General features: G+C 40.7%; 99 protein-coding genes (1 of these 99 running past the window's edge). 46 read left to right on the top strand and 53 right to left on the bottom strand.

Annotation, left to right across the window (positions count from 1 at the left end):
• The 6 genes in view from ACFG4S_RS12100 to ACFG4S_RS12125 are tightly spaced (at most 59 nt apart) and all read left to right on the top strand, a layout consistent with a single transcriptional unit that may run on beyond the window.
• Nucleotides 1-33 carry the final stretch of a hypothetical protein gene (locus ACFG4S_RS12100; protein ID WP_392535028.1) on the top strand. 678 nt of this gene lie to the left of the window's left edge, so only the last 33 of its 711 coding nucleotides appear in the window; its start codon lies beyond the left edge, outside the window; it ends in the stop codon at nucleotides 31-33.
• 3 nt (nucleotides 34-36) lie between these two features.
• Entirely contained in the window at nucleotides 37-669 is a 633-nt protein-coding gene (locus tag ACFG4S_RS12105; RefSeq protein WP_221706291.1) for a hypothetical protein, read from the top strand.
• Nucleotides 666-893: an ABC-three component system middle component 6 gene (locus tag ACFG4S_RS12110; RefSeq protein ID WP_392535029.1), complete on the top strand. Its 228-nt coding sequence runs from the start codon at nucleotides 666-668 to the stop codon at nucleotides 891-893. The genes ACFG4S_RS12105 and ACFG4S_RS12110 overlap by 4 nt, the downstream gene beginning before the upstream one ends.
• Nucleotides 890-2,641, top strand: a complete 1,752-nt coding sequence (locus ACFG4S_RS12115; protein WP_392535030.1) for an ABC-three component system protein — start codon at nucleotides 890-892, stop codon at nucleotides 2,639-2,641. The genes ACFG4S_RS12110 and ACFG4S_RS12115 overlap by 4 nt, the downstream gene beginning before the upstream one ends.
• 59 nt (nucleotides 2,642-2,700) lie before the next feature.
• Entirely contained in the window at nucleotides 2,701-3,060 is a 360-nt protein-coding gene (locus ACFG4S_RS12120; RefSeq protein WP_392535031.1) for a ribbon-helix-helix protein, CopG family, read from the top strand.
• Nucleotides 3,057-3,458 (top strand): type II toxin-antitoxin system VapC family toxin, encoded by a 402-nt coding sequence (locus tag ACFG4S_RS12125; protein ID WP_392535032.1) that lies wholly within the window; start codon nucleotides 3,057-3,059, stop codon nucleotides 3,456-3,458. The genes ACFG4S_RS12120 and ACFG4S_RS12125 overlap by 4 nt, the downstream gene beginning before the upstream one ends.
• 620 nt (nucleotides 3,459-4,078) lie before the next feature.
• Here the strand turns inward: ACFG4S_RS12125 and ACFG4S_RS12130 are convergent.
• On the bottom strand, nucleotides 4,079-4,840 hold the full coding sequence (locus ACFG4S_RS12130) for a DUF6748 domain-containing protein (RefSeq protein ID WP_392535033.1): 762 nt from the start codon (nucleotides 4,838-4,840) through the stop codon (nucleotides 4,079-4,081).
• Between the two features lie 111 nt (nucleotides 4,841-4,951).
• Here ACFG4S_RS12130 and ACFG4S_RS12135 point away from each other — a divergent pair, with 111 nt between their 5' ends.
• Together ACFG4S_RS12135 and ACFG4S_RS12140 are read left to right on the top strand one after the other, a co-directional pair.
• Nucleotides 4,952-5,104: a hypothetical protein gene (locus ACFG4S_RS12135; protein ID WP_392535034.1), complete on the top strand. Its 153-nt coding sequence runs from the start codon at nucleotides 4,952-4,954 to the stop codon at nucleotides 5,102-5,104.
• 774 nt (nucleotides 5,105-5,878) lie between these two features.
• Nucleotides 5,879-6,634 carry a TIGR04283 family arsenosugar biosynthesis glycosyltransferase gene (locus tag ACFG4S_RS12140; RefSeq protein ID WP_392535035.1) on the top strand — a complete coding sequence of 252 codons (756 nt, stop codon included), beginning with the start codon at nucleotides 5,879-5,881 and terminating at the stop codon, nucleotides 6,632-6,634.
• Here the strand turns inward: ACFG4S_RS12140 and ACFG4S_RS12145 are convergent.
• The 8 genes from ACFG4S_RS12145 to ACFG4S_RS12180 all read right to left on the bottom strand — a co-directional run bounded on the left by ACFG4S_RS12145 (nucleotide 6,619) and on the right by ACFG4S_RS12180 (nucleotide 14,829).
• Nucleotides 6,619-7,320, bottom strand: coding sequence for a DUF547 domain-containing protein (locus ACFG4S_RS12145; RefSeq protein ID WP_392535036.1), 702 nt, complete (start codon nucleotides 7,318-7,320; stop codon nucleotides 6,619-6,621). The genes ACFG4S_RS12140 and ACFG4S_RS12145 overlap by 16 nt on opposite strands.
• A 354-nt stretch (nucleotides 7,321-7,674) precedes the next feature.
• Complete coding sequence (locus ACFG4S_RS12150) at nucleotides 7,675-8,151, bottom strand: hypothetical protein (RefSeq protein WP_392535037.1); 477 nt, start codon at nucleotides 8,149-8,151, stop codon at nucleotides 7,675-7,677.
• A gap of 266 nt (nucleotides 8,152-8,417) precedes the next feature.
• Complete coding sequence (locus tag ACFG4S_RS12155) at nucleotides 8,418-8,627, bottom strand: hypothetical protein (RefSeq protein ID WP_392535038.1); 210 nt, start codon at nucleotides 8,625-8,627, stop codon at nucleotides 8,418-8,420.
• Nucleotides 8,624-9,817: a family 10 glycosylhydrolase gene (locus tag ACFG4S_RS12160; RefSeq protein WP_392535039.1), complete on the bottom strand. Its 1,194-nt coding sequence runs from the start codon at nucleotides 9,815-9,817 to the stop codon at nucleotides 8,624-8,626. Before ACFG4S_RS12160 ends, ACFG4S_RS12155 begins: the two co-directional genes overlap by 4 nt.
• A gap of 335 nt (nucleotides 9,818-10,152) precedes the next feature.
• On the bottom strand, nucleotides 10,153-11,088 hold the full coding sequence (locus ACFG4S_RS12165; protein WP_392535040.1) for a hypothetical protein: 936 nt from the start codon (nucleotides 11,086-11,088) through the stop codon (nucleotides 10,153-10,155).
• Between the two features lie 395 nt (nucleotides 11,089-11,483).
• Nucleotides 11,484-12,794: a type III glutamate--ammonia ligase gene (glnT, locus tag ACFG4S_RS12170; protein ID WP_392535041.1), complete on the bottom strand. Its 1,311-nt coding sequence runs from the start codon at nucleotides 12,792-12,794 to the stop codon at nucleotides 11,484-11,486.
• A gap of 56 nt (nucleotides 12,795-12,850) precedes the next feature.
• The gene (locus ACFG4S_RS12175) at nucleotides 12,851-13,867 is read right to left on the bottom strand and encodes an alpha/beta fold hydrolase (RefSeq protein WP_392535042.1); all 1,017 of its coding nucleotides are present in this window, start codon (nucleotides 13,865-13,867) and stop codon (nucleotides 12,851-12,853) included.
• Complete coding sequence (locus tag ACFG4S_RS12180; protein ID WP_392535043.1) at nucleotides 13,864-14,829, bottom strand: fatty acid desaturase; 966 nt, start codon at nucleotides 14,827-14,829, stop codon at nucleotides 13,864-13,866. Before ACFG4S_RS12180 ends, ACFG4S_RS12175 begins: the two co-directional genes overlap by 4 nt.
• 1,088 nt (nucleotides 14,830-15,917) lie before the next feature.
• Between ACFG4S_RS12180 and ACFG4S_RS12185 the strand changes: the two genes are divergently transcribed.
• The 8 genes from ACFG4S_RS12185 (at nucleotide 15,918) to ACFG4S_RS12220 (ending at nucleotide 24,921) form a co-directional block, all read left to right on the top strand.
• A complete protein-coding gene (locus tag ACFG4S_RS12185) occupies nucleotides 15,918-17,561 on the top strand; it encodes a lipoxygenase family protein (RefSeq protein WP_392535044.1) in 1,644 nt (547 codons plus the stop codon).
• Between the two features lie 515 nt (nucleotides 17,562-18,076).
• Nucleotides 18,077-18,331: a helix-turn-helix domain-containing protein gene (locus tag ACFG4S_RS12190; protein WP_392535045.1), complete on the top strand. Its 255-nt coding sequence runs from the start codon at nucleotides 18,077-18,079 to the stop codon at nucleotides 18,329-18,331.
• Nucleotides 18,321-20,330, top strand: a complete 2,010-nt coding sequence (locus ACFG4S_RS12195) for an ATP-binding protein (RefSeq protein ID WP_392535046.1) — start codon at nucleotides 18,321-18,323, stop codon at nucleotides 20,328-20,330. The genes ACFG4S_RS12190 and ACFG4S_RS12195 overlap by 11 nt, the downstream gene beginning before the upstream one ends.
• Nucleotides 20,327-20,803, top strand: coding sequence for a response regulator (locus ACFG4S_RS12200; RefSeq protein ID WP_392535047.1), 477 nt, complete (start codon nucleotides 20,327-20,329; stop codon nucleotides 20,801-20,803). Before ACFG4S_RS12195 ends, ACFG4S_RS12200 begins: the two co-directional genes overlap by 4 nt.
• A complete protein-coding gene (locus ACFG4S_RS12205; protein ID WP_392535048.1) occupies nucleotides 20,803-22,770 on the top strand; it encodes a response regulator in 1,968 nt (655 codons plus the stop codon). Before ACFG4S_RS12200 ends, ACFG4S_RS12205 begins: the two co-directional genes overlap by 1 nt.
• Before the next feature lie 10 nt (nucleotides 22,771-22,780).
• Complete coding sequence (locus tag ACFG4S_RS12210) at nucleotides 22,781-23,218, top strand: DoxX family protein (RefSeq protein WP_392535049.1); 438 nt, start codon at nucleotides 22,781-22,783, stop codon at nucleotides 23,216-23,218.
• Nucleotides 23,219-23,445: 227 nt separating this feature from the next.
• Entirely contained in the window at nucleotides 23,446-24,003 is a 558-nt protein-coding gene (locus tag ACFG4S_RS12215; RefSeq protein ID WP_392535050.1) for a DUF2808 domain-containing protein, read from the top strand.
• A 54-nt stretch (nucleotides 24,004-24,057) separates the two neighbouring features.
• Complete coding sequence (locus ACFG4S_RS12220; RefSeq protein WP_392535051.1) at nucleotides 24,058-24,921, top strand: SDR family oxidoreductase; 864 nt, start codon at nucleotides 24,058-24,060, stop codon at nucleotides 24,919-24,921.
• A gap of 94 nt (nucleotides 24,922-25,015) precedes the next feature.
• On the opposite strand, the gene ACFG4S_RS12225 is transcribed toward ACFG4S_RS12220, so the two are convergent.
• The 4 genes from ACFG4S_RS12225 to gcvT all read right to left on the bottom strand — a co-directional run bounded on the left by ACFG4S_RS12225 (nucleotide 25,016) and on the right by gcvT (nucleotide 31,600).
• The gene (locus ACFG4S_RS12225) at nucleotides 25,016-26,470 is read right to left on the bottom strand and encodes a hypothetical protein (protein ID WP_392535052.1); all 1,455 of its coding nucleotides are present in this window, start codon (nucleotides 26,468-26,470) and stop codon (nucleotides 25,016-25,018) included.
• Between the two features lie 275 nt (nucleotides 26,471-26,745).
• A complete protein-coding gene (gene gcvP, locus ACFG4S_RS12230) occupies nucleotides 26,746-29,673 on the bottom strand; it encodes an aminomethyl-transferring glycine dehydrogenase (protein WP_392535053.1) in 2,928 nt (975 codons plus the stop codon).
• Between the two features lie 278 nt (nucleotides 29,674-29,951).
• Nucleotides 29,952-30,338, bottom strand: a complete 387-nt coding sequence (gcvH, locus tag ACFG4S_RS12235; RefSeq protein WP_392535054.1) for a glycine cleavage system protein GcvH — start codon at nucleotides 30,336-30,338, stop codon at nucleotides 29,952-29,954.
• 125 nt (nucleotides 30,339-30,463) lie between these two features.
• Nucleotides 30,464-31,600: a glycine cleavage system aminomethyltransferase GcvT gene (gcvT, locus tag ACFG4S_RS12240; RefSeq protein ID WP_392535055.1), complete on the bottom strand. Its 1,137-nt coding sequence runs from the start codon at nucleotides 31,598-31,600 to the stop codon at nucleotides 30,464-30,466.
• A 162-nt stretch (nucleotides 31,601-31,762) separates the two neighbouring features.
• On the opposite strand from gcvT, the gene ACFG4S_RS12245 reads away from it, so the two are divergent.
• Nucleotides 31,763-32,257 (top strand): pentapeptide repeat-containing protein, encoded by a 495-nt coding sequence (locus ACFG4S_RS12245; RefSeq protein WP_392535056.1) that lies wholly within the window; start codon nucleotides 31,763-31,765, stop codon nucleotides 32,255-32,257.
• 49 nt (nucleotides 32,258-32,306) lie between these two features.
• On the opposite strand, the gene ACFG4S_RS12250 is transcribed toward ACFG4S_RS12245, so the two are convergent.
• Nucleotides 32,307-32,657 carry a hypothetical protein gene (locus tag ACFG4S_RS12250; protein ID WP_392535057.1) on the bottom strand — a complete coding sequence of 117 codons (351 nt, stop codon included), beginning with the start codon at nucleotides 32,655-32,657 and terminating at the stop codon, nucleotides 32,307-32,309.
• A gap of 532 nt (nucleotides 32,658-33,189) precedes the next feature.
• Here ACFG4S_RS12250 and ACFG4S_RS12255 point away from each other — a divergent pair.
• Nucleotides 33,190-34,284, top strand: a complete 1,095-nt coding sequence (locus ACFG4S_RS12255; RefSeq protein ID WP_392535058.1) for a phosphotransacetylase family protein — start codon at nucleotides 33,190-33,192, stop codon at nucleotides 34,282-34,284.
• A gap of 41 nt (nucleotides 34,285-34,325) precedes the next feature.
• Here the strand turns inward: ACFG4S_RS12255 and ACFG4S_RS12260 are convergent, their stop codons facing one another.
• Nucleotides 34,326-34,457, bottom strand: coding sequence for a hypothetical protein (locus ACFG4S_RS12260; protein ID WP_392535059.1), 132 nt, complete (start codon nucleotides 34,455-34,457; stop codon nucleotides 34,326-34,328).
• Nucleotides 34,458-34,532: 75 nt separating this feature from the next.
• On the opposite strand from ACFG4S_RS12260, the gene ACFG4S_RS12265 reads away from it, so the two are divergent.
• Nucleotides 34,533-35,861 (top strand): IS701 family transposase, encoded by a 1,329-nt coding sequence (locus ACFG4S_RS12265; RefSeq protein WP_392530294.1) that lies wholly within the window; start codon nucleotides 34,533-34,535, stop codon nucleotides 35,859-35,861.
• Nucleotides 35,862-35,874: 13 nt separating this feature from the next.
• Here ACFG4S_RS12265 and ACFG4S_RS12270 read toward each other — a convergent pair whose 3' ends face one another.
• Nucleotides 35,875-36,297, bottom strand: coding sequence for a DUF4188 domain-containing protein (locus ACFG4S_RS12270; protein WP_392535060.1), 423 nt, complete (start codon nucleotides 36,295-36,297; stop codon nucleotides 35,875-35,877).
• Nucleotides 36,298-36,388: 91 nt separating this feature from the next.
• Between ACFG4S_RS12270 and ACFG4S_RS12275 the strand changes: the two genes are divergently transcribed.
• From ACFG4S_RS12275 to ACFG4S_RS12290, 4 genes are all read left to right on the top strand, one after another.
• Complete coding sequence (locus ACFG4S_RS12275) at nucleotides 36,389-36,937, top strand: PadR family transcriptional regulator (RefSeq protein ID WP_392535061.1); 549 nt, start codon at nucleotides 36,389-36,391, stop codon at nucleotides 36,935-36,937.
• 82 nt (nucleotides 36,938-37,019) lie between these two features.
• Nucleotides 37,020-37,523, top strand: a complete 504-nt coding sequence (locus ACFG4S_RS12280) for a DNA recombination-mediator protein A (RefSeq protein WP_392535062.1) — start codon at nucleotides 37,020-37,022, stop codon at nucleotides 37,521-37,523.
• Nucleotides 37,524-37,720: 197 nt separating this feature from the next.
• A complete protein-coding gene (locus ACFG4S_RS12285; RefSeq protein WP_392535063.1) occupies nucleotides 37,721-38,116 on the top strand; it encodes an MAPEG family protein in 396 nt (131 codons plus the stop codon).
• A gap of 127 nt (nucleotides 38,117-38,243) precedes the next feature.
• Nucleotides 38,244-38,735 carry a YajQ family cyclic di-GMP-binding protein gene (locus ACFG4S_RS12290; protein ID WP_392535064.1) on the top strand — a complete coding sequence of 164 codons (492 nt, stop codon included), beginning with the start codon at nucleotides 38,244-38,246 and terminating at the stop codon, nucleotides 38,733-38,735.
• 209 nt (nucleotides 38,736-38,944) lie between these two features.
• Here the strand turns inward: ACFG4S_RS12290 and ACFG4S_RS12295 are convergent, their stop codons facing one another.
• Together ACFG4S_RS12295 and ACFG4S_RS12300 are read right to left on the bottom strand one after the other, a co-directional pair.
• Nucleotides 38,945-39,502 carry a glutathione S-transferase family protein gene (locus ACFG4S_RS12295; RefSeq protein WP_392535065.1) on the bottom strand — a complete coding sequence of 186 codons (558 nt, stop codon included), beginning with the start codon at nucleotides 39,500-39,502 and terminating at the stop codon, nucleotides 38,945-38,947.
• Nucleotides 39,503-39,508: 6 nt separating this feature from the next.
• The gene (locus ACFG4S_RS12300) at nucleotides 39,509-39,961 is read right to left on the bottom strand and encodes a hypothetical protein (protein ID WP_392535066.1); all 453 of its coding nucleotides are present in this window, start codon (nucleotides 39,959-39,961) and stop codon (nucleotides 39,509-39,511) included.
• A 762-nt stretch (nucleotides 39,962-40,723) separates the two neighbouring features.
• On the opposite strand from ACFG4S_RS12300, the gene ACFG4S_RS12305 reads away from it, so the two are divergent.
• Nucleotides 40,724-41,449 (top strand): tetratricopeptide repeat protein, encoded by a 726-nt coding sequence (locus ACFG4S_RS12305; protein ID WP_392535067.1) that lies wholly within the window; start codon nucleotides 40,724-40,726, stop codon nucleotides 41,447-41,449.
• A 227-nt stretch (nucleotides 41,450-41,676) separates the two neighbouring features.
• On the opposite strand, the gene ACFG4S_RS12310 is transcribed toward ACFG4S_RS12305, so the two are convergent.
• Both ACFG4S_RS12310 and psaM read right to left on the bottom strand, forming a co-directional pair.
• Nucleotides 41,677-42,087: a hypothetical protein gene (locus ACFG4S_RS12310; protein ID WP_392535068.1), complete on the bottom strand. Its 411-nt coding sequence runs from the start codon at nucleotides 42,085-42,087 to the stop codon at nucleotides 41,677-41,679.
• A gap of 252 nt (nucleotides 42,088-42,339) precedes the next feature.
• Nucleotides 42,340-42,429: a photosystem I reaction center subunit XII gene (gene psaM, locus ACFG4S_RS12315; protein ID WP_229559674.1), complete on the bottom strand. Its 90-nt coding sequence runs from the start codon at nucleotides 42,427-42,429 to the stop codon at nucleotides 42,340-42,342.
• Nucleotides 42,430-42,629: 200 nt separating this feature from the next.
• Here psaM and ACFG4S_RS12320 point away from each other — a divergent pair, with 200 nt between their 5' ends.
• Entirely contained in the window at nucleotides 42,630-43,880 is a 1,251-nt protein-coding gene (locus ACFG4S_RS12320) for an FGGY-family carbohydrate kinase (protein ID WP_392535069.1), read from the top strand.
• Between the two features lie 615 nt (nucleotides 43,881-44,495).
• On the opposite strand, the gene ACFG4S_RS12325 is transcribed toward ACFG4S_RS12320, so the two are convergent.
• The 10 genes from ACFG4S_RS12325 to ACFG4S_RS12370 form a co-directional block, all read right to left on the bottom strand.
• Nucleotides 44,496-46,268 carry a peptidase gene (locus ACFG4S_RS12325; RefSeq protein ID WP_392535070.1) on the bottom strand — a complete coding sequence of 591 codons (1,773 nt, stop codon included), beginning with the start codon at nucleotides 46,266-46,268 and terminating at the stop codon, nucleotides 44,496-44,498.
• On the bottom strand, nucleotides 46,258-47,322 hold the full coding sequence (locus ACFG4S_RS12330; protein ID WP_392535071.1) for an AAA family ATPase: 1,065 nt from the start codon (nucleotides 47,320-47,322) through the stop codon (nucleotides 46,258-46,260). The genes ACFG4S_RS12325 and ACFG4S_RS12330 overlap by 11 nt, the downstream gene beginning before the upstream one ends.
• A gap of 379 nt (nucleotides 47,323-47,701) precedes the next feature.
• Nucleotides 47,702-47,986 carry a hypothetical protein gene (locus tag ACFG4S_RS12335; RefSeq protein ID WP_392535072.1) on the bottom strand — a complete coding sequence of 95 codons (285 nt, stop codon included), beginning with the start codon at nucleotides 47,984-47,986 and terminating at the stop codon, nucleotides 47,702-47,704.
• Nucleotides 47,987-48,074: 88 nt separating this feature from the next.
• Entirely contained in the window at nucleotides 48,075-49,730 is a 1,656-nt protein-coding gene (locus tag ACFG4S_RS12340) for an AMP-binding protein (RefSeq protein ID WP_392535073.1), read from the bottom strand.
• Nucleotides 49,727-50,188 carry an acyl-CoA thioesterase gene (locus ACFG4S_RS12345; RefSeq protein WP_392535074.1) on the bottom strand — a complete coding sequence of 154 codons (462 nt, stop codon included), beginning with the start codon at nucleotides 50,186-50,188 and terminating at the stop codon, nucleotides 49,727-49,729. The genes ACFG4S_RS12340 and ACFG4S_RS12345 overlap by 4 nt, the downstream gene beginning before the upstream one ends.
• A 3-nt stretch (nucleotides 50,189-50,191) precedes the next feature.
• Complete coding sequence (locus ACFG4S_RS12350) at nucleotides 50,192-50,557, bottom strand: holo-ACP synthase (RefSeq protein WP_392535075.1); 366 nt, start codon at nucleotides 50,555-50,557, stop codon at nucleotides 50,192-50,194.
• On the bottom strand, nucleotides 50,551-51,447 hold the full coding sequence (locus ACFG4S_RS12355; RefSeq protein WP_392535076.1) for an acyl-ACP desaturase: 897 nt from the start codon (nucleotides 51,445-51,447) through the stop codon (nucleotides 50,551-50,553). Before ACFG4S_RS12355 ends, ACFG4S_RS12350 begins: the two co-directional genes overlap by 7 nt.
• A 209-nt stretch (nucleotides 51,448-51,656) precedes the next feature.
• On the bottom strand, nucleotides 51,657-51,968 hold the full coding sequence (locus ACFG4S_RS12360) for a hypothetical protein (RefSeq protein ID WP_392535077.1): 312 nt from the start codon (nucleotides 51,966-51,968) through the stop codon (nucleotides 51,657-51,659).
• A gap of 732 nt (nucleotides 51,969-52,700) precedes the next feature.
• Nucleotides 52,701-58,385 carry an AAA family ATPase gene (locus ACFG4S_RS12365; protein WP_392535078.1) on the bottom strand — a complete coding sequence of 1,895 codons (5,685 nt, stop codon included), beginning with the start codon at nucleotides 58,383-58,385 and terminating at the stop codon, nucleotides 52,701-52,703.
• 319 nt (nucleotides 58,386-58,704) lie between these two features.
• Nucleotides 58,705-59,226: a GNAT family N-acetyltransferase gene (locus ACFG4S_RS12370; protein ID WP_392535079.1), complete on the bottom strand. Its 522-nt coding sequence runs from the start codon at nucleotides 59,224-59,226 to the stop codon at nucleotides 58,705-58,707.
• Nucleotides 59,227-59,529: 303 nt separating this feature from the next.
• Between ACFG4S_RS12370 and ACFG4S_RS12375 the strand changes: the two genes are divergently transcribed.
• Together ACFG4S_RS12375 and hisC are read left to right on the top strand one after the other, a co-directional pair.
• Complete coding sequence (locus ACFG4S_RS12375; protein ID WP_392535080.1) at nucleotides 59,530-60,009, top strand: beta-lactamase hydrolase domain-containing protein; 480 nt, start codon at nucleotides 59,530-59,532, stop codon at nucleotides 60,007-60,009.
• Nucleotides 60,010-60,084: 75 nt separating this feature from the next.
• On the top strand, nucleotides 60,085-61,140 hold the full coding sequence (gene hisC / locus ACFG4S_RS12380) for a histidinol-phosphate transaminase (RefSeq protein WP_392535081.1): 1,056 nt from the start codon (nucleotides 60,085-60,087) through the stop codon (nucleotides 61,138-61,140).
• A 22-nt stretch (nucleotides 61,141-61,162) separates the two neighbouring features.
• Here the strand turns inward: hisC and ACFG4S_RS12385 are convergent, their stop codons facing one another.
• A complete protein-coding gene (locus tag ACFG4S_RS12385) occupies nucleotides 61,163-61,660 on the bottom strand; it encodes a GNAT family N-acetyltransferase (protein ID WP_392535082.1) in 498 nt (165 codons plus the stop codon).
• A 425-nt stretch (nucleotides 61,661-62,085) separates the two neighbouring features.
• On the opposite strand from ACFG4S_RS12385, the gene ACFG4S_RS12390 reads away from it, so the two are divergent.
• Complete coding sequence (locus ACFG4S_RS12390; protein WP_392535083.1) at nucleotides 62,086-63,459, top strand: hypothetical protein; 1,374 nt, start codon at nucleotides 62,086-62,088, stop codon at nucleotides 63,457-63,459.
• 86 nt (nucleotides 63,460-63,545) lie between these two features.
• Here ACFG4S_RS12390 and ACFG4S_RS12395 read toward each other — a convergent pair whose 3' ends face one another.
• From ACFG4S_RS12395 to ACFG4S_RS12465, 15 genes are all read right to left on the bottom strand, one after another.
• A complete protein-coding gene (locus ACFG4S_RS12395) occupies nucleotides 63,546-64,124 on the bottom strand; it encodes an O-methyltransferase (protein ID WP_392535084.1) in 579 nt (192 codons plus the stop codon).
• 31 nt (nucleotides 64,125-64,155) lie between these two features.
• Nucleotides 64,156-64,542: an oxalurate catabolism protein HpxZ gene (gene hpxZ, locus ACFG4S_RS12400; RefSeq protein ID WP_392535085.1), complete on the bottom strand. Its 387-nt coding sequence runs from the start codon at nucleotides 64,540-64,542 to the stop codon at nucleotides 64,156-64,158.
• A gap of 5 nt (nucleotides 64,543-64,547) precedes the next feature.
• A complete protein-coding gene (locus ACFG4S_RS12405; protein WP_392535086.1) occupies nucleotides 64,548-65,201 on the bottom strand; it encodes an HAD family hydrolase in 654 nt (217 codons plus the stop codon).
• A gap of 233 nt (nucleotides 65,202-65,434) precedes the next feature.
• Complete coding sequence (locus ACFG4S_RS12410; RefSeq protein WP_392535087.1) at nucleotides 65,435-66,325, bottom strand: DMT family transporter; 891 nt, start codon at nucleotides 66,323-66,325, stop codon at nucleotides 65,435-65,437.
• A gap of 525 nt (nucleotides 66,326-66,850) precedes the next feature.
• Nucleotides 66,851-67,765 carry a TauD/TfdA dioxygenase family protein gene (locus tag ACFG4S_RS12415; RefSeq protein WP_392535088.1) on the bottom strand — a complete coding sequence of 305 codons (915 nt, stop codon included), beginning with the start codon at nucleotides 67,763-67,765 and terminating at the stop codon, nucleotides 66,851-66,853.
• A 79-nt stretch (nucleotides 67,766-67,844) separates the two neighbouring features.
• Entirely contained in the window at nucleotides 67,845-68,645 is an 801-nt protein-coding gene (locus tag ACFG4S_RS12420) for an SDR family oxidoreductase (RefSeq protein WP_392535089.1), read from the bottom strand.
• Nucleotides 68,646-68,699: 54 nt separating this feature from the next.
• Nucleotides 68,700-69,065 (bottom strand): Inorganic pyrophosphatase, encoded by a 366-nt coding sequence (locus ACFG4S_RS12425; RefSeq protein WP_392535090.1) that lies wholly within the window; start codon nucleotides 69,063-69,065, stop codon nucleotides 68,700-68,702.
• Between the two features lie 104 nt (nucleotides 69,066-69,169).
• Complete coding sequence (locus tag ACFG4S_RS12430; RefSeq protein WP_392535091.1) at nucleotides 69,170-70,117, bottom strand: zinc-binding dehydrogenase; 948 nt, start codon at nucleotides 70,115-70,117, stop codon at nucleotides 69,170-69,172.
• Nucleotides 70,118-70,584: 467 nt separating this feature from the next.
• Nucleotides 70,585-71,679 (bottom strand): aliphatic sulfonate ABC transporter substrate-binding protein, encoded by a 1,095-nt coding sequence (locus ACFG4S_RS12435; RefSeq protein ID WP_392535092.1) that lies wholly within the window; start codon nucleotides 71,677-71,679, stop codon nucleotides 70,585-70,587.
• Between the two features lie 239 nt (nucleotides 71,680-71,918).
• Complete coding sequence (locus ACFG4S_RS12440) at nucleotides 71,919-72,740, bottom strand: class I SAM-dependent methyltransferase (RefSeq protein ID WP_392535093.1); 822 nt, start codon at nucleotides 72,738-72,740, stop codon at nucleotides 71,919-71,921.
• An 88-nt stretch (nucleotides 72,741-72,828) separates the two neighbouring features.
• A complete protein-coding gene (locus ACFG4S_RS12445) occupies nucleotides 72,829-74,010 on the bottom strand; it encodes an acyl-CoA dehydrogenase family protein (RefSeq protein WP_392535094.1) in 1,182 nt (393 codons plus the stop codon).
• A gap of 277 nt (nucleotides 74,011-74,287) precedes the next feature.
• A complete protein-coding gene (locus ACFG4S_RS12450; RefSeq protein WP_392535095.1) occupies nucleotides 74,288-75,364 on the bottom strand; it encodes an ABC transporter substrate-binding protein in 1,077 nt (358 codons plus the stop codon).
• A 357-nt stretch (nucleotides 75,365-75,721) separates the two neighbouring features.
• Entirely contained in the window at nucleotides 75,722-76,051 is a 330-nt protein-coding gene (locus tag ACFG4S_RS12455; RefSeq protein WP_392535096.1) for a 4Fe-4S binding protein, read from the bottom strand.
• Nucleotides 76,048-77,691: an FAD-dependent oxidoreductase gene (locus ACFG4S_RS12460; protein WP_392535097.1), complete on the bottom strand. Its 1,644-nt coding sequence runs from the start codon at nucleotides 77,689-77,691 to the stop codon at nucleotides 76,048-76,050. The genes ACFG4S_RS12455 and ACFG4S_RS12460 overlap by 4 nt, the downstream gene beginning before the upstream one ends.
• Before the next feature lie 487 nt (nucleotides 77,692-78,178).
• Nucleotides 78,179-79,981, bottom strand: coding sequence for an iron uptake porin (locus tag ACFG4S_RS12465; RefSeq protein ID WP_392535098.1), 1,803 nt, complete (start codon nucleotides 79,979-79,981; stop codon nucleotides 78,179-78,181).
• Between the two features lie 1,061 nt (nucleotides 79,982-81,042).
• On the opposite strand from ACFG4S_RS12465, the gene ssuD reads away from it, so the two are divergent.
• The 8 genes from ssuD to ACFG4S_RS12505 all read left to right on the top strand — a co-directional run bounded on the left by ssuD (nucleotide 81,043) and on the right by ACFG4S_RS12505 (nucleotide 91,553).
• Nucleotides 81,043-82,191 carry an FMNH2-dependent alkanesulfonate monooxygenase gene (ssuD, locus tag ACFG4S_RS12470; protein ID WP_392535099.1) on the top strand — a complete coding sequence of 383 codons (1,149 nt, stop codon included), beginning with the start codon at nucleotides 81,043-81,045 and terminating at the stop codon, nucleotides 82,189-82,191.
• Between the two features lie 128 nt (nucleotides 82,192-82,319).
• Nucleotides 82,320-83,141 carry an aliphatic sulfonate ABC transporter permease SsuC gene (gene ssuC, locus ACFG4S_RS12475; RefSeq protein ID WP_392535100.1) on the top strand — a complete coding sequence of 274 codons (822 nt, stop codon included), beginning with the start codon at nucleotides 82,320-82,322 and terminating at the stop codon, nucleotides 83,139-83,141.
• 109 nt (nucleotides 83,142-83,250) lie between these two features.
• Nucleotides 83,251-84,021 (top strand): ATP-binding cassette domain-containing protein, encoded by a 771-nt coding sequence (locus tag ACFG4S_RS12480; protein WP_392535101.1) that lies wholly within the window; start codon nucleotides 83,251-83,253, stop codon nucleotides 84,019-84,021.
• Nucleotides 84,022-84,256: 235 nt separating this feature from the next.
• On the top strand, nucleotides 84,257-84,760 hold the full coding sequence (locus ACFG4S_RS12485; protein ID WP_392535102.1) for a GNAT family N-acetyltransferase: 504 nt from the start codon (nucleotides 84,257-84,259) through the stop codon (nucleotides 84,758-84,760).
• 245 nt (nucleotides 84,761-85,005) lie between these two features.
• The gene (locus ACFG4S_RS12490) at nucleotides 85,006-85,953 is read left to right on the top strand and encodes a D-2-hydroxyacid dehydrogenase (protein WP_392535103.1); all 948 of its coding nucleotides are present in this window, start codon (nucleotides 85,006-85,008) and stop codon (nucleotides 85,951-85,953) included.
• Between the two features lie 82 nt (nucleotides 85,954-86,035).
• Nucleotides 86,036-86,986 (top strand): D-2-hydroxyacid dehydrogenase, encoded by a 951-nt coding sequence (locus ACFG4S_RS12495; protein ID WP_392535104.1) that lies wholly within the window; start codon nucleotides 86,036-86,038, stop codon nucleotides 86,984-86,986.
• A gap of 1,351 nt (nucleotides 86,987-88,337) precedes the next feature.
• Nucleotides 88,338-89,564, top strand: a complete 1,227-nt coding sequence (locus tag ACFG4S_RS12500) for a hypothetical protein (RefSeq protein ID WP_392535105.1) — start codon at nucleotides 88,338-88,340, stop codon at nucleotides 89,562-89,564.
• A gap of 3 nt (nucleotides 89,565-89,567) precedes the next feature.
• Nucleotides 89,568-91,553: a tetratricopeptide repeat protein gene (locus ACFG4S_RS12505; RefSeq protein WP_392535106.1), complete on the top strand. Its 1,986-nt coding sequence runs from the start codon at nucleotides 89,568-89,570 to the stop codon at nucleotides 91,551-91,553.
• A gap of 92 nt (nucleotides 91,554-91,645) precedes the next feature.
• On the opposite strand, the gene ACFG4S_RS12510 is transcribed toward ACFG4S_RS12505, so the two are convergent.
• The 3 genes from ACFG4S_RS12510 to ACFG4S_RS12520 form a co-directional block, all read right to left on the bottom strand.
• Nucleotides 91,646-92,383: a class I SAM-dependent methyltransferase gene (locus ACFG4S_RS12510; RefSeq protein ID WP_392535107.1), complete on the bottom strand. Its 738-nt coding sequence runs from the start codon at nucleotides 92,381-92,383 to the stop codon at nucleotides 91,646-91,648.
• Between the two features lie 57 nt (nucleotides 92,384-92,440).
• Nucleotides 92,441-92,812, bottom strand: coding sequence for a response regulator (locus ACFG4S_RS12515; RefSeq protein WP_392535108.1), 372 nt, complete (start codon nucleotides 92,810-92,812; stop codon nucleotides 92,441-92,443).
• Nucleotides 92,813-92,951: 139 nt separating this feature from the next.
• Nucleotides 92,952-94,508: an ATP-binding protein gene (locus tag ACFG4S_RS12520; protein ID WP_392535109.1), complete on the bottom strand. Its 1,557-nt coding sequence runs from the start codon at nucleotides 94,506-94,508 to the stop codon at nucleotides 92,952-92,954.
• Between the two features lie 203 nt (nucleotides 94,509-94,711).
• Here ACFG4S_RS12520 and ACFG4S_RS12525 point away from each other — a divergent pair, with 203 nt between their 5' ends.
• From ACFG4S_RS12525 to ACFG4S_RS12550, 6 genes are all read left to right on the top strand, one after another.
• Entirely contained in the window at nucleotides 94,712-95,164 is a 453-nt protein-coding gene (locus tag ACFG4S_RS12525) for a cupin domain-containing protein (RefSeq protein WP_392535110.1), read from the top strand.
• 46 nt (nucleotides 95,165-95,210) lie between these two features.
• Complete coding sequence (locus tag ACFG4S_RS12530; RefSeq protein ID WP_392535111.1) at nucleotides 95,211-95,771, top strand: hypothetical protein; 561 nt, start codon at nucleotides 95,211-95,213, stop codon at nucleotides 95,769-95,771.
• A 172-nt stretch (nucleotides 95,772-95,943) separates the two neighbouring features.
• Nucleotides 95,944-96,426: a hypothetical protein gene (locus ACFG4S_RS12535; RefSeq protein ID WP_392535112.1), complete on the top strand. Its 483-nt coding sequence runs from the start codon at nucleotides 95,944-95,946 to the stop codon at nucleotides 96,424-96,426.
• A gap of 334 nt (nucleotides 96,427-96,760) precedes the next feature.
• Nucleotides 96,761-98,776: a bluetail domain-containing putative surface protein gene (locus ACFG4S_RS12540; protein ID WP_392535113.1), complete on the top strand. Its 2,016-nt coding sequence runs from the start codon at nucleotides 96,761-96,763 to the stop codon at nucleotides 98,774-98,776.
• Between the two features lie 377 nt (nucleotides 98,777-99,153).
• A complete protein-coding gene (locus ACFG4S_RS12545; RefSeq protein ID WP_392535114.1) occupies nucleotides 99,154-100,302 on the top strand; it encodes a hypothetical protein in 1,149 nt (382 codons plus the stop codon).
• Between the two features lie 128 nt (nucleotides 100,303-100,430).
• Nucleotides 100,431-100,634, top strand: a complete 204-nt coding sequence (locus ACFG4S_RS12550; protein ID WP_392535115.1) for a hypothetical protein — start codon at nucleotides 100,431-100,433, stop codon at nucleotides 100,632-100,634.
• 52 nt (nucleotides 100,635-100,686) lie between these two features.
• Here the strand turns inward: ACFG4S_RS12550 and ACFG4S_RS12555 are convergent, their stop codons facing one another.
• Both ACFG4S_RS12555 and ACFG4S_RS12560 read right to left on the bottom strand, forming a co-directional pair.
• Nucleotides 100,687-102,678: an ATP-binding protein gene (locus ACFG4S_RS12555; RefSeq protein WP_392535116.1), complete on the bottom strand. Its 1,992-nt coding sequence runs from the start codon at nucleotides 102,676-102,678 to the stop codon at nucleotides 100,687-100,689.
• Nucleotides 102,675-103,955: a DUF4255 domain-containing protein gene (locus ACFG4S_RS12560; protein WP_392535117.1), complete on the bottom strand. Its 1,281-nt coding sequence runs from the start codon at nucleotides 103,953-103,955 to the stop codon at nucleotides 102,675-102,677. The genes ACFG4S_RS12555 and ACFG4S_RS12560 overlap by 4 nt, the downstream gene beginning before the upstream one ends.
• Before the next feature lie 267 nt (nucleotides 103,956-104,222).
• Between ACFG4S_RS12560 and ACFG4S_RS12565 the strand changes: the two genes are divergently transcribed.
• The gene (locus ACFG4S_RS12565) at nucleotides 104,223-104,378 is read left to right on the top strand and encodes a hypothetical protein (RefSeq protein ID WP_392535118.1); all 156 of its coding nucleotides are present in this window, start codon (nucleotides 104,223-104,225) and stop codon (nucleotides 104,376-104,378) included.
• A gap of 378 nt (nucleotides 104,379-104,756) precedes the next feature.
• Nucleotides 104,757-106,685 (top strand): protein kinase, encoded by a 1,929-nt coding sequence (locus ACFG4S_RS12570; protein ID WP_392535119.1) that lies wholly within the window; start codon nucleotides 104,757-104,759, stop codon nucleotides 106,683-106,685.
• A gap of 107 nt (nucleotides 106,686-106,792) precedes the next feature.
• Here ACFG4S_RS12570 and ACFG4S_RS12575 read toward each other — a convergent pair whose 3' ends face one another.
• Nucleotides 106,793-108,706 (bottom strand): transketolase C-terminal domain-containing protein, encoded by a 1,914-nt coding sequence (locus ACFG4S_RS12575; protein ID WP_392535120.1) that lies wholly within the window; start codon nucleotides 108,704-108,706, stop codon nucleotides 106,793-106,795.
• Between the two features lie 401 nt (nucleotides 108,707-109,107).
• On the opposite strand from ACFG4S_RS12575, the gene ACFG4S_RS12580 reads away from it, so the two are divergent.
• On the top strand, nucleotides 109,108-109,881 hold the full coding sequence (locus ACFG4S_RS12580) for a DeoR/GlpR family DNA-binding transcription regulator (RefSeq protein ID WP_392535121.1): 774 nt from the start codon (nucleotides 109,108-109,110) through the stop codon (nucleotides 109,879-109,881).
• A gap of 193 nt (nucleotides 109,882-110,074) precedes the next feature.
• On the opposite strand, the gene ACFG4S_RS12585 is transcribed toward ACFG4S_RS12580, so the two are convergent.
• Nucleotides 110,075-113,188: an MFS transporter gene (locus tag ACFG4S_RS12585; RefSeq protein ID WP_392535122.1), complete on the bottom strand. Its 3,114-nt coding sequence runs from the start codon at nucleotides 113,186-113,188 to the stop codon at nucleotides 110,075-110,077.
• Between the two features lie 513 nt (nucleotides 113,189-113,701).
• Between ACFG4S_RS12585 and ACFG4S_RS12590 the strand changes: the two genes are divergently transcribed.
• On the top strand, nucleotides 113,702-115,300 hold the full coding sequence (locus ACFG4S_RS12590; RefSeq protein WP_392535123.1) for a histidine kinase: 1,599 nt from the start codon (nucleotides 113,702-113,704) through the stop codon (nucleotides 115,298-115,300).
• Nucleotides 115,301-115,343 lie beyond the last annotated feature (43 nt).

A 115,343-nucleotide genomic window follows, 5' to 3' on the forward strand; every position in this document is an offset into this window, starting at 1 on the left:
CAAGCGTTGATGATGCGATTTAAAGGAAACTAAATAGTGGATTTACATCAGCAACGAAAACAAGATTTAAAAGAACATATAGATAAAGACTATATACTACAAAAGGAACTAGAAGATGAATTGCGCCTTACTCAAGAAGTACAACCCAAAGCAAAATTAAAAAAGCAAATTAGTGAAGTAAAATGTAGAATTAAGGAATATCAAACTGAATTTAATTATTTATCAAATTCTCAACAAGAGCAGGATTTACTTGTTAATGCAATGGCAAATATTACATTCAGAGAGTTGGATATGGTTACTGACGGAATCCTTAGTATGCCCGTAGAATTTGATGAAAGCTATACTGTTGTTCCAGTAGTTAGAAAAATGTCTCAAAATGAACTGACTGGATCTGCTCAATCAAGACTAACGAGCGGTGTGATCCAAGCAAGAATGGTTGGCAAATTTGTTGAGAATATGGTTAATGTAATTCCTGATTTTCCTGAAAAGCTAAAGGCAGGATTCGCTAGGGAGTACCACAATCTTCGAGCAGCAGGATTGACGGGAAATGCTCTATTGGATGCTTTGCATGAGTTTTCTTGCAATCGTAGTCTAGATTATGACCTACGAGCAGCTGGTTTAGCAGTGCTGTACTATCTATTTGAGAAGTGCGAGGTGTTTGAGCGATGATTCTTCCTACAAAACATATCTCTACCAGTCACTCTCTATTAGGAGTAGGTGCTACAATACTAGAACAATTGTACCAGCCAAGAACAGTTTCATCACTTTGGAGTGCTGTTGGTACCATGCCAGAAGTTGCAACATTTGAACGTTTTGTTTTAACTCTTGATCTTCTATACGCTATGGGAGCAATTGAGATGAATACAGGATTACTTCGTAGGTGTCAACGATGATTCATGCTGTTCGTTGTAATCATGCATCATTCAAAACGGTAAAGTTTAGACCTGGCTTTAACGTAGTTTTAGCAGATCGCACAGAAGACTCTGGCAGAAGAGATTCCCGTAATGGATTAGGTAAATCTACTCTCATTGAAATTATTCATTTTTGTCTTGGAGGTACAATTACAACAGCCAAAGGACTTGGTTCTAGAAATATTCGTGGTTGGGCTTTTAGTTTAGAGCTTACACTTGCAAATCAAATTATCACTGTTACAAGAAATACTGATGATCGGTCTCAGGTAGTAATTGATGGAGATACTGCTAACTGGCCTATTCAGCCAAAAGAACAAGAAGGTAAAAAAGTTCTAAGTTTGGAAGACTGGAAGGCTGTTTTGGGAAATCTAACATTTGGATTAACCATTGATAATGAAGCTAAGAAATATAAGCCTACTTTTAGAGGACTGATTTCTTACTTTATCCGTCGAAGAAGAGACGCATTTTCTACACCATTTGAGCATCACTCAAAGCAACCTGGATGGGATAAGCAAGTTAATAATGCTTTTTTACTAGGTCTTGCTTGGGAAGAGGTAAGAGATTTACAACTTTTAAAGGATAAACAAAAATTAATAGCAGAGATTAAAAAACTTAAAAAAGATACAGAACCTGGAGTTGTAATTGGCATTTTTGGTTCTCTCGGTGAACTTGAAGCTTTAAAAGTTCAGGTAGAAGCACAATTACGTGAAAGAAAAGAAACTCTTAACAATTTTAGGGTAGCGTCCCAATACCATGAATTAGAGGCAACTGTTAACCGTTTAACCTCACAAATTCACGAAGCAACAAATAAAAAGATTATTGAAAATAAATTACTGGAGTTTTATCAATCTAGTCTTGATTCAGAGGATGAACCAAGACCAGAACAGGTTGTTCGTATATATGAGAATGCAGGTGTTGAGTTACCAGGTTTAGTAATTAGAAGACTAGAAGAAGTAGAAATATTTCATCGCAGACTAATAGAGAATCGTCGGGAGTTTTTAGGAAGTGAAATTCAACGGATTAGAAGGGAAATATCGTCTAGAGAAAGTTTTATTAGAGAGAAAACTAATGAGCGTGCCGAACTTTTAGAAGTGCTAAAGACGCATGGAGCTTTAGAAGAATACACAATGCTACAAGAAATTTATCTTGATGATGTAGCTAATCTCAATGAAATTAATAAGCGCATCGAAGAATTAAAACAATTTGAGGAGCAAAACAGTACCTTAAAAATTGAAAAAGAACAGTTACTACAACGCGCACGTCGTGACTATGGAGAACGGAATGAGCAAGCAGAACGTGCTATTAATTTATTCAGCATTAACTCTCGATTTCTTTACGACGTTCCAGGAACACTTGTTATTGATGTAGGAAGCAATGGGTTTAGTTTTCGAGTAGAAATTAGACGTGATGGTAGTGAAGGGATCGATAAGATGAAGATATTCTGTTATGACTTAATGTTGGCGCAACTTTGGTCAGAGCGTGACCCTTCACCGCGCATATTAATTCATGACAGCACAATTTTTGATGGTGTAGATGAGAGACAGGTATCCCTTGCTCTACAATTAGCTGATAGAGAGTCAAGAAGGCTTGGCTTTCAGTATATCTGTACATTGAATTCAGATATGGTTCCACGTTCAGAGTTCCCACTTGATTTTAATTTTGATTCTTTTGTGAGACTAAGACTTACAGATGAGAATGAGGAGGGAGGACTACTAGGCATTAGTTTTTAGGTAACAATGTAGATTTAAATATTAAGAATGTACTTAAGATTTTACACAAGGATGGAACCATGACTAATACTCAAAAGATGGTTCGCTTAAACTTAGATTTGTCACCTGAACTAAATCAGATATTAGACGAACTAGCAAATAAAATAGGCACGAGTAAAAGTGATGTTCTGCGTCAGGCTATAACCTTGATGCAAATCATGGTTATAGCTAAAGAGGAAACCAAAAAATTAGGAGTTCTAGAAGCAAATCAATTGATAGTGAATGAAATCATTCTCTCATCTGAGCAGCAGCCAAAAGCGCATCCACTAGACACTTTTATGGAAAGGCTGGGCCCTTGGGAAGATGAACGTACTGCTGAGGAAATAGTCAAAGATATTTATGATAGCCGTACTATTTCTAACAATGACATTAGTCTATGACTTATTTACTTGATACCGATACTTGCATTTATTGGATTAAAGATATTAATTCAGTCAGAACTAAAGTTAGAGAAATAGGATGGGAGCAAATTTGTATTTGCAGTATCACGGTTGCTGAGTTATATTTTGGTGCTTATAATTCTCAACGAGTAGTGGAAAATTTAGCTCGTGCAGAAGACTTTATTCAAAACTTACCTGTTCTACCTTTAACTGATCCTGCTCTCAGAAAGTATGGTGAATTCAAGGCAGAACTCCGTAAAATAGGACAAACAATTGCTGAATTTGATTTACTAATTGCTAGTGTTGCACTTGCAGAAAATTACACTTTAGTAACAAACAATACTCGTCATTACGAACGCATCAACGGACTAAAACTGGAAAATTGGACTCTGCCTTAGAAACTCAACATTAGTTAGTCCGGTAGGCTGTATATGCTGTTCCTAACCCAGCATCCTCAGTAGTTCAATCAGAAATAAAATTTCCTGCACGATGGCATAAAATGGCAAAAACTGCCATATTATAGCCAGCGCTGGCGAGTTGATGGCGTTTAATGGATTGACTGCTGAAGCTTTGACGAAAAGAGCGATCGGGTTAGTGCATTAAGGCTGGATTTTGTAAGTAGAAAAGTATGAATTTTAGCCGAATATATACGCGGATAGATGCCGATAGATTGGCATTTTGAAGCGTATATTTACGGTTATTTTTATAGTTTTAATGTATTAGCATATAAATAAAAAATTAATAACACAAATTCTATGCTATCGGGATTTATCACTTGTGAGAAATCCGGGAGAAATGACATACCAATGCCTGTAATTTTACCACCGTTGTACAACATCGCGTGTTTTGGTTCAATCTTCTTACCAGTGGTATATTCATAAACATCAGTAGACTTCTTGCAAAAGTCGGGAACTCTTAACAGGGAACTGTTAACATGGAACAATCCCAAGTTTTTACTGTTGCCTGTTGCCTATTAAGAGTTACCTACCATAAAATCATCGTCAGAGCGGAAATTCTTTTAGTTCGGTTCCACTCTCAGATAAAATTGTGTAGCGACAAACTTAGTATCTCTCTTGATCGGATCTACATTTTCTACTACCTCAGTTTGACCTACAGCAATCAAACCTTGACCGAAAATTTCGCTTGTTGCTGCGTCAATTTGTTTTTGTGTTGCGCCCGTTTGACTCAAATCGATTGACGAAACTTGAGAAATCTTCGGCTTATTTAGAAGCAGCTGAACTGTGGAGAAGCAAGGAGTTGTGATGCAACGAATGCCATTGTCTTTTAGTCCCACAAAAGTACCTTTCGCTGGGGCATCTGTAGCGGCATAGAAGGCTTCTTTTACTCTCAAATCACCAAACTCACCGAAGCCAGGAAATGTTACTGGAACGATGTTACCTCTGAGAATCACACGGCTACCATCATCATTTTGAATTTTTACCAGTTGGTAAGGTGAGACTTTCAAGGAACTCCAATCAATTGCAGTAACATAACATTCCTCACGAAAAACACCATCAGCGCAAGGAGTAGCTTTTAAGTTGACTTGCTTGATGAAATATCCCCCACATATAGGAGAAACACATTTGCGGAAATCTCTTCGCACCGTGTAATATCCCCACTGTGGAAAGTCTTGATTTTTGACAGTGACTGCAACAGAATCAGTAGTGTCTGGAGCAGAAATATTTTGCGCCGATACTTTGGAGGAAAATCCGTTGCTAACTATTATTGCGCCTAATAGAGGAATAATCGAGTATTTGTAGTTAAATGAGTGTTTGTTCATGGGAGGTTTAGATTTTATTTGAGGGTTAAATACCTTTGTTAAAAGCAAAGTTAACAAGGGAGTTGGAATACGAGAATTTTTATACTACTGACAATAGGTTAAAAAAACCTTGTGGGAAACCTTAAAGGAATTTTAAGAACTCATTGTTTTAGCCAAACTTTGTCCCAGAATCACCTGATTTTACGCCCAATCTCTGCATTTAGCCAAAACTGTTCTTGTGCGATCGCACAAGAACAGCAAAAGCTGACTCAAGCAGATCGTTGAGTTTGTAGACTCCGATTTTGAGTGTAACCTGACTTTTGAATTAATCTCGCATCGGTTCACACCTGGGTCAAAAGAAGTTTTACGATAATCCTAGCGCTTACCTATATTTAGGTAGACGCTAGTATTATTTACAGCAACGTTTACAATTTGCCTTAAGAGCGATCGCCATTCAGAGTGGGGCTTGCGTTCGTCTACTCACTCCATTTGATTAAACAGGGCGGATTCTACCAAAGAAGCACTAACGAGTAACAACCGCTACGAACATCCTTTGGTACTGACAACACAGCTACATTATGGAGAGAGGTAAATCCCTCTTTGAAATCAATGCAACTTTTTACAATTATCTATGAATCTGTAATAGCTGTGGGTAACTGTTTGTCAAATCTATATTTAAATTTATTTTCGATAACTAATAGCTCATAGAGCCTGAAAAGTCTTTTAAATCATACTCATGATCCAATCAAACTTAAAACTATCTATAAAAACGAAAGCGTATTTTTATAAGTGCAATCATTTATCGTTTTAGACGACTATTGATACCCTTCATATTTGGCATGCTGGTGTTAGTTCATCCTCAAGTTTATTACAAACTTCTTACTGTTCACACAGATATCGGTTCTTATTTTTAATTATTAGTACAGCAACCATTTTAGTGAAAAATGCTTTGTATGAAATGTTTATAAAACGTCTCAACATTGTCCGATTTATCTTTGGGCTGAAGCCGAACGATATCAACAAGTAAAATAAAGATAACAATAAAACTACTAAATCGGTATGTCTCAAGTTTCTATTATCATTCCTACTTTAAATGAAGCAACTAACTTAGGGCAGACATTGCGCCAACTGACTTTACTTAACCCTCCTCCTGACGAAGTGATAGTGGTAGATGGTGGCAGCCAAGATCAGACGGTGACAGTTGCAAAGCGAATTTTTGAGTCATTTAATCAAACTTTGAATGTACAATTTCTTTTATCTCAAAAACCAGGGCGTTCTCTTCAGATGAACTATGGAGCATCAGCAGTAACTGGAGATATTATTTGCTTTCTTCATGCAGATACTTGGGTTCCAGATGATCTAATTACCGTCATCAACAAGACTCTGGCAGAACCTACCGTTGCCTGTGGTGGGTTCATTTCTCTGATGTCAGGATCTCAAACAACTCGTTGGGGTATCTCTCTACATAATTATTTAAAAACCTATTACGCACCACTGTTATTTAAGCCTCACCTATTTTTCCGAGGATTGCATCTGTTGTTTGGGGATCAAGTAATGTTCTGTCGTCGGATTGATTTTTGGGATTGTGGCGGATTTGATGAGGCATTGCCAATTATGGAGGATGGAGATTTATGCCTGAAATTAGTTAAAAAAGGACGTATTTATCTAGTAAATCGGATTGTTCATTCCTCAGATCGTCGCGTAGCCAAATGGGGTAGCCTCAAAGCAACTGCAATTTACCTTTATATTGGCCTTTTGTGGGGGATTGGCGTTAATGCAAATTATCTTAAACAGTTTTATCAAGATATTCGCTGATTTAAGCTCCAGTCATAGTCAAGATAGGATATCCGCGTTGAGGTATTAAGGGGATAGTCTGTTTTTAAGTAGGAGCGAATGTATTCGGGAATCGAGGGTGCAACCTTTAAAAAATCCTGACGATACCACTTCAAGATTTTATTACAGTAAAGTGTTTTGCTCTCGATGTCATAACGGACTTTTTCAGGATTATTTATGAAACGACGTGCATCTTCATCTAATTGCTGATTGACTTGCTCAGAAAAGTAGGCTCCCGAACGTAGTAAAGGACAACCAACCGAAGCACAGACGATCGCAAAATGAATTCGTGGCTCTTGCAATTTTTCCCGTAGAATAGAGTTCTCTATTTTAGCTAAACTATAACTTTCCCCAAACATATAATAAGCGCGACGTTGGAAGAACCACAAAAAAGCTAGCCAATTGGGAATCCCTAAAATTCGCGGACGAATCGATTCTATCGGGTATCTCTCTAAAATTGTTGAAATGGTGAACGCATTGTAAAGGTTGATCCACAATGCCAATTGTTCGAGATTGTTGCTATTAGATTTAAAAGCCAGATTTTTTTGGTAGAGTAACCAATCTGCAATTGCTTGGGGTTGTTCTTTTTTCCAAGCTACATAGTCTACACGACCCTGCTGATTAACATACTGACGCAACAATCTGTCCCAAGGTTCAAAATCAATCATTATCGCTGTGTTGATATGTTAGCCGTTATTTTTACCCATAACAATCCAAATTGAGAAATAAAGCGATTAAACCAATTCGCAATGACGCTCGTTCCTCTCTACGAGACGCGCAAGGAACGCTACTGCAACGCTTACACAATTCGTAATTACATGAAAGTCACTCTTATTTAGATTTAGGGGTTCATTGGCGCTGCCGTCATTAGGCTCTTGACTTAAACCCCCAAAGTTTGTTAATCCGCTTTCATAGACTAAACAGGCTAGCAAAGGCATAGTACAAGAAAGTATGACAATGTAGATTATTGCATACCCGTGTTTTATCTTCACCATTTTACAGTGTCAAGAAAAGTCGTGCTTTTAGTCTACATAATCTGTTATTATTGGCTCTTCAACAGTGTTATCTGAACCTATTGGGCGGCTACCATCTACCTCTAGAGTATCCTGAACTTGGAAATTACTCTTAGCAATCGGACGTTCACCGTCTATGTCAAGGATGTCCTCAACCTCTAAATCACTAGGGTCAATTGGCCGCTTTCCGTCTACATTTAGCATGTCATATTCTGGAAAAGCGCTCTTAGCAATTGGGCGTTGACCATCTATATTAATTGTTTTATCATAATCGGTTTCATTTTTCCCAATTGGACGCTGACCATCTATATTAATTGTTTCTTTTATTTCAAAATTACTTGGATCGACTGGACGTTGACCATCTATATTAATTGTTTTATTTGTCTGTATATGTTCGTTAGATGAGGAATCTATATTAGTTTCATCCCCTATTTGCTGCTGATCTAATTGATTTTTAGCACTATCAACTTCGTTTGTATTATCCATGTTTGCCATCGTGATTCTAAGATTATTTATCTACTACCAACATGACCTTAAGAATTGTATCTTTTTCAGCAAATACACTGACAATTTAGGTAGAAAGCAGAAAAATTATGATTAATCTTGCAATACCTTTATCTAATTTAAATAGAATACTCATGTAGGAGTAAAAAAGCCTCTATCACAGCACATAATGCATCTATGACTTGAGAGGGATTTGTCGTCTCTTAAGAAACATACAGCAGGAGAGAAATGTGGTTTTCTTGCAGACATTAATGCCGGAAACTTATTTTAAAGATGGCGTACATCAGTCTAAAAGAGCTACCAAACCGAATCTTCGCACCAGATTTCCTACCAACACGCCACTCATCACTCCTATAGCCGACATGAGCAGCACTTTCGGCAATCACTCGTGAGAATCGATTGCTCTTAGGGGATGGACTACCCTCCATAAGAGCGATCGCCACTTTCTCCATGTTCAAAGCGAGTTTTTTAAGCTAGAAGCTGTTTTTTCTGGATTTCCTGAAAACGGAAAAACTAAGATGCTTTTGATTTTTGGATTATCAACTAATTCTTTTAAACGACCAAACTGCCGATCTGTAATTGCAATTCCGGCATATTTTTGAGCGTAATTTAATTCTTCAACAAAATTACTATCATTATAAGCTTGAATAAATACGCGATCCACACCCCATTTTTCCCAGTCAGCCGCAAAATATTTTTTAGCCCAATAAGGATTATGATGACAAATATCAAAACTCACTGACCCATTAGCTACTTTCATTGCAGTTGCCATTTGTTGCACAAATTTAGTTAAATTTGCAGTCCGATCAACTTTTCCTGGTAACTCAGCATAATAACCTAGATAATCATCCCATTGAACTGCATCGATATTTGGATATTTCTTGACAAACTCTACTAATATGTTTCTAAAAAGATTAGCAACTTCAGGAATTTCCACATCCAGTACATAATGATCAATTCCAGAGTAGGTTTTATCCACTCCTGGAACAATCCATTTCCGATTAATCGCTAAATCAAAAATCGGGCTATTTTTATCTATTTTAATACCCTTTTCAAAATAAGCATGAACTTGCATTCCTTGTTTATGTGCTTCGTCTATCAACCAATTTAACCATTGCTCTTGAAACTGGTTTGGACAACTTTTATATCCAAAGCTTTGCTGCATAACCTCACTATTATACATCGTACAACCATTCCCCCAAACACCGTGAATAATTGTATTAATTCCTTGAGAGCGATAGTAACGAACTCTTTCACGAATCGTTTGTTCATCAACATTATTGGTAACTTGATAGCGAGTTAAATAAATTCCTCTAATAACTTTCTTTTCCCAAGGTGTTTGAGGCGATTTGATTTTTTCTTTTAGGATTACTTGTGGTAAAGTTTTGTTGTTGTTAGGAGCTAAAGTTGGAGTAATCTTTTTTGCAGAAACTGACGGAACTATAGAAGCAGTTGGAGTAATAGTTGGAGAGCTATTTATAGCAGGATTCAAAATATGTATATTGATCTTCTTGCTATTATCTAAAAGCTTGCTTATTTCTAGATATCCTCTCTGGCTAAACCACCAATAACCACCTCCTAAGATAATTAGGATTATAGAGATCGGAATATTTGAGCATCCACTTGGCTCTTTCTTTTGACTCGGCATATAAAACTCCAATTTAGTTTTTGACAATATACTAAGACTTAATAGCCTGTTTCGTTATACCAATTCTTTATGAAGATGCATAGAATTCGATCCCCCCTAACCCCCCTTTATAAGGGGGATTTAGGGGGATCGAGATATCTGCAACTTCACATTAAATTGGTATTACGTCGTTCTTGTAGTCACTACAGGTAAATTTTCTGCATTTGCTAAGAACAAAAAGCAGGAGTGAAAGTCAAACAACCACAATGATCTGGCATACTTACGTAAGGCTATAGGGAATCAATAGGTGCTGAAAATCACAGCTAACCACTTTTCAAACAACCTCTTACCTCTCTTTAATATTTAGATATTTTTCCCGGCAATATTAAGTCTTTCAAACCTATATAAAACTCTTCTTTTGCATGTGTAACAGCTTGAATACCTGCTTTAATTTCTTCAGCAACATGGTATCCATTTACGATGCCATTATTCGCCTTTGCTTTTTCTACAATAGTAAGAGCAGGTCCAAGAATATCAGCGTAATGCAGTGCATCATGTTTAATATGATCGTCAATGTACTTCCGATTTTTTTTCTTTTTATTAACAACTTCTAGAGAACATTTTTCGGTAATTATAAATACTTCTGGAAATAATTTGTCTCTTCCTAATTGTATCTTTTGAAACTCTTTTACCAGATATATCTCTGTCGCAGCTAACATTCCTGCTAAAAAATAACCATTTTTCTCTATTATTAGTTTTTTCAGCGGTTCGCGGTGGTTTCCAATAGTTGAATCCATCGGCTTCTCAGACTTGAGATCGATACTAATCGCTTGACAATAATCCTGCCGCCATGATTCGTGTGAATTTTCAAATACCTGAACACCATTGGCAATACCCATCTCATCTTCATAGTTATAACGAAATTCATCAGCAAGCTCTTCGTGACCAAGCTTACAAAGAAGAGTTTCACCATGCATTAAAAGTTCTATAAACCAGTCGGCACTAAAGTAGTGCTGAACAACGAAGTTCTTGAACTCTTGGCGATTCACATTTGCTTGGGCAATTGCATTTAAAACTGGGTTATTGGTTACAACTTCTTTGATTTCTTTATAGATAAATCTCGAAAAATCATTTTTGATTTCTGAAGAGATTTTTTTAAATGTGTCTTTGCGCCAACTATTACGAGCAAATGTATAATTATCGGAAACATAATTACTGTCTATATTTTCTTCAAAATCAGCAATTTCTGTGAATATATTTGATGATTCTTCGGTTATCTGAAAACTATGCATACTGGATTCTATTTTTTTATATATGAAATTAAACTAATGACATAATAATAGTTAAAGATTAATAAATTATGATGAATTGTTTAAATCTAAATAACCAAAAATATAAATTAATTTAAAGTTGATCTTTATTGGAATACTTCTGCCACGAAGTCTTGTTTGCAATTGCCAGTCACTTTCTGCGCTGCATCTTTAAGTAGAAGAGTTACATTATAGGTTGGGGTTTTATTTTTTTCTAGAGTGGTAAAACTTGCTAGAGTAAATTTTTAATGATTGAAATAGGCGTAAATAGGTAAACCAAAATTTTCAATAATAACGAATTTACTAGGTTTAAGTTTTTGCTCTAGCTAGCTTTGCCACTCTAGAAGAAAATTATTCATCTGTTGAAATCACTATAGTTAGCAATCTAATGTATTTTCTAGTTCCCAGGGAGTGATGTAGCTACTGTATTCATTCCACTGTTGGTGCTTCAATTTTAAATAAGCTGAGATTAAACGTTCTCCGAGGCTGTGGGTAAGAACTGTGTTTGCTTTTAGGCAGCGTAATGCATCTAATAAGTTTGTTGGTAACTGTTTTACCCGATCTAACGGAAGCGGATCTGTATAACTATTATTGTCATAACGTGGTCCTGGATCGCGTTTTTGGGAAATTCCATCAAGTCCAGCAGCAATAAGTGAAGCAGGTAGTAAGTAGGGGTTAGCTGCACCATCAGCAAGACGAAACTCAAAACGCCCAGCATCAGGAATGCGAATAGCATGAGTGCGGTTATTGCCACTGTAAGTAATAGTGCTAGGAGACCAAGTTGCCCCCGAAGTAGTGACAGGTGCGTTAATTCGTTTATAAGAATTGATTGCCGGATTTGAAAAAGCACACAATGCCTCAGCAGAATGCAACACGCCTGCAATGAACTGGTAAGCTAAAGGTGAGAGTCCCAGTTCTCCCTGTGCGTCGTGGAAGAGATTTACCTTACCTGCGGTATCCCAGATAGACAAATGAGTGTGGCAGCCATTACCGGTCAAATGGGAAAAAGGCTTGGGCATGAAGGTCGCGCGCAACCCGTGCTTTTCGGCAATTGTTTTAACCATATATTTAAAGAAGGCATGACGATCTGCGGTGACAAGGGCATCAGCATACATCCAATTCATCTCAAACTGACCGTTTGCATCTTCATGGTCATTTTGGTAAGCACCCCAACCAAATGTCAACATAGCATCGCAGATTTCATGAATCACTTCATAGCGACGCATCAGAGCTTGCTGGTCGTAGCAAGGTTTGCTTTGACGATCGCGCAAATCAGATATACTGTTATCTTCGCTATTCAGTAGAAAATATTCACACTCTACTCCTGTGCGGACGCTATAGCCTAAATCTTGGGCTTGTTGAAGCACACGTTTAAGCACTAGTCTGGGTGTTTGTTCTATGGGTTGTCCATCCACAGTGTAAAGATCCGCACTCATCCAGGCAACTTCAGGTTTCCAAGGTAATTGAAACAAACTGGCTCTATCGGGGATCGCTAAGATATCTGGATCTGCCGGAGTCATATCCAGCCAAGCCGCAAATCCTGCAAATCCTGCGCCATTAGCTGCCATATTATCAATGCTGGCAGCAGGCACAAGTTTTGCCCGTTGCACTCCAAATAAATCTGTAAATGAAATTAAAAAATAGCGGATACTATTCTCCTGTGCGATTTCCGAAAGTAATTTAGTCAAGTCGCTTTACTCCAATTAAAAATTCAAAATGAAACTTATACCAAAGTTGTATTTCCTTATTCTTTTAGCAATTGCTGTATTGCAACTCGAATGAAATTTTCATCAGTAGAATTTTGGTAAGGATTACCTGCTCTATGACCCCAAACAGAAGGTATTGGCAAATATTTAGCTTCAGGAATCAGCGCCGCTTCCGCAGCACAATCTTCCGGAGTAAAGTATAAATCTGTTGTGGATGGCATTACCAGCGTTTTAGCTTTAATTTCACCCATAGCCCTTTCGTAATTATTTTCGTAGATGGAGTTATTGCTGACATCACAGCGCAACCAGGTATCAATCATTGCCAGTAAATTATGCGGATCGCGCTGTTTGTAGTAAGGTTCCCAGGCGCGCAACAAGTAGTCTTCTAAGGATGTATAGCCCAGCTTGTAGTAAATGCCCTGACGATAAAACGTTTGGGAAGCTGCCCAACTAGCATAAATCCGCGCAAAAGCTTTATATCCCCGCTCTGGAGTCGCTTCAAATCTCTTGCCATTCCAGGTGGGATCGGCTGTTAGTGCTGTTCGCAGGCTTTGTAGAAAAACGATGTTATGGTCGGTAGTGCGAGCCGTACCGCACAAGGCAGCAATTCGAGCAACGCGATCGCTGTACAATACTCCCCAGTGATATGCTTGTTGCGCTCCCATTGACCAGCCATAAATTAGTGCTAGATGTTCAATTTGGAAAACTTCTCGCAACAGTTGCTCTTGAGCGCGAATATTATCTACATGGCTAAACCAAAAGCCTTGTTCGCTTAGACCACAATCTTTGGAGTTGCTAGGTGAACTTGACAGTCCATTACCAAACATATTGGGAATAATAATAAACCAACGGTTGGGGTCAAGAATACCATCGCTACGAATCAACCAATCAATGTCCCAATGTTGCGCTCCGTAAGAAGTTGGGTAGAGAATGGCGTTAGTGCGATCGCTTGCAAGTTCGCCGTAAGTTTGGTACACTATCCTCGCTTCTTTTAGAACTGCACCACACTCAAGCCTAAAGTTTTCTAACGTTAGAAAACTTGGGGATCTTGTCATATAGCTGATTGTCCCGATTTAGTCACAATATCCCAATTGACTTTTACATAGCCTGGTTCAATATGAGCCAAGTGCGAACTTAACAATTGATGAGCATTAGCCAGGAGATGAAAAGGAATTGATGGGTATAAATGATGCTCAGCATGAAATGGCATATTCCACATTAAAAATCGCACAGGCCACAGAGTTAGTGTTGTGCGTGTATTTGTCAGCAGGTTAGCATCAAGAGTACAGCCTGTATGTTCTGCTAACAGAATAAAACGCAGAATTGGTTGACCAACAATCAATGGCAGCAGCCAATAAAGTAGAAACCAAGGCTGGTGTACTGCTATTGATAGACCGAGCATAGCTGCATAAACTGCCAATTGTAGTTGAGTGGAGCGAGTCACTTCAGTACGTGCTGAATCAGGTATAAACGGACAACTATCAAATTTACCCAATGCAATCTGGAAATGTCCTTGAATTTTTCCCAACCACCAGGGTAAACCGCTAATGATTAATAAATATTGTGCAAAGTTGCTAGGTTTGGGATCTGTTAGTTCTGGATCTTTATCAGGAACGCGAGTATAAAGGTGATGCCATTTGTGATAGTAACGAAAGAATGTGCTGTTATAAAATGAAAGCAATCCTGCACCCCAAGCAACGGCATTATTTAAAGGACGAGCCGCGAATGCAGTTGTGTGGACGCATTCATGCATAGGTGCAAACATAGAAGCAATACTAAAACCATAAACCACTAGTGCGGGGATTGCTAATTCCCAATGGCCCAAGTTTGTCCCCCAAAGATAACCGCTACATCCCATAACACTTAGATGCAAAGCCAGTTGCCGCAACCCTTTTGAGTTAGAGCGAGTATTTAATACACTCAGATCGTGTACTGAAAGAATTTGGCGAGGTTTTTGCTGTTGATTAACTTGACTGTTTGATAATTCTAATTGAGTAAGTACGCTATCATTAGACATAATTTTTGCCTGACGGATAATCTATTGTAAAACATTGCAATCCAACATTGACACTCTACAAATAATCCTTAGATGAACTGTATTGTAGTTTATTCTGTTTTATTAACAATCGAGTTATTAGAAAATCTCATAGCAATTTTTTCGGAACTTGTACTGATTCTAAAACTTATTCAGATCGGCGAAGTTTTGAAAAGATGCTGTGTACTGTGGGTTGATTTTTAAATATTTTTAGATAGAAGCGAATCAAAGTATTGGCTGCTGAGAAAGGGTACGACTCGAAACAAAAACGAGTTGACCTACGCAAACGAGGTATTCGTCCTCAAATCCCAATGACCTTGCTACATACAATCCACATCTGGATTAACAAAATATTATTAGTGGGATAGGTTCACGAGGAAGGCAGTCCCGATGAAAAAATTTCACAGCCATACATCAAAATGTCGTAACTTCCAGTCAAGGTTGGCACAAAAGAGGTTGTTCCCTCAATAGAGCATCTAATGCCTGAAAGGCAGTTTCAAGCTAGACGGCAGAGGGCAGAAGGTAGCAATTAGTGTGGGCTTCTCTTTCAGAGACGCTTTGCGAACAGAACCACACCAATTGCAGGCCACCTGTGGCAGAGATTTTGGTGAGGGACTTAAACCCAAGTTCGCTCCGGTCACGGGCACCAGATCTGGAATCAAAATTTCCTTCCGCCAACTGAGCCTCTTGCCCTCTGCCTTTCTTGGTTAAAAAGTGAAGGATTTTTACAAAAATAGACGATCTGCATAAAAAACATAACTAAGCCTGATTGCTAATTACCAGTTCAAAACTATAGACTTTGTAGTTTGCAAACATAGCTTAATAAACACGGTTAATAAAATTACAATAAATCTGAATTATTACAATTTTATTAATTTTCAGTGTTATCTCAAATTTGTATTAGATGATTGACCACACAGTTGTCCTTTAAAAATAATCATGTGAGTAGCTTTTAAGGGCGATATAGCGGCTTTCAATTGCGTAAAGTACAGAGACTTATTAGGGTGTAGAGCGATGTCATCCTAAGATGTACTTGTTATTGTTCTTACTTTAAACAGGAATCAACATTTATGAAATCATACCTTCCTCAAAACGATCCTGACCAGACAAAACGTCAAACATTGCTAGACCACAAACAAGAAGAGTATGAATTCGATCATGACTTTTTACCGCCAATGGCGATGCTTAAAAATGTACCGTCTATCGAAAATTTTTCTACTAAATATATTGCTGAACGTACAATAGATACAGCAGAGCTTCCTATAAATATGTTGGCTGTTAAAGCCCGTGGTTTCTGGGACCCTTTAGATGAATTACAAGACTATGAAGACTATTTTCCAGTCTTGCCTAAACCTCATATTATCAAAACATATCAAACTGATGACTCTTTTTGTGAACAACGACTGTGCGGTGCAAATCCTATGGCTTTACGCCAAATCCAATATATGCCGTTGGGCTTTGAGTTTACCATCGAAGAACTGCAACAAAAGTTTGGTAAATCTATCGATTTAGTGGAGAAACTGGCCAATGGAAATTTATATGTAACTGATTACAGACCACTTTCATTTGTTAAAGGCGGTACTTACGAGAGAGGTAAGAAATATTTACCAAGTCCTCTAGCTTTTTTCTGTTGGCGCAGTTCTGGTTTTAGCGATCGCGGTCAACTAGTACCTATTGCGATCCAACTCAATCCCTCAGCCGGCAAGCAAAGCCCACTAATCACACCTTTTGACGATCCTTCAACTTGGTTTCATGCCAAACTTTGTGTTCAAATCGCTGATGCTAACCATCATGAAATGAGTAGCCATCTTTGTCGAACTCACTTTGCTATGGAACCTTTTGCCATTGTTACAGCCCGTCAATTAGCTGAAAATCATCCCCTAAATTTATTACTAAAACCCCATTTTAGTTTCATGTTGGCTAATAATGACTTGGGGCGTAAACGCTTAGTTAATAGAGGTGGTCCTGTAGACGAATTACTCGCTGGAACTTTGCAAGAGTCATTGCAAATTGTCGTCAATGCCTATAAAGAATGGAGCTTAGATCAGTTTGCTTTACCCACTGAATTAAAAAATAGGGGTGTGGATGATAAGGAAAAATTACCTCACTATCCCTATCGAGATGATGGGCTGCTATTGTGGAATGCCATTAAAAAGTTTGTATCTAATTATTTGGAAATCTACTACAAAACCCCCGAAGATTTGACAGCAGACTTTGAATTGCAAGCTTGGGCACAAGAATTAGTTTCTGAATCAGGCGGACGAGTTAAGGGTGTTCCCGATCGCATTAACCAATTACAACAATTAGTTGATATTGCCACAGCAGTTATTTTTACTTGCGGACCACAACATTCTGCTGTTAACTACCCGCAATATGAATATATGACTTTCATGCCCAATATGCCTCTTGCTGCTTATAAACAAATGACAGCAGAAGGCACTATTGCTGACCACAAAAGCCTATTATCATTTCTGCCACCCTCGAAACAAACTGCTGACCAATTATCGGTTTTATTTATCCTGTCAGCTTACCGTTATGACAGATTAGGATACTATGACGATCAATTGACCGACCCAGAAGCTCAGGATATTTTAGTTAAATTCCAGCAGGATTTGAACGAAGCGGAGCGGAAAATTGAGTTGAATAACAAGAGTCGTTTAATAGATTACAACTATCTCAAACCAAGGCTTGTTACTAATAGCATCAGCGTCTAACTTAGTAGTATTTCACTTAATTAAGTAGGTCGGCATAAAATTTATGCCAAAAAACCTCACCCTTAATACCGATTTGGTTAAGGTTTTTTGATGAAAATTCTAGAGCGCAAAGACGCGATCAATTATTGTAGAGACGGCGATTCCTCGCGTCTCTGGTCTTAACTTCCTCTGCCTCCTCTGCATACACAACGATGGAATATTTTTTTAGTTGGAAATCGCTAAATGCATGATTTATGTGTATGCTGTGAACCTTCTATCCTCAATCTTGACGTTCTGAAGTAATACAGTTGAGTTAAAGACGAAAACATAAGCATTGTGTAAAATAACAATCATTCTTGTGAAGTGGGCAACATCAGCGCCCTTAAAAATCAACAGACGTGAGAGACGTCCAGCCCACAATATTCAATAATTTATTCGTTAGAGGTTCCTTAACTTAGAAAATATTCCCTAAGCAAGAGACAAAAAATAGGACACTTGTCCTATTTTATTGATAACTGTGAGAATAGGAAAAAAAGGTGGCTCTAACAACACGACTGGAAATTTTAGATTTAATTCACGAGCTTCGCCAAGAACTCAACCTCTCTCAGAAACAGTTTGCAGCCAAATTAGGAGTTTCATTCAAAACAGTCAATCGCTGGGAAAATAGGCATACAGTGCCTTCACGGATAGCCCTAAAACTAATCGAAGAAATGTTACGCCAGATGGGGGAACCGGGCAAAAGACTGCTGAGCCAGTATTTTCCAAAAATAAAATCGGGTTATGACTCATAAGGTGAGGGTTCATCAACCCGAAAACATCTTAGTTGCTAAGAGACAAAAAAGCACACTTATTTGGGAGCAGTTCCTACACTATGGAGTTGCTTTGCTATGCGTTGCTTCAGCATTCGGAGCAACTCTGTTGCTCAAACCATATATCACTCCAACCCCTGCGGTGCTGTTTTTCCCGGCGGTAATGGTGAGTGCCTGGTATGGTGGCTTGGCTCCGGGTTTACTCGCAACAGTTTTGTCTACTTTGGCACTCAATTACTTGTTTTTCCAACCGCTGCATACATTAAATATTACCAATCTGAATGCTTTAGTTCCCTTGGTTGTGTTTATATTGGCAGCAGGGTTAATTAGTTATCTCAACGAGTCGCGGCGCACAGCCCAACGCAAAGCTGAGGCTAGCCTGAAATCTCTGCGGGAAAGCGAGGCACGATTCAATCGGTTTGTCGAATCCAATGAACAAGTACTGCGGCAACGAGAAACAGAACTTCGCCTGATTACGGATACACTACCAGTTTTGATTTCCTTTGTCGATTCCGAACAACGCTACCGCTTTAATAACCGAACTTATGAAGAGTGGTTTGGGTATCCAGCAGCACAAGCCTATGGAAAACATCTTTGGGAAGTTTTGGGTGAATCTGCTTATGAAGTAATTCGTCCCTATGTAGAACAAGTACTTTCAGGACACCAGGTTAGTTTTGAAAGTGAAATTTCTTATAAAGATGGTCAAATACGGTATATTAATGCTACTTATGTTCCCCAGTTGGATCGAGAGGGAAACGTTGAAGGGTTTGTGGTGTTGATTAGTGATATTAGCCAACAGCAAGCAGCACTGCGCGATCGCCTTTTAGCAGAAGAAGCCTTGCGCGAGAGCAAGGAACGGCTCATGTTTGCTCTGCAATCGGCAGAATTAGGCGATTGGGATTTGGATTTGAGTACCCAAACTGCCTACCGTTCCCTGCGACACGATCAAATCTTTGGCTACAAGTCTCTTCTACCAGAATGGACTTATGAAATATTTCTAGAACATGTCTTACCAGAGGATCGCCCTTTAGTTAATGCCAAATTTTTAACTGCCTTAACTAATAACGATATCTGGGATTTTGAGTGCCGTATTCACCGCGCCGATGGAGAGTTACGTTGGATTTGGGGGCGGGGTCATGTTTATTATAATAGTCAAGGAGAAGCAACCCGGATGCTGGGACTCATTGGCGACATTAGCGATCGCAAACAAACCGAAACTGAGCTACAACAACTAAACGAAACCCTAGAGCAACGAATTCAAGAGCGCACAGCTCAGTTAGAAGCCGCCAACCAAGAACTAGAATCCTTCTCCTATTCAGTTTCTCACGACTTGCGAGCGCCATTTCGCCACATCGCCGGCTTTGTCGAATTGCTTACAAAACAGCTCAGCTCAACAACCTTAGATGAAACCAGCCAGCGCTACTTAAAGATCGTTGCCCAAACTGCAAAACAGGCGGGAATACTAATTGACGAGTTGCTCAGCTTTTCCCGTATGGGGCGTACCGAGATGCGTTATGTCATCCTCGATATTGAAGAGTTAGTCCAAGAGGTAAAACGGGATATGATTGCAGAAACCCAAGGACGCACAATTCATTGGTACATCGAGTCATTACCAGAAGTGCAAGGCGATCCTTCAATGCTGCGGCTAGTGCTTCGCAACTTGATAGCGAATGCCGTTAAATATACCCAAACTCGCACCATAGCCAAAATCACCATTGGTAGTACTGACAACGACGAAGAAACGATCTTTTTTGTCCAAGATAACGGCGTTGGCTTTAATATGCAATATGTCAACAAGCTATTCGGAGTCTTTCAACGTCTGCATAGCAACCCAGAATTTGAAGGCACAGGTGTTGGATTGGCAAATGTGCAGCGGATTATTCATCGGCATAATGGTCGAGTCTGGGCAGAGAGCGAAATTGATAAGGGAGCCACCTTTTATTTTTCACTGCCAAAGTTGTCGAAGAAGGAGACGGAATGAAGGAATTGAAACGAATTCTGCTGATTGAAGACAGTGCTTATGATGCAGAATTAATCTTGGCTGCTTTATCAGAAAATCATCTTGCAAACGAAGTGGTGGTGGTACGTGATGGAGAAGAAGCGCTAGATTATCTTTATCGCCGGGGACTGTTCCGGTTGCGAATGGAGGGACATCCGGTTGTGATACTGCTCGATTTGAAATTACCGAAAATCGATGGATTAGAAGTGCTGGCACAACTCAAATCTGACCCAACCATGCAAGTGATTCCAGTTGTAGTATTAACTTCTTCCCGCGAGGAGCCAGATTTAGTTCGATGTTATAAGTTAGGCGTTAATGCTTATGTCGTCAAGCCTGTAGATTATCATGAGTTTGCTGATGCCATTAAGGGTGTAGGACTGTTCTGGGCAGTGATTAATCAGCCACCCCTAGGTGCTTTGCCTCCTGTACCTCATTCTCAACAGGAGAGCCACTGATGAGTCTCCTTCGTTTCCTCCTTTTAGAAGATAGTCTGTTGGATACAGAACTTACCCAAGCGATGCTAGAGGAAGGGGGAATTGATTGTGAATTGGTAAGAGTCGAAACCAGTGCTGACTTTTTGGCTGCTCTTTCCACAGAGGTTTTCGATTTAATTCTTGCCGATTATGCCCTGCCATCTTTTGATGGAATTTCTGCCCTGAAAATTGCTCGAAATAGATGTCCAGAAGTTCCATTCATTTTTGTTTCTGCGGCATTGGGTGAAGAATTAGCGATCGAAGCTGTGAAGAATGGTGCAACTGATTATGTAGTGAAGCAAAGACTTAGGCGATTGGTTCCCTCGGTGCAACGAGCATTGCGGGAAGCCAAAGAGCGCCGCGAACGCCAGCAAGCAGAGGAATCTTTACAAAAAAGCGAAGCTAGATATCGGCGAATTGTTGATACCTCTTATGAGGGAATTTGGATGATTGACTCCCAAGCACGTACAGAATTCGTGAATCAGCGGATGTCACAAATGTTAGGCTATGGAGCAGAAGAAATGCTCGGCCGTTTCATCTTTGATTTTATCGATCGCATTGATGGTATTGCCGCCGCAGAACAATTAGAGTGGCTCAAGAAACAAGAGAGCGATTTGAAAGAAAGTCGATGGCGGTGCAAAGATGGTTCATATATTTGGACACTGATTTCTGCTAGAGCTATTTTTAACGAGCAAGGTGAATTCTTAGGTGCGATCGCCATGTTAACTGATATTACCGATCGCAAACGCACCGAATCAGAACGCGATCGCCTTTTGGAACTAGAAAAATTAGCTCGAGCCGAAGCTGAAGCCGCCAACCGCATCAAAGATGAGTTTTTAGCCGTGCTTTCCCATGAATTGCGATCGCCCTTGAATCCGATTATCGGTTGGGCAAAACTCTTGCAAAGCCGGAAATTTAATGAGTCAGCCCTGCAAAAAGCACTCTTAACCATTGAGCGCAACGCCAAATTACAAGCTCAACTTATTGATGACTTACTGGATGTTTCTCGCATCCTCCAAGGTAAACTCAACCTGAATATGGTGCCAGTCAATTTGGCATCTACCATTGAAGCCGCAATGGAAACAGTCCGTTTAGCAGCAGAGGCCAAAACTATTCACATTGAAACAATGCTGGATGCAAGAGTTGGCAAAGTCCTCGGCGATCCAGCTCGGTTACAGCAAGTCGTCTGGAATTTATTATCTAACGCCGTCAAATTCACAGGCACAGGGGGAAGAGTCGATGTGCGATTAGAGTGGATTGATGGTAACGCCCAAATTACCGTCTCCGATACAGGTAAAGGCATTAACCCAGACTTTCTGCCTCATGTGTTTGACTATTTTTGTCAGGGTGACAATTCCACAACTAGAAAATTTGGTGGTTTGGGATTAGGCTTAGCGATCGCTCGTCACTTAGTCGAGATGCACGGTGGAACCATTTGGGTTCAAAGTGCCGGCGAGGAGCAGGGAGCTATTTTTACAGTTAGCCTACCACTAATTAATGACAGTGCATTCATTAAACATCACATCAATACTAATCCTGTAACTAACGTTTCAGCTTTCTCTCCGCTGATGGGGATACAAATCTTGATCGTAGACGACAATACCGACAGCCGCGAATTTTTCAGCTTTGTGCTTGAAGAATTTGGAGCGATGGTGATTGCAGTGGAATCGGCAGATGAAGCATTACAAGTAATAACACAATCAAAACCAGATATCTTGCTTAGCGATATTGGAATGCCAGAAATGAACGGCTATATGCTGATGCAAGAAGTGCGTACTTGGGAAGCACAAGCAGGAGAAAAACAGATTCCCGCGATCGCTCTCACTGCTTATGCAGGAGAAATCAATCAGCAAGAAGCATTCAAAGCCGGTTTTCAACAACACATCGTTAAACCTGTAACACCAGAAGAATTGCTGGTAGCAATTTCTAATTTAATTAAACATAGTTGAAATAAAAACCATGAATAAACATAAGGAACTGTTACGCGTCATCCTTGCTATATCAATTATTGTGGTTGGAGTCACACACTTTCTGATTCCAGAACCATATGTCAAAATTATGCCACCACAACTTTCTTACCCTTTAGAATTAGTTTATCTGAGTGGTTTTTATGAAATTTTGGGTGGTATTGGGTTATTAGTCCCGCCTGTAAGTCAAGCTGCGGCTTGGGGACTCATTGCTCTTTTTATTGCGGTTTTTCCTGCAAATATCAATATGGCCGTTAATCATATTCATCTGGAACATATACCGGACTCACCCTGGGTACATGTAATCAGGCTGCCCTTTCAAGCAGTTTTAATTGCTTGGGCTTGGTGGTACACTAAACCTTCAGATTGGGAAACACAAGCTTCTCTGATTCCCAAATCACTAATTCCCAAAGAACTAGAATTGAAATGAGCGAGTTGCTAGAAGACTGATTCAGTATTTAGGGTTATGACGAAAAATTCGGATTTCTTTTAGGCGCAAGAAGGAAATTGTGCTTGAAATTACCTAAAAAGTTGGTTGTCCAGTCTCGCGTTTTATTACTGAATTGGTGTTCTAGAGTTTCTCTAAGGGGTAACTCAGGGCTATAAGCCGAGGCACTCTTGATACTTTTGTCTATTTTGGTTTACTGATATTCAACTATGCGCGTCGCAACTTTTTTTGGCATAACACTTTCATTAGCAATCGGCATTGCTGAACTGACTTTTCCAGTGGCTCAAGCAGTGCAACTCAGAGATGGTATAGTCTATTTTGTCCAACCTCCAAAACTGGTTGAAGCGACAACTACTTACAAAGAAGTAAATTTTTGGGGTGGAACTTACTATTTCACTATCAACCTGCCGGAAAATGCTGGAGAATCTCTTCAGAAGGTAACCATTGTCCAACGTGAGGGATCGGAAAATATTCAATATCACCTTGATGATACCCGTGCATTTGTGGGAACACGCGATCGCAAAGGAACGCAATTAACATTAGGCGCAGTTACAAGCGATCGTCAAACACGCACAATTACAGTCAACTTTGACCCTCCCGTAACTCCAGGACAAACAGTTACAATTGCCCTCCGTCCCGTGAGTAATCCCAGCTTCTCTGGCGTTTACTTACTAGGTGTCACAGCATTTCCAGTAGGTGAGAAATCCCACGGTCAATTTCTCGGCTTTGGGCGATTTCAGTTTTACAGCAACAGAAGTTGGTGGTAGAGGAGGCAGAAAGTTTAATTATTTAGCTATTCCCCATTCCCCATTCAATAAAACATGAAAAGATTATTAATCACTGGAGCAAGTGGTTTTTTAGGATGGCATCTTTGCCAACTTGCAAGACCAGAATGGGAAATTTATGGTACTTATCTATCACATCCTCTAGATATTCCTGGCATGAAAATGCTAAAAGCAAACTTAACAAATTTCCAGGAATTGAAGCGCATATTTAATGATATCCAACCAGCAGCAGTTATTCATACTGCTGCACATTCGCAACCTAACTTTTGTCAAACCCACCCGGAAGAATCCCACACAATTAACGTTATCGCATCGTGTAATATTGCCGGACTTTGCGCGGATAATTCTATTCCTTGTGCTTTTACCTCAACCGACTTAGTTTTTGATGGCTTAAATGCCCCCTATCAAGAAACAGATGCCGTGTGTCCTATCAATCTTTATGGTGAGCAGAAAGCGATCGCAGAAGCAGGTATGCTAGAGCGATATCCCATAACCGCAGTCTGCCGGATGCCGTTGATGTTTGGTGCGGCAACACCCACAGCTAAAAGCTTTATTCAGCCATTTATTCAAACTTTACAAGCAGAAGAAGAACTAAGTTTATTTATAGATCAATTTCGCACCCCAGTAAGTGGAACAACTGCCGCTAAAGGACTTTTATTAGCATTAGAAAAAGTTAATGGCATTATTCATTTAGGTGGCAAAGAGCGAATTTCTCGCTATGATTTTGGACAGATATTAGTTGAAGTATTTCAACTTCCTAGCACTGGTCTGAAATCCTGCCGACAACAAGATGTGAAAATGGCAGCACCTAGACCAGCAGATGTTTCTTTAGATAGTTCCAAAGCATTTGCATTGGGATATCAGCCATTATCTGTAAGGGAAGAATTGGAAATGCTATAGTTGGTGGCACTTAAACAATGGGATTTAGACAAAAATTCAGCCCATGAGCAAGTAGAACAATTTCTAGACTATTTGGTGGACAATTACTTGGTCTTTATTCTGCAGATTCAATAAGAATCACTTCCTCTCTAGGAATATATCTACCGCTATAAGCAAGACGCACTCTTCCATCTTGGGCAATATCATTGATTTCCTCTCCTTTGGGATTCCACCAATTAGGTGCATCAATCCAGGTGCATCTGTCACCTATTTTAAGTCTTTGCATTCGACTTGCAGTTTCCTGGCTCCAATCTTGTATTGGGTTGAGTATATTGTAAGGAATTATTTCTGTCTTAATTTTCTTTATCCAATGCGTATTACCTTCTTCTTTTTCTAATTCAGTGTTTTTGTATGAGCTTGTTGTAGATATAAAATCTGCTTCTGAGATAAATAAGTTTTGAAAGTCTATCCACTCATAACGTTCTACACTTTGCCATAGTAAGACAACTTTTGCTCTATGGGTATTAATATCAAACTCTATTGCAGCCCCTATATGTCCTTGATGTGTTTGACACAGTAGCTTGAGTTTCTGAAGTAACTCTAAATCTAATTTTGCCAAAGGTGTTTCATATCTCTTTGTATTATCGTCATCACCATCAAATCGTTCTACTGTATCGCTCACATGTGAAATAGAAAGGTTGCCAGCAAAACCCATGTCAAATATTATAGGGTCTTTGAGTAGTTTTTCATGTTCAAGTATTGCTTGATATATAACTTCGGCTGTTGTGTCTGTAGTTACATTAATGATTTCGTTATGTCTGCCTATAAGCTTATGCTGATTAAATTGAATGTCTCCATATATATCTTTTTCCTCTATATAGATGAATCCGGTTCTAGTATCTTCCAAATGTGTAATTTCATGATGAGTTGCAACTTTTTGAATATCCTGAGCCATTCCATAAGCTTCCAGACATGAAGCTAACAGTATTGCCTGAGTTGCACCCAGACCACCAACACCTTTACCCCATTCATCAGTAGATCCTCTTCTGCTGATTTCCCCGATTGCGTAAATTGTTGCTCCTACATGGTTACTTCTATCTTTTTCTACCCTTGTTGTAATAGAACTAAAACTTGTAGGAGAAGTCTGTATTTCGTAATTTAGAAAACCTGCTCCCTTTTTATTAACAAGTGCAATATCAGTTCTTCTGCCTGGGTATTGGTATTCTTGAATTGACTCAAAACTTTCTTGTTTAAAGTAGGTTTGAGTAGTTGCATTAAGTATATTTTCTGCTCGACTTTTGGCATATTTGTGTACTGCACTTTCGCTTCTAGTACTGAAAAATTTATTGCTGATACAATCTATTTCTGTTTCTTGTGCTTCTTCTATATTGACGTTATGAGAAAAATGTCCACAGACCCAGAACGATGTTTCTTTACGTGTTTTATGGTGCGCTTTTTTATAGAAAAGTAAGCGATCGCAGAATATACATGTGAAAATTTCATCCTTATCGTAGAGGCTCAATTGAGCATCAACAAAAATACGGTTCTTATTTAATGCGTATCGAACCATATATACTAAATTCCATAGCTAAGTAAAAAAACATTAATAGCTATAAAATATTATACCAATATTTGGTAAACTTACACTGGATAATTACTTAATTTATCTCTTCCTTTGTAGTTCGTTTAATAAATATTACCTGCATTTTGATGGAAAATTAGTATTAATAAAGCAATCTTTCATCTTGCGTCTTGGGACGAAACAAAATCCATACCATTATTTATTCTGAGACTCCAAATAGTAGCCGCCTTTCTGTAAACAGAAAGGCGGTTAGCGCTGAGGTACTACGAATAAGCATCCATTGGTAGACAAGAACAAACAAAATTCCTGTCGCCAAAAGCTGCATCAATGCGACCAACAGCAGGCCAGAATTTATATTCACGAGTCCAAGGTGCAGGATAAGCAGCTTGTTCGCGGGAATAGGGATGTTGCCATTCTCCAGTAATCAGACTTTCAGCAGTGTGGGGTGCATTCTTCAAAACATTATCTTGAATATCCACCTTGCCTGATTCTATTTCGGCAATTTCTTGGCGAATCGAAATCAACGCATCACAGAAACGATCTAACTCTTGTTTCGATTCGCTTTCTGTTGGTTCCACCATGATTGTACCCGCCACAGGCCAGGAGACAGTCGGTGCATGGAAACCATAATCCATGAGACGCTTTGCGACATCATCGATTTCGATCGCCGCAGATTTTTTGAGCGATCGCAAATCTAAAATACATTCATGGGCAACTAGACCATTTTTCCCTTGATATAAAACCGGATAGTACGATTCCAGTTTCTTGGCGATGTAGTTAGCGTTGAGAATCGCTACCTTGGTTGCTTGGGTTAAACCAGCTGAACCCATCATCCCAATGTACATCCAAGAAATCACCAAGATACTCGCACTACCCCAAGGCGCAGCCGCCACAGCACCAATATGTGAGTGCTGAGTTGAGTCGTTAATAGTGACAACAACATGTCCAGGTAGAAACGGCACAAGATGAGCAGCAACACCAATCGGCCCCATACCCGGACCACCACCACCGTGAGGAATACAGAAAGTTTTGTGCAAATTCAAGTGACAGACATCCGCGCCAATATCTCCAGGACGGCAAATTCCCACTTGGGCGTTCATATTTGCCCCATCCATGTAAACTTGGCCACCGTGACTATGAACAACTGCACAGATTTCCTGAATTCCTTCCTCAAAAACACCGTGAGTTGAGGGATATGTCACCATTAAAGCGGCGAGTTCATTGCTGTATTTTTCTGCCTTGGCCTTCAAGTCATCAACGTCAATATTACCTTGTGAGTCACAGGCAACAGCCACTACCTTCATGCCGCACATCACCGCACTCGCTGGATTTGTCCCGTGTGCTGAGGTGGGAATCAAACAGACTTTGCGGTGTCCTTCTTTCCGATTTTCGTGATATTGGCGAATTACTAAAAGTCCGGCATATTCACCTTGAGAACCGGCATTTGGTTGCAGAGAAATTCCTGCAAAACCAGTAATTTCAGCTAACCATGCCTCAAGTTGCTCAAACAGAATTTTATAACCCTGTGTTTGTGACGCCGGGGCAAATGGGTGAATCTTGCCAAATTCTTCCCAAGTTACCGGAATCATCTCAGCTGTCGCATTCAACTTCATTGTGCAAGATCCCAAAGGAATCATTGATGTTGTTAGCGACAAATCCTTGCTTTCTAACTTGTGCAGATAGCGCAATAATTCTGTTTCTGAGTGATAGCGGTTAAAGACTGGGTGAGTGAGATAGGTGCTTTGACGAGGGAGGGGGAGATGGGGAGATGAGGAGATGAGGAGATGGGGAGAAAACCATTCTTCTAAGTTGAAAGGTAGTTCTTTGTCCCCTGCGAAAATTGCTAAGATGTCAAGCACATCATTTACTGTGGTAGTTTCATTTAGCGAGATACCAACAGCAGTTGTATCAAAAATTCGCAAGTTAATTTGAAGTTTTTCGGAGACTGCCAGAATATCTTCTAAGTTGTGTCTTCCCAGTTCTACTCGTAGCGTATCAAAGAAATGTTCAGAACTGATTTTGTAACCCAAACGCTTGAGTCCTTCTCCCAGCAACACTGTCAATGAATGGATATTCTGGGCAATTTGTTTGAGTCCAGTCGGACCGTGATAGACGGCGTACATACTGGCTATCACCGCCAGTAGCACCTGTGCTGTACAAATATTACTAGTAGCTTTTTCGCGGCGGATATGTTGCTCGCGGGTTTGTAAAGCCAGACGCAATGCAGGTTTACTCTGAGCATCTTTTGATACTCCAACAATTCGCCCTGGAACGAGCCGCTTGTACTCTTCCTTGGTCGCAAAGTATGCCGCATGAGGTCCCCCAAACCCCAAGGGAATACCGAACCGCTGGGTGCTGCCCACGGCAATATCAGCGCCAAATTCCCCAGGAGGGGTGAGCAAAGTTAGACTTAACGGATCTGCTGCTACCGTCACCAATGCACCCTTAGCATGGGCTTTTTCGATAAAAGCGCGGTAATCGTAAATGATGCCATCACTTGCAGGATATTGCAGAACAGCCCCAAAAATTGGTTGCTCGAAATCAAATGTTTGATGATCGCCGACAATAATCTTAATCCCCAATGGCTCAGCGCGAGTTTGCAACACATCAATGGTTTGGGGATGGCAATCACGAGAGACAAAATAGCCATTTGCCTGATTTTTAGAAACACCATAGCTGAGGCTCATGGCTTCTGCGGCGGCTGTGGCTTCATCGAGTAATGAAGCATTGGCAATTTCCAAACCTGTTAAATCGATAATCAGGGTTTGGAAATTTAGCAGCGCTTCTAATCGTCCTTGGGCAATTTCTGGCTGATAAGGAGTGTAGGCAGTATACCAACCGGGATTTTCGAGGATGTTACGCCCAATGACTGGTGGGGTAATACTGTCGTAATATCCCATACCGATATAGGAGCGGAAAACCTGATTTTTGTCAGCAATTTTTTTTAAGGATACCAGTGCTGCGTATTCACTTTCGGCTGCTGGTAACTTTAGCGGTTGGTTGAGCCGGATTGCCTGTGGTACTGTTTGGTCGATGAGGGCATCCAAGCTAGAAAATCCTAAGACTTCAAGCATTTGCTGGATGTCATGGGAGTTAGGGCCAATGTGTCTGGGCGCAAAACTACTTAACTTTTGACTCGTTTCGTCTAGGAGGCGATCGCTAGACTTGAAAATAGGAAGATTCAATACCACAAATTACTCTCCAGATGGTACTATTTCATATTTTGCAATAAATACTGATAACAAGTGAGTGTAATTTATCAATTTATCTAAATTTGATAACTTTTTTTTGGGACTGGGAAGGTGGGGTCCCCTCTGGGGATAAGGGGTAATGGGGACTAGGGACTGGGGACACTTCTCTGGGAGAGGCTGCGCCAACGACAAGCTCAGTGCATCGCTGGGGACTGGGGACTAGGGAAGAAGAGTTTTACCCTCTGCCCCTCTGCCCATCCGCCCCTCTGCCTCTAAAGCTACTCCCCTTCTACCAGGGCGCGATACTGATCCGCAGTCAAATCATCATCAACTTCACCAGGGTCATCGACGCGTACTTTCAAGAACCATCCTTCACCATAGGGGTCATCTGACACTTGTTCGGGATCGTCAATCAAAGTATCATTCCGTTCTATTACTGTGCCAGTCACTGGTGAATTCAGTTCTTCAACGGCTTTCACTGATTCAATTGTGCCAATCTTGTCTCCCTTGATAATAGCGTCGCCAACATCTGGCAGTTCCAAAAACACGATATCGCCCAATTCATTTACAGCAAACTGAGTAATACCTATGGTGGCAATGTCGCCATCTAGTCGCACGTATTCATGAGAATCCAAGTATTTGAAATCTTGAGGATATTCAGACATATCACTTCCTCTCCCTTATCAAAAAAATTATTGCCCCAACAGTCATGCAAGCCATATCCGGTAATGAACCTTAGTGTGGATTGAGTAACTCACAAGACATTATTCCTTAAAAACCTCAGCACTTATCAGTTAGTGACACGATTTTTTGACCGATAAAAGGGACGTTTAACTACAACTGCTGGATAAGCTTTGCCACGAATATCAACTTCTAACTGCTGACTGACCTTTGCTAGCGGGCTGGGAACGTAGGCTAAGGCAATGGGATAACCAAGTGTTAGCGACAGGGTGCCACTAGTTACTTCTCCCACAACTTTACCTGCGGATAAAACTTGGTAGCCATGACGAGCAATGTTACGTCCTTGGGTTTGCAAACCAACTAATCGGCGCTGCACTCCCGTGGCTTTTTGCTGTTCTAAAACCGCCCGACCAATAAAATCTCCTTTGGTATCTAAGTGGACTAACCACCCCAAACCTGCTTCTAAGGGTGTGGTGGTGTCATCGATATCTTGTCCGTAAAGTGCCATTGCTGCTTCTAGCCGCAGGGTATCTCTTGCACCAAGTCCACAAGGGACGACACCAGCATGATGGAGAGTTTGCCACAATTTTACTGCCACATCTAGATCTACCATCACCTCAAAGCCATCTTCTCCGGTGTAACCTGTACGGGCTAAGAAGGCGGGTTTACCTAGTAGCGTTGCTTCTAAATGTCCGAAGGCTTTGATTGGTTGTAAGTCTTCTTGTACTAAGGGTTGGAGATATTTAATCGCTTTTGTCCCTTGCACGGCAATTAAGGCTTTCTCTGGTGAAAGGTCTTGGAATTGCACCTCATTTTGATCGAGGTGTTGCAATAACCATGTTTTGTCTTTACCAGTGGTTGCAGCATTGACTATGATAAATGCCTTTTGTCTGCCAGTAGTATCTTCACCTTGATAATAAACAATGATGTCGTCAATAATTCCGGCTTGGGGATTTAACAAGACGGTGTATTGAGCTTGACCTGCTTGCAAGCGACTTAAGTTTGAAGGTACTAAAGATTGGAGTTGGGTAATGAGATTTTTACCTTGGAGGGTAAATTTGCCCATGTGAGATATATCGAACATACCAGCTGTATTTCTTACAGCTTCGTGTTCGCGGGTAATGCCACTAAATTGTACGGGCATTTCCCAACCACCAAAGCTGGTAAAACGGGCTTTGAGTTCTACACCGAGTTGATATAAAGGAGTTCGGGCCAAGGATTGGGCGTTGTCTTCTTGATTAGCCACAGGTATTTATGCGATCGCACCTCAACATCTATCTATCCTACGAGATGCTTTGGGCTTTTACAGAATAGTTTTCCGTAACAAACAAATGCTTCCATACTCAGCACTCTCCACTAAGGTTTAATAGTTAATGATGGAAGTGTTGAGATTTGTTAATTTAAGATTATGAAGTATCGGCAAATACTAGCTAGCTTTGTCTTAGCTATAGTTCTGTTTGTTTTTCCTCTCTCGGCGCAAGCTGCAAGTTCCTCTAGTATTACCCGTTCTGCTGGAGACGGCCTTAAATCCAAGGATTACTCTGGTCAAAGTTTAGTAGGGACTGAGTTTACCAATGTTGATTTAGAAAATGCTAACTTTGGCAATGCTGACTTACGCGGCGCTGTATTTAACGGTACTGTATTAGAGGGAGTAAATCTGCATGGTGCCGATTTTAGCAATGGCATAGCCTATTTAGCAAGGTTTAATAACGCTGATTTAAGTGATACGGTCTTGACTGAGGCAATGATGCTTCGTTCTACTTTTGATAATGTTGATATTACTGGCGCTGATTTCACGGATGCAGTTTTAGATGGGACGCAAATCAAAAAACTTTGTACTAAAGCAAGTGGTGTTAATTCTAAAACTGGTGTAAATACCCGTGAGTCTTTAGGATGTAAATAAAATCTGATCCTTTCTTGACTGAACTACTACGGTGTACACACAAGTCTCTTCAACTGCGCCTTAGTTGCATCGACCTGCGCCTTAGTTGCATTGACCTGCGTCTTTGTTGCATCGACCTGCGCCTTAGTTGCATCGACCTGTGCCTTAGGTGAATTCTCAGTAATAAATTACCATAGCCGTTGGTTTCGACTTCTCTGCGAGACGCTTTGCGAACGCTCAACCAACTGAGTGGTCGAGAGTTGAGCGAAGCGATGCACTGAGCGTAGTCGAAGTGTCGAAACTCGTCAACATAGGTATTTTTTTCATCAGAAATCACCTTAGTTGTATTGACCTGCACCTGAGAAACTTTCAAGAAATAAATTACCCAATCTTGTGGGGTGGGCGTCTCGCCCGCCCACATACAAGGGCGCTCATGTTGCCCACCCCACAAGAAGTAGTTGAGTATTTTTTTTATTTGTTAGTCCCTTAGATGCATTGACCTGCAAAATTAAGCTACTCTACGTTACGCAGCAACTTTAAAACACTCGTGTGTACACTGTAGTCTTTACTGAAGGGGGATTGGTTAGCTCACCCAGAGACCAAGAGAAAGAGAGAAAAAAAGGCGATCGCTGTTTGATGATTCCAGATAATATTTTTAGTTTCATATTTTTGTTCTAATGTCAAGACTAAATAGCGGCATTTGAGCTTCTGAAGATGAGGAAAAATGAAAATCTCTCTTGCAATCCCCAATACTTCGACTTCCCTCGGCCTCTTCGGCTTGGCGGTAGTTGAGCGTAGTCGAAACTCAGGGCAAGACGCTCAGTACAAATCCACTCGGCACGAGTCGCTGAGTACAAGTCCCCAACTAACAACAAGAGGCTTTTGCCAGAAGGAATTAGAATTAGGAAACACCTAGCTGGGTTCTTCTGACTTTTGAAATTAGGAGTGCATGTGTGCCAAAATCCCCTAAATATTTGCTGATTGGCTCAACTGAGACTTACAGCGGTAAATCTGCAACTGTTCTGGGTTTGTCTCATCAGCTACAGCAAAAAGGACTGGATATAGCCTACGGTAAACCGCTGGGTACATGCTTGAATTCGTCTAGCGGAGCTGTAATCGAGGAAGATGTCCAGTTCATCGCTCTTAGCCTCAATTTGCCGGAAAACCGCATTGCACCTACAATGCTGGCTTTGGATGAACTAAATGTGCAAAAACGCTTGCGTGGGGAAGACACAACCAATTATCAGCAGTCCCTAATACAGCAATATTTACAAATGTCCCAAGGTGATTTGGTTTTACTGGAGGGGCCTGGTGATTTGTCTGAAGGCAATTTATTTGACTTGTCTTTGCTGCAAGTGGCTGAAGTATTAGATGCTAGCGTGGTGTTAGTCGCCCGCTATAAATCGTTACTTTCAGTTGAGGGATTATTGGCTGCGAAAGGGCGTGTAGGCGATCGCTTAATTGGAGTTGTCATCAATGATATCCCAGTGACAGAGCTAAAAGCGGTTGACACTCTGCTACGCCCATTTTTGGAACAGCAGGGTATTCCAGTACTAGCAATGCTGCCAAATAGCGATTTACTCCGCAGTGTCAGCGTTGGCGAACTGGTCAAGCAGTTAAAAGCTGATGTTCTCTGTGGTAACGATCGCCTAGATTTGTTGGTGGAGAGTCTAGCAATTGGAGCGATGAATGTCAACTCCGCTGTAAAATATTTTCGCAAACGCCGAAATATGGCAGTGGTAACAGGGGGCGATCGGGTAGAAATTCAACAAGCTGCTTTGGAAACCTCTACCCAATGTTTAATTCTCACCGGGCAATTACCACCTCCACCGTTCATTCTCAGTCGCGCTGAAGAGCTAGAAATCCCCATCTTATCTGTTGACCTAGATACCCTCACCACTGTAGAAATTGTTGACCGCACTTTTGGGCAAGTTCGTCTTCACGAGCCGATTAAGGTTCAGTGCATTCGCCAGTTGATGTCCGAGCATTTTGACATTGACCGCTTGTTATCTAAATTAGGTTTAACTCCCGCAGCGGCATTGTCTTAGATCGATCAACTCAAATTATTAAGAGCATTAATGCTCACTTATCAGTTAGAAGGCTGTGTTTCTGGGGAAGGCACAGCCGGCTCACTGTCACCTCCCAAACGACGGCGTGCTGTTTCCCTCCGTCCTATAGCTGGGACGTGCTTAGTTGCAGCAGCTAATCCAAAGACAGGCATATCCCTCTTCTGTCACTTTCCGGTTATTCTAAATAAAAGAATAAAAAAAGAAAACCCTGAAAGGTAAGTAGGGCAATGGATGTAGAATTACAAATTTTGAAACATTTGGCAAGAGATGCTCACCCAACAGTTGCGACCATAGATGAATATTGTGCAGAGTATAAAGACCTGTTTAAAGAAGTAAGAAATTATGAATGCTTCAAATATTTACATCTGGGAATAATGTCACAAATTAAAAGAAAATCATTACCAGAGATAGCGAAAGTCGTAAGTATAAACTCCGCACAGTCATTACATCATTTTTTAGCCAATTCAGACTGGTCAGTAGATAAATTAAAACAACTAAGATTAAATAAACTTAAAAAAGCACTAAATGGAAATGCGATTACAGTAGTAATAGATGAAACCGGAGATAGAAAAAAAGGTAAAAAGACTGATTATGTAGCCAGGCAATATCTAGGAAGTGTAGGAAAAGTCGATAATGGAATAGTTTCAGTCAATGCCTATGGAGTTTATTCTAATATAACGTTTCCATTAACTGTAAAAGTATTCAAACCCAAAGGAACGTTAAAAGAGGAGGATAAATATAAAACTAAAATAGAGTTAGCGTCAGACATCATTACAGAATTAATTGAATCAGGTTTTAACATTAAACTGGTACTGGCAGATAGTTTATATGGTGAAAGTAGCCAATTTATTAGAAAAGTAGCTGAATATAAATTAGATTATGTCGTAGCAATAAGAAGTAATCATGGAGTCTGGTTGCCAGCAGGACAAAGCGTTAGGGCTAATAAGTGGTGTAAATTTGAAAGAACATTTAGCAATCAAAAATCAGAAACCCGATACATTAGGGAAATAATTTATGGTAAAAAAAGAGCCATAACTTACTGGGAAATAACTACTGACCCAGAAACCATGCCAGAAAATTCTACAACATTTGTGATGACAAATCTTCAAGGAAAACTCAAAAAAACTTTAGGCGATTTATATGGATTAAGAACCTGGGTAGAATATGGATTTCGACAGTGTAAACAGGAACTCGGCTGGACAGATTATCGGTTCACAAATTTTCAACATATAGAAAGGTGGTGGGAAATTATTTTTTGTGTGTACACAATGATTAGTTTAAATTCTCCAGCCTTCTTAAGCTTAAATAAATCTCGTCAAATTGAAGCTGAGGTTCAAAAAAATAGTGATGTTGATTTTTCTAATCATCAACAATGGAACCATGAATGCGGATGGAAAAATACTCTAAATAATCTGCGTCTCATTGCCCAACCACTCTTACTATTTTGGTTAATTTATCCCTGGATACATATTTTCCCAAATTCTAAATTATTGCTGGGATTCAATCAATTAATTAGTGCAATGAATCAATTTAAAACCTGTTATGCTTCTGGATAATTTCACTTTGTTACTACTTGCTTATCTCGGAGAGTGACAGAAGAGGGATATTGCCGTAAACAGCTTCATACCTTCCCGGTTCGATTAGATAAGTTTCGTGCCAAATACCAACACTGCCATCGACACCAATAGCTCGATTAAACCTTTGCCAAGCTTCTAGATGTGCATCTGCGGGATTTCTGGCAAAACGCTCTAAATCCTCGAACGATCGCCAATACTGAATTAATCCCACTCCTCGCCAGTAAACAAAAGTCTCTCCTCCTAAAAACCCTTTTTCAGGATTATGATTAAGGCTTTTTAGCATAGGGGACATTGCCCTGGCTGTGGGAATCCATTTGGAAAAAGCGAAGAATTTATTAATTCGCATCCCAATCAAAAATACAACAAAGGGTTCATCAATCTCAGCTGTAAATCGTCCCGGTATTACTTGAGGCATCTATGACTCCTGCTTCAGTTAATATGCAACTAATTGCATATAAATATCTTTATGCAATTAGTTGCATATGTCAAGTAATGAATTAAAAAATATGGCATTAGCGCACGCAATATTAGCTGCTCTTGTTGAAGCACCTTGTAGTGGGTATGATTTAGCAAAGCGATTTGATGGCTCAGTAGGCTTTTTCTGGTCAGCAAGTCACCAGCAGATTTATCGGGAGTTGTCGAAGCTAGAAGAGCAAGGATGGATCAGTTGCGAGTCGATTGTCCAAGCAGGACGCCCAGATAAAAAGCTCTACAAAGTTACAGACTTGGGAAAACAGCACCTCAAAGAGTGGATTGCTAAACCGAGTGAACCCACGCCGATTAAAGATGATTTGCTGGTGAAAATTTTTGCTGGTCATGTTGCTGATAACGGGACGATCTTGGCAGACCTAGAGCGTCACCAACAAGCACACGTCAAAAAATTATCTACATACAAGGATTTAGAACAAGAATACTTTCAAAATCCGCAAGATCTCCCAGAATCAGCCAAATTTCAGTATTTGACTCTCCTAAATGGTATTACCTATGAAACGCATTGGTTAGCTTGGTGCGATCGAGTAATGGAGTTACTAAACCCAAAAATTGAAAAATTGTAAGCAATGTCTAACCCAGTTTCCCCTCGCATCTACACGCTGTTTGGTAAAATATCTGGGTCGTTTAATCTGATTATCTTCATCTTTGAGCCAGTCAACAGACCTTATTAACCTCGATACATTAGCGCAAGAACTGGCGACAATCCAGCAAACGGGTTCTAAAAGAATTGCCTTGCTGGGTTCTCGTCACGTGCCGATTACGCATCAGAATCTTATTGAAATGATGACATATGCCCTAGTTTTATCGGGCAATCGAATCATTACTTCTGGTGCTACAGGTACAAACTCAGCTGCCATCCGGGGAGCAACGCGAGCCGATCCGAATTTGTTAACGGTGATTTTACCCCAAAGTCTGGAACGCCAGCCTTTGGAATCCCGACAGCAACTAGAACAGGTAATGCATCTAGTAGAAAATCCCAGTAATGATAATTTATCCCTTGCTGAGGCTAGTTACCTGTGCAACAAGGAAATTGTCTCTCGTTGCCAGCAGCTAATTTGCTTTGCGTTTCACGACAGCCGCACTTTGTTGCAAACCTGTCAAGATGCAGAAGAACAAAGAAAAGTGGTAACACTCTTTTACTTTGATTAGTCATTCGTCATTTGTCCTTTGTCCTACCGTGCGGGAAACCGCCGGCGCGTCTATCACATTCGACCAATGACTAATGACTAATGACCAATACTTCGGCTTCTCTGCGAGACGCTGCGCGTAGCTTGCTTCCCAGCAGGGGTACGCGGTAGTTGAGCGTAGTCGAAACTCAGTACAAGTGACTAAATTACTAATAACTAATGATAATTTTTTTGTACTCGATCGCTGCTGCTGCCGTTCTAATTTATGTGCCATTTTTGGTGGTAGCTTATGCCCGTATGCGTGTTGGGTACGATATGTCTGCCCCTCGCGCTATGTTTGATAAATTGCCACCATATGCTCAAAGAGCCACCTGGGCACATCAGAACTCCTTTGAAGCGTTTATGGTGTTTGCCGCAGCCGCATTTATGGCATACGTAACTGGTGTAAATTCTTCTACAGCAGTAACAGCTGCGATCGCCTTTGTGGCTGCACGTTTTCTATACTCAATTTTTTATATTTTGAATATACCCCTTTTGCGATCGCTGATGTTTGCCATTGGCTCCCTTGGCTCTGGCATTCTCATCTTACTAAGCATTATCCAAGCTAGTAGTTAATTGTGGGGGCAAGGGACTGGGAAGATGGGGAGATGAGGAGATGAGGAGACAATTTCACCCATCTCCCCATCATCCCACGTCTCCGGTGCCCCATACCCCATGCTCAATCCCCAATCTAAAATACTTTATGGCTTCTACTTTCTCCTTTGACGTTGTGAGCGATTTTGATCAACAAGAATTGGTTAACGCTGTCGATCAAGTTATACGAGACATCAAAGGTCGTTACGACCTCAAAGACACTCAAACTACTGTTGAGTTAGCTGAAGAAAGCATTAATGTTAGCACCGACAGCGAGTTTACCTTAAATTCTATACATGACATCCTGCGGGAAAAAGCCGCCAAGCGTAATCTTTCTCAAAAAATCTTTGAATTTGGCAAAGTTGAGTCAGCAAGCGGTAACCGTGTGCGTCAAGAAATTAAACTCAAAAAAGGCATTAGTCAAGAAATTGCCAAACAAATTTCCAAATTGATTCGCGACGAATTCAAAAAGGTACAAGCCTCAATTCAAGGTGATGCTGTGCGGGTTTCTGCCAAATCTAAAGATGACTTGCAAGTTGTCATGCAACGACTAAAACAAGAAGACTATCCTGTGGCTTTGCAATTTACAAATTATCGTTAATAAATTCGTAATTCGTAGTTAATCAGGACTTACGCAAATAAAGTTCCGAACTAGCGGTAATTCATGAATTACCGCTATGAAAAATCAGGTTTTTGAGAGAATTTTGCGTAAGTCCTAGTTAATAATTCAATTACGAATTACGAATTACTAACTTGTACTGTCCTTCGACTACGCTCAGGAACTGCGAAGTCGAAGTATTACGAATTATTTTAACCTCGTCCGCTAATACTTTTTTGAAATGCCGGACGCTCAGATAACTGCTTCATATAGTTCAACACCTCTGGGTAGGGGCTGAAGTCTAGCTTCAGTATCAAGGAAATATAATTTAGAATAGACCCCACTGCCACATCAGCAACAGTCAACTCATTGCCAACTAAAAAAGGTTGCTTACTGAAAATTTCATTTAACGAAGTCAACAAGCGAGGCATTTCCCGTTCCCGATTTTCCTCTCCAAAAAGCCCTGGCCCAAGCGTAGCATTAGCAAACAAAACCCATTGGGAAAATACAGCACGTTCCTCTGCTAAAAGTGGAGTTTTACTATACTTATCGGCAAGATATAGCAAAATTGCCCCAGATTCCCAAACCTGAAACTCCCCATCAACAATTGCTGGAACTCTTCCAAATGGGTTAATTGCCAAATATTCAGGTTTAAGATGTTCGCCTGTCTGCATATCCAGCTTAAGGAATTCGTAGGAAATTCCTAATTCTTCTAGATACCAGTGAACAATCGACGCACGACTTCGAGCGCCACCGTAAAGTTTTAGCATAATTACTTAGAGAACTTTGTGAGTGTGAGAATGCTGTTTAACGTTATCTTCTTTGGTAACAACTCTCGCGGCATTTAGCACCCGCTTACGGTCAATTGAATAGTTGAACTCAGTGTAGGTTGTACCTAAGGTAATGAGGGATTTTGCAGATTCACGACGCTTGTAGGTACGAGCTGCTGCAAATGCCCGTGGCATAAATTCCTCGCCAAACTGAGCCGATTCTGGGAAACCGTCTGGTACTACTTGTGAATCGCCATTCAACACAGATCCCAAAGTTGTTGCATAAGCCAGCTTATAGGAGGTAGGAATGCCCTTTAAGAGCGCTTCCAAAGCCGCAGAGGGAATCGGTTCTATAACTTCGATTTGATAAACTTCTCCATCTTCTTTGACGAAGCAAGTTGCCAAGCCGATAACAATGTAATCATCGGTTGCTAAATCAGGGGCATTGGGATAGGACATTGCAGTACTTTAAATTTATAAATTGGGCATTGGCACTTGTACTGAGCGGAGCCGTTGGTGTAGCCTCTCGTAGAGAAGTATTGTGGGCATTGGGCATTGGGAGTTTTGTTTTTACCCTTGTCACCTTGCCCCTATTACACTCTTGAATTGAGGGCTTGTTGGCATTCTAGTGTTTTGTCGCTTTCACTTGTACACGACGACGGAGATAAGGATAGCATTCAAAATGCTTCAAAAGCCCGGAAGTATAGCATTTTTAATTTTTAATTTAGCGTAGCGGTACTAGCACGGCGTAAATAAACCACCCATTCCAAATCAACGAAACGCTTACGCTGTATTCATTTTGAATTTTGTTAGTACAGCGTAAAGCCTTCTCTACGAGACGCTACACGAACGGCATAGCAACTCCTAGAGAGGCTGCGCCAAGGCTGAGAGTGATTCCACTTACTCCTCCGGGGATCTTGCTACGCTTTTAGCCTCTCGCAGAGAGCGTCATTTTTAATTCCGCTTTGGGGCACTAATCTTTGAGATTGATATTGGTTATTTCTGGAATTTAACTCAGGGATGAAGTATCTATGATTAGGTTTGAGGAGCAATTTTCTATTTAGGGCGTAGATTTTCAACTGGTGTGAGTGGTTAAGTTCTGTCTTGAGGTAGCTTTCAGGTAGCTCTAAATACTTTAAAAATAAACATAGTGGCAAAACTATCAGCGCGCAAAAACTAGAATTTTATTTTATAGAGTAGGCATTTCAGCCATAAATAAAGATGAATATTAACTCATTTTTAGCTTCCAACGATCGCCCAAAAAATCAATATAATTTTGTTGCAAATAATACAAGTAATAATCAAGAACAGAATATAAAAGATAGCAGTGAATCGCCTTTAGAGGACAGCTACTTGCGCTCTTGTGCTTTGAGGTTAGCTAAACAAGGAGATTATACTGAGGCGATCGCCCTTTTTAACCAACTAATTAGCCGTCATCCGTACAATGCCATTGATTATAATAACCGAGGGCTGATTTATTTCCAAAGCGGTGAAATGCAAAAAGCCTTTTGCGACTATAATATCGCCCTCAAACTGAATCCCTATTTAGCTAGCGCTTATAACAATCGAGCCAATTACTACGCTGCTTGTGGGAAATTAGCAGCAGCGCTTGCTGACTACGATCGAGCGATTAATTTTAATCCTTGCCATGTTCGAGCGTGGATTAACCGAGGCATTACTTTACGTGACTTAGGTGAATACGAACAGGCAATTGAGAATTTTGAGGCTGCACTGGTTTTTGGTCAGCTAGAAGGTCATATTTGGGCTGAACGCGGCAGAACCTACCATCTTTGGGGTGACTGGAATTGTGCGATCGCTGATTATCGTCGCGCTCTCACTCAATTGCCTTCTCTCAACAACAGTAAGGATATTACTGGTTATCGGTTGCGTTTACAACTCGAAAATTGGCTTAACGAGCTGCTATCTCCTGGGCGTCCCAATTGGTAGATGAGTTATTTTGGCTAATTCAAGATTCAAAAGTTGACTGATGACTGAAAACCTATCAACCGCCAACCGTGTCCCCTTTTAGGGATGGGATGAGCTTATTTTGAATTTTGAATTGCACCGTAGGAACGCTGTTATTTATTAGCAATAATATAAATTTACACCCGGTTTATACGTAGCCATAATCACAAGGAACTGAATAATTCCAAATTCCCAATTCGATATTTTTTTTAGGGTAATAAATCTGTTTGTTCAATTACTCTCCCATCCTGATTCATTAGTACTACCCGCCGCTGGCTGGGATCGAATCGGTATCCTTGTTCTTGCCTAATACTTTTGGCTTGCTGCGGATCGAAGTTACGGCTAAATTCTACCTGTAAACTATTGACATGTCCTTCCATCAGTTTCACTTCAGTATGGATTTCTCGCAATTTTTCTTGCTGTGACCAGTGAAAAGGCAAAAGTTGTACTAAGGCAGATCCGGCAACGGCTGTAATCAGAAAATTAACCGCTATCTTGGCAGTACTTTCCAGTGCCATCACCTGGTAAGAACGTTGACGAAGATGCCGCTTTGGTCGAGCAATGACCCGGCGTTTTTGTATCGGTTGTAACGGTGGTTGAGATGGTTGAATTGCGTTCATGATGCTAAAAAATAACCTCGCTTGGTGAAGAGAAGCACTGTAAAAAGCTCTCTGACGCTAATTACTGCTTTATTTAGCTGTCATATTACTTCATTTTTTGGAAATAGCTACAAGTGCTGTATGAGTTAAAAAATAACCTGGCTTACGTAAGTGCCAGTTCAGCAAAACTTAGGGTATAAAACCGTAAGCCTTGGGAAACTGCACCCCGTACTGCCAGGGTTATTAGCTTTTTAACTGTGTCACATCGTAGCCTTATTTGTAAAGTTCTGTGGCAAGACGCCAAGCTAGAACTCCTGGAATTAGTGCCACAACTAGAGCGATGTAGACTTGGCTATCTGAGATGGAAGATATCTGAGCAATGTACAGAGTATCTAAAATAGGCATGGCTGAAAACCTCCTAACCTGGAATAGATTTTGAACTGTTCGTTTACTACTTTTCCTTGTTTTGCCAAGATTGTGGAATATCTTGTTACAAGATGCAACAAAAGCAGTTATTAATCAGTGGTCGTTAATTATTATCCATTAGAAAAATTTATAAAACTATGGATTTATATTTGGGTATCGATTTCGGCACATCTGGCGCACGCGCTGTAGCGATCGACGAGGAAGCTAGCATCCAGGCTGAGGTCCGATATCCCTTCCAGGATTCGATAGGCGCTGTGATGCCAAATTCTTGGCAGGAGGCTTTGTTGGCGCTGGTGGAACAAATACCTCAGGGATTGCGGCGAGAAATTAAAGCGATCGCCATTAATGGCACTTCTTCCACTGTCTTGCTTGTGGATGCTGCTGGCAATCCTGTAGATACACCATTGCTGTACAACGATGCGCGGGGATCATCTGTATTAGAGCATTTGAGGAACATAGCACCCCCCAATCATACCGTGTTGACAGCCACTTCCAGCCTAGCCAAACTTTTCTGGATGAAGAAATTACCTTCTTTTCGGGAAGCTAAATATTTCCTGCATCAAGCAGATTGGCTGGCATTTCTGCTGCATGGTCAATTGGCTATTAGCGATTACCATAATGCTTTAAAGCTGGGTTATGACGTAGAAGAGTTGAAATATCCAGAATGGCTGCAAAAGCTGCAAATAGAGGTTCAGCTACCCAAAGTATTATCTCCTGGTACTCCTGTGGCAGAATTGCGCCCTGAGATGGCGAATAAGTTCGGTTTCCGCAGTGATTGCTTGGTGTGTGCTGGTACAACTGATAGTATTGCCGCTTTTCTTGCCAGTGGGGCAAAATTACCTGGTGAAGCTGTGACTTCCCTTGGTTCAACGTTGGTACTAAAGTTATTGAGTCGTACCCGTGTAGAAGATGCCAGATATGGAATTTATAGCCATCGCTTGGGTGATTTGTGGCTGACTGGTGGTGCTTCTAATACGGGGGGTGCAGTACTGAAGGAATTTTTCACAAACGCCGAGTTAGAAAACCTTAGCCGTGAGATTGATGGATCAATTGCCAGCGAGTTAGATTATTATCCATTGTTGAAGGTAGGCGATCGCTTTCCCATTAACGATCCCAATTTGCCCCCACGATTGTCACCACGCCCAGATAACCCAGTAGAATTTCTGCATGGATTATTAGAAAGTATTGCCCGTATAGAAACAGGAGGATATGAATTATTACAGCAAATGGGAGCAGACAAATTAACTCATGTTTATACTGCTGGTGGTGGCGCGGCGAATGACACTTGGACTGCCATTCGTGAACGGTATTTAAAAGTGCCTGTAATCGCCTCAACACATACGGAAGCTGCTTACGGTACAGCCTTGTTGGCTATGGGAAACACATGAAAAAGTCAACAAGAGTAATTGTGTAACTATTTTTTCGCAGATATCTTTGAAATCAGTATCTATCCCAGTGACAATCGCCATATCTCGGCCGATACTGGGGTGATTAGATACAAAACTAACAATTCCAGGTTTACGATCTGGGCAGCTATTCGGGGATGGGTGCTTTGCGGTAAGCAAATGTCATCTATTCCCTTTATTAATGATTAGTACCAGTTCTGAAGGGACTAGGAGAAAAGAAAAAGGTTTTTTAAGAAAGGGTAGTGGTCATCGGTGAGAGGTTAAGGTTATAGAGCTTTTGTCAATAAGCAATAATACTTAAAATTATGCTGAAAATAGGGCTAATCAACAGAATTTTCGGGCTAGCGATCGCGTCATATTTAAAGCCAAACAGAGGTCGTTCAATAGGCAATAGATATTTTTGCAGCAGGTTCAATAGTTTGGGTGATGTCTATGCTTCGCTTTGAGAGCAATCGCTACTTTCTCCATGTTCAAAGCGAGTTTTTTAAGCTAGAATCTGTTTTTTCTGGATTTCCTGAAAACGAAAAAACTAAAGTTAAATCTTTTTCTTTACGCATTGCCTCATAATCTGGCCTAGTCAGTGATTAAATGAACAGCTTACTTGATTCTCAAAACCTGACCTTTAGGAATAAAGGGTAAATGCCGACCTAGAGGAATTAAAAAAGCGTGTTCTCGCCGAATGTGTACGCGATCGCAATATCCATCAGTAATAATTAGTAATGGCCCATTTTTCGGGAAATCCTCGGCTCTTTCCAATAAATCAATTCCTGGCTGTAAAACAGTACCGCCTCTACCCTTGACTTGAACTCTATCTGCCAGCGATTCTGGTGTTATGTAACCTTGGTCATAAGCAAAAGCATCACAGAAAACAACCCGCACAAAAGAAACATCATGGGAAATACTATAGCTAGAGATAGCTCCCAATGCCTTTCCCAATAACTCCCGCTCCATTGAACCAGAAGTATCTAAAATCACCCCAAATGTGCGACCTTCTTCTACATTGCTATCCGGTACATAAAGAGGACGGGGAATATCAGGAGTCGCCGATTGACGGCGACTGAGACGAGCATAAGACCTGACTTTAATTAAAGGAGAAAAGTAATTATCAAACCACTTAGCCAATTCCACATCCCAAGGAATCGGCGGATAACTCAAAGCACGAATCTCTTCAATTAAACCCGCCGGCAGAAAACCCCGATTTTGTTCATGGTGATATGCAAGTCCCTGGCTTAGACAACGGCGATAAAATTCATCCAATCCCACACCATCACCATAAGTCCACCAATCTGATATTCCTGGTTCCAAAATGTCACATTGTCCGATACCCCGCAAAGTAGATAGTTTGCGATAGAGGCGCAAATCTTTAACGATTTGGTCATAAATTGACTCGGCTGATAAATTCTTCAAATCCGGGTCGTGTAACACCCCAATGTGAGGTAATTCGCCTACCCCCATTTCTAACAGCCAAGAATTAATCACATAATCACAAGCAACATTCCACAAATAAGGGTCTCTTCCTTGACAGCGAGTATCATGTCTGAGTCCGGCGTGTAACAATTCATGAGCCATGACAAATCGGCATTCTTCATTACTTAATCCGGCGGCGGGATTGACAAAAATTTCTTTGTTTGCGACATCAATCGCTGCTACAGAAATATCTTGACGCTGACATATTAATGGATCTTCAATAATCTCAAAATTAGTTGCTAAAGCTCCCAGCAGAGGATAACTGTTGATAAACCAAGCCTTAGCTCTTTGTGCTGGAGTATCATTTTTGTTCTGCGCCCCCAAAATCGGCTCTCGTCCGGCGGCGACATTTACCGCACTGGTAACGGCTCTCGTTAACCCTTCTCCAAAGACATTTTGCCAGTCCAAGCCCCGACCAAAATAGTTACTTTTAATAGGTTCGATAATCATATCAACAAAATCATATCCAGGAATACCGCGTTCGCAAAATTCCTGATATAAACTGTCTTCATTCCGGTTAGAAATATTGATAGAAAAAACATATTCTTCTGGGATAGATCCTAACTTCAAATCAGCAAGAAACTTAGCAATAAAATAATTACAAGCGGCGTTCCATTCACGAGGATATGTGCGTTTCTGGAAATGACCGAAGCCCAGATGCAATAAACAATGAGCCAGTACATAAACCCATTCTTCTGGAGAACCCCGTCGCGTTGGATGTACGTGAATAACACCATTACTAGTGACTACAGCCCAACCCTGTAGTGAACACTGGTTTCCCGACTGACGATTAATGTTAGCGTGGCAGAGTAACGGTGCAAAAATGGGATGCTGTCTGAGGATGTCACATCCTTGCCCAAATTGTAATGTCGCAATATCTGTTTGATTCTTTTTACGTGCCATTTTCTTTCTTCACCAAACGTGGCAAGTCTCTGACTATTTCTACCATCAACCAACTAGGTAAAGCATCTCCCTTTTCCGGTTCAGAAACAACCATTTGGGCAATTTCAAAGCTGATAGCCGCTAAATCCTTGAGTAGTCCTTTGGCGCGATGAGCTAAATCTTTGTGGCTACCTGTCATTGCAAGACGTTCTTGGGGTAATTCTTTGATGAGTTGAGCGCGGAAAGATTGAGCCAGAAAATAGAGAACATCCCTGTCTTCTGGCAGGTGTGGCCAGCCAATTTCGCCTTTGAGAATAGCTGTTAATTGGTACTTACTTTTAATTTGTTTAATAAAGCCTTTAAACTGAGTAGCATGATGGGGAGAAAGACATCCCATAGCGAGAACTTCTAGCCAGTGGTCTGTGAGGCGATCGCCATACTCATGCAGAGTATCACTCAACATATGCCAAGAGCGGGGAGTCGAAAATGGTTCTTCATGTTTAGGAGGTTGACTCCACAGATGATCTGGGCGAGTTTGAATGTATTCAATCACCCAGGGATGAATATCATGATTTTTTGCCCAATCCAACCAGTCGCGATGGGAAACCTTCAAATGGACATGAACCATACGGTTGAGCAAAGGTGAAGACATGGGCTTAACGATCGCACTATCTTGAGCGCGATTACCCGCACCAATGACAATTGAAGCTTCGGGAAGATGATATTCACCAATTCTCCGCTCATGAATCAGGCTGTAGAATGCCTTCTGAACTTCGTGAGAACAAGCGTTGAGTTCATCCAAAAACAAACAATAGGGTTCATCCCGTGCAATCATTCTGGGTGGGCAGAAGCGACTTGTTCCATCGATAATCTGCGGTACTCCAATTAAGTCTTCTGGTGCTAGTTGACTACCTAGCAGTGAAACGCAAGGTATTCCCACCTCAGTCGCAAATTCTTCTACCAAAGATGATTTCCCAATTCCCGGCGCTCCCCAAATAAACACGGGTCGCACTACCGCCACATTGAGAAGAAATTCTGAGAGTTGTTTTTGGGTGACTGTAATAGCTGGGTTCATTGTTAACTCACAAAAACTGTCCCAACGTTGGGATTATTTCAAAATTCGCTTGATTATACTTATCCATCGTCTACTTTTATAATTCCCCAATTTCAATAGAAATGTTGACTTACAAATTACAAGTCAAAATCTGTGTTATGGATCACCTTTTTGAGCAATATTTACGGCTGAGTAACTGGAATCCGCTTGGATAATACATAATTGCAATAGCTGTTCACCCCAAATTCCCGCTGAAACAATAACAGGACAACAGTAATGAAAGATAGCGTTTACGAAAGGCACACGTCGGTCGAGATAAATATCAGGTATGACAGACACTATTAAACATAGTTTAATACAAAAAATATAAAATAATACACAATGGTAAATAATACTTTTATCAATCAGAATTCTTCAACATACCCGTCAATAATTCCGACATCTCCCACAAATCTTTATTCCGGTTATCGTCATAAATCATCAACCTTCTAGGGTCAGCATGAAGGCTCAAGTTCTGCACCTTTCTAATATTCCCATTAGTTGCATCAAGCGCCGCCGTAATCGTCTCCCGTAACCCAGATTTAATCAACATCACGTTGTACTTCAACACCACTATCACTGCTTGCTCTCGCTGTAAGTGCAGAAACTCCAGCACACTATCACCACTTGGCGGTAAGCTTGTCATCTGAGTGTGACTCGATATCAGAATTGATTTAGGTTCGATAAATCAAACAGTTGCCTGATTGCTGAGAGATAATGTGAGAATCCACAAATCACTGGCATAAAACAGCAGGAGTGATTTTTCCTGTCATATAAGCTTCGGCAATTCTTTTTCGTTGCAATTTACCGCTACTAGTTTTTTCCAACAACCCTGGACGAATAAAAAATATCTGTTCTACTGGAACTTTCACACCAACGTGGTTAAGAATTACCTCACTTGCTTGCTGTTTGTACTCAGTTGCTCCTTTTAGCACACTAGTTTGCTTGGTTTCTATCAAAATAATAATATTTTCATCTGCTTGAATAGCAGCAACTTTGCCTGATTGCACAAAGGGCAAGGACTCTAAGCAGTGTTCAAAATCAGTAGCAAAATAGCTTTGACCGTTGATTTTAAAACGATCGTTGATTCTACCAGTAATGAAAAGCTCGGCCTCGCTCATTACACCTAAATCACCAGTAGGAAAGAAGCCATCAGGATTATAAAACAGGTGAGCGTTTTCCCAATATCCATCAACCAAACTACCTCCCCTGATTTGAATTTCTCCTATTTCACCCTCACGACATACAGTTCCGTCTTCAGATATTAAACGCACGTTAAAATCACTCAACGGTTTACCTGATGAAATAGCTTGGCAACCATTCGCCAGTGTCAGCACTCTTAGAACATCTTCTAACTGACAACAAGAAACCATTAAAACAGCTTCAGCCATACCATAGCAAGGCTTAATAGCTGTAGGTCGCAATCCATACGGAGCCAACATCTCTATAAATTGATATAGATTTTTAATATTAATTGGCTCACTACCATTAAAAACTATTCGTAAATTTTCTAAGTTGAGATCGGCAATTTCTGCGGTTTCGCTGTTTTCTAGCCGACGCAGACAGTAACTAATAGCAAAATCAGGAATAACAGCGATCGCAATTTGTTTTTCTGAAAGCTCCCTCAACCAACCTATAGGATTAATCAAGAACTTCATTGGTGTACTTAAGTGCAGATTTAGCCGACAATACAACGGTGCAAGAAAGCCACCTATTAATCCCATATCATGATACAGAGGCAACCAACTTGCTGCTTCATCACCTTGTCTGCTTTGAGCATAGTTAGCAATGATCTGCATTTGTGCCACAATCTTACCGTGGGTAACAGGAATTCCTTTGGGAAAAGCAGTTGAGCCAGAAGAAAACTGTACAAAAGCTATATCACCAGAGGTAATAGCGGCAAAATTAGGCGATGTCTGGGGCTGAAAGTCTGTGCTTGGTAATGGCAATCGTTGAAGGCTAAAATCAAGAGATTTGATGCTAGGAGCTTCTAAAATCAAGTTAGCATTGTATGAATCAGCAATTCTGTTGATAAAAGCTAAATAGCTATCCTTCAATACACCTATACCGTAAGGTTTGACCGATAAAGGAATCGCACCTAGTCCAATCAAAGCAAAAAAGGAAATAAGCACACCTTCTGTAGTTTCAAAGGGAAACAATATCCTTGTCCCCACTGTCACACCTTGAGAGCGAAAATATGCCATGTATGCAGTAATCTGCTTCCTAAAATTGCAGTAGGGTAAGAACTTAGTATCTTTGCGATCTTCCTGAAGGAACAAACCGATCTGGGCATCAGTGTCTTTGAGTGCGTGTATCATATCCAGCATGGTGAGCGATTCTTGCACTGGAAGTTGTAACTCTGGTATGAGTGCTACTTCAGGCAATTTCATGACACACCTCCTAGTGCCTTGGCTGCATTGTTTTCCTCAAGAAAATCCGGCAAACTCTTGAGTGTACGTTCAACGGCATCAATGAATCCAACTTTCACGCGGGCATCAGCTGCTATAGTGGCAGTTCCATCAGTGAAGATTTCCACAGTTTGGCAAAATACTGCTTGATAGTGATACTCTTTTTCTGTATCTTCTATTTTCGTAATTACTCTAACTTCTCCTGGTAATATTTCCCGACGATAATTGATTTCAATCCGCGCCACTACAGGTAGAATGCGCTGACCACGACGTAAGTTGTGGTGGTCAAGCCATAACCATCGTCCTGCTTCTAAATATTCCAAGACCGTAGCATTATTGACGTGACCTAAACTATCAAGGTCATTTGGCCGTACTTGCAATGTTAGACTAACTGGTTCAAACTTCATTTCAATAATCTTGAATAACTTAACAGTTGGCACAACTTATGTCCCAAGTGCAATGATGACAACGGTAGATACATAATTCCCACTATGGGAAATGGAAATATGAGCAGTCCAATTTTGACAAGTAAAATACTCTGCTAGAGAGCCGTAAAACTGAAAATATGGAGCTTTGCTGGAATTGTGTTGTATTTCTACATCTGTCCAATAGAATTGAGGGGGTATTTTCAGTGCTTTAAATAGGGCTTCTTTAGCAGAAAATTGAGCCGTCATACTTTGCAATGGGTTTTTACTTTGACTGAAGTACAAACACTCTGTTTCTGTAAAGAAGATCCCCGGAATTTTGAGTGCTTCCACTTTTTGTAATTCGGCTATCAGTTGAATATCGTGTCCTAGTCCAATCAACATCCTACCAATTCCAACCACTTTTGTTCAACTTCCGCCGCTGAGTTCACCTCAATACCTGTAATTTGTCTGAGAGCAGAAAAAATCATTCCTTGCTTGCGTTCAATATTGTCAGGAATTGTCATATCGTACTTGAGTGTGTCCCACCAGTTAACATGGGAATCACGTTGTTCTAAATGCTGACGCTTGCTACCATAAAGTTCGCCACCTTCACGAACAAACAAATGAGTAACAGCAAATGCTCCTTTGGGGGAGTACTCTTGACTATCAACTAGAGCTTTGGCAAAACTAATGAAGTAGGTCATGTGCTGCGCTTCATCAGCAGCAATCTGCTTAAACAATTTCTTCAACCCAGGATCTTGAGCAACGCTGGCACAATATGAGTAGTTAACTGTGGCTGTAATCTCAGAAATCGCCAGTAAAACTAGGGTTCTGAGCATATCATCATCGGGAAAAATCTTCCGAAACTCAATTAGAACTCGATCGTTTACTGTTTCTAAACCAAGCAGGTTAGATAAGCGATTGAGTGTACTTTCATGAAAGCTTTCTTCCTCGTTCCAGTAACGGCTCCAAGTACTGCAAGCTTGCATAACACTCGCTAAAGCTGGATTAGACTCTTGCCAGCGACGACATTCAACATCTGCCACTCTTGCAAGGCGATCTGCTCCTGGTTTGGTGGTTAATTCTGCTCTTCCAGCATTCCAAATATTCACTTTATCAAATTCAGTTAAATTCTCTAAATCAATCGCATCGATCATTTCTACAGCGCTCCATCGACGCTTTTCGTGAAAACTATGTTGTTCCCAAATTAAATCCAACAAGCAACTGCGTTGTTCAGCTAGAATTTTATACAAGTGGTTGACAATATTGACTCTAGAGATTGCATTCACCATAGTTAGGTTTTTAAAATTCAATTTTTCAATTTTTTAGGTTTTATCTTGTTTAGGCTTATTAGCTAATTAAGGTGAAGTTTGCACCTTATCCCTGCTGTATCACTTTGGGAGAAGCCAATGCCTGAAAGCTTTTGAGAGCCTTAATTCTCAGTTTTTGGCTATAAATTTTAGTTTCTGAAGTGAAAAGAAAAGCTCAAAACCTTATTAAATCAAAGTTTCATAGTTTCGCTCCGATTATTGTTTTCCGCAAGTGACACAAGAGGGTTATTTACTTCTTGTAAGAAGACTTCTAATACTGTTGAAATTTTTGTATCTAATGAGAAAGCAGGTAAACGGATGTCGTTTCCATACTGCTTTTTAATGGTGTTACTAATCTTGGCAAACGCCTCCATGAGATCAATACTGTTCTGAAGTTGTTCGGAACGAGCAACAATTTCTGAAAGTGTCAAGTCATGCTCAAAAATTTCAGCTAATGGTAATTTAACGTTCTCTGCAAAAAGCTGACAAATATAATCTTTCACGCTAATTAACTCCTTTGTTAAACGTCCGAGTGAGTAGCAAAATCTCATATTAAATAAACCTTTTTCAAAAGGTTATTTTTCGCATTGTTTAACAAAACCTTACTGAAGCTTGACATTTATTTTACAGTTCAGTCTTTATTGACGTTGCTGCTCAGAGTTTGCCCACTTGTCACGGGTGTCGCACTTTTGGATCTCCTGATACTGGTAATTGATATATCAGAACATGAATACACCAGAATCTACACAACAGCAATTAAGCCAACAGTCTGATTTTGCTAATACTCCCTATTAATCGTTACTCATAAAGTATCTAAATAGCATCCGAAAAATACGGAATTTCTCTAACTTCTGTAATTTATATTTGAAATTAATTTCATCAGCAAAATTACTTAAAAATCCTATCCAGGTGGCGACATCGCAATGAGCTTGCACAGCACTGGCTCTCCAGAAGCTTGCTATACAGGAATTGTGACGACTATTGGTAAGAAATTAATTACTAAGTTTCTTAATTTTGTTATCTCGGTCTATTCTTGGGTCTTCCATTAGGGCAAAGTGGTCAGCAATCGTAATTTTCGGCTTGAGCTTCACGCTTTTTTAGGGGCTTTCCTCTACTTCTAGAATGACTTTATCATCAAAACCTCATTACTCAACCTCCATCTCATCAGCGATCGCTACCTTTCTTAGCTTCTTAGTATAGGTGTACTATATTGAGATGCGTTTGCCCTGATGGGTTTATTCAGCACTCAGCACTCCTGAATATTTCATCGGAATTTCAATCACAAACTCAGTTCCTTCTCCTGGTGTAGACTCACAGAACAACTTTCCTTTGTGTTTTTCTACAATAATTTGATAGCTAATCGACAATCCTAGTCCTGTGCCACTCCCAACTGGCTTGGTAGTAAAAAATGGGTCAAAGATTTTTTGTTGCACATCAGCGTTAATACCAAGACCATTATCCGCAATCCGAATCCTGACAGTATTCTTATCTGCTAACTCAGTTAAGATACGAATTTTAGGAACTTGTAATCGATGGTTGTTCCCATTTTTCATACTCCATTCTCTATTCCGAGCGTCCAACGCATCGATTGCATTACTTAGAATATTCATAAACATCTGATTTAACTGACCAGCATAACAAGTCACCTCTGGCAAATCTCCGTATTCTTTGATGACTTCTATCTCAGGACGGTCATTATTTAGTTTAAATTTGTGTTGTAGAATCATCAAAGTATTGTTGATGCCTTCATGAATATCTACAGGCTTCATTTCAGCTTCATCTAAGCGGGAGAAGTTTCGTAAGCCCAAAACAATATTGCGGATACGCGATGTACCTAGCTTCATAGAATCCAAAACTTTTGGTAAGTCTTGTACTAAGAAATCTAGATCTATTTCTTCAGACTTTTCAGCAACTTCAGCAGAGGGGTTGGGATGTTCTTGCTGATAAATACCAATCAACTCTAATAAATCTTGCACGTACTCTTGTGTATGAGTAATATTGCCATGAATAAAGTTGATAGGGTTATTAATTTCATGGGCAATTCCCGCTACCATTTGCCCCAAACTAGACATTTTTTCACTTTGAATCAGTTGTGTTTGGGCATTTTGCAAATCCACTATTACTTGTTTTAAGCGCTGATTATTCTCGTTTAGTTCTTGTGTTCTGCGTTCAACTTTCTCTTCTAAAGTATGGCTATACTCCTCCAAGCGTTCTTTTGCTTGTGCCAAATCCTTGTAGAGAATGGCGTTCTCTAGAGAGATTGCCGCTTGGGTAGTAATTACTTGTAAAAGTTCTAGGCGATCGCGTGTAAACGCTCGTGTTGTCAAATTATTTTCTAGATACAATATACCAAGAAATTTTCCCTGATTGATAATCGGAATACATAACACGCTCTTGGGACGTTCGCGAAGAATGTAGCCATCATTTGCTAAAAACCCATCCATCTTAGCATCATCAATAACAAATCTTTCCTTTGTGCGTTTGACATAATTAATCAAAGCGATCGGCAGATCATAGCTAGAAGAAAGACTAATTGCAGGGAATTCTGTATAGATAGATGCCAAAGCTGAATTTGAACTAATAGCAGTCACCGTTAAATCCAAATCATCACCTGGGTTGAGCATTAAAGCAGATTTGGAAGCTCCTGCATTTTCCATCACTACTTTCATTAAAGTAGATAACAACTGCTCCAGTTCAATTTCTCCAGAAAGTGCTTGTGAGGCTTTAATCACAGCAGTCAAATCTAAAGATTCAGAAATATTGCTCTGAGAGCTAACTACTGTTTGATGACTATTTTGCGTAGACAAACTTGTGTGATGAGAAAAACTACTTTTCTCACTGGTATATGAACTTAGTTGGCCTTGTTGGAGAATAGGAGTAACTAATTGGGGATAACGTTTTACTAAATCGTCAACTTTGGCTTTTGCTCCCCAGCGCAAATAACAGTAATATGCATCAGTGAGGTAAGTTTGGGCTATCTTCTGTTTGCCGCGTTCTAGATAGAATCTAGCAGCCAGTTCGTTAGCAAGAGCTTCTTCATTAATGTACTCATTTTCTCTAGCAAGAGCAATAGCGCGATCGTAATCATCCATTGCTTCTAGATATTTCCCAAAAACGCGATTTATTTCTGCCTCTACTAAATAGTATTTGTGTAAATAATTCATTGGAGCATTATTTGCCCAATGATGCATCTTTTCTTGATTGGCTTGTACTCTATCAATAATCTCGTTTTGTTGAGACTCTTCTGCATCAGAATACACCGCGATTTGTGCGAGAGAGTCGTAAAAATAGAAGAGAGGAAAAACGAGATTTCCTACACCAGCATATAAATACTTTTCTGCCAATGCAGCATTTTCAACTGCCTGTGTAAACTCTTGAAATAGATAACTTAGTTGAAGCTTGCAGAAATATAGATATAAAAGTCCATTTCCATCCTTAGCTTCAAGATGAATCGGTAGCATTTTCTCTTCGTCGTATGCATTACCGATTAAACAATAAGGATTTTCCCCAGTTTCGAGCAAGTTTAACAGTGTCTGGTGATAAATAGCATTCCAGGAAAAAGCTCTTTCTTGCTTGATTTGACTAATGGCATTACCGTAGCTTGCTACTTGCAATTCCAGTCCCGTCAGTTCACTGCCAATGAAATAGGAATAAGAAGAATAATTGTAAAGGGAAAAGGCTGCAAATTCTAAATCTCCAGTTTCTAGTCCTATAGAGTAAGCCTCTAGTAAGTACTGTAATGTTTCCTTTGTATGTTTTTTAAAATGTTTGATAGCACCATAAAATACCATCATTATCTTAGCTTTTACTTCTTTGAAGTTATAATTATCTACCAGGCATAAAGCCAGCTTGCCAAATTTATAACCAGATTCAATGTCTGCTACTGCCCCACAAAGTATTAATCCGTAATTAACATAGGCGTGAGCAGACAAAGGGGCATTGCCATATTTAAGCGATAAGTCAATTTGTTTCAAGATAACCAGCGGGAATAGCTCTGGAGCAACTGGATAAGAAAAAATACCTGTAATAGTTAAAATACGCATAGCTGCTAATTGTTGAGCTTCTACCATTTCTGGCAGATCAATTAAGTCTTCAATATACTTATCAGTCAAATCTGCTGTTATTTCTAGCATTGCCAATTGCACATCAGATTGACAGGGATTTTCAGGGAAGTAAACTCCCAACTCCTTAAGAACAGCTAAAGCAATTTTGACAGCTTCAAGAGTTCGGTTTTGTGCTGCATAAGCTTTAATAATTACTTCGTAAACTTTGACTTTTTCCACCAGTGTTTTAGCACAAGCTAAAACTATTTGGACAAATTGCTCGATTTGTTCAAATTTGCCAGCTAGATATGCCGCTTCTGCTGCTGTTTCATATAAAGATAGAGTCAGATCGTATTTTCTCTCCCAACTATCATCTTTTAATAGTTCGATACCAGTAGTTAAATACTTAATTGCTGTTACATAAGCTGTTGAAGCTAATGCTCTACGTCCAGCAATTAAATTCATCGCCGCGAGTTCATCACTTTCTGCCTGATTGGTGATTAAATGTATTGCTATATTGAACTGATTGACCAGAGAAAAAATATTTTCCTCCAAATCATGAGTTTGAATTTGTTTCAATAATAACTTTCCAATTTTTAGATGAATTGATTGTTTGTTATTTTCAGGAATTAGTGAATAAGCAGCTTGTTGGACTCGATCGTGGACAAATTTATATTTTGGTAATTGAGTTGATTGCTTTTCATCACCTATTATCAACAACTGATTAGCATCTTCAATAAATAACTTATAGTCTTCAGTTTCAGATATAATTAATCCTTCGTGTAAAGCTATCCACAAATCGGAAGCGGTATCTATTGCATTCTTTTCGTACACAATTGATAGTGTTCTCAGGTCAAATTGATTACCAATACACGCTGCTAATTTAAGGACTTCTTGGGTATGCTTAGGCAACTTTTCTAGTTGTATAGCCATAAACTTTACAACGTCGTCTGTAAGCGGCAACTTCATTATTTCTGAAATATTATATTGCCAGTAACCAATATCAAAATTGAAATTAATTAGTTTTTCTGCATATAAAGACTTAAGAAATTGATTGGTAAAGAAGGGATTTCCTTTCGTTTTGGCAACCACTATTTGAGTCAAAGGAATAGCCATGACTTCAGTACAATGAAGAGTATCAGCAATCAAGAAATTTAAATCACTGTGATTTAACGATCCAAGTGTTATGGTATGAATAACTCCTCTATTTTTTTCAATTTCATTGATTGTTAAATATAGTGGATGTGTTCTAGAGACTTCATTATCTCGATATGCACCAATCAATAATAAACTGTCCTCGTTATTACCTATTTCTTCTACCTCATACTCTCGTGCATCCTCCAACTTAATAGAATCCAGCAGAGGAGATTTAATAGAAGTTGTTAGTAATTGGATAAATTTTAAAGAGGCAGCATCTGCCCATTGCAAGTCGTCTAAAAATATGACCAAGGGATGATCTTTGCTGGTAAAAACCTGGATGAATCTTTGGAATAATAAGTTAAACCGATTTTCAGCAGCATTGTTAGACAGTTCATCAACTGCAGGTTGCTTGTCAATTATTTGTTCTAGTTGAGGAATTACATTAATAATGACTTGAGCTTGAGCGCCCAAAACCGCCAAAATCTTGGTTTTCCATAATTGAATTTCAGCATCAGATTCTAACAATATTTGCCTGATTAAATCTCGAAAAGCTTCTACCCACGCAGAAAAAGGAATATCGCGTTGAAACTGGTCAAATTTTCCTCTAATGAAGTAGCTGTGTTGACGGGCAATGGGTTTGTGAACTTCGTTGACTACAGCAGTTTTACCAACACCAGGATCGCCAACGACCAATATCATCTCGACCCCTCTCAATTCCTTCATCAGCGATACAGAGGGGTTAGCAAGGCGTTCAAAAGCAGCGAGTAAAGTTTCTACTTCCCGTTGACGACCATAAAGTTTTTCGGGAATAAGAAAACGGTCTGATATATCCCGAGTTGCTAACTCAAATGAATCGATATTACCAGTTTCTTGCCACTGTTGTTTGCATTTTTCTAAGTCATACTTTAAACCTAAAGCACTCTGATAGCGATCTTCAGCATTTTTAGCCATTAGCTTGCTGATAATTTCAGACAATATTGGCGGAATTTTAGAATTAACTTGGCTGGCTTTTGGTGCTTCTTTGGCAATGTGAGAGTAAACTAACTCCATTGAGTCAGTAGCGGTGAAGGGTAAATGTCCTGTGAGGAGTTCAAAGAAGGTGACGCCGAGGGAATAAAAGTCTGTGCGGTAGTCAATCCCCCGATTCATTCGTCCAGTTTGTTCTGGAGAAATGTAGTATAGCGTACCTTCTAAAACATTGGGATTGGTGAGACATTGAATCTCTCTTGGCAAAAGGGAGGCGATACTGAAGTCAATAATTTTGATCTCTTTTGTGGTGGGGTTGATCAAAATATTGGCAAGTTTAATGTCTTTATGAATGATGCGGGAGCGATGCACTCCGTCAAGGGCAGAGGTTATTTGAATGCCAATATCAAGAAAATCAGGAATAGGTAATGAGGAATTAGTGAGTTCTTTATCGGTGTTTTTCTCCATCCACTGCTGAAGAGAAATCCCACCAAAGTCCTCCATAACTATGGCGTAACCGTTGTGGTAATTTTCTAAGCTATAGGTTTTGATGACGCCAGGAAGGTCAAGGTTTTTGGTGATTGTATACTGATTACGGAATTGGGCAAATTCATTGAAGCTAGGATATTCATTCCGTATCAGTTTGATAATGACGGGTTTTTGATCTTGTTCTGTGATAGCGCGATAAACAATAGTTTTGCTACCCAAGTAGATTTGCTCAGTAATACGATAGCTGGGAAAATCAATAACGGTATCCAAAATCACGGACATAACTACTTGTTTTGATAGTTTGGTTTGTATGTCTTTAGTATTCCCGGCAATTAGCTATTCGTATCATCAATCTTTGAGCGGTTCTTGTATATATACGATATTTTACTTAAAAGGTAAGTATTAATTATTGCTTTTGGAAATTGATCTCAGACTACTGGCTGGGATCAATTTCCAAGTAAAAAAATATTCCATCGTTGTGTATGCAGATGAAGCAGAGGAGGCAGAGGAAGCAGAGGAGAAAGAATCTGCCACTATGAAAATGGGATAATTTATTTTCTGGAAGTCCCTAAAATGATTTTTAACTTTAGCGAGGCTGAAATCACTGTATACCATCTTTGTATACCGTTTCCTGAGCAGTAGCTAATGTTTTACTCATCTTAGTAACTGGAACAACTACCCCACTTCTTAAATAATGAGGTACTTTTTGGATTGCAGTAAATCCGAGGCGCAAATAAAACCCTTCAGCATAAAGGCTAGCTGTTGTTATTACCTTATCTATACCTCGATCGCTTGCTTCATTGCAAAAGTGTTCAACTAAAGCCCGGCCAATACCTCTACCCTGATATTTAGGATGGACATATAGCGCGATCAGTTCATCAACAAAGAAACTAGCAAAACCCATAACAACATCTCCCTCTACTGCAACCCAGAAAGATTCCACTTTCATATTTTTGAAGATATTTGAACCATCCGGCTGGTTACGATTATTACGCCAAGCTAAAAGTTCTTTTTGAGTGTAGAAAGTTTCAGGAAGAGCTTTAATAGCAGCAATATGAATTGCACTCAGCACCCACGCATCTGTTTCATTAGCAGGTCGAAGAGATATTTCCTTTGCAATCATAGTTTTAAGGCTGGCATCTAGGTTATATGCTTGTTGGATTTTCTTTGATCAAAATATAAACTACGGTAACTTTATCGTGAAAACATATAATATATTTTAATCATCACTAAGTCTATCGATAAACCGTATATTATAGATAGAGCAATAAAATAATCAACTCTCAAAAGTCAAATTCAGAAGTTATCGCTTGGTTAGTCTCGGAATTTGGCGGATTTAGTTTTGATTGTAGAAATATCTTCTCAAAGCTCACTTGTTAGACGATTTACCAAGCTAGAAGACATAAGAAAGTTCAAAGGAGTGAATGTGATCAACGCCATACAAATTAACGAAAACTTGACAACCACAGGACAAGTCATACCAAAACAGCTCGAGCAAGCTATCCAAGAAGGTTTTAAGTCGGTTTTAAATCTGCGATCGCCTGATGAATTGGGATTTTCCCAAGATGAGCAACGGGTAGCAGAAGCATTGGGGCTGTACTATACGAATGTGCCACTCAAGCTAGAAGCCTTGAATGAAGAGCTAATTACCAAAATATTGACAACACTCGAACAAATTCCGAAACCAGCAGTTGTGCATTGTGCAGCAGGGATGCGATCGACTGGAATTGCGCTGTTGAGTATCGCTATCCAAGAGGGATTAACACCAGAGCAAACCTTATCAAAGGCTCGGAATGTGGGCTTTGGGTTTTTTGAACACGCTGGTGTTAGTTCCCGATTGAAGCAACTATTTGTGGACTATGTTAATAAACATGCGAAAGTAGCTGTAACTGTTAGCGATCGCTAATTTTGACGTTTTCCCCATAGCTCAAGCGAGGGGATTCTTTATTTATAATGATGGATTGGACAATTATGAATTAGCATGACCAAGTATTTCCGCTCCAATGTTGATGCAATGGCTAGTTATGTTCCTGGCGAGCAGCCTCAACGCGGTACACAGATTATCAAACTCAACAGCAACGAAAACCCTTATCCTCCCTCCCCTGCGGCATTAGCTGTGTTGCAAAATATCGATGGTGAGTGGTTGCGGCGATATCCAGAACCTTTCGGGGGGGACTTCCGGCAAGCTGCTAGTCAAGTTTTAGGAGTTCCTAGCGATTGGCTGATTGTGGGAAATGGCAGTGATGAGTTATTGAGTGTAGTAATTCGAGCCTGTGCAGAGCCTGGACGGAAGGTAGTCTATCCGATGCCGACTTACGTGCTATATCGCACATTAACTCAGATGCAAGCTGCGGATATTATTGAGGTTCCTTACAGCGATGATTACAGTTTACCGCTAGAAGAACTAATTGCTGTTAATGGATCTGTAACATTCGTTGCGTCACCTAATAGTCCATCAGGGCATGTAGTGGCAACAGACGATCTGCGAAAACTAGCTAGCCACTTATCTGGAGTTTTAGTGATTGACGAAGCATATGTAGATTTTACCGAAGAGAATGCCTTAGCTTTGGTAAAGGAATATGAAAACGCGATCGTGATTCGGACACTTTCTAAGGGATACTCGTTGGCCGGGTTGCGACTGGGATTTGGGGTGGGGAATCCCAAACTGTTACAGGGATTGTTTAAAGTCAAAGATAGCTATAACATTGATGCGATCGCCTGTGCAATTGGAACGGCTGCAATTACCGACCAAGCTTATAAAAATGCTTGTGTGGCAAAAATTAAAGCATCGCGGAATCAGCTAGCAATAGACTTGAAACAGTTAGGTTTTCATATTTGGGATTCCCAAGCAAATTTTTTACTGGCACAGCCTCCAAAAAGGAACGCCGAATATCTCTATCAAAAACTCAAGGAACAGGGAATTTTAATCCGCTACTTCAATCAGCCAGGACTAGAAGATAAATTACGCATTACTGTTGGTACCGATGAGCAAAATCAAACTTTAGTCGAGGCACTAATTTATTTGCTAAGGAATTGACTTTTGCCAGAAGTTAAATTTTTCAGCGTTCTACAGCATATATATAGTGTGGTATGTCCCGCCATACAGTCTCCTGAACGATTTTGAGACCATTTTTCTCAGCAACGCGCCGAGAAGGGATATTCTCTGGACGAATCAGCGAGATAACGCGATGCTGACCCAGCACTTTAAAAGCGTAGTCCTGGCAAGCATATGCAGCTTCAGTTGCATAACCCTGCATTTGTTGGTCTAGGCGGACATGGTAACCAATTTCCAGTTCTTGGCGTCCCTCAACCTCTTGCCAAACCAGTCCGCAGTCGCCGATTACCTCGCCTGTCGTCTTGAGAACCATCGCCCACAAACCAACGCCGTGCTGCACGTAGTTGTGGCGATGCCGGTCAATCCACTTTTGCACCATTTCCCGGTCAAATGGCTTTGGGTAGTAGCGCATAGACTCAGCATCGCCGAGAACAAGCAGTAGCGCGTCAAGGTCAGAAATCTCCATTTCCCGGAGCAATAAGCGTTGAGTTTCCAATATCATTGGTGAATCCTCGTTTAGCTATTGTCTAATTTATCTTTGTCTGTTGTGTAGTAAGCATTTCAGTGCTTATTAAGCTGTTACGCATTTAATTTGTACATTTACCTGATGACTGATTACTGATGACTGATGACTGTTAACGGTTAACAGTCAACGACCATCAAGAGTGTTTATATACTTTAGAGGCGCATCAGCTTAGTATTTTTCGAGGATTTGCTCGGATATTCCCGGCGATAGTCCCTAAGTTGCATCATAAATATCAAAAACTCGGTCACATGAAATGGCTAACGCATCTTACAATACCTAATTTTATTCAAAAATCAAATATGATTACTATATTGATAAAATGTTAGGACAACTACTGTTCTGGATTGAAAAAACAGCTAGAAATAATGAAGCCCAAACATTTTTTAGAAGTTTGTTAAGATATGTTTCTAGATACATTTCTGAGAACCTCTGTTAGTCAAATCCCATCTTTTAAAAAGCAAAATATTCTCTTAAAGAGTAAACAAGATAGCGTATTAAATTCAGATATTGAAGCTGTTAAAAATTGTCGAGAATGGATCGTCTCTAAAACCAAAAATACTTTTGATAATACAAGAATATTAGGAGTAGTAGCTGCTGCTAATAAAGCCGACAGTTTTTTACCTTACACTATTCCCAAAATCATTGAACAAATTGCTGATATGGGAATGAAAGCAGATATCATTATTGGAATGAATCATGGTTTTGAATGTCCAAAAGTAATCGAATATTTGAGCTTATTGCCAAAAGTCCAAATTATTCACTTGTATACGGAAGCAAAGCCAGAAAATAATATTTCAGCTAAAATATTTGACAATGTAGAATGCACAGGCGAACCTTATTATTTATCGAATCTTTATCCTGAATATTTTCAGCATAGAATATTTTTTGTTCACCAGAAAGTTAGTTTACATTCTTCAGGTAAAATCAGAATACTAGGTGATATTTATGGCTCATTACTATTAAAAAGTATAGAAAATGGATGGACACCTCCTGAGATTGTAGTCGCTTTCGATGCGGAAACTCAGTTTTTACTGGAAGCCAAAAATCAAGCAATTGAGTCAAAGCTAGATACTAATGGCTTGATGTTAATAGTTAATGAGTTAAAAAAAACGCCACAGATTGATATTATAAGTACACGCAATAAATTTGTGGTTTATCAAAAAGCTATGCTGGATAATATGGAGATTCTCTTACCTGACTTTAGTCAAGAAGTACCTCCTATCCAGTTATTTCTAAATGTCGTACATGGTAGATTCTCTGGTTATAAGTGGAACCCTGGAGGCGGTGTTGTTGCAAGAACAGATGCAATGATTAGCTTGTTACTGATAATTAGTGAAAGATATCCAGGTATACGAGTTGAAGATGTACATCTTAGCATATTAGCTCATCATGCTGGTTTTGCCTCTGATATATTATTGAAAGTTGTCTCTATAAATAGATCCCCGAAGATAGGTGAGATGACTATGAATAGTTCTCTAAAAAGTGCTTGGATGGAGCAAATTTATAGATGGAATTCTGGCTGTAAAGGTTTAGAGTTACGTTACGGTAAACACAATATTAGTCCAATAGTAGATGATGGATTTCCTTGGTTTACTATCACAAAATCACTAGATTTTTTACGAGCATTGATAGCTCATAGGAAAATTAATTTATCAACTATTATTAAAAACGTGAATTTTCTAGCGATCGCTCTAATTACTTCCCGTCAAATAAGACGGAAAAGCTCAAACAACCCTGATATCTTACAAGGACCGACAGCCAAAGCTTTTTGGTAAATATTAAGCGGCAACGGCCTGGGTGATGGCTGCAATGAGAGAATAATTTTTGTGCATTTTCTCTTAAAACCACTGTCATTTGAAATTCATTGAATACGTGTTGCTAGAATCACTGAATTTTTTGCTGTCACGCGGATTTCTGTGGCAGCAATCCGAGGATCTTTGAGCCAAAATTCCCTGATTGGATCTGTGCGTCCTTGCCATTCTGGAGGCCAGTATTCTTCGGGTGTGAGATCGTCTAGTAAGATGAAGGCTCCAGGCTTGAGTGCTGTAATCAATGTCTGAGGTTCTGTGAGTTTTGCTTTTCCGCCATCCGCAAATAACAAATCAAAGGGTGCATGGGTAAGCAAATCGCGCCAGTCGCCTTGAAGTGCGCGGACATTAGACTTATCTGCAAATAGCTGTTGCACGACTTTGGCAAGGTGGCGATCGCTCTCGATCGTTATGAATGTACTATCTGAGTGTAATGCGCTCACAATCCAAGCTGCACCAACACCGCATCCACTACCAATTTCACCAATTTGACCCTGTGTAATGTGGCTGGTGAGAACGTGCAACAAACGACCAACTTCTGGGATCGAGGATTGGGTAAACTCAAGTTGTCCGGCTAAGGATTCGGCCTGTTGGACTAATGATGGACTAAAAGCGATGGGATAAGTTGTCATATCTACTTCTTCACCAAAACTTTTCGTAGCATCACAATGGCAATAATGAAACATGTGCTGAAACCACTTTCCATCCCTCAGAAAATCTATACCACGTCTGGCTTTGTCGTCCAAAACGCTCTATACCATCGATCGTCCGGCGAAATTCTAAAGTCACGGTTGCTGTATCATTCCCAAAGGTTACAACCTTCAGATTCGAGATTTCCCGTTCTATTTTCGGGTTTGATCGATTCTGGCGAAAGTTACGAATTTCGTCGCCGCCATAAAGGTTTTCTGTGATTCCAAACCGCACGACTTCAGGCGCATCCCAAAATAAGCTATCCATCACCTCTAAATTATTATTAGAAAGAGCTTCTTCATATTTAAGATACAAATCAGTCACTTCCGCTACAACATCAGGATCGTTTACTAGAGTCATTGTTGTTAGAAAATCTCAAGTAATTTTAAAATGTCATTTGGAGAATGGGCAATAAAATCAGCATCATGAGCTTTCAACTCTTCCTCAGTTCCATAGCCATAGGTAACGCCAATTGATGCAATATGATGCTGTTTAGCTCCAATTATGTCATGTAAGCGATCGCCAACCATAATCACAGTAGATGGTGAAAGATTTTCTGTTAATAAAATATGCTGAATTAAGTCCCCTTTGATGCTTAGACTTCCGTCAAGTTCACTACCATAAACCCCATCAAAAAGCAACGACAAGCCAAAATATTTAATAATTTGTGTAGCATAAATATATGGTTTAGAAGTTGCGACAAAAGTTTTATAACCAGCAAAACGAATTGCTTTTAGGATTTCTGGAATTTCCGGATAAAGGTAATTTTCAAATAATCCAATGGTAGCAAAGCGACGACGATACACTGAAATGGCCTGTTGAATTACAGTATCATCTAAAGTCTTTAGTAACTGGGAAAAGCTATCTTTTAGTGGTGGGCCAATACACCAATGTAATTCATTAACATCAGGTGGTTTGTAGCCGAGTTCAGATAAAGCATACTGAATGCAGCGAGTTATACCAAGTTTAGGATCTGTGAGAGTCCCGTCTAAATCAAAAAGGATCGTGGAGGAAATCATAGACAGCATTTTTCTTTTGCATGAAGTACAAAGTTACGGGTTTTGAGGCAGGAGTTAGAAACTGTTTGTGTTTGATTTTAATTTCTGTATTTTGTACCTCAGTTACTTGCAAACTGCCATATCATACTAACTCGTAATTAGCAATATATCTGTAGCTTTCTTTGAGATAATTAGTATTACATAAAGTATTTTAAAAGTCCCCAATGCCCAATGCCCGATTCCCAGTTCACAATTTACCTTTTAATTTTGAATGATTGAAAAAAGCCTTTTCCACTAAGCAAAGCAATTCCGAATGTGACAACAGCAATGCCCACACTTTGAGTTAAGTTTAAAGTCTCACTAATTATTGCCCACGCAACTATGGCCGTCAAAGCTGGACTGCTTGAGCCGATTATTGATGCGGTAGTTGCACCAATCATCCGAATCCCCACATTGTTGAGAGTGTGCCCGATAAAGGTGATTAAACCGGAAAAGATACTGCCAATCCACAAGGGTGTCCATTCAAGTTGGGTAGTGGGATGCTCCCACAGTAAACTAACACCGGAGAGTAATAAAGTGGAAGCAAAACTAATCCAGGTGAAGGGAACTGGATGCAAATTTTCCAAACATTTTTGGGCGATGACGCAATAAAAGGCGTAAACGATCCCAGAAGTAACACTGGCTAAAATGCCGAGCGCAATGACATGATTACTATCAGGGGTAGAAGATTGGGGAATCGTCAGAACGCAGCCCACCAAAATAATCCCCATCACCAGCCAATGCAAGAATGTGGGACGTTGGCCAAAAAACTTCCAAGACAGCAGAGCTGTAAACACAGGATAAGTGAAGAAAAGGGTCGTAGCAATTCCAGTAGGAATTAAGCCAATAGCAATGTAGATCAACGAAATGTAGACAAACATCAGTACTCCACAGATCAACGCTTGGATCAAAATATTCCGGCGCTGACGAGTGAACAACTCTTGAAATTCTTTAAAAGCAGATGGATATAGTTTAACGGCTAAAGATGCCATGAGTGGAACCACAAGCAGCATTCGCATGAACATCAGCAAGAATGAATTCTGCAAATTTGGTTGAACGTATCCACCGAGTAAAAATAAACCCAGCACCAGATGTTCTGAAAACAAAACTCGGACAGTAATGTTATGAAACGATAAGAGAAAAGCGGATAGAAGAACCGTCAGAATGCCCAAAATACTAAAAAGGTTTCTTGAGACCTGATTTTATAGCGGTTCTTATCTTAATTGAAAGCACGACATTTTAGGAGCATCCTAAATGTGCAAAAACCTTGATAGCCCTCATCCCCTAACCCCTTCTCCCAAAGATGGGAGAAGGGGAACTAGAATTATGTCTCCCCTCTCCCATGTTTGGGAGAGGGGCTGGGGGTGAGGGAAAAGATTTAAGCTTGCATTGTGATGCTCCCCGACATTTTTTCTTGTGTTCTGGATGGAAAAAAGTTCTCAACGCCAAAACTAGGCGCTCAGAACTTAGCAGCATTTAACTTTTTCTAGTAGTCTGTTTCGTTAATTTTGATCGTCATACATGTTTGTACTAAGGACTTTAGTCCTTGATTTTTTAAGCACTAAAGTGCTTACTACAAACCTCTCAAAAATTTTGCTACAGACCACTATCCAATATGATTGAATACTTAATTATGCAGCAACAGCCACGCGTTTGTTGTAGATAGATGAGTCTCCTTTGATGGCCTCACTCTGTTTTCCATCGATCCCAACTGGAACATCACCGACGATTGTTACTCTTTGAACATGACGGGGTTGATCGCCGTAATCTGCGATCGCATAGTGTTGAGTAGCTCGGTTGTCCCAAAAAGCCACATCACCAACTTGCCAACGCCACCGGACTGTGTTTTCCGGACGTGTTACGTATGCTTGCAACAGTCGAAGAATGTCGTCTGATTCAGTTGTTGATAGTCCACGCAACTGCCGAACAAATCCACCGATGAATAGCCCACGCTCTCCAGATTCGGGATGAATGCGTACAACTGGGTGCAGAGTCTCGTATACAGTCGAGGTGAAGACAGCCCGATAAGCCTTGACATCTTCAGGTAGATCGAATCCAGTTGCATAGTCGTAGGCATTACTATGTACTGCCCAAAGTTGATCTGCAAGATTACGCAGATGTGTAGGTAAATCCTGGTAAGCAGTTACAGAGTTTGCCCAGATTGTATCACCACCACTTGGGGGTATAACAAGCGATCGCAAGATAGAACCCAGAGGAGGACGATCTACAAACGTTACATCGGTATGCCAGTTATTAGCGCGGGAAGTGGTACGGCCATAATTCAAGTCTAAGACTTCTGGATTTTCTGGAAGCGATGGTACGGTGGGATGGGCTGTAGTGAGTTCACCGAAACGACGAGCAAAAGCGACCTGTCCATCAGCATCAAGTTGATGTTGATTGCGGAAAAAGATCACTTTGTATTTGACTAAAGTCTTGCGAATATCGCTAATGATTTCATCGCTCAGGCGAGTACTCAGATCCAGACCGATAATTTTGGCACCGATGCGACCTGCAATTGGTTTGATATCAAAGTATTGAGAACTCATGTTTTTATCTCCAAGAAGTTTATGTTTTTACAAAAGTAGAGACGCGATTTATCGCGTCTAATTCATCGCGTCTCTACTGTTAAACACCAGGGGTAGATCCGCCATCAACGATAATCTCTGTTCCTGTAATTGATGCAGCAAGATCGGACACCAAAAATAGCGCCAGTGCGGCAATTTCTTCTGGCTGGGCGATTCTTTTTAAAGGAATACTCTGGATATTTTGTGCCTTCACTTGCTCGACGGTAATCCCTTGTGCTTGGGCATTTTGCCGAGCCAAAGTCTCGGCACGTTCAGTAGCTGTAGCACCAGGGGAGATAGCGTTAATGCGAATCTTATACTCGGCTAGCTCTTTAGAAATGCCCTTTGTGAAGTTCAGCAAAGCAGCATTGCTTGTGCCACCAGCTAGGAAGTTAGGGCGAGGAGTACGTCCTGCACCACCGACTATATTGACAATCCGCCCATCACCGCGACTTTTTTGATGGGGGACGACGGCTCTAACTAAGCGGATATAGCCCAATAATTTTAAGTTCCAAGCATCCAAAAATAAATCATCAGTGGATTCTAGGAAAGATCCAGCACGGGCTGAACCTGCATTGTTAATCAAGATATCAATCTGATTAAATTGGGTCAAGGTTGTGGAAACAACTTTCTCAACATCCTCTGCTTTAGTCAGATCGGCGCTGATGGCAATAACTTTAGCGCCAGGAGTTGGTAGGGACTGGATGGCAGCTACTGCATTTTCTAGTCGTTCTGGGTTACGAGCGGCGATCGCTACATTCACACCCTCACTATACAAAGCTTTGGCAGTTGCTAAGCCAATCCCGGCACTTCCTCCTGTAACGATCGCTGTTTTACCTGATAGTTTTAGCTCTAAGCTCATACGAAATTACGCTCAAAAATGTCATTTATTTGTAAGCTGGTTAACTATTGATTGTTAAGCGCCAACTACAACAACCTCGGCGCGAACCAATAATATTGCGGATTGAGAACCTGTATTGTGAATATCCAAGATGACTTGGCTTTCCTCAGATGTACAACCCAGAAGTATCTTGATTTCTGTATCCCGCTTTTCTAAGTCAACACTACAGATAACAGCGGTAATTGTTCTACTAGACAAGCTTCCGATCCAGACATCAATATCAGATTTATCTCCAGATCGAGTATCTTCCAAATATCCATAATCCAGCGGATAAACAAAGGATGAATAACGTGGATGTAACGATCCTTTTGGCCGATCTATCTTGAGATTACTAGCAGCTACAAGCCGATCTAGTTTGAACCAAAAGTCAGCATAATTCATAGTTGATAATGACGCTCGTGACGCTCGATAGCGCCACGGAGAGCGAGTCAGACGGTTCTTTACGAGACGGTGTGCGATCGCACACTATCGAGCATCATTACGAATTAGTTTGAAATGTGCAACACAGCTTTGCCAGGAAAACTCCTGTCGAGTAATTTTTGCGCTACATCAGCTATTTGTGTCCAAGAAGCTTCTAAAGAAATCTGAGGACGCAACTTACCTGCTTCTACTAGATTCAAAAGCCGTTTTAAACCGACTGCTGCTGATTCAAATCTTAGTTCATCGAACAGAAGTAAGCCATACAGACTCACGCTACCAGTCCCGAAAAATTGGCCAGCGTTAAAGGTGACTTCAGATCCCCCAGATACTCCATACAGCACAGTTTTTCCATCCTGAGCTAGTAAGCCAAGAGCTATACCCAAAGTCTTACCACCCACTGACTCGATAATTAGATCGTAAGGACCATATTCGCTTGCCAATGAGAGATCTTCACCAATCACTACCGATTGTGCCCCTGCTTCTCTTACTAGAGTCTCATTGCCAGCTTGACGAATGTGTGCCACCACGTGCGCTCCTGATAGTTGCGCCAATTGGATAGCAAAGTAACCAACACCTCCTGATGCACCTGTAACTAAAACTGAACGACTTAAAAGTGAACCGCCTTTTAGCAGAGCATGGTACGCAGTTAAACCCGCTACAGGCAATGTGGCAGCTTGAGCAAAGGACACTGATGGCGGTAATTCTGCTAAGGCATTGGTGGGAACAGACACAAGTTCTGCCCAAGCACCAGTGCGGCGCAAGCCAACTACACGCGTTCCTTCAGGAAACCCCGACCCATCAATGGCAGGGGTTTCGATTACACCAGCCAAGTCCCAACCAGGCTGCCAACCAGCCTCAGCAGTAGTTGAACGTCTGACTTCTCCCCGATTCAGGGAAATCGCCGCTACCCGGACTAGAGCTTCATTTGAAGCAGACTTTGGTGCAGTCACTTCACTCAGTGCCAAACGCCCTGGCACATTCGGATCAACAATCACAGCGCGTATTTTGCTCATCAGGTTCCCCTAGCTTAGAGGTTAATTTCTAGATCATTGCTTGGCAATGTACGGCCTGCAATAGATCGTCTCGATAGATTAGCTATTCTTTCTTTTAGTTTAAATTCCTGCAACTAATGTTAATGATATCCAATAAACTACGGTAAATCGATAAGCATGTTGTAGTTTATGGATTTAAAAAGAAAATTATCACAGAAAACTAGAAGAATCAAGCATCTGATGAAAAGATTTGTTTCATCATCACAAAGCATCAATCAGAGTGATTTTAACTTCGTTAAAGTCGAAGTATGCAGAATTTTTTCTACGTTTTAGTCTCTTATTGTGGATAAGCTGATCCACATCTAAAGTATATAAACACTCTATTGGCTCGTTAACTGTTGACTGTTGACGGGTTTTCAGTCATCAGTCATCAGTCATTAGTCATCAGTCATCAGGTAAATATACTAATTTTATGAGTAACAGCTTAACTACTTGTTAGCTAAAACCTCAGAAGGAGTAATCTTAGCGTATTCTTCAGGTGTCAAAAACCCAACTTTCACATCCACCTTCTTTGGTATCAGTCCAAGGCTGTACCATTTGTCTGCAACCTCTTGTTGCTTGGTAATAGTTTTCTCAGTAATTGATACCAACCCATAGTCATATTTTTTATGCATAATTTCTAGAGTAGGTGGGTCTAGCTGAGTTACAGGCGCAAGTAGTTGTGCTACTTCTTTGGGATGATCCTTAGTCCAGATTTCTGCTTTTTGTAGTTCTTCTAGAAATGCTTTAATTACATCAGGATGTGTCTGATAAAACTGACGTGAGGTTGAGTAAAAGTTGCCAGTATCTCGCAACTCACCCCCATCGACCAAAACACGACCTACTTTGTTTTGTACATTTCTGGTAGCGAATGGCTCCCAAATAAACCAAGCATCTACTTTGTTTTGACTAAAAGCCACATTAGCGTCTGGCGGTGGGAGAAAAATTGATTGGACATCGCTTAGTTTTAGTCCTGCTTTTTCTAATGCTTTAACTAAAAGGTAGTGACCTATGGAGGCTTTTTGGAAAGCCACTTTTTTACCTTTCAAGTCATTAACACTTTTAATCGGAGAGTTTGTAGGAACTAAAAGTGAAATTGATTTACCACTTGGGCGTGTAGTAGCTAAATAAACAAGTGGCGCTCCTGCCGCTTGTGAAAATACAGGAGGTGACTCAGCTGTAGAGGCGATATCAAGTCCGTTTGCATTCAAGGCTTCTAGCTGTTGTGGTCCAGCCGCAAACTCAGACCACTGTACCTTAAAACCCAGAGGTTCTAATCGTTTGTCTAAAGACCCCTGCTTTTCTAAGACTGCCAGACCAGTGAGTTGTTTTGAACGTACAATCCGTACTAATTGCTTCTCTGTAGTGCTAGATGAAGCTACTAAATTAGGGGTAGCTGCGGACTGTTGAGTGTTATTTTTCGCTTCACTACAACTCGATAATGCTGTGGATAGTATTAAGCAGTAGCCAAAAGCAAACAACAAGGAACGACGTGTTGCTTTGTGGTTTTTACTAAATTCAAACTTTGCTTTTAAACCTGACATAGGTTATTTGTTTATTCTCCTAAATATGGGGAAAATGAATGATTAATTGCGAATGAAAGAAGCAAAAAGTTATGTCAAATTAAACTAATTAAAATGTAGAAAGTAGAGTGGGTATGACCCCACTCTGTAACGACTCGAGGAACTTGAGTTGAAGAATCATGAGGTGGAAAACTAGGAAATGAAGTGAGAAGAAGCCACTACAGATTCGTGCTAGTCAAAGGTTGAAAAAGGTAGCGGTGCTAGTTCTTCCAAACAACTAAGATTGTAGCTTTGAGTTCTTCTGTAAAATGTCCAGAGGGTTCAACTGCTAGTAATGCTTCTTTGAGATCCGCTTCAAATGCTGGAGCATTATTACCATAGAAAATCTTGAGAGAGAAGGCTGTGGTATATAAGTAGCCAAGATAGCTATCGACAGTCCAAGCTTTTTCAAACGGTACTTCATAGACTTCTTGACGAGCAAAAGCGGAATTGGCAATTACGACTTCATGGGGAGGATCGACTGGCTTACGAGTGCCTTGTCCTCGTTGTCCAGTCCGCCGCTCATTGCCTAACCATTTTTTCACGACTCCAACAGCAGCTTGTTTCCAAGGTAGATTGCTTTCCCAAGGGTTGTCACCAGTATTGAGCAGTGCTATTCCACCATCATCAGTAAGCAATCCATAAAGGCGCTCAAGCACTAATTCGCGTTCCATCCAATGGAAGGCTCTACCAATAGTCGCTAACTTAAATGTTCCTAAACTAGAGTCAATTAACTCTGCTCCTTGTTGTAACCAAGTAATATTATTTGCTCCGATCGCTTCTGCTTGTCGTTTAGCTTCTGCAATCATGTCAGGATCGGGATCGATCGCCACAACTTCTTCAAACTTAGTTCGCAAAGGAATTGAAATTAATCCTGGACCAGTACCCAAATCCAGGAGTCGTCCTTGACCATTGAGATTAAATATTTCGGTTAGTTTGTCGAATACAACAGGTGGGTATTTGGTTCTATATTGAGCGTAGGCCTCAGCGGCTCCCTCAAATAAACTTGGGTCGTAAGTAGGAAGTGTTTTTAATTGAGTCATATCAATTTTGGATTTTAGATTTTGTAGAGACGCGATTCATCGCGTCTATGGGGAGTGAGGGATAAGAATTAGTAACATGCCCAATGCGCTAAGAATATTGGGTAATAACAGGTAGTTGATCGTTAAGTACCCAATCGCCGATCGCTCGCAATTTATAATCCACGGGATCGTGCAGGGTAAAGGTTCGCAAATCTCGCCAGTAACGGTCAAATCCATATTTGGTTGCAGTGGCGCGAGTTCCTGTAACTTCAAAAATGCGGTTGGTAATATCTATACTGACACGGGTGGCTAATGCCTTGGCTGCGGAAACTGCGATCGCTACTTCTCCTCTCTCTTGATAAGTCAGTTCTACATCTTTTTCCCAGGCTGCTTGTACTTTCTCGGCTGCTTTGTCAGCTAGGGCGATCGCACCTTGGATTTCAATCCAAAAGTCCCCGTAATGATGCAGAATATATGGGTCTTGAGTAGCACTATCTACTCCTGATGTAATCCACGGTTGAGTAGTTGTTTTAGTGTACTCACGAGCAGCGGCAAAGGCTCCTTTAATAATTCCGAGATAAACGTTGGTTTTTGTTAGTTGGGCAATAATACCAAGAAAAGTTGAGAAGGCACTATCAGAAGGATTGGGTGGTCCTAAAATCTCATCGTTCTTTACTAGGACATTATTAAATGTATAACTACTGCTATCAGTGCGACGTTGCCCAATGTTGTCCCAATCCTGATTAGAAATTAACCCTTCTCTATCTTTGGGAATTATGAATATGAACGGCAATTCTACACCATCTTCCAAAGCGGAAAATACCCGAAAATCTGCAAGTGAAATTCCTGTACCAAAACTTTTAACACCATTAACACGAAAATTATCACCTTCTGGATTAATTTTCAGCCTAGTATCCCGCGTATTAATAGCATTCGCCCAAAATAAGTTTTTCTGAGCAGTTTCCCGATAATATTTTTCCTTTTGGGCTGGTGTGCCAGAAACATGACCCAAAGCCGTCAAATTCAGATGGTTACCATATAATTGACCAATTGAACCATCAGCTTTTGACAATTTTCTCACAATTTTTAAGGCATCAATCCAAGTTGCACCAATCCCACCATATTGCTTAGGGACAATCAGTGGTAACAAACCAGTTTGACGCAGTTTATTAATTTCCTCTTCTGGAACTCCGGCTTTAGCATCCCGTTCAACTGCGGATTGTGCAAGTTCCTTTGATAAAGAAACTGCTACGTCAATGTAATCTTTTGGTTTAGTAATATCTAGCACCATAAAAAATCATCCTTGGTAATTCGTCATTAAGGTAAACAGAGAAAAATGCTTATTAATACAACTAGTTTTAAATCTGTTGCTTTGTGAAGGTAAAACAAGACATAATTTTCCCAATTTGGTATTAGACGTAGAATTTAGGAGAAATGTAGAGTGAGCAATACTCACCCTACAAATAAACAGAGGAAATGGAACATGGAACGTTGTAAAAATCGGGCATTTGGCATTGGAAAAAAGGAGGTATGGGTTGTTTAATTTTGAATTTATTTCTCCCCACTGCCTATTTTTTTTCAGCAACCCAATCTGTTAATTTAAAGTCCGATTTTGCTAAACCCTGCGAAACTAAAAATTTCTTTGTCCCCTCTAAAAGTTTTACACCTTCAGGTGGTAATGGTTCTTCTGATATTTGTTTGAGTGGTAAAGATACTTTGATGATATTGAGGGGATATTTAGTAGTTTGGGCATGGTACTGATAATATTCTTCAGGATGGGCTTTTAAATCCTTGGCTGCTTCTGTAAGAATTGCATTAAACTTCTGTGGAAAATCAGGCTGTTTAACCAGAAATTTTTCGGTTGCTACGATTAATGATGTGCCTGACAAACCATGATGATTTGCCGAAGAATCAATCACTGGAAACCCTTGGGATTTGAGAAAAGGCCCCATATCACTTGAAGTTGCATAAGCTGCTACATCACCACGTTCTAAAGCCGCTTTTGCCTCAGTACTCATCAAGTGGACAACTTTTACATCTTTGGCAATTTTGGCTTCAGCTAACAGACCTAGGAGGTATCGATGCATATAAGAACCTTTTTGGGTAGCTATTTTCTGACCTTTAAGTTCAGAAAGCGATCGCGCGCCGTTCTTTTTCGCCACTAACCAAGCGGTTGTATTAAATTGGGTAATTCGCAAGAGTCGAGTTTCCTGACCCCTAGCTCTCAGAACGATGGCTGGTGTATCCCCTAAAGAACCAACATCTAATTGACCTGCGACAAGCGCTTCATTGAGATCCGGGCCGTTAGGAAACCTGGCAAAAGTAACGTCTTTAAATCCCGTTTTTTGCAACTCCCGCTCTAATATTCCCTTTTTCTTTGCCCAACCAAGTGGCCCTGTAGGTTCTGAACTACCTACATAGCCTATACGCACGGTAGAAATGTTGTTAGATGCAGCTACGGGGCTAGCACTATTGGCATTAATCGCCTCAATGGATTGAGCAGATTTAGTTTCGCCTCGGCTACATGCTGTAGTTAGTAGCAATAGGACACAAGCAACTGAGGTTGATAATCTTGAAGGAAGTTTATTTTTACTGATAGAACTTGTTCCTATTGCGTAGACGCCAAGCGTCTTGTCGTCAGACATCGACAACATACATACTCTTTTCTCCGCCGTACTATACTTTCTCTCAGATCTAACCCCCAACTCCTTCCCTACTAGCGTTGGGGAGCAAGAATCAAAGCCTCTCGGACTGTGGGCTACGGTGTACACGCAAATCATGCGATTAGCCAAAATCCTTGAAAAACCTCACCCTGTCCTGGCGGACATCCCTCTCCTTAGTAAGGAGAGGGACAGGTTTTGCATAGCATAACCAGGGTGAGGTTTTTTGGTGCTACTCCGATAAACCGACAATTGCGTTGAGAAAGACTTGTGTGTACACCGTAGCCCTGTGAGGGAGAGGAATGGAAGTTGGGTTCTAAGGATAAGTTCCACATCGCGTTACTATTTCATCAGCTTCAAAATTTGGAATGTTCGATCCGTTTTTGCTGTTGGTGTGCGTTTATGTCCCCAACCAATGTTTTCACGGTAACTACCCAGTAGCCCTACTTCTGCCAATTCTACCTCGTTGACTGAAGTCTGGATGTCGCTTTCTGGTGCAACATAAAGAGCATCAACTGGACAATACAATTCGCACATATAACAGGTTTGACAGTCACTCTGTCGGGCAATGGTGGGCGGCGCATCAGGTACACGTTCAAACACGTTTGTGGGGCAAATGTTGACGCAGATATTACATTTTATGCACCGCGACTCGCTGACCAACTCAATCACACTGCCACCCCTATTTTAGATTGTGACTTTTCTGTACTGTGTAAAGGCTGAGTTTTCACCCAGACTCGATCTAATCCCCCACTAATCAGGTAATGTTGCTGGTTAGCATCTTGTTCTGGATAGTCTAGATGTTTGTGCATACCACGAGTTTCTTTACGTTCAATGGCACTGCTGTACATCCACCGTGCTGTGGCTACCATTGCCGCTGCTTCTCGCGCTCGAACAAGCTCTTTATCTGATGTTACTTGACTCTTGCGGATTTCTTGCCAAAGATGATTTAACTTACTCAAAGATTCCGTTAAGCCTTTTTCTGTACGGAAATAGTTCTTTTCGTAGGGAAATACTTCAGCTTGAACTGCCTGAATAACTTCATCAGTTGCCAAGGATTGAGAGCGATGCCTTCGGCGGCAAGCTACGCTCCCACTCTGTAATCCTACCTCTCCAACACCCTGAACTCGGCGTTGAGTTTTATTTTCTCCCAAGCTGCGAGCATATTCAGCAGCCGATTGACCTGACCAATAGCCAGAAGATATTGCCCAAGCCGCATTATGGCTACCACCACCAGTAAATCCGCCACAAATCAGTTCCCGTGTGGCGGCATCTCCAGCCGCGTAGAGTCCCCGTACAGAGGTAGCACAGCTATCATCTACAATCCGAATCCCGCCTGTACCGCGCACAGTTCCCTCTAGACGTAGAGTCACAGGGAAACGTTGAGTAAATGGATCGATCCCTGCACGATCAAAGGGTAAAAAGAAGTTGGGTTGCGCTAAACGCATGGATGCCCGCATTGATTCAGCCGCTTTGTCGATGATGGCGTAAACTGGCTGTTGCAATAATGTCTGGGCAATTACTGAACGTCTATGAGAACTTGCCCCCGGAATCACACTACCATCTTCGTAAGTGAACGTCGCCCAATTATAAAACAGGGTTTTAGTGACTGAAGAAAAAGCTGGGGAGATGCCATAGGCGTTGGAAAACTCCATACCCGACATCTCGGCACCTGCTTCAGCAGCCATTAAATAACCATCCCCTGTCAGGACGTTGCATCCTAACGCTTTACTGAGAAACGCACAGCCGCCTGTAGCAATAATTGTGGATTGCGATCGCACTATCCATTTACTACCAGTCTGACGATTCACACCTGATGCACCAGCAACAGCACCATCGTCATCAACCAGTAGTTCTAAGGCCGGGCTGTTATCTAAAATCTTCACTCCTGACCGTTGTATTTGCCGCCGCATCAGCCGCATATACTCAGGCCCTTGGAGCGATCGCCGATAGGGTTTGCCTTCATCGTCAGTGGGAAAAGGATAACCCCATTCTGCCAACTGATTGACGTTTACATAGGTCTGATTCAGTACCCGATCCATCCAATGGCGATCGGCTAAAAACCCACCCAATGATTCCCGACTCGCTTTCGCTGTTTCCCGTGCTTCTGGATCGGGTGGCACGTACCACACACCATTTCCAGATGCAGCAGTGCATCCAGTCGTACCACAATATCCTTTGTCTACCAGGACAACTCTAGCTCCACTTGATGCAGCACTCCAAGCCGCCCAAGTTCCAGCCGGCCCACCTCCAATTACCAAGACATCTACTTGGAGGTCAAGTTCAAAATCAGTTGTTAACGTCTTCAGCATCTAAAATATTTCCCCCCATCGATGCCGCACACTATTCAGAAATCCATTTGCCTAGTAGTCTGCCAACCCAAAATTGCTAGGTTTGGACTGGGAAAAAGGGACTGGGTTGGGGGAAGGAATTAAAACCTTTTCCCTTTTCCCCTTACCCTTTACCCCGCCAAGTTTCCTTGGCGAACTAGTATCTATTTGAGAGCCTTCTATATGGTCTGAATTTGTGGCTCCTTTATCTACGTTGTTAGCAGATTCGGCCACAAAACTACTTTATCTCGATTGATTAACCGTAGTTTAACTATAATAAAGCTTTCCACAATTTCTGACAAAAAGCAAGTACTTTAACAAATAAATTCAAACATAAAGTTATGTAAACTAAGCTTTAGTGCCCATAAAAAGAGACTTGCTTTTTAAATAAGTTTATGCCTTGTTAGTAGCAAATCGAGAATACTGAGCCAGAGTTGTACAACTGGCTCAGATCATCCTCATACGTAGCTTAAAATCTGAAGACAGTACGAACCCAAGCAAATAAACTATCAGGATTACTGCTATTAGAGTCTGGTGCAGTAATCCAGATTAAACCCGGCGTTACCTCGATATTATCTCCGATTTTATATTGGTAAAATGCCTCAACGTGCAAAGAGGTATCTTTGTCTGCTTGTCCCGCACCTGCTCCCAAATCTACATTTGGACTGAGCCTAGTGAGTTTCGGCTCCATACCAACTAAAACCCCTCCTAAAGCACCTTCACTAAAAAGATCCGGGAACGCCAGTCCTACCGCCCAATCCATAGCGTTTGCATCTCCGCGCCCCAAATAGCGGTGTACTCCATAACTTACCCACCCATTGATTGCTAACCTAGAATTAACTTGATAGAAGGCCTGTAGTCCATAAAGATTGGCTACAGTTCCGACTCCAGCCACAGTGCTATTTACCAAGTTACTCCCCACTGCTGGACCGAAATTTGTTCCACTAAAACCTATGGTATTTGGTGGGCTATAGGTATTGACGTAAGTTGCAGCCAACCGCAAATTCTTATTAGAAGAGTAGTATATTAACTGTGCCAAAGCTAAATACCTACCTGTAAATAAACCATTATTAGGTGTGGGATTGTTACCATTTGGTGCGCTGTAGGCTATCCCGAATTGAAGTTGTTTGCCTAATCCCTGGAGTATGGCGATTCCCGGACCGCTATCTCCATAGTTATAGACCAAAGACCGCCGGGAAAATCGTGAAATCCCATTAGCGCCAGTTGCAGAAGACGATTCAAAATATGGGTTAATGGGACCAGAAAGGCCGATTTCACTAGCTCCATCAGACAGAGCATAAATGTTGACTTGGGTATTTGGAGTAGCTAGAAACCGATAGCGAACACCACCAAGAGTAATAGTGTTGGGTGCAAAAGTAATACTGGAGTTATCAGCAGTTCTCCCCTCATAAGTTCCCAATAATCCAGTTCTTGTTTGTCCCAACGAGCCAATATTTCCACCTGACAGTGTTATACCTAGTGAATCTTTGCCGTTAAAACTGGTGTTTAATCGTAAAGAAGTTGAGCCTTGAAGTGTGATATTGCGAGGTGCAGGTGTTTTCGTGACGACATTATTGCCCGCTAAAAGTGAGCTAAAAACAATCTGGGTTCTACCTACAAGTTTGGTTGTGGTTGTAAATTGAGTTGATTCAAGCTTCGCAGTTCGCATTTCCAAGCTATCTAAGCGTCCCCGAAGTTGAGCGAGTTCTGGAGAAAATTGTTCTTGTAGCTTTTTGATGGTATCCAAGTCTTCCCGTTTGACTAAATCTGTCGTTGAAGTCGCTATTAGTTCATTGAGGCGATCTAAAGCTGCATTCAACCCAGCAGCAAATTCATACCGCGTTAGGGAACGATTTCCTTTAAATGTTTCATCTGTATATCCAGCAATTACACCGTAGCGCTCCACTAAAGACTGTAATGCTTGAAATGCCCAATCTGTGGGTTTAACATCTGAGAGTTGCGAAACAGATGTTACTTGTTCCGCTGAATTATTTGTAGTTTTTTTATTAGTCACTGGCGCAACTTCCAACAATTGCGAAACAGGTGTGACTCGTTCTGGATTTCTAGCCTTTTTACTAGTTAGAGGGGGAATTGAAGTTTCTACTGTTTGATTGACAACTGCTTCTGGAGGTTTCTTCACTTCTACAGTAGATACATCAGATTTAGGCAGTTCAGCCTGACTTTTTATTGGATAAAAAACCAGGATAGCTAAAATATCTAGTAATGAAAGCAGGAATAGTATAGATCTATAATTCCAGCGAAAATTCGACATGACTCCTTCACTCCTCAACCTAAAAAATGAATAAACTAGCTCTACAATTGACAGAGTAACCCTCAAGAAATTGTTTCTGCTAAACACTTGGATAGTTAACTTAGCAAAGATTATACTCAGCAAAAAAATTACGAATTTCTGAGAAATATCTTAACCAGTACTAAGCAGTTGAATGTACAATCCAAAAGTCGCAGTAAATTATGATTTTTGCTGCTTGTAAGGATATTATTAACCTCTTCTATGAGATAATTACTGCCTTGGTAAAAACTGCACTCTGTTTAAGGGAAATTAAAGCTACGCTATCTGAACTTACACTTCTGAGACATACTAATGCAGTTTTTATTTGTTATGCTGTACAAAGTTGAGCAATGACTACTGACATTGACTAAAGCTTGATTTTGATTCAAGTTATTATTTGCCAATTAATATCAGCTGAAAACACTAAATTGTAATCAGCTATATTTTGACAGCATCAATTATTAACTAAACCCGGTAAATCTATCGACTTATCGGATTTTAGGTAGAATTATCTTTGCATAGAGCTTGGTACAATGCAAGACCTAGTGATTCTACATCGGGCAAAAATATGTCAAAGTTATCCTTGGCTAAGTCAAGTCAACTAACTGCGATCGCCCCAGATAGGAAGTTTATATAGAAATCCGGTTTGATTCCTGAATTTAGTCGTGTGGATAGGGTTGGGGAAAGAGGGGAAAAAACGAATACATAAGTACTAATTGTTGCTCAAAAATCAAATAGGAGTCCTATATCTTTGCGGCTTTCTAGCGATCTGATCAATTTATGCAACTTCAAACTGTGGTTTTATAAGTACAAAGTTGTGTTTTTCAATACAGTCATTTTTACCAGAATAGTGGCAAAATAATTCATCATTACCAATGATCTAGCCACAGCTGCTGACCAAAAAGTTAGTTGGCTAAGCAGATATTTTTTACTAATAGTTAAATTAGGGTTGATTTTTACGTAATATCGGGTAGAATTTCACCTATAAACTACGGTAAGTCGGTCGGAAAAACGTAATTTTACAGCCTCCTACCCTGAAAAACATGCAAATTCTTTGGTTTATTCCTACTGGATCTCGTGACGGGCGCTATTTAGGCACAGATATTGGCTCTCGTGTTGCCACACCCGATTATTTGCAGCAAATTGCCCAAGCTGTAGATAATTTAGGCTACACAGGGGCATTGCTACCCACAGGGTCTTCTTGTGAAGATGCTTGGATTACTGCTGCGGCTTTCATATCTGTCACCAAGCAGATGAAATTTCTTGTGGCAATTCGCCCAGGAATCACTTCTCCTGGTGCCGCAGCAAGGATGGCAGCAACATTCGATCGCATTTCTAAAGGCAGATTGTTAATTAACGTCGTCACAGGTGGAGATCCTGTGCAACTGGCTGGGGATGGTTTGCATCTTAGTCATGACGATCGCTATGATTTAACCGATGAATTCTTAAGTGTTTGGCGGGGTATCGTCAGTGGGGAAACAGTTGATTTTAAAGGAAACTATCTAGACATCAAAGGTGGTAAACTCCTATTCCCACCAGTTCAACACCCTCATCCACCGTTGTGGTTTGGTGGTTCATCTGCTGCTGCCAAACGGGTTGCAGCTAAACATATAGATGTTTATCTAACTTGGGGAGAACCTCCACAGCAAGTTGCACAAAAAATTGCTGAAGTTCGGCGATTGGCGGCAGAACAAGGCAGAACAGTACGTTTTGGCATTCGTATGCACCTAATTGTGCGAGAAACCGAGTCTGCGGCTTGGGATGCAGCCAATGAGTTAATTAAGTATGTGGATGAAAAAGCGATCGCCACAGCTCAAAAAGAGTTGGCTAGTTCTGATTCTGAAGGACAACGGCGCATGAGTCAACTACATAATGGCTCACGGCAAGCCCTAGAAATTAGCCCCAACTTATGGACAGGAATTGGATTGGTGCGGGGTGGTGCTGGTACTGCTTTAGTTGGAGATCCCGATACTATTACCGCTAGGATGCTGGAATATCAAGAACTGGGCATAGAAACCTTCGTTTTTTCTGGATATCCGCATTTAGAAGAAGCCTATCGCACTGCTGAATTATTATTTCCTCGTCTACCTTTACATAACCAACCTACACCCCAAATACCACAAGCCTTGAGTCATTTTAGCGAAATAGCCACCAATGAAAAATTTGCTAAACAACTAACAAGTGCGTCATGAATATGCCAATTTTAGATTTTAGATTTTGGATTTGGGATTAATTAAAAATACTAAATCTCAAATCTAAGATTCAAAAATTAATACTTCTAGATGTATCATTTTGAATTTTTAATTGGGAGCAAAGCAACGTGACTATTACCTTTAAACACAGCAAAAGCAATAACATATCACTAAATGCACTGCTAGAAAATCCGCAATTTGAAAAAATAGTACCTTGGATTGTGCCTGTTGTAGTGCTAGTACTTTGGGAATTTGCTTCTAGAACTGGTCTACTTTCAAGCAGAATTTTACCAGCCCCTAGTGGTGTAATTGTCACAGCGATTAGACTAGCTTCAACTGGAGAACTATTTCAAAATATAGCAATTAGTGCCGGACGTGCCATATCTGGTTTTATAGTCGGTGGCAGCATTGGGTTTGGCTTAGGCTTGCTTAATGGCTTTTCCCGTATAGCGGAAAAGTTATTGGATAGTTCTCTACAAATGCTCCGTACTATTCCTAATTTGGCATTAATTCCGCTGGTGATTCTCTGGTTTGGTATTGGCGATCAAGCGAGATTATTTCTAGTATCTATGGGGGTATTTTTTCCGCTTTATCTTAATACATTTCATGGAATTCGTAGTGTCGATCCTGGACTAATTGAGATGGGAAAAGTATATGGATTGAAAACACCACAACTTTTGTGGCAAATCATTTTTCCGGGAGCTTTATCATCAATTCTTGTCGGTGTCCGCTTTTCTTTAGGTATTATGTGGCTAACATTAATTGTAGCAGAAACTATTGCAGCAGATTCTGGGCTTGGCTACATGGCAATGAATGCTCGTGAGTTTATGCAAACTGATGTTGTAGTATTGAGTATCCTAATTTATGCACTGCTGGGCAAGTTAGCTGATGCCAGTGCCAGAATATTAGAAAGAAAATTTTTGGCTTGGAATCCTAATTACCAAAGTTAATAATTTTTAGTCCAATTAAACTCCAATTAAACAATTAAAATTGCATGTTAAATCTGCATTTAATTGCAATAAAACCATAGCTTTTTTGTAAATTAAGGAGGTTTTTCGAGTGAATTTAAATGTACAAGGTACGCAATTAAGTATTTTGGATCTGACGAAGACTTTTGGCAGAAAAAATGTTTTAAACTCATTGAATCTAGAAGTGACCCCAGGTGAATTTGTTGCCATTGTGGGACGTAGTGGTTGCGGTAAAAGTACTTTATTGCGTCTTGTGTCAGCATTAGATAAACCAACTTCGGGCGGAATATTACTAGATGGAGAACCACTACGTAACCTCAGCCGCTCCGTAACAGTAATGTTTCAAGACCCCCGCTTACTACCCTGGAAGCGGGTTATTGAAAACGTAGGTTTAGGCTTACAAGGGAATTGGCGTGAAAGAGCCAAGTGGGCACTTCAGAAAGTTGGACTTGAGGATAGAGCTGATGAGTGGCCGCACGTATTATCAGGTGGACAGCGCCAAAGGGTATCATTGGCAAGAGCATTAGTAAGTCAACCGCGTTTGTTGTTGCTAGATGAACCTTTGGGGGCATTAGATGCTCTAACTCGCTTGGAGATGCAGAACTTAATTGAAAACTTATGGCAAGAGCGTAAATTTACTGCGTTTTTAGTTACTCATGATGTGGAAGAAGCCGTAGCCTTGGCAGACCGAGTAATAGTCATTGAAGCTGGACAGATTAGTTTAGATTTACCTGTAAGACTTTCACGCCCGCGAGATAGAAGTAACGAACAATTTATCAATATCAGAGAAGCAGTTTTACAACGAGTAATGAGTAATGAAATTACTCAGACAAGTAACCAATTGTTACAGTTGAGTAGTTGAAATTAAGCTTTCCTTAGTATATCAATATTAAACTTGAGGTAGCTGCGGTAAAATAGGCTACTTCGAGATTAAAAATTTCTCTGAAAAAGAAGCGATAGCAATACAAAATTATTTATGAACACTCAAAATACCTCTCAACTCTGCTCTCTATAACTCTGGATGATTTTTTCTATATTTACAACCTAGACAAACTATAACATAATAATTATTATTAATATTGCTATTATTTAATCTAATGATAATTAGAAAACTAACAAAGGATGATGCAGAAGATTATAGACAGATCAGATTAGAAGCTTTATATACAAATCCAGAATCATTTGGCACCACTTATGATGAAGAAGCAATTAAGACGATAGAACAATTTCGGGATAGAATCCCAGTAGGTCGCAATAACTTTATTTTGGGTTGCTCTGAGGATAAAGACTTAATTGGAATAGTCGTCTTTCAACAAGAATCAAGAATAAAACTCAGGCATAAAGCATATATTACTAGTATGTATGTTAAACAAGAATATAGAGGAAAAGGTATAGCTAAACTCTTACTGAATGAATTAATTGAAAAAGCGAAAGCTATTAATGAGGTAGAAATATTATTACTTGATATTGTTAAAAATATTTTTTTAGCAAAAAAACTTTATTTATCATTGGGATTTAAAATCTATGGAATAGAGAAAATGGCTTATAAGTTGAATAACCAATATTTTGATCTTGAATTTATGTATTTACAGATTAAATAATCTAAGAGAATCTTTGAAAAGTCCTTTTGTTGGTAGGAAAACGTTTTAGATTCCTCTAAATCTTACTTTTGAAGCGTGGTTATGGGGTAACAACAAGTTCCTAAAATCACAGCTAAGTACTTTTTATTTTCAAATAACCTCTAAAACTTAATTATTACTAACTATGAATAAAATCAATGCATTTGTTTATGAAAAAAAGGCAATTTCCAGAGATAGCTATCTAAATAAAAAAGAGGTAATCTAGAATGAAACTCATTTTGCCACTCGATCTGGTTGGTGACATTGAGCCACACCTACCACCCGATACACAAATTGTTCGAGTAGATATTGATGGTAATTTAGATAGCGATGCTACTGATGCCGAAGTTTATTTTAGTTGGTTTTTATCGAGAAGCCCCATACTACACAAAATACTAGAAGCTGCACCCGCACTGCGTTGGCATCATGCACCGAATGCGGGAGTGAATCACATTCTGACACCAACTTATTTGGAAAGAGATATTATTCTCACAAATGGGGCGGGAGTACATGGAATTCCCATCGCAGAATTTGTAATTACTTACATACTTGCTCATGCTAAGCATTTGCCAGAATTATATGCTTTACAGGCAGAACATCACTGGAAAAGAGGCTTTGCTATCCAAGAGTTAACAGATGCAACTTTGCTAATTATTGGGGCTGGTGGTATTGGTCAAGAAATAGCTGCCCGCGCTAAACCCTTCGGCTTAAGAATTATTGGCAGTCGTCGTCATCCCCAAGAACTACCAAATTTTGATAAAGTAGTGGGTGCTGATGAATGGCGATCGCTACTCCCAATAGCAGACTATGTAGTAATTGCGACACCACTAACAAAAGAAACCAAACAATTTATTGATGAATCTGTATTGCGATCGCTCCCTCGCCATGCATACTTAATTAATATTGCTCGTGGTGACGTAATAGATGAATCGGCATTAATCAAAGCGCTGACTGAAGGTTGGATTGCAGGTGCAGCATTAGACACAGTTAGCACGGAACCGCTACCCTCAGAAAGTCCTTTGTGGTCACTTCCAAACATCTTTATCACACCTCATACTTCGGGTCATTCACCAAAAAGTAAACAGCGTTCAATAGCTCTATTTATCGATAATCTTCAGCGCTACCAAGCTGGTAAACCTTTACGAAATGTAGTAGATAAAAAAGCAGGATACTAAGAAAATTCCAAATTCAAAATGAAGAAGTGCTGCGGATTGGGTTGCACAATCCAACATCCAAAATCCAATTAGGGAGTAGCAAATGGTGAAACTAATTTTACCCGATCATCTCATTGCTGATATTGAGCCACACCTACCATCTAATATAGATGTTGTGGAGGTAGATAGTGAAGGTAACTTTGATGGTGATGCCAGTGATGCAGAAGTTTATGTCAACGGCTTTTATCTGAAAACCTCTACCTTGGACAAAGTATTGACAGCAGCACCGAGGCTGCGTTGGCAACAATCACCCAGTGCTGGAGTAAATCACATCCTCACGCCTAATTTTTTGCAAAGGGACATTATCCTCACAAATGGCGCAGGAGTTCATGCGATCCCCATTTCGGAATTTGTACTCGCATTCATGCTTTATCACGCCAAGAACCTGCGGAAATTGCAAGCTTTGCAGGATGAGCATACTTGGGTAAGAGGAGTGTTTCTCGAAGAATTGGCAGATGCAACTTTATTAATTATCGGCACAGGAAATATAGGTATGGCGATCGCATCTCGCGCCAAAGCCTTTGGAGTGCGAGTTTGGGGTAGTCGTCGCCATCCCGAACCCCTACCGAATTTTGATAAAGTTGTGGGTGTCGATGAGTGGCGATCGCTCCTTCCGCAAGCAGACTATGTAGTTATTGCCACACCACTGACCCCAGAAACTAAAAGCTTGATCGATGAAGCTGCATTGCGTTCCATGCGTCCGTCTGCTTACCTCATTAATATTGCTCGCGGTGCAATAGTGGATGAAACTGCATTAGTCACTGCACTACGTGAGGGCTGGATTGCTGGCGCTGGATTAGACACTGTTGCCACAGAACCTCTACCAGCAGAAAGTCCGTTATGGTCGCTACCGAACGCTTTTATTACACCCCATTGTTCAGCTCTTTCACCACGGCTGAAAAAACGCATAGCAGAGTTATTTATTGATAATCTTAAGCGCTACCAAACTGGTCAGTCCTTACGAAATGTCGTAGACAAGCAAGCAGGATACTAAACAACAGAACTGACCCAAAATAAATAACTGGTAAACTACCCACACTGAACCGAAGCAGGTACAGTGTGGGTTTTTAACGACTTCCAAAAAAAAATACTCAACTACTTCTTGTGGGGCGGGCATCTTGCCCGCCTTTGGCTATGCGTTTAAATACATTGAAGCACTGCTAAAAATTTCTCAAATTAATTGAATCTGTTCCCCTAGTTTTACCCGATTGTTTTCTATATTCAAAAACACAAGGGCAGAGAACATTGCCAAAACAAACATCAACAAAAGGAAAAAACAATGAAAACTGTAGAAACTATTCAACCTAAAGCAATGAAGAAATTTATGATTCGTGAAGTTGAAACACTAAGAACAACAAGAGCCGCTGCCTATGTCTGCTGGATATGCAGTAGTTGCTGGTAATTCCTCAAATTAATTGAATCGGCTCCCCTAGTTTTACCCGATTGTTCTCTATATTCAAAAACAAAAGGGCAGAGAACATTGCCAAAATAAACATCAACAAAAGGAAAAAACAATGAAACTTGTAGAAACTATTCAACCTAAAGCAATGAAGAAATTTGTAATTCGTGAAGTTGAAACACTAAGAACAACAAGAGCCGCTGCCTATGTCTGCTGGATATGCAGTAGTTGCTGGTAATTCCTCAAATTAATTGAATTGCCTCCCCTAGTTTTACCCGATTGTTTTCTATATTCAAAAACAAAAGGGCAGAGAACATTGCCAAAACAAACATCAAAAAAGGAAAAAAACAATGAAACCTGTAGAAACTATTCAACCTAAAGCAATGAAGAAATTTGTAATTCGTGAAGTTGAAACACTAAGAACAACAAGAGCTGCTGCCTATGTCTGCTGGATATGCAGTAGTTGCTGGTAATTATTCAAATTAATTGAATCTGTCCCTCTAGTTTTACCCGATTGTTCTGTATATTCAAAAACATAAGGGTAGATGATATTGCCCAAAACAAACATCAAAAAAGGAAAAAAACAATGAAACCTGTAGAAACTATTCAACCTAAAGCAATGAAGAAATTTGTAATTCGTGAAGTTGAAACACTAAGAACAACAAGAGCTGCTGCTTATGTCTGCTGGATATGTAGTAGTTGCTGGTAAGCTCCAAGCATAAGTTAGCTATTGGATATAAGCTTTAGATTAAAGTAATTCATTTAGCTAACTACAGACTTCCTCTCAAATTAGTGGAGGATTATAGTCTTCCACTAATTAATAAATATTTTTTGACTGATGCAAAGGCACAGAGAAAGAGTTGAAAATCAGGAGTTTTTGAACAGGTCTATTGATTATGACTCCTAAATTCTTCTTAAAAACACTACATTAGGAAGGAAACTTGACGTGACCAGATATCCTGCCGACGCTCTAGTTTCTATTTATCCATTTACTCGCCAACCTGAAGGAGATGAATTCATAATTGGGCGGGTAGATACTAATATTTTTCTAGCATTACCTTCTGATGCAATAGAGCTACTCGATTATTTGGCTGCTGGCAAAACCATTGGACAGGCACAATCGTTTTACCAAAAAAAGTATAACGAAGTGCCAGATATTGAAGGTCTTCTAGAGGTTTTAGAAGAAAACGATTTTGTAAATATTCTATCTTCTAGACAAATAGTTTTATCAACAGATACTAAGCAACCAAAGCAAATAAATCATTTCACCCAGATTTCACAGTCTGCCGCCCAAAAGCTATTTAGTAAAAAGGCACTAATAGGTTGTGGATTAGTCATCTTATTAGCTGTAGTGGCTGTTAGCTTGAACCCTGCAATTATGCCGAGTTATCAAGCTTTTGTATTTACACAAAACGTCACAATGATGACGTTAATTTTAACCGGAATTAATGTTATTGCAGTCTTTCTACATGAAATGGCTCATTTAGTAGCTGCCAAAGCAGTAGGTATTTCCTGTCAATTAAGGCTTAGTAATCGTCTTTGGATACTCGTAGCAGAAACAGATATGACTGGCATATGGGGTGTCCCTCGAAACCAGCGGTATCTACCATTTCTTGCAGGGCCTTTGCTAGATGTTGTATTAACTTCCATCTTGTTACTAATTTTGTTTGCTCAAAAACAAGAATGGCTGGCGATAAATCCCATTGCTTTGCAGCTAATGCAAGCGATCGCATTAAGTTACCTATTAGGTTTACTTTGGCAATGCTATTTCTTTGTTCGGACTGATTTTTACTACGTCATTGCTAATTTTTTTAGATGTAGAAGTCTGATGAAGGATACAAAGGTTTTTTTACAAAACCAAATATTCCGATTACTAAGATTTTCTCATCCCACTGACCAATCCTCTATTCCTAGAGGCGAGATGCGAGTGATTCGCTGTTACGCTGTTATCTATGTTTTAGGTCACATCGCTGCATTTTGGTCGTTCTTCTTCATCGGTATTCCAACAATGTGGAATTATGCTTCCTTACTTTTAGGTACGTTGAGTGCAGGGTATCAATCTAACCCTTATGCCTTCACCGATGCCCTAGTAATGGGATTGCTAGTTTTTGGGATTCAAGGTATTGGTATTTTCCTTTGGATTAATAGTTTACGTCTTACTAAAAGGAGATAAATTATGGAATGCTACAATACTCTCGAACAAACTGTTTTACAACAACCAGAAATTGGTAAAGCGATTTTGCTGGAGGCTGAATCAGGTAGTTCTCGGTTAACAATTTTGCAGCAGTGGTTGCAAGTAGGTCAAGAAAATAAAGCAACAACTTGGCTATTATCATTTAATCCTCAAGAAGATGGGTTATGGGCTGGATTAAATGAATGGTTAAATCAACTTTTACCAAAAATTCAGGAAAAAGCACCACATCTGATTGAAAAACATAGCTATGAATTAGCAATGATTTTACCTGCATTAAGGCGTCAAATATCAGTAAGAAATCCAAATTTAACAGACAGTTCTCTTGATGAAGAAAGGGTGCGTAATTATCCTTTAGATCGAGCTTATAGAATCATACATGGGGTAATCGATCTATTAGATTCCTGGTATGATTACACTGATGGTTCTCCTTGGTTGATTGTTTGTAATAATTATGAGCGAGCAGGATTTTTAGTACGCCGCTTTTTTGCTGAACTCCTTCGTCGTCGAGGACAGAAATTAAAATTAAGTTTACTGTTTGCAACTGCTCCTAATACTGGTGAAACTGCCATTAGTCACTTAGATAATAAGTTTTTGGCACAGAAGATTATTTGGCAATTACCAGCAGAACCAGAAGTAGTAATTTCCCAATTAGAAATGTCCCAACTGGCGCAAAAGTTGGAAGAAAAAATTGGTAGAGATTCTATTGAACTTGAAATTCATGGGCCGCGGCTAGTTTCGTATTGGTTACAAAGTGAGCAACCTGAAAAAGCATTGATTTGGCAAGCAAGACTGTTAGGAACCTATAATCACCAAGGTTTTTATGAAGATGCATTAGTATATTGTGAACCTGTTGCTAGTCAACTTGACCATCTTTGTGGAAAAGACAATAACATGCGATGGAATATGGTTGGGAATCTTTTTAACTGTTACGCAACAACAGGTAATATTGCCAAGGCATATGAAATTGTTCAAGAAGAAGCTATTCTCAAAATTGACACACCAGCGCAATTAGTTCGAGCTTATTACATAATGGCAATGTTCCATACTCGGTTTCTCCCGGAACATGACCATGCCTTAGCTGAAGATTATCTCAATCGCAGCTTGAGTATTTTAGCAGAATCAACGGCGGATATTCCTGCTGATGATAGACATTTTATGACAGCTTTCGATATGAACGGTTTAGCACTTGTTAAACACCGTCAAGGTTTTCCTCAAGAAGCAATTGAACTTTGTAAATCAGCAATTGAAGAATTCAAAAACCATTTGAGTCAGGGTCAACATCGATTACATCGCTCAGTTTTGGACTATAACATTGCTCAAGTCTATGCAGCAATGGGTGAATTAGAAGAAGCGGTTATTTATTTTACAGCAGCGATCGCAGCTGATGCAAACTACTCAGAGTACTACAACGATCGCGGTAATGTTTACCAACGCCTAGGGTATTTGGAAAATGCTTTGAATGATTATCGCCAAGCTATTGACCTCAGCCCACCATATTATGAAGTATGGATGAATATGGGACATTGCTATTACTTAAAAGGTCTACTAGCAGAAGCAACTCATGCTTATTCAGTTGCTCTTGATTTAGAACCCACTCTCACTTCAGCGTTTATTGGCCGCGCTCAAGCATTTGAAGCATGGGGACATCTGGAAGAAGCTTTATCAGATTATAATGCGGGACTTGCTTTAAATTCACAGCAACCTTTATTATTAGCAAATCGAGCCACACTTCACTACGAACTTGGAAAACTACCAGAAGCTTTGAGTGATTTAGAAGCTGCGATCGCTTTATCACCAGAAAATCCAGACCTTTATCAAAACCGAGCGATCGTATTAATTAGTTTAGGTCAGTCTGATGCTGCATCTGCCGATCTCCAGACTTATCTTCAACTTAATCCCGATGCAACAGATCGGGCTGAAGTAGAGGAAAGTTTATCTAGTCTTACTAAGGGACAACTTGTAAACTGATTATAAAATGGTGCGTTAGGCTAAAGTCTAACGCACTCTGTTACTTTGGTACTAATTCCCTAACTGTTTGACAATCTAAAATAAAAATTTAATTACTTCAAACACTCAATACCAATTATCGGCATACAGTCAATAAAATCCTGCCAAAACTGTTCGCCGAATTCCTCTACTCCTTCAGGAGAAACTATTGGTTTTTGCCAGCGAATCTCTTTGAAACCAACACTCCGAAATGCCCATTCATAAGTTTCTGTGCTGAGGTAATAGTTATTAAAGCTGAATTTCTGCTCATTAGCAGAGATTGTATATTTTATCGGTGTACCTTCTTGAAGCAGTGAGTCTATACTTTTGATAAATCCATATTTCTCAGTTGCGAGATAGGATGTAGGCGGTTGAGAGGCATTATTATTCATAGTGACAAAACGACCGCCCGGTTTCAGGTTGATAAATATGTTCTGACACATTTTTAGTAATTGTTCTCTCGTTTGGGCGTAATTTAGTAAATAGGAAGCTACCACTAAATCAAAACTGCCAATTTTCCCAAGTTCGAGTACATCACCAAGAATATATTCAATGTTTTGGGCTTCTCGCACTTCTTCTTGTCTTGCCAGTTCAATCATTTTTTCAGAAATTTCTACCCCTATTACCTTTGCTGCACCTTGGAGTTTGAATTGTCTGGTGTAAAATCCTTCTCCACAAGCCAGATCGAGCAGTGATTTTTCAAGCAAATTACCAAGTAAATTAAAGTATGTATATGCTTCAATATGCAGACGAAAAGGCAATTGTTTGGATTTTTTATACTGCTCGGCTATAGAGTCATAGTAGGCTGTCACGTCGCTTCACTCCGAATTCAAAATTTAAAATTAACAATCCACCTAAATTTAAGATCGTTACCAGCCCAATGCTTCACTGATTTGCATTGCTAGTTTGAGGGGACGGAAAGGTTTGGCAAAGACAGCAGCTACATCTAAATCAGTAAAGCTATCTCGATCCGACTCCTGGACTTTGGCAGTAAGTAAAATTACTGGAATTAGCTGAGTGACGGGGTTAGCTTTCAGTTGTTGCAGTGTAGCCCGCCCATCCATATCAGGCATCATCATATCTAGCAAAATAACATCAAGTTTAAAGTTAGCAGCTATGTTCAACGCTTCCCGACCAGAACAAGCAGTCAACACGTTCCAACCAGCACCCATTTCTAACCCCAGTTTTGCGATCGCTTGCACATCTTCTTCATCATCAACAATCAAGATGTTTCTGCTCATAATGTCACTCTCGCATGATATGTGATGCTGATTAGCTTGATTAACCTGGAATTATTCTAGAATGCGATCGGGGAAAAGTCGGGTAAAACTTTTGCTATCAAGCTGATGCGCGTCTAAACTATGTAAACACTGTTGACGGTTAACAGCTACTTAGAGGTAACAATACATAAAATGTGCTACCTTCACCTAAAATGCTTTGAACCCAGATTTTACCGTTATGTTGCTGCACAATATTCCGACAAATGGCAAGTCCTAAACCTGTTCCTCCTTTGTTACGAGAATCAGAGGCATCTACTTGCTGAAAACGCTCGAAGATAATTTGTAATTTATCTTCAGGAATTCCTCGTCCTTCATCTTGAATCGTAATCAAAACGTACTTGGGTGATGAAGTATCTTTTTTGGTGAGGGAATACTGATTTTCTGGAGACTCAACGGCTTTATATTCCGAGATAATGGCACTAATCCAGACGCGATCGCCTGGTTCAGAAAACTTGATTGCATTACTGAGTAAATTTGTCAATGTTTGTAGTAAGCGATCGGAGTCTCCCCAAAGTTCAATTGTTAAAGGATTAACAATCAATTGGACTTGTAATTTATCTGCCATCGCTTGCATTGCTTCCGTTGCTGTAATTAGCAAGTCAGCGACATTGCACTTGGTCTTCCGCATAAAGATTTTGCCCGATTTCATCCGCTCTAAATCGAGAATATCGTTCACCAAACGCATTAGGCGTTCATTATTAGTAGTGGCAATTCTCAAGACTTTTTGTCCTTGTTCGGTGAGAGTTCCGAGTTGTCCTGAACCCAACAAATCTAATGCTCCCATTGTCGAAGTTAAAGGTGTACGCAACTCATGACTGACTAAAGAGATAAACTCGTTTTCTAGGTGTTTACGTTCGGTGATGTCGTTGGCAATTAATAAAGCACACGATACTCCAGCTAAGTCAATCAATTCGATAGATATTAGTATGGTTTTGACTTCACCAGATTTAGTAGAAAATTCAAATTCCTGATTGTACAGCGATCCACTTTCCGGTAGAAGTTGGATTTTCTGGGCAAATGGTGCTGTATTTTTCCCCAAATCAAGTTCAGTGGCGGTGTGTCCAATCACTTCGTCTAGAGAATAGCCGCTGATCCTTAAGAAACTGCGATTGACATCAAGAAAACGAGCTTCGGAAACTGTGGCGATCGCAATTGGATTCGGACTAGAGCGAAAAACCTTAGCAAACTTCTCTTCTGCTTTAGTGCGATCGTGAATTTCCTGCTGCAATTGCTGATTTTGCGCTTGGAGTTGTTGTTGCAATTGCCGAATTGTCAAATGATTTTCAATTCGTGCTAAAACCTCTTCTATTTGAAAAGGCTTGGTGATATAGTCTACCCCGCCAACGGCAAACGCTTTAATTTTATCTAGGACATCACCCAAAGCACTGATAAAAATTACTGGGATTTCGCGGGTGCGATCGTTTGCCTTCAAGTTTTGACAGACTTCATAGCCATTCATCTCCGGCATATTCACATCCAACAAAATCAGATCTGGGGGAACTGCATTTGCACCGCGTAACCCCGTAGAACCTTTAGTTACACTCCTAACTTTATATCCCTGTTCCGTCAGCATGGCAGATAGGAGGTTCAGGTTTTCTGGTGTGTCATCAATTACCAAAATATCGGCTTTGGGGAAGTTGAGTGACTGGTTAAGCATCAGAATATCGACTTTAGCCAGAATAGGTTACTTATTATTCCTAGAAATTTTCACGTTAGTTGAGTTTCTTAATAATCAGTTACAAAAAAACTGAACTAACCAATTATCTCCCCTAGTTCTACCCGATTAATCACTAATCTAATAAACATCAAATCAAGTTTGTAGTTCACATTTACTAAATTACCAAACAAGGAGTAACTTATATGCAAACTTCAATCATGCGTAAACCAATTATTCTGACACCAGGAGAAGGTAATCAATTTTCAATCCTTGGTGGACATTTTACAACCAAAGCAACTGGTGAAGAAACAAATGGAGCTTGGACAATTTATGAAATTACAGATACACAAGAAAATGGACCACCACTACATACTCATCCTTGGGAAGAGGCATTTTATATTCTAGAGGGTGAAATAGACATCCAAATTGGTACAGAAACAATTTTGGCATCAACAGGCTCTTTCGTTAACATTCCTCACAATGCAGCACACGCCTTCAAGGTTCGTTCTACTACTGCTAAATTTCTGGTTTTTGTTTCACCAAAGGGAGCGAAAAATTTTTATGAAGAAATGGGTGAAGTTGCTGATACTTCAACACTAAATATGGAAAAAGTACAGCCTGTTTTGAACAAATATGGATTGCAGTTTCTTCCCTAAGGTACTGACAAATAAATAAAAAATACTCAACAACTTTAAAAGTCATATGTACTCAATAACAAATAAACAAGTCCATTCCATACCAAAAACTGCTCGCTTGTTTGCTGCTAGTGCCCTAAGCTTGAGCCTCAGTGCCAGCCTTGTTTTGTACCCAAACGTAAGTCAGGCTGGTAAAAACGACACTGGAGTACCAGCAGAACTCCAGGGCGAGTGGCGGTATGGTCGAATCTCGTCTATCCAATACCAAGACAGCTACACAGGCCAACCAGCAGCCCCAAACGGTTCTAGCGATCAATTTAAACTCGCACCTAACGGGAACTATCAGCGAAACAGGCTGATTCAAATCACCACCTACAACTGCACGTCTAACCTGTTCATAGAAGAAAAAGGCAAAGTTAAAATTGAAGCTGGGCGTCTTACCTTTCAACCCAGCAACAGCAGATCTCAAGGGCAAATCTGCAATAGCGGGCGCACCTACTCTAGCCGCAATACAGCCAAGCCTGAGACTTACGAATGGTCGATTGAGACAAATGACTACGGGCAGCAAGTTCTAGTACTTGAGACTACCGATGGCAAGGGTAAAGCTCATTACGGGCGACCTCAATAGGCGTTACTGAATAATGGGATGATTCACGCTTACATAAATCAAGAGACGCGATAAATCGCCGTCTCTACAGGGAATTTATCTATCAATTATTTATTGACACAGTACTATCGTGTCTCCCCTAGTTTTCCCCGATTGTTTCCTAATCTACAAAATATCGAACTGAGGTTATTTTATGATTCACCATATTTCAATTGCTGTTAAAAAACCCAACCACGTTGCTCAAGTTCTTGCGGAAATTTTAAAAGCCCAAGCTGTTTCATTTCCTCCTAATCCAGGAAGTTATATGGTTATACCTTTTGATGAATACGGTACAGCCATTGAACTTTATCCCTTAGGTTCTCAAATAGAACCTGGTGAAGGTGACGATCAATGTGTATTTGTGCATACTGCTATTACTTCTAGGTTTACAGATATTCATGCAGCGATCTCTGTACCCACTAGCCAGAAAGAAATTGAAGAAATCGGTGTTCGGGAAGGCTGGCGTGTAGTCCGCTGTAACCGCGATTCTTTTTTTGATGTGATTGAGTTCTGGGTGGAAAACAGATTAATGATTGAATTTCTAACACCAGAAATGGCATCTCAATATTTGAAATTTGCCACCCAGCAAGAAAATATGAAATATTTTGTGGCAGAACCAGCTTTAGCCGCAAATTGATAAATACATCAGAATTCAGAATTATGACTGCTGAATTCTAAGTCCAAGCTCCGCGACTTATTGGAAAATTTGGGGTTCTTATTTATAATTCAGCTTGGTTATCCAGGCTGATTTTTTAGTGTTCATATTTGAAGAAATGGAATATTTGGAATTATCTCCTCTAGTTCTACCCTTTTGTTTTCTAATCTTAAAAATATCAAGCAATCAATAGATAGAAGCAAATAAATTCAATTTAGTTATAATTGATAACTTTAAAATCTTTATAAATTGATTTGAGTTTATTTATATCTATTTAATGACAATACAAACAAAAAGGATACGAGGAGAAGAAGTCATGGCTAAAAATTTGGGATTTATCGACAAAGAAAATAATAATCTTGCTGAATTAGCAGTTAATTTAGGTTCAATAAAAGGGACTAATACAGGTGCAGGAATTTTAACTAATCTTTCTTCCAATGCATCGACCAATGATATTGATTGGTATAGTTTTAAACTAGATAGTACAGCACCTCTCAACAGTTACATTGAACTGTCTTCGCCTGATGTTGTCAATATTAAGGCTACCTATGATGTGGTTTTATTCAAGTACAACGCTGCAACTGATAGCTATGACAGTGTGACTAGTTACCAATTACCTAATTACCCATTTACAGAGAGAATTGACCTCACTTATTTACAAACTGGGACTTATTTTTTTGCTGTTGTTGGTGCTGGATACTATGGTAGTAGTCCCACTGGATTATATAATCTGAGAATTTCAATTCCTTCGCCTTCTTTGCCAGGTACGGTGATTAATGGTACTGATGTTAGTGAAAAATTGACCGGAGGAAATGAAGAAAATACTATTAATGGTAAAGCTGGTAACGATACCTTAATTGGTGGCGCGGGTGACGATACTCTCAACGGTGGAGATGGCAATGATATCTTAACTGGCGGAGCTGATAGCGATTTGCTCAATGGTGGAACTGGCATTGACAAAGTAGTAGAATCAGGTGATTTAGCTAAATTTATTCTTACCAACGATCGCCTCATTGCCAATGGTGTTGATGTACTCCTGAGCATAGAACAAGCTCAACTGACTGGTGGAAATGGTTGGAATACCCTAGATGCATCTGGATTTACCTTAGGTTCAGTGACTCTAGATGGCGGCGCTAGTGACGATTCATTGCTGGGTGGTACTCAAAGCGATCGCCTCATTGGTGGCGATGGATATGATTTCCTAGATGGTAAAGCAGGCCTAGACACTCTCATCGGTGGTGCTGGCGGAGATACTTATGTTGTAGATAACATTGGAGATCTAATTTCCGAAACTTCCACGGCTACCTATGAATATGACAGAGTTCTGTCTTCTGTTACTTATACTTTAGGAGCAAATTTAGAAGAATTGACTCTTACCGGAACTGCTGTGATTAACGGTACAGGCAACGGTTTAAATAATAAGATTACGGGTAATACTGCTAATAATATTCTCAACGGAGGAGCCGGATTTGACATCCTTGATGGTAAGGGAGGTGTTGATACCTTAATCGGCGGCTCAGCAGATGATACTTACATAGTTGATAATACTTTAGATGTAATTGTCGAAACATCAACCACAGATATCGATCGAGTCGAATCTTCTGCTACATACACCTTAGCAGTCAATCTGGAAAATTTAACACTTGTTGGTAATGGCAGCAATATCAACGGCACAGGAAATAATCTTAACAATCAGATTACAGGTGATAGTGCCAACAATATATTGAGTGGACTAGCAGGTAATGACGTTATTTATGGCCAAGATGGGAATGACACCCTCAACGGTGGAGATGGAGATGATTACCTTTATGCAGGAGCAGGTAATGATGTTATTAATGGAGGAAACGGGAATGACTACCTTGAGAGTATCACTGGCAGAGATATCTTGAATGGTGGGGCTGGAAAAGACTTTTTTGCAGATGACATCGACAACAATAATATTTACGTTTTTCAGTTTGGACAATCTTCAGCTTTGGCAGCGGATGCAATATCTGGGTTTTCTCTTGGCAACGATAAAATCGATTTACTTGCTCCAAATGGTACAGCTTTAGGAAAACCAGTCACCTTAACTCGTGCCGCAGACAATAACTACTATGAAACAGAATTAGACTTAGTAAAACAGGTATTTATTGATGCTAACGGAAAACTGGCAGGAAACCAAGCTTTGGGTATTAATAGTGCCGCCATCGTCTACAATGGTCTTGATTTATATTTAGTTGTCAACGATGGTATTGCAGGATTTCAAGCGAATAGCGATTTGTTAATTGACTTACAAACTTACGGTACATTACCCACTTTTGGGTCTGTACCAGTTGATACATTTTTTGTTTAAAACCTTGATTTGAAAGAGCTAGAGCGTGTTTTCAAACTACTGGTTCAGATCCCTAAATCTTAATACAGTTCAGATCAGTCCAAAACCATCGGTGAGATTTAAGATAAAGCACATTTTGTCAATCAGTTAAAATACTCAAAATAAATTAGATGAAAATATAGTCGTGCAATTACCTTAACCTCTCACCGATGTCACAAACTACAGCACGAATAACCGAAGCGATCGCAGTTGTTAACGCTTTCATAAAATCGCAATGTCGGCATTAAATGGTAAAATCCGGGTTAATTAAAGTATCAGTGTAATAACAGTACGTATTAAAGGGCGATGGCTTTGTTAACCAAGTGGGTAATGAGAGTTAGGGAAAAGCAAGAATCATTATGACATTCCAAATAATCCAAAAAACGGCTTCAACAAAGAGCGAAACGCCAACAACATTTCACTTGTCATCAAGACCCTTTGCGCCCATTATTCAACAGCCAATAGCAACACCTCATCAGCAATCGGAACAGACTAAGGGATTAGTTCAAAGAAAGAAGAACTTGTTAGAAATTCCTTTGATGCCTCCGCCAAAAAAAGTAATCCAGGCAAAGTTGACAATTGGGGAACCAGGGGATAAGTACGAACAGGAAGCGGATACCGTAGCGCGTACAGTGGTGCAAAGTCTTCATCAACATGACGATATACCAACTCGAAACACATATCTGACAATTGGGGAACCAGGGGATAAGTACGAACAGGAAGCGGATACCGTAGCGCGTACAGTGGTGCAAAGTCTTCATCAACATGACGATATACCAACTCGAAACACATATCAGCCCAAAAGAGAGTTTGCCCAAGGTCTGAAAGCCCAGATATTGCAGCGATCGCGCGAGGATGGTGGGGTTCCTACATGGGCGAAGGAAGAATACAGGGCGGAAACCAAAAGAACAGTCATATGCAGCATGACGCCAGATGGGCAAATCGGCAGCCTGTATTTCGACGATGGACGCATCCGGACGACCCATGCTTTAGGTCCACAAAGAAACACCCATACCACCGAAAGGATTCAGTTCAACATAGATGAAAGGTACGCTTGGCAAGAATTTGAGAGCGAAGATCCTGAGGGATACAACTCGCCGAAAAAGCATAAGATATACCTGAAGTGGCTCCAAGAGGGTCTAGATGAGGCAATCAAGGAAGAATTGGAATTCCCCAAATGGGCAACATTACTCAACAGCCCAGACGCAGCGCATGACCTTAACACTGGAAGACCATCGGAAAGCATAAAGCTGTTTGAGATTTTCATAGATACCAACGGTAAGATAGACAAGCACCACTTGTCTCGGGGAGTTGCAACGAAATTTGATACCGACAAGCAAGTGATTTCAGTGTTAAATGCTGCGATAGATCGCATTGACGGAATGGGTCTTAAGGATGTACGAGAAAGAAACACAGAGTTTTACAAATTTGTGAAAGCCCGACTTCCCAAATTTGTGGAGGATTACATAAGGCATCCCGATCAAATCAGAATTCATCAGCAATCGTAAACGCTTGCTATCTCACACGCAATCCTCTGGCATTCCGCAGGATTAACCTACCCACCATGTGTAAATCTTGGATCGAAGTGCGATCGCTCAATCTTGTAGGGTGCGTTAAGGTACAGAGCAATGCATTAATGTTGCAGGTCGATGCATTAATATTGCAGGTTGATGCATTAATATTGCAGGTCGATGCATTAATGTTGCAGGGCGATGCATTAATGTTGCAGGGCGATGCATTAATGTTGCAGGGCGATGCATTAATGTTGCAGGGCGATGCATTAATGTTGCAGGGCGATGCATTAATGTTGCAAGTCAAGATTTTTGTGTGTACACCGTAGAGTTCGCCTTTGGCGTTCCCGTGGGGTAGTTGGCGCTGCCGAATTATTCAAATCACATCCATCCGGCGATTTCAGCATCAGTTAAAGGCTTCTCTAACTTGGTATATTCGGTCTGAGCAGCCCGCAATACGTGTTTCATTTGCACGGGTTCGCCAGCATCGGCAGCCAAAAAAGCTGCATTTAAGGCTATATTACGGATATTACCCCCAGCTACATTCAGCCGTGCTAGTTGCAGGGCATCTAAATCTGCGGTTGGAGTGTTGGCTGGAAAAATGCGTCGCCAAATTTCGGCTCGTTGTACTGCATCAGGGAAAGGAAACTGCACCACGAAACGAATGCGCCGTAGGAAGGCTATATCAATTGCACTCTTGAGGTTAGTAGTTAGAACTGCTAACCCTGGGTAGCTTTCCATGCGCTGCAATAGATAGCTGACTTCAATGTTTGCATAGCGATCGCGTGCATCTTTGACTTCACTGCGTTTGCCAAATAAGGCGTCAGCTTCATCAAACAACAAAATCACTCCACCTTGTTCTGCGGCATCAAATACCCGTCGCAGATTCTTCTCTGTCTCGCCAATATATTTGCTGACTACCGATGATAAATCAATGCGATAGAGATCGAGGCGCAATCTCTGTGCCAGCACTTCTGCTCCCAAAGTTTTACCTGTGCCGCTAGTACCTGCAAATAAGGCGCTGATTCCCAACCCCCGCCCACCTTTGTCAGCAAAGCCCCAATTATTATATACAGTATTCCGTTGCCGCACATGAGCCGCAATTTCCCGCAGAACTTGTTTCTGGGCTTCTGGTAATACCAAATCTTCCCAATCACCAGAAGGTTCAATTCGCTGGGCGAGTTCATCCAAGCGGGGACGTGCTTGCACGCGACAGGCGTCCCATAAAATATCACCGATATCGTTTTCTGATGTTTGTGCTAGTTGTCCTGCGGCTTCTGCACAAGCAGCGCGAATAGTTGCGGCACTCAAGTTAAACTGATCTACTAAGGTTTTCACTTGCCCGTTCATTTGTGGGGCAATTGCAGTTAGTGCATCTTGCCAAACTACACCTTGTTCTTCGATCGTTGGTTGATGTACGTCAAAATTAACTACTAGGCGTTGTGATGAGCCTATCCGCTCCCGACTGGTAACGATCAAAAAGCCATTGGTGCGTTCAATGAAATGAGCGATCGCATTCAGCCGCGCCGTATCATTGGTATCGAGTTCCTTGCAATCCAAGAGTAAGGCACACCTACTTAAAATCGTTTCCCTAGTCCACAAGCGGATAAGATTATCTAACTCGCTCGGTGCTAAGGGAATGACTTGTGCAGACATTACCCACAAACTCAAACCCTGGAGTTGACAAATCCTGGCGGCAATGGCGCGTTTAGTGAAAGTTTCAACACCACATAACTGAACAACTGGCAAGCTGTTCGCTTTCTTCGCTTGCAACCACACGGCTGCAACTCGCTCTGCTAGTTCTTGGTGCGATGGTACTAAATCGCTAATTTCTGGTAATGGTTCAATGATGCCAGCTAATCGTTCGTCAAGATATTGGATGCCCGTGAGATAATGTAAAATCCGCTCGTCAATTCTCAGGGGACTGAGAGTCAGGGCATGAGCATCACCAAGTTGAATTAACCGCCAATGACGTAAGGAAGCATTTGGAGCGATCGCATCCCAATGTACGTGAGGTAAAGTTGCTAGAGCTAAACTTAAGGTTGGGTAAGCTCGCTGTGGATCTGCGTGGACATTAGCACACAATTTGCCAAAATCTCCATGCAATTCCATTGCGGCACACAATAGCAACAAATCGCGTTCAAAGGATGAGAGGTTAAATATTTTGCAGACTCTATCTAATGCCGATGGTGCAGGCATTGCAGCAGCAGCCTGTTGGAGCGCTTGTTGTAAATTTTCCTGGTTTTTCGCCTCAGGTTGATTTTGCAAGATGGCAATGTGATTTTCTAAAATACCACGCACCACGGCTAGGGCTGCTGATAGGTAGCGGTAGTTTGCTTGATCCCAATTGCGATCGATGTTTGTAGCATTCATGAAATTGTCACCTGTGGCGAATCATAGTCCCCAGACTGATTTTTGTGCAATGGACTTTCTGCTCCGTCTACCCGCACCCGCACCATATAACTTCCTGGCTTCACATTTTTGACCGGAATAACAATCGCATCAGTATCTTCAGCCCGTGGTGCAACCAAAAAAGAATAAGTTACCAGATTTGGAGCTGACACATCACTAAGTAATAAAACGATCCGTTGTGCGTTGCCAACTTTGGGATGAAATTTAAGAGTAATTTCTGCTGAGCGTAAATTGTTACTGTCATTTTCCACTTGAGCAACTAACGCCGTAATTGTTGGATGGAGGACAAAAGTTGCAACATTGGATTCAACTATACGATCCGTTTGCGTAGTATTGCCCATTGGCAGATGTACAACTTGGATACTCTGGACGCTTGCATACAAATCTGGCGGGACTAAAAAACTGACTTGCGTTTCTTTAACATCTTGAGGTATCAGTAATGTCTCCGTGTTACCCAATCGGATGCGAGTGATATCACCACGCAACCGCTTACCACGAATAATTAATGTTGTACCAGCAACAATCATTTGCTCGCGATCGCTTTTTGCCCCAGCTATCACTTGCTCTATATTTGGTTGAGACAAGGGCATTATGTACAGACCTTCAACATTCTCAGATTTGTTACTTTCAATCAATACCATTGATGCCATATACGTAGCTGAAGGTCGATAGTGTGTTTGTAACGCAGACCATAACTTAGAAGTTTCTTCCATATTAAAAAACTCTGGAGTCAGTTTGATCTGCCCAATTTGCTCAGCTAAATCGGATACAGAGACACTAGCCACAGCTTGCGAAAAAGCACTTGAGGTATTAGTTGTAGATGCATTCAGCAGAGTATTTTCAATAATATCCGATGTGATAAATGGTGTTTTATGTAGCAAATGCATCGCATAGCCTAGTAAAAGCTCTGCCTGAAAATCCTTCGCTCCGTAAGCTGTTAATACATAGTGGAGGTCGAGGGCGAGTGGTGGACTGGAAGAAGACGGATTTCCATTAATACGTGAGTGTCTGCTGCGAAATTCCTGAGATACCCAATCAACATTACGATTCTGCGTCACTTGATAGAGAAAAAGGTTAAGTTGAGGGCGCTCGTCAGCTTCAACTGAAATTCGATCCGGCGGTAGGGCAGTTACAATCACATCACCAACACTAGCAGCGATCGGATCGCTGACTAAACCGTTTTCCAGCAACACTTTTAGTACTGCTGTCACGGTGGCTATAGAGAGCATATTACTCATCCTCGTTCCTCATGGCAATAGCACATATTCATCATGTACGCCAGATTACATTGACAGAATACATTTTGCAAAACTTAAAATATTCTATATTCTGTAACAGATAAACCTTTCCCTACTCGTAACACTTGGAACGCTTGGAAGTAAAAAATCTATGACAACCCTGTAGATACTCCAGATAATAATAAGAAAATCATGGTTTTTTGGGGTATAGCTGAGATATTAACTACATTTCCCTGAAAAAGTACAATCCCCCAAGCAATTACTAAAATGACAACAGTTCGGATTGCTGTTGCTAAATTAGCGTTCACATTTTCTACGCCGATTTTGGCAAAGATAGTTGTCAATGCTGCAAAGCCAGCCGAAAATCATGCATATATCCACCAGAATATGGTGTTGCTTCCATTTTGCCTCCTAATTCACTAGTCAAAATTAGCAGTGTCATTTAAGCTCATTTTGCTAAATGAAATTACTTATCTGTCAACTTTGAGTTTTCGGTTTGTAGTTTGCAATTTACCGCTTTGCTCTCTCGATCGCTCAGCACTACCGAAGCTACGCTCCTCGTGAAATTTACGCCAACTTTACATCAGGGAACAAATTTCAACTACCATAAGTCATAATTTTAAACATTTCCTTAAATTTATAGGGTTACTTTTATGTTAAGCTGAGTATTAGGTAGAAAATCCTTAGTAACATATATTACTAATATTATCTACGTAAAAAAGTAAGCATTTATATTTGTAAGACTAGTATTATCTCTGACTAAACTTAACACTTTAAAATAACTAGGATGGGTTCCCCCAGATGAAATCCCCACCTTCTTCAAATTCTTGGAATGGTCGCTTTGTAGGTGATAACCAGCGGTATCGTTTAGACCGACGGTTAGGCGGAGGTGGCATGGGAGAAGTTTTCCTGGCAATGGACACCCGTGTAGGTCAGCAAGTAGCGTTGAAATTACTCAAAGATACGCTGGTGGCTTCACAAGAAATGAGAAAGCGTTTTGAGCGTGAGGTAGCAGTTTGTGCTGCCTTACAAAGCGACCACATCGTGAAGATTAGTGATTGTGGAGTCACCCCAGAAGGTTTTCCATTTTATGTGATGGAATATTTGCGCGGGCAAACGCTCAGACAATTATTGCTGCGGGAAAAGCGGCTATCTGTTGAGCGGACTGTGAAAATTATGGCGCAAGTTTGCCAGGGTCTACAGCTGGCTCATCAAGGAGTGACTCTGCAACGGGATGGAGGAAAAAGCACTGAGCATATTCAGGTAGTTCATCGTGACCTAAAACCAGATAATATATTTCTCGTGCCTACAGATTTGGGAGAGTGGGTAAAGGTTTTAGATTTTGGTGTTGCCAAAATCCGTAGTGAATCTTCGGAAAATTCTAATATTACAAATATAACGAGTACATTCATTGGTACATTTCGTTACGCACCTCCGGAACAAATCCAAAGTGATAAAAACCTGGATGCTAGGGGTGATATTTATAGCTTAGGTATTATCCTTTATGAAATGCTGAGTGCAGCCGATCCATTTGGGATTAGCATTAAAGGTAGCCATATCAGTGAAGCTTCCTGGGTGTTAGCCCATGCTTATGAGCCACCGAAACCACTGCGGGAGCAGCCAGGGTGTGAGAATTTGCCCGAACAATTGGAAGCAGTGGTGATGAAATGCCTCCACAAAAACCCAGCTAATCGATTTACAACGGTAGAAGAACTCAATCAGGCTTTGCAAGCGGCTGCTAAATTTGTCACCGGGGCTATTAGTATACCCGGACAAGTTAATGTGCAGGGGCGACCTTCTTACAATCAAGGTTCAAATCACGAAACTATTCCCAGACAACCGAACGACGACACGATTATTCGTCCTCCAGATGCCTATAATCAGGGTTCAAATCACGAAACCCTTCCCAGACAATCCAGCGACGACACGATTATTCGTCCTCCAGATGCCTATAATCAGGGTTCAAATCACGAAACTATTCCCAGACAATCCAGCGACGACACGATTATTCGTCCTCCAGATGCCTATAATCAGGGTTCAAATCACGAAACTATTCCTAGATCGTTTAACCCGATTGAGCAAAGCCAACCTCAGGGAACTGCTCCTCCGCTTCCGCCTATTTATAATCAGGGTTCAAATCACGAAAACCTTCCTAGAACATTTAACCCAGTTGAGCCAAGTCAACCTGAGAGTAACAATCCTCAACAGAGTCCTGTGAATAATCAGAACCCCAGCAAACCAGATGTAACATTGTATCAACCGCGACATACATCTAATCAAAGTACACCGCAAGTACCACCTGATAAGACATTATTTCAACCTCGACGTGCGGGTAGCCAAAATCCGCCACAAGTGCCACCTGATAAGACATTGTTTCAACCTCGACGTGCGGGTAGTCAAAATCCGCCGCAAGTGCCACCCGATAAGACGTTGTATCAACCGCGACCTGCATCTCATCAAGGCAGACCACAAGCGCCATTAGATAAGACTTTGTATCAACCGCGACCTGCATCCCATCAAGGCAGACCACAAGCGCCAACTGATGACACTATTTACCAACCAAGGTCAGACGGTCAGTCATCTACAGGAATCGCTCCCAATTTGTTGCGAATCTTGGGAATCATCTTAGCCATTGGACTGACTTTAGCATTTCTAACTTACATATATAATAATCAATTTAAATCTCCGAAAGAGCGAAGCAACGAGCAAAGTTTGTCTAATAAGTTTTGAGAAGTTCGTAGTAAGCACTTTAGTACTGAAAAAATGAAGGAATAAAGTCCTTACTACAAACATGGATTACCAATCAAAATTCATCAGAGAAAACACGAAAGTGAAAGTTATTTAACTAAATCCTTCACCTTGTTGATGATACTCACTGAATCAATACCTTGATGGGGAAATTGTTCCCACAAACCGCCGCAACCTTCTTTATGAGTGCCAAGATGAGCATATTTAGGAGTAAACCCGCGCTCTAACAGCCAGCTACCAAAACGGCTACCCAATCCAGTACGACGGTTAAAGGATTCTACTACAAGTGCAAAAGGAGCATTACCGATTTTTGCCATCATCTCTTCGTCAATAACGTTTAAAGTAGGTTTGTTGATCAAACCTACATCTAGCCCTTCTTGTTGGAGACGCTCAACAGCATCGAGGGAACGATACAAAGCTTCACCAAAACTGATAATGTAGCCTTGAGTTCCTTCTCGAATCACCTCATCTTTACCTGGGACAAATTTATAGTTACCACCAAAGAAGTTATCGCCGTTCTTATCGAGAATTAATGGTACTTTAGAACGCGTAGAAAAAATAAACCGCAGTCCAGGATCAAAGAACACAGCTTCTACACAGGCTTTCATTTGATTAACATCAGATGGAAAGTAAAGACGTGTTTCGTAGCCATCATCTAAACCATTGTCAGCGAACATATTATTTAAACCGAAGTGGCAGGTATTATCTGCCATATCATCGATACCTGCATGGGAAAAGTGACAAAGGACATTGGAGTAGTTCAGCCGCGCCATCGTAATCTCGGAGATACACATTTCCAAGAAAGCGCTAAAGGTGGCGAAAATTCCTTGTTTTCCTGCCTCCATACCAAATCCGGCAGCAGCCGAAAAGTTTGCTCGCTCCATAATGCCAGAGGAGATAAAAATTTCCGGGTATGCATCGTGAATTTTCTTCAGACCACAGGAACCTTCAAGATCGCTATCGATGACTCTGACTTTTTCCTTGCGTTCTGCTTCACTGATACGACCTAAGACAGCAACTACCGCATCACCGAACACATTACGGTTGGCATCCCATTTGTCACTGGAGCCAAGAAAAGTGTAGGTTTGTTTCGGTTTTTGAATATTTTTGATATATTCCACAGCAGCAGTTTGTTGGCGTGATTCTAGATATTTAATTGCCAACTCTACCGAAATCACATCATGACCGTGGGTAGAACCTTCTAACCCTGCAATGCCAGGACACATGGGGCGTTTATTGATGACGGCAATTGGTCCAGGAGTAGTTACAGCTTCGCAAATACGACGGTATAAGTCGTCTAAGTCTTCTCCATCTCCTGCGAGTATCTTTAACCCATGCCCTTCTAGGGTTTTGGCAACGGTGAAACCGGGTAAATATTTTGAAGGATGTCCGGCAATTGTGACATCATTATCATCAATGATTAGTTTGACATTAAGATGTTGAGCCACAGCCAAACGGGCAGCTTCAGCGTCATTGCCTTCTTGTTGAGAACCATCGGAACCAAGACAGAAAACAACTTTGCCGGGATTGGCGATCGCCACACCATTAACATAAGGCCACATATGCCCTAATCGTCCAGAACTAAACTTGACACCAGGAGTTAGACCCAATTCAGGATGTCCTGGTAAGTGAGAGTTTGCTGCACGATATTGCAGGAGTTGCTCGCTTGGTAAGTCACCATGTAAAGCTGCCATTAGATACTGAGTTGCAACTCGATGTCCGGCTTCATCAAAGAAAATCGGCACAAATTGCTCCCCTGTTCCCCGAAACAAGGCATCAAGTATGACTACCTCTGGTACTGTGTCATAGGGTCCACCAGTGTGACCACCCACCCCTCTAGCGGCTCCGGTAGCTGTAAAAAAGACGATCGCATCACGGGAAAGTTGAATATTTGCTTTTAGGCTTTCTCGTTGCTCTTGGGTAAGAGTTGCATTGGCTGGATTGAGAGTTAGATACTTGTAAGCGCCCAAATCAATGGGAAATTGAATGTTGGTAACAGTCATAAATTATTCCTTGGATTTAAACGGATTTTGGGGATTGGGGATTGGGGATTGGCTACTGAGAAACTATTCCTAAATATTTATTTCCTAGTCCCTAGTAGTCTACCAACCCAAAAATGCTAAGTGAGGACTGGGGAAAGGGGAAAGGGAAAAGGGTAAGAGATTTAAACCCTTTCCCCTTTCTCCCTTACCCTTTACCCCGCAAAGTTCACTTGGCGAACTACTAGTCCCCAGTCCCCAGTCCCCAGTCACTAACAAGCTAAGATTGTTAAATCTTGCTTGCGCGAATGTACTTGAATTTATTTAAAAGTCATCTGAAATATGCAGAAACCTGCATGTCTATGAGTATAAACTCACAAACGCGCATTTTCAAGATCAAATATGCAATTTCAGGAAAATCAATTATGCTAACTGCGGAGCGACGACAATTCATCTTAGAGATTCTGCGTCGTGACAAAAAGGTGTTATCGTCGGAACTCAGTGCTGTTCTGAAAGTTTCTGAGGATACGATTCGTCGGGATCTGCGGGAACTAGCCGAATCGGGTTTTTTACAGCGCGTTCATGGAGGGGCGCTTCTGACTTCTCCAGCTCTTGCCAGTTATGCCGATCGCCAAAAACAAGCACCGAAAGAAAAAGAAGCGATCGCCCGTGCAGCTGCCAAATTGGTTAGTACAGGGCAAGTGGTGATTTTAGATGGAGGTACAACAACTCTCCAAGTAGCCCGTCATTTGCCCTTAGATTTGCAAGCGACAATTGTCACAAATAGCCCTCCCATTGCTGTTGCCTTGGCAGAACACCCTAATATAGAAGTTGTCATGTTAGGCGGACAACTCTACAAAAAAGCCTTGGTAAACGTTGGTACTACTACAGTTGAGGCATTACGGATGATTCGTGCAGATTTGTGCATGTTGGGGGTGTGTAGTCTACATCCAGAATTTGGGATTAGCGTACAGAACTTAAACGAAGCGCATGTCAAACGAGCGATGATTGCTGGAGCCGCAGAGGTAGTTGGATTAGTCACAGAGGAGAAGTTAGACACTGCTGCTCCTTATGTTGTCGAGTCGATTCATGCACTAACTTACCTGGTAACTGCACCGACTGTTTCCGATCGCCTGTTAACTTCTTACAAAGCTTTGGGTTTGACAATCATCCGCGACCAAATAATTACTAATTCGTAATTCGTAATTAAAGAGGGTACAAGCCGCCACTGATTGTAACTACGAATTACGTAAGCGTTGCGCTTTAGCGCTAAAGCGCAACTACAAACCAGTGATGATTATTTGAGTAGACTGAGCATTATATACTACAAAAAAGTAGCGTAGTTAAATATACTACGCTACTCGATCTAACAGAATTAAAAACACTTGGAGTTTACCAAGGTAGAGGTAACCCTGTAACAGCGATCGCACCTGCAATCGCACTGGCTGCAAGGGAAGTTAAGGCTGTACCAAATATCCACCACGCTGCATTAGCAACAGTTTTTTTGGTTTCTTCGGCTTGCTTTTTAGCTTGTTTTTGAATCGCTTTTAGGCGTTTTTGTGCTTCTAGCTGGATGCGTTCGGCTCGTTGCAGTACGCTATCCCGCGCCGTTTCTATTTGGTCGATAATGCGGTTGGCGTCTGCTTCAGAAATATCCTCACGAGAACTGATCACAGCAACTAAGGTATCACGATCGAATTCACTCAGGCGATCGCGCAATGCTTCAAATCCAGCTTGCGGATCGTCAAAGACTTTGCCAAAGTCTTGCTTAATTCCTTCATAGTTGAGTTCGGGACGCTCTAGAGAGTTCAGATAGTTGCGAACTTTGCCAAAAATCCCATCCAGCAATGATTGCACCTTTTGTTGAATCTGTTGGAATTGCAGGACAATAGAACTGCGAACAGACTCAATTTGCTCGACAATTCGGTTAGCTTCTGCTTCGGAGATATCCTCGCGTTGAGATAGCAGCGCCACAATTGTGGAACGGTCAAATTTCGAGGCGCGATCGCCTAAACTGCCAATTCCAGCACGGGGAGAAGACAACAACAATTGCAAATCGCGCTTGATTCCTTCAGGGTTGAGTTCTTCTTTGTTAGTGTTCCGCAGGTAATCTTCAAGATTGGCTTCAAAATCTACAACTTGTTGAGTGGTACGCTTTGCTAAACGTCGCGGCGCTTTCAGAATATCACCAATGGCATCTTGTGCGCGATCGATGATCTGATTAACTTGCTCTTGGCTCAAGTCTCCCCGCTGACTCACGAGTTTAACTAAGGTTTCTCGATCGACATGAGAAAGGCGATCGCGCAATGCTAATGCACCAGCTTTGGGATCGTCGAGTAATTTTTCCAAATCCCGTTTAATACCTTCTGGATCGAGTTCTTCTAAGTTGGTATTGCGGAGATATTCAGCGATCGCTTTTGTCGTTTTTTCATACTGTTCTTTCGCCTGTTGCGGTACTTGCAAAATACTATCTCGCACGTCTTCGAGTTGATCGAGAATTTGGTTTACTTGTTCTTCGCTCAAATCTTGACGTTGGCTGAGCAATTGCACTAGTGTATCGCGGTCAAATTGCGATAAACGTGAGCGTAAAAGGCTAATTCCGGCTTGCGGATCTTCTAGTAAGACTCGAAACTCGCGTTTAATACCTTCGGGATTGAGTTCGTCTTTGTTCGTATTCCGCAAATAATCTTCAACTCTTTGGCGCAATTCATCGGCTTTGGCTTTTGCTTGTTCTTGCAATTCTCTGGCACGATTCAAGATATTATCGCGGTTGCGTTCGAGTTGACTAACAATATTATTAGCTTCTTCTTCGCTGATATCTTGACGCTGCTGGAGCAATTGGACAAAAGTATCGCGGTCAAATTGTCCGAAGCGATCGCTTAAATCTTCAAACCCAGCTTGGGGATCTTCTACTAACTTGGCAAAGTCCCGTTCAATACCTTCAGGGTTGAGTTCTTCTTTACCAGTGGAACGCAGATAATCTTCGATGCGGGTGCGGAAATCTTGACTTTTTTCTTGCGTTTGCGCCTGTTTAACAGTTTCTAAAACTTCTTGGCGATCGCTTTCCATTTGTTCGGCAATTTCTTTTACCCTAGCTTCACCAATATCACCCCGTTGCTTCAGCAAGTTGACGAAATATTCTTGATTTATTTCTGACAACTCCCGTCTGACAGTCGTCGGATCTGCATTCACATCATAGATGACTTCTTTAAATTCTTCTCTGAGGGTAATGCGATTAAAGTGCCAAGGAAACGAATTTAATATGTAGTCTTCTACATCTGCCTTAATCGTGTTTTCGAGTGATATTGGCAATTTTGTAGTTGCTTGCTCTCTAAAGTTTTGTAGTTGCTCTGTAACTCGATCCACATCGACATCTTGAACTTTCTCTTTCAGCTTTTGCAACTGAGTTGTAATCTTATTCACATCGATATTAGAAAGGTTTACCCTTTCCAATACAGCGGGGACAGCGGCACCCAAGCCATATCGAACAGCTTGCTTAATCACACCATTGCTTTGCTTCCCATTACCTATTCCGGCTGTAACCAGTTCTTGCAGACGTTCGCCTAAATTCTCGGAATTTAGTTCTTCGGGAGTAGCAGATTTCAGCAAATTAATTACTTGCTCAGTTGGATTTTTGCGATTTAAAGCTTGTTGCCAAGCACCTTCTAATTGGTCAGCAATGCCATTAATATCTTCTTTCGATAAATCAGTGCGATCGCTAATTAAATCAAGAAAGGTTTGACGGTTAACATTCTGTAATAAATCACTGTTAGCAACAGATTGCAAATCTGTATCTTTAAGAAACTGGTCAAATTGACTACGAATTTCTTTGATATCCAACTTTGGCAGTTGCACAGAAGCTAAAGAACTTTGCAGGGTATTTCTAATACTTTCAGGGTGAAAGCCTGAAGTTAATTCTCGACGGACTGCGGCTGTAATATCTTCGGCTGTAGAAACCAATTGTTGTTTTGCGCTATTAGCACTGATACCCGCAGTTGCTGAACCCGTCAAAGCTTTAAAACCAGAAGTGACAGTATTAGCTATAGAACCAATTAAAGAACCGACTGCGGATGAACCAAACCAAATTATCAGTGAGAAATAAATAGACCAGATGACTACACCGAGAATCGATCCGATAAATGCACTGTCGATTAAGCTCAATTTAACTGCTAAAAAAGAAGCAATCAATAATGCAATGCTAGTGGTTATTAACACCCAAAAACCGACTTTAGTTTGAACTTTGCGAATCGTACTACCCATACTTTCTGACTCATTATCTGAGTCAGTTTCCCAAGACGAAATTCCTACAGCAACTGAAAAGTTGGTCAATAACAGTTGGAAGGCTAAGGCCATCGAAACCCCAGCCAGCAATGCTACCCAAAATTTCGGTCCCGAAAAAAGAACTGATGCTTCTCCAGGAGTTAATCCTTGTTGAGCTAAAGTTATAGGTGCTAATCCGAAAGATAGCCAATCCCATCCAAAACTACTTAAAACACTTTCAAGCATACTATTTTCTCACCTGTACTCGATAAAATATCCATATTCTTTAGAAAATGGCTTATCTATCAGTCTAGATATTTAGTTTATTAGCCTTACACTTTCTCAGGGAATAAAGACTTTTGTCAAAAGTCGTATCTTTGTAAAGAATATTTTTATATTAATCATAAATGAGTGGCGAATAAAACGATCCCCAACTTATTCAAGTAAGTTAGCGATCTCAGATTGATGTGGTTTATAAATCAAATACGATTGTTAGATTTGCTATATTAATTAGTGTAAAGATTGTCAAAGTAAGAGACTTGTTATTTTAGATTTAATTTATTTAATTTTATTAATTTGTTTAGAGAATTAGTGATACTTTACTTATTTCGATAAAACTACCTATGTCTGTTGATAGATAAAAATTTATTCCAAGAGATTGAGGAAAAAAATATATAAACATGTATTAATAGTGATTACTACGAGCGATAACCAAGCTATAAGTTTTTGAATTAAATTATTTTACTTTGGAGAAAAATAATGGTTGTAGGTGTACATAAACGTGCTGTAGGCGTATTTTCTAATCGACGAGATGTCGAACATGGACTGCATGAATTGAAAAATGCCGGCTTCGATATGAACAGAGTATCTGTTATCACCCAGGATGGAGAGCGTGATGATATAGCAGGTGCCGAAGTACGCGATCGCGTTGGTGATAAATCTGATGAAGGCGCTACAGTCGGAGCAGTTTCCGGTGGTGCTTTGGGAGGATTGACAGGTTTATTAGTCGGTCTTGGTACTTTGGCAATTCCAGGAATTGGGCCAGTTATGTTGGCTGGCGCCGCTGCAACAGCCTTGGCTACCACTCTCGCTGGAGCAGGTATAGGTGCAGTAGCTGGTAGTTTGCTGGGTGCATTAATTGGTTTAGGAATTCCCGAAGAACGAGCCAGAGTATACGATGACCGCGTTAAACGAGGACAGTATTTAGTCATCATTGATGGCACAGAAGCAGAAGTTGCCAGAGCAGAAACAATTTTACGTCAGCGGGGTATCGAAGAGTTTGGGATTTACGACCACCCAGATGCTACTACAGGTGTTGCTCAGACAAATGCAGTTACCGGCAAATATGCAGTAGGATATTTTTCTCATCGCCATGATGCCGAATCTGCAATTAGTGATTTGCGAAATGCAGGTTTCCCTTTAAGCCAAATTTCCTTAATTCATAGAGATTCTTTGAGAGGGGAATCTTTTCCAGGCGTTCATGTGAGCGATCGCTGGGACTCTGCTTGGAGCCTACCAGATAACCGCACTCATTTCTATAGCGAACGCATCAGTCAAGGCGATTACATCATCGTTGTCAGTGGTACAGAAGCTGAAATTCAACGCGCGGCTGTTATTATCAGTCGGCATGGAATTCAACAGTGGCAAATTTACGATGGAACTGGATATACGCCAGGAAATCAGCCTGTGCAAGCAAGCAAACGTGCAATCGGTGTGTTTTCTCATAGTCGAGATGCAGAAGTCGCACTTACAGAATTGCGAGATGCAGGTTTCCCCATGAGTAGAATCTCGCTCATTGCTAAAAATGCAGACGGTCATGGCATCGCTGGCGTAGAAAATAGAAACGTTGGTGTCGGTAATAAAGCAGACGATGGTGCAAAAGCTGGTGCAACTACAGGCGGTATCTTAGGCGGTTTAACTGGTTTACTCGTTGGTCTTGGGACTTTAGCAATTCCAGGAGTTGGTCCGGTAATCGCAGGTGGTGCAGTAGCCACAGCTCTAGCTACAACACTGGCTGGTGGTGCTATTGGTGCAGCAGCTGGGGGTATTGTTGGCGCACTCGTTGGTTTAGGAATTCCAGAAGACAGAGCGAGAGTTTATAGCGATCGCTTCCAAAGAGGTGATTACTTGCTAATTATCGATGGTACAGAAGCGGAAATCCGCCAAGCTGAAGCTATTCTCAAACGTCGAGGTATTGAAGAATTCGCCATCTATGATGCCACTGATGTTGCAGAACATCGCCCAGTAACCCATCACGACACAGGAGTTTTTAATAGCGATCGCGCCAACTACTCAAAAGAAGCTTATAGAGACGAGCCTGCTGTAGTCATTGTTGACCGTCGTGATGAAACAATCTAATCCAAGATAGAGACGGGATTAATCGCCCCTTGCTCCTCACCTC

Origin of the sequence: Nostoc sp. C117 (genome assembly GCF_043099735.1) — a bacterium.
In the GTDB taxonomy this organism is placed as follows: domain Bacteria; phylum Cyanobacteriota; class Cyanobacteriia; order Cyanobacteriales; family Nostocaceae; genus Nostoc.

Coding starts and splice junctions, on each gene's coding strand:
- ACFG4S_RS12110 (WP_392535029.1), top strand. CDS start 666: ATGATTCTTCCTACAAAACATATCTCTACCAGTCACTCTCTATTAGGA.
- ACFG4S_RS12115 (WP_392535030.1), top strand. CDS start 890: ATGATTCATGCTGTTCGTTGTAATCATGCATCATTCAAAACGGTAAAG.
- ACFG4S_RS12120 (WP_392535031.1), top strand. CDS start 2,701: ATGACTAATACTCAAAAGATGGTTCGCTTAAACTTAGATTTGTCACCT.
- ACFG4S_RS12125 (WP_392535032.1), top strand. CDS start 3,057: ATGACTTATTTACTTGATACCGATACTTGCATTTATTGGATTAAAGAT.
- ACFG4S_RS12130 (WP_392535033.1), bottom strand. CDS start 4,840: ATGAACAAACACTCATTTAACTACAAATACTCGATTATTCCTCTATTA.
- ACFG4S_RS12140 (WP_392535035.1), top strand. CDS start 5,879: ATGTCTCAAGTTTCTATTATCATTCCTACTTTAAATGAAGCAACTAAC.
- ACFG4S_RS12145 (WP_392535036.1), bottom strand. CDS start 7,320: ATGATTGATTTTGAACCTTGGGACAGATTGTTGCGTCAGTATGTTAAT.
- ACFG4S_RS12150 (WP_392535037.1), bottom strand. CDS start 8,151: ATGGATAATACAAACGAAGTTGATAGTGCTAAAAATCAATTAGATCAG.
- ACFG4S_RS12160 (WP_392535039.1), bottom strand. CDS start 9,817: ATGCCGAGTCAAAAGAAAGAGCCAAGTGGATGCTCAAATATTCCGATC.
- ACFG4S_RS12165 (WP_392535040.1), bottom strand. CDS start 11,088: ATGCATAGTTTTCAGATAACCGAAGAATCATCAAATATATTCACAGAA.
- ACFG4S_RS12175 (WP_392535042.1), bottom strand. CDS start 13,867: ATGACAAGATCCCCAAGTTTTCTAACGTTAGAAAACTTTAGGCTTGAG.
- ACFG4S_RS12180 (WP_392535043.1), bottom strand. CDS start 14,829: ATGTCTAATGATAGCGTACTTACTCAATTAGAATTATCAAACAGTCAA.
- ACFG4S_RS12185 (WP_392535044.1), top strand. CDS start 15,918: ATGAAATCATACCTTCCTCAAAACGATCCTGACCAGACAAAACGTCAA.
- ACFG4S_RS12195 (WP_392535046.1), top strand. CDS start 18,321: ATGACTCATAAGGTGAGGGTTCATCAACCCGAAAACATCTTAGTTGCT.
- ACFG4S_RS12200 (WP_392535047.1), top strand. CDS start 20,327: ATGAAGGAATTGAAACGAATTCTGCTGATTGAAGACAGTGCTTATGAT.
- ACFG4S_RS12205 (WP_392535048.1), top strand. CDS start 20,803: ATGAGTCTCCTTCGTTTCCTCCTTTTAGAAGATAGTCTGTTGGATACA.
- ACFG4S_RS12210 (WP_392535049.1), top strand. CDS start 22,781: ATGAATAAACATAAGGAACTGTTACGCGTCATCCTTGCTATATCAATT.
- ACFG4S_RS12215 (WP_392535050.1), top strand. CDS start 23,446: ATGCGCGTCGCAACTTTTTTTGGCATAACACTTTCATTAGCAATCGGC.
- ACFG4S_RS12220 (WP_392535051.1), top strand. CDS start 24,058: ATGAAAAGATTATTAATCACTGGAGCAAGTGGTTTTTTAGGATGGCAT.
- ACFG4S_RS12225 (WP_392535052.1), bottom strand. CDS start 26,470: ATGGTTCGATACGCATTAAATAAGAACCGTATTTTTGTTGATGCTCAA.
- gcvH (WP_392535054.1), bottom strand. CDS start 30,338: ATGTCTGAATATCCTCAAGATTTCAAATACTTGGATTCTCATGAATAC.
- ACFG4S_RS12245 (WP_392535056.1), top strand. CDS start 31,763: ATGAAGTATCGGCAAATACTAGCTAGCTTTGTCTTAGCTATAGTTCTG.
- ACFG4S_RS12250 (WP_392535057.1), bottom strand. CDS start 32,657: ATGTGGGCGGGCGAGACGCCCACCCCACAAGATTGGGTAATTTATTTC.
- ACFG4S_RS12260 (WP_392535059.1), bottom strand. CDS start 34,457: ATGCCTGTCTTTGGATTAGCTGCTGCAACTAAGCACGTCCCAGCTATA.
- ACFG4S_RS12265 (WP_392530294.1), top strand. CDS start 34,533: ATGGATGTAGAATTACAAATTTTGAAACATTTGGCAAGAGATGCTCAC.
- ACFG4S_RS12270 (WP_392535060.1), bottom strand. CDS start 36,297: ATGCCTCAAGTAATACCGGGACGATTTACAGCTGAGATTGATGAACCC.
- ACFG4S_RS12275 (WP_392535061.1), top strand. CDS start 36,389: ATGGCATTAGCGCACGCAATATTAGCTGCTCTTGTTGAAGCACCTTGT.
- ACFG4S_RS12285 (WP_392535063.1), top strand. CDS start 37,721: ATGATAATTTTTTTGTACTCGATCGCTGCTGCTGCCGTTCTAATTTAT.
- ACFG4S_RS12290 (WP_392535064.1), top strand. CDS start 38,244: ATGGCTTCTACTTTCTCCTTTGACGTTGTGAGCGATTTTGATCAACAA.
- ACFG4S_RS12295 (WP_392535065.1), bottom strand. CDS start 39,502: ATGCTAAAACTTTACGGTGGCGCTCGAAGTCGTGCGTCGATTGTTCAC.
- ACFG4S_RS12300 (WP_392535066.1), bottom strand. CDS start 39,961: ATGTCCTATCCCAATGCCCCTGATTTAGCAACCGATGATTACATTGTT.
- ACFG4S_RS12305 (WP_392535067.1), top strand. CDS start 40,724: ATGAATATTAACTCATTTTTAGCTTCCAACGATCGCCCAAAAAATCAA.
- ACFG4S_RS12310 (WP_392535068.1), bottom strand. CDS start 42,087: ATGAACGCAATTCAACCATCTCAACCACCGTTACAACCGATACAAAAA.
- ACFG4S_RS12320 (WP_392535069.1), top strand. CDS start 42,630: ATGGATTTATATTTGGGTATCGATTTCGGCACATCTGGCGCACGCGCT.
- ACFG4S_RS12325 (WP_392535070.1), bottom strand. CDS start 46,268: ATGGCACGTAAAAAGAATCAAACAGATATTGCGACATTACAATTTGGG.
- ACFG4S_RS12330 (WP_392535071.1), bottom strand. CDS start 47,322: ATGAACCCAGCTATTACAGTCACCCAAAAACAACTCTCAGAATTTCTT.
- ACFG4S_RS12335 (WP_392535072.1), bottom strand. CDS start 47,986: ATGACAAGCTTACCGCCAAGTGGTGATAGTGTGCTGGAGTTTCTGCAC.
- ACFG4S_RS12340 (WP_392535073.1), bottom strand. CDS start 49,730: ATGAAATTGCCTGAAGTAGCACTCATACCAGAGTTACAACTTCCAGTG.
- ACFG4S_RS12350 (WP_392535075.1), bottom strand. CDS start 50,557: ATGTTGATTGGACTAGGACACGATATTCAACTGATAGCCGAATTACAA.
- ACFG4S_RS12355 (WP_392535076.1), bottom strand. CDS start 51,447: ATGGTGAATGCAATCTCTAGAGTCAATATTGTCAACCACTTGTATAAA.
- ACFG4S_RS12365 (WP_392535078.1), bottom strand. CDS start 58,385: ATGTCCGTGATTTTGGATACCGTTATTGATTTTCCCAGCTATCGTATT.
- ACFG4S_RS12370 (WP_392535079.1), bottom strand. CDS start 59,226: ATGATTGCAAAGGAAATATCTCTTCGACCTGCTAATGAAACAGATGCG.
- hisC (WP_392535081.1), top strand. CDS start 60,085: ATGACCAAGTATTTCCGCTCCAATGTTGATGCAATGGCTAGTTATGTT.
- ACFG4S_RS12385 (WP_392535082.1), bottom strand. CDS start 61,660: ATGATATTGGAAACTCAACGCTTATTGCTCCGGGAAATGGAGATTTCT.
- ACFG4S_RS12390 (WP_392535083.1), top strand. CDS start 62,086: ATGTTTCTAGATACATTTCTGAGAACCTCTGTTAGTCAAATCCCATCT.
- ACFG4S_RS12395 (WP_392535084.1), bottom strand. CDS start 64,124: ATGACAACTTATCCCATCGCTTTTAGTCCATCATTAGTCCAACAGGCC.
- hpxZ (WP_392535085.1), bottom strand. CDS start 64,542: ATGACTCTAGTAAACGATCCTGATGTTGTAGCGGAAGTGACTGATTTG.
- ACFG4S_RS12405 (WP_392535086.1), bottom strand. CDS start 65,201: ATGATTTCCTCCACGATCCTTTTTGATTTAGACGGGACTCTCACAGAT.
- ACFG4S_RS12415 (WP_392535088.1), bottom strand. CDS start 67,765: ATGAGTTCTCAATACTTTGATATCAAACCAATTGCAGGTCGCATCGGT.
- ACFG4S_RS12420 (WP_392535089.1), bottom strand. CDS start 68,645: ATGAGCTTAGAGCTAAAACTATCAGGTAAAACAGCGATCGTTACAGGA.
- ACFG4S_RS12425 (WP_392535090.1), bottom strand. CDS start 69,065: ATGAATTATGCTGACTTTTGGTTCAAACTAGATCGGCTTGTAGCTGCT.
- ACFG4S_RS12430 (WP_392535091.1), bottom strand. CDS start 70,117: ATGAGCAAAATACGCGCTGTGATTGTTGATCCGAATGTGCCAGGGCGT.
- ACFG4S_RS12435 (WP_392535092.1), bottom strand. CDS start 71,679: ATGTCAGGTTTAAAAGCAAAGTTTGAATTTAGTAAAAACCACAAAGCA.
- ACFG4S_RS12440 (WP_392535093.1), bottom strand. CDS start 72,740: ATGACTCAATTAAAAACACTTCCTACTTACGACCCAAGTTTATTTGAG.
- ACFG4S_RS12445 (WP_392535094.1), bottom strand. CDS start 74,010: ATGGTGCTAGATATTACTAAACCAAAAGATTACATTGACGTAGCAGTT.
- ACFG4S_RS12450 (WP_392535095.1), bottom strand. CDS start 75,364: ATGTCTGACGACAAGACGCTTGGCGTCTACGCAATAGGAACAAGTTCT.
- ACFG4S_RS12460 (WP_392535097.1), bottom strand. CDS start 77,691: ATGCTGAAGACGTTAACAACTGATTTTGAACTTGACCTCCAAGTAGAT.
- ACFG4S_RS12465 (WP_392535098.1), bottom strand. CDS start 79,981: ATGTCGAATTTTCGCTGGAATTATAGATCTATACTATTCCTGCTTTCA.
- ssuD (WP_392535099.1), top strand. CDS start 81,043: ATGCAAATTCTTTGGTTTATTCCTACTGGATCTCGTGACGGGCGCTAT.
- ACFG4S_RS12485 (WP_392535102.1), top strand. CDS start 84,257: ATGATAATTAGAAAACTAACAAAGGATGATGCAGAAGATTATAGACAG.
- ACFG4S_RS12490 (WP_392535103.1), top strand. CDS start 85,006: ATGAAACTCATTTTGCCACTCGATCTGGTTGGTGACATTGAGCCACAC.
- ACFG4S_RS12495 (WP_392535104.1), top strand. CDS start 86,036: ATGGTGAAACTAATTTTACCCGATCATCTCATTGCTGATATTGAGCCA.
- ACFG4S_RS12505 (WP_392535106.1), top strand. CDS start 89,568: ATGGAATGCTACAATACTCTCGAACAAACTGTTTTACAACAACCAGAA.
- ACFG4S_RS12515 (WP_392535108.1), bottom strand. CDS start 92,812: ATGAGCAGAAACATCTTGATTGTTGATGATGAAGAAGATGTGCAAGCG.
- ACFG4S_RS12520 (WP_392535109.1), bottom strand. CDS start 94,508: ATGCTTAACCAGTCACTCAACTTCCCCAAAGCCGATATTTTGGTAATT.
- ACFG4S_RS12525 (WP_392535110.1), top strand. CDS start 94,712: ATGCAAACTTCAATCATGCGTAAACCAATTATTCTGACACCAGGAGAA.
- ACFG4S_RS12530 (WP_392535111.1), top strand. CDS start 95,211: ATGTACTCAATAACAAATAAACAAGTCCATTCCATACCAAAAACTGCT.
- ACFG4S_RS12535 (WP_392535112.1), top strand. CDS start 95,944: ATGATTCACCATATTTCAATTGCTGTTAAAAAACCCAACCACGTTGCT.
- ACFG4S_RS12540 (WP_392535113.1), top strand. CDS start 96,761: ATGGCTAAAAATTTGGGATTTATCGACAAAGAAAATAATAATCTTGCT.
- ACFG4S_RS12545 (WP_392535114.1), top strand. CDS start 99,154: ATGACATTCCAAATAATCCAAAAAACGGCTTCAACAAAGAGCGAAACG.
- ACFG4S_RS12550 (WP_392535115.1), top strand. CDS start 100,431: ATGTTGCAGGTCGATGCATTAATATTGCAGGTTGATGCATTAATATTG.
- ACFG4S_RS12555 (WP_392535116.1), bottom strand. CDS start 102,678: ATGAATGCTACAAACATCGATCGCAATTGGGATCAAGCAAACTACCGC.
- ACFG4S_RS12560 (WP_392535117.1), bottom strand. CDS start 103,955: ATGAGTAATATGCTCTCTATAGCCACCGTGACAGCAGTACTAAAAGTG.
- ACFG4S_RS12565 (WP_392535118.1), top strand. CDS start 104,223: ATGACAACAGTTCGGATTGCTGTTGCTAAATTAGCGTTCACATTTTCT.
- ACFG4S_RS12570 (WP_392535119.1), top strand. CDS start 104,757: ATGAAATCCCCACCTTCTTCAAATTCTTGGAATGGTCGCTTTGTAGGT.
- ACFG4S_RS12575 (WP_392535120.1), bottom strand. CDS start 108,706: ATGACTGTTACCAACATTCAATTTCCCATTGATTTGGGCGCTTACAAG.
- ACFG4S_RS12580 (WP_392535121.1), top strand. CDS start 109,108: ATGCTAACTGCGGAGCGACGACAATTCATCTTAGAGATTCTGCGTCGT.
- ACFG4S_RS12585 (WP_392535122.1), bottom strand. CDS start 113,188: ATGCTTGAAAGTGTTTTAAGTAGTTTTGGATGGGATTGGCTATCTTTC.
- ACFG4S_RS12590 (WP_392535123.1), top strand. CDS start 113,702: ATGGTTGTAGGTGTACATAAACGTGCTGTAGGCGTATTTTCTAATCGA.